The following is a 115,343-nucleotide window of genomic DNA, read 5'->3' on the forward strand; positions in this document are numbered from 1 at the left end:
AATACGGCGATAACTGTGATGCCTGCGGCGCGACTTACAGCCCAACTGAGCTCATCAATCCAAAATCAGCGGTATCGGGTGCGATACCAGTGATGAAAGACACTGAGCACTTTTTCTTCGACCTGCCCGCCTTCGAAGGCATGCTAAAAGAGTGGACTCGCTCTGGTGCCCTGCAAGTCGAGATGGCCAATAAACTCGACGAATGGTTCGATCAAGGTCTGCAGCAATGGGATATCACCCGTGATGCGCCGTATTTTGGTTTCGAAATTCCTGATGCGCCAGCTAAGTATTTCTACGTTTGGCTAGATGCGCCTATCGGTTATATGGGTTCGTTCAAAAACCTCTGTGACAAACGCCCTGAGCTGAGCTTTGAGGAATTCTGGGGCAAAGATTCAACCGCCGAGGTTTATCACTTCATCGGTAAAGACATAGTCTACTTCCACAGTCTGTTTTGGCCTGCCATGTTACACGGCTCTGGTTACCGCCAGCCAAACAGCGTCTATGCCCACGGCTATGTGACGGTCAACGGCGCTAAGATGTCAAAATCCAAAGGCACTTTCATCAAAGCGCGAACTTATTTAGATCATTTAGATCCTGAATATTTACGTTACTACTACGCCGCCAAACTCAGCAGCCGTATCGACGATTTAGATTTAAATCTCGAAGATTTCGCCCAGCGCGTGAATTCAGACTTAGTCGGTAAGCTAGTGAACTTAGCCTCGCGCACCGCAGGTTTTATCACTAAACGTTTCGATGGCAAGCTCGCGAAAATTAACGACACCACCCTGACTGAAGCGTTTCTAGCCAAGCAAGAGGTGATCGCCGAATTTTACGAGTCGCGCGAATACGGCAAAGCGATGCGCGAAATCATGGCACTGGCGGATATTGCTAACGGTTTTGTAGCCGATGCTGCGCCTTGGCAAATGGTGAAACATGACGATCAACAGGAAGCGGCTCATCAAGTGTGTTCAAATGCCTTGAATCTGTTCCGTATTCTCGTGACGTATCTAAAACCTGTATTGCCACGTTTAGCCCAAGATGTGGAAGCCTTTTTCCAACTACCGCTCACTTGGAATGCATTGAACCAAGATTTAGCGGGTCATGAAATCGCTCCATTCAAAACCATGATGCAACGTGTTGAGCTGGATAAAGTCAATGCTATGGTTGCCGATTCCAAGGATAACCTGCAAGTCACGGCCGATGCGCCAAAGACGGCTGCGCCTGAAAAGACGGTTGAATCATCTAATGTTAGCAGTGAGCCTCTGGTTAACGATCCTATCAGTGAGACCATCAACTTTGATGATTTTGCTAAAATCGACCTGCGTATCGCTCGTATCGTGAAAGCCGAGCATGTTGCTGACGCTGACAAGTTACTGAAGTTGCAGCTCGACATCGGCGGCGAAACACGCCAAGTGTTTGCAGGGATCAAATCGGCCTATTCGCCAGAAGATCTCGAAGGCAAACTAACTGTGATGGTCGCCAACTTAGCACCACGTAAGATGCGTTTTGGCATGTCAGAAGGCATGGTTTTGGCCGCTGGCCCTGGTGGCAGCGACCTGTGGATTTTAGAACCCCATGAAGGCGCACAGCCTGGCATGCGGGTTAAGTAATCTGCGCTAGATAACGCTCGAAAAACCAATAAGGCCGCATTTTATGTGGCCTTATTTGTTGATATCGATTGTTTGAGCCGATTCGTGGTCGCAAGTGTCACTCAGTCTTTTAAAAGACTGAGTTTAAGCCATTTAATTTTAACTGAGTGGTTTAAGAGACCGAGTTAAAACTCGTATTTCTATCGACAAGATATTCACGGCAATGTGACATTCATATCAGTGACAAGTCTAAAATCGACGCAGTGCTAAATGAATAACTCGAGGAGTAGTTATGGGAAATATCGTTGAGCAGTTGCTGTTTTCGGCCTCGATTACGGGCCCCATCTGTTTGATGTTAGCACTCGGTGTGCTCCTAAAACGCACCCAAATCATCAATGAAAACTTTATTGATGTCGCATCAAGATTAGTCTTTAACGTGACGCTGCCAGCCTTGCTGTTCCTTAGCATTATTAGCTCAAATCACGATCTCGCCTCCAGTGCGCCCTTGATTGGCTATGGTTTAACGGCCAATTTCCTGTTTTTCATACTCTCCACCTATGCAACTGGGCGGCTATTTCCCAAGCACAAAGACCAAGGAGTGATCATTCAAGGGGGTTTTAGGGCCAATACCGCCATTATCGGCTTAGCTTATGTTTCCAACGCCTATGGGAGTTCTGGTGTTGCCTTAGCCGCGGTCTATGTTGCCTCGATGACGCTGCTGTATAACATTCAAGCGGTTATTTGCCTAAGCCCTAAAGGCGAAGAATCCAGCCAACGTGCATTTGGCGTGATCATCAAGACCATCACCAAAAACCCGTTGATCATTGCCATTATGGCAGGCATGTTGTTCTATTTGCTTGCTATTCCAGTACCGAAAATGGTGCTTGATGCGGGACAATACTTCGCCAATATGACCCTGCCATTAGCGCTACTGTGTACCGGCGGTTCGCTCGATGTTGGTTCACTCAAACATGAAAAGCATACAACTTGGTTCTCGACCGCATTGAAACTGATCTTTGCCCCGCTTTTTATCACGATTGGGGCCTTGCTGTTGGGCTATCGAGGGATTGAGTTAGCAATGGTCTTTTTAATGAGTTCTGCACCCACCGCAGCCGCAAGCTATGTGATGGCGCGCGCCATGGGTGGCAATGCGCCCCTTGCGGCCAATATTATTGCGCTAACCACGGTCTGCTCGCTGATCACGTGCACCTTAGGCATCTTTGTATTGTCCACTTTGGAGCTAATCTAGCAGCAGCTAAAGGCTAAGAGCTGATTGCACAATCAGCTAGAGGAACGGATTTGAGTGACTATAAATAACAATAAAACCACAATAAAAAAGGCGAGCCATGCTCGCCTTTCGTTTAGGAATAAAACAGTTAGATTGTCATCATAAGCCGCTTTATGAATGGATTAGACCGGATTGGTGATATCCACAAAATGGTGCACGAGATCAAACTCGCGGGCGAGGTGACGGCCTAAGGCTTGAATACCAAAACGTTCTGTCGCATGGTGCCCAGCCGCAAAATAATGTATGCCCTGCTCTACCGCACTGTGAAACGTTCGCTCGGACACTTCACCACTGATAAACGCATCCACGCCTAAACTCGCCGCAACATCGATATAATCCTGTGCGCCACCAGTACACCAAGCTACATGTTGGATCTTTGCATCGCTATCACCAATGTGCAGTGGGGCTCTGCCTAAAGCATTCTCAAGGGTGTGAGAAAATTCGCTAGCACTGACTGCAAGATCAAGTTTTCCACGCCACAGTAGCCCCTGAGCCACCTCTTCAATGGCTTCTGCGTCGATGATCCCAAGCTGTCTCCCCAAAGTCGCGTTATTACCGAGCATTGGGTGGGCATCTAAGGGTAAATGATATCCAAACAAGCTAATATCATGCTTGAGCAGCGCCTTAATTCGGCGTTGTTTCATGCCTGTGATCACTTCAGGCTCATTCTTCCAAAAAAAGCCGTGATGAACCAATATCGCATCGGCGTTTAATCGAATCGCTTCATCGATCAAGGCCTGACACGCTGTCACGCCCGTGACTAAGGTGTGGATCTCATCCTTGCCTTCTACCTGCAGCCCATTGGGTGCGTAATCCTTAAAGGCCGACACATGTAAAAAATCGGCTAAATATTGGCTTAGTTCTGTCCGTGTCATTGCATTACCGTCCGTTACTCAAGATGACCATTTACTGAAGATGAGAATTTATCCAATATGAGACCATCGCTTACATCGCGATATCAACACGCACGCCACCTTGCAGGTATACCACTCGAACTCTGTCACCCGCGTTAAACGTCATGCCAGCATCGTAATCTTGGATCACCATGACCTGAGTACCATCTTCTTGATTGATCATCAGTTCCACCAGCTTAAACGATTGCACGCTAGTACCGCTGCCATAACGGTTACCGATACCCCCACCAATCAAGGCACCTAAAATCGTCGCCACATCTCGACCCGAACCGCCACCAAACTGATGACCAATCACCCCACCCGCTAAGGCGCCGCCGAAGGTTTTCCAACCTTGATTACGGTCTTCAATTAACTGGGTTTCGGTGATATTACGTACCGAAGTGATATCGCCATAGAGTACTTTCTCAACTGGCACGGCTTGATTGCGATCATAGCCAGCATTAGCGGGGCTGATGATAAAAGCAAAAATAAACATAAAGCTTGCTAGAGTAGGTTTCCACATATCTGAATTTCCGCTAACTTAATAATAAGGTCTATAACTAAATCATACTCAATTGTGAAGTCACTGTCTTTCCTGAATCACGAATTTGAAGCTTTTCCTTCGCCCGAGCACGCCTTAACCGATCCTAATGGTTTATTGGCTATCGGCGGCGACTTACGTCCTGAACGTTTACTCTCTGCTTACTACAACGGTATTTTTCCTTGGTTTAATTCTGACGATCCCATCCTGTGGTGGTCACCGGATCCCCGCGCCGTGTTTATTCCAGGTGAAATTCACATCAGCACCAGCCTGCGTAAATACTTAAAAAAACAACCTTGGCGGATCACAATCAATCACGCTTTCACCGATGTGATGGCGGGATGTGCGCAGCCAAGAGAAAAACAGAGCGGCACTTGGATCACCCAAGAAATTCAAATGGCCTATCGCGAATTGCATCACACAGGTCATGCCCACTCCATTGAAGTGTGGGAAGGTGAACGTTTAATCGGTGGGCTTTACGGCTTAGCGATCGGCCAAGTATTTTGCGGCGAATCCATGTTTCACCGTAAAACCAATGCGTCCAAGGCCGCCGTTGCCGCACTGCAACAACATTTACTCAAGATGGGATTCAAACTCATCGACGCACAAGTGATGAATCCCCACCTAGAAAGTTTGGGAGCTAAAGCTATTAAACGCATTGATTTTATAACGTTACTGAGCGAACTAAGAAACAATCCCGTGGACCCAAATACTTGGGCCACTAAAGAGGTCATCCTTGAACTCGAGTAAAGCATCGATCGCTATCGGTATCAGTCAAATATTTCCCTGCAGCTACCTTGATGGCCAGCAGGAGCAGCTACTCGTCATCCAAGAAGATACGCTCGATCCTATTTTATTTGAGCGTTTGCTCGCGGTAGGTTTTCGCCGCAGTGGTAGCTCTATCTACAAACCACGCTGCCCTAGATGCAGTGCATGCCAACCAATCCGTGTACCAACCCATGAATTTGTCCCATCGAAACGCCAAAAACGCACTTTAGCAAAAAACCAAGATCTGACTTGGCGAATTACATCGGAGCAAACCGCCGAGCAATATACGCTATATGAACATTATATTCGTGGGCGACATTTTGACGGCCCCATGTTTCCCCCGAGCGAAGATCAATATAATCACTTTCTTTTTTGCCATTGGTTACCGCCAACGTTTATCGAAGTCTATGATGGAAATAAATTATTGGCAGTTGCGGTCACAGATAGTTTGCCCAATAGTCTTTCGGCAATTTACAGCTATTTTGACCCCGACGAAGAACATCGCTCCCTCGGCGCACTGTTAATTTTAATTCAGTGTCGACTGGCGAAACTCATGAATAAAGAATTTGTTTATCTCGGATATCAAATAGATGAAAACCGTAAGATGTCTTACAAGCGTTTGTATCGCCCTTATCAAATTCTGACACCGACAGGCTGGGAGTATTCCCAAGTTTGCTAAGTACTTCCCCTTTACAGCGGGGGGAATTTGGGGCATGATACGCCCGTTTTTTATATTCGAAGGCTAATGGGATAATTAATTAATGGCGAAAGAAGACAACATTGAAATGCAAGGCACTATCCTTGAAACCTTGCCAAACACAATGTTTCGTGTAGAGCTTGAAAATGGTCATGTGGTGATAGCCCACATTTCAGGCAAAATGCGTAAAAACTACATCCGGATCCTTACTGGCGATAAAGTTACCGTCCAGCTGACTCCTTATGATCTGACCAAAGGTCGCATTGTCTTCCGCGCACGCTGATATAGCCTCTTAGATTTAAAAACCCGGCAAGGCCGGGTTTTTTTGTTTGCGAAAGATGAAAAAAATGGCTGCAATTGCAGCCATTTTTATGTCTAAAACTAATGGATAATCAAGCGTTAAGCTTTTGTTGTCGCTTTTTCGTGACGTTCGGTACGAATGACAATCTCGCCCTCCTTCACATCCACATGCGCAACACCACCTGACTCTAAGACACCAAATAATATCTCGTCTGCCAATGGACGTTTGATCAATTCGGTCACGACCCGAGCCATTGGACGTGCGCCCATGTTCTTATCGTAGCCTTTCTCGGCCAACAAGGTTCTGGCTTCGTCGCTGACTTCCAAAGTAACGTGTTTTGCATCCAACTGAGCCTGCAATTCCACCAAGAATTTATCGACCACTTTGGCGATAATCGTCATATCCAAATGATTGAACCAAATGATGGAATCGAGACGATTTCGAAATTCTGGCGAAAATACTCGATTAATTTCAGATAATGCATCTTGGGTGTGATCTTGCTGGGTAAAGCCAATAGACTTACGAATAGTCTCCTGTACACCCGCGTTAGTAGTCATCACCAAAGTCACATGTCTGAAGTCAGCCTTACGACCATTATTATCGGTCAAAGTACCGTGATCCATCACCTGCAACAGCAGGTTATAGACATCACGGTGGGCCTTCTCAATTTCATCCAATAGCACTACACAGTGCGGATTTTTAATCACAGCATCCGTGAGCAAGCCACCTTGGTCATAACCCACATAACCAGGAGGCGCACCAATCAGGCGTGACACTGTATGGCTTTCCATGTACTCAGACATGTCAAAGCGCACCAGTTTCATCCCCAAGCAGTTGGCCAGTTGGTTAGTGACTTCGGTTTTACCCACACCAGTGGGACCGGCGAATAAGAAGCTCCCCACAGGTTTTCGGTCAGCACCTAAGCCACTGCGCGATAAGCGAATGGCCGAACTCAGACTCTCAATGGCCTTATCTTGGCCAAAGACCACCATCTTAAGGTTACGCTCAAGATTACGCAGTAAGTCCTTATCAGTAGCGGATACCGACTTCTCAGGGATACGTGCCATTTTCGCCACAATCGACTCAATCTCGGCCTGGCCTATGGTCTTTTTACGTTTACTCATAGGCAGCATCACCATACGCGCACCCGCTTCATCAATCACATCGATGGCTTTATCGGGTAAATGCCTGTCGTTGATGTGCTTGGCCGACAATACTGCAGCGCTGCTGATCGCGGCCTGAGTATAACGAACCCCATGATATTCTTCGTATTTAGACTTAAGCCCCATCAAAATCTTAGTGGTTTCTTCCACTGAAGGCTCATTGATATCCACCTTTTGGAAACGACGTGCAAGTGCGCGATCTTTCTCAAAAATACTTTGATATTCTTGGAAAGTCGTCGAGCCCATGCAACGCAAATTGCCGCTAGATAGCAAAGGTTTCAGCAGATTAGAGGCATCCATTACGCCGCCAGAGGCCGCGCCCGCACCGATAATGGTGTGGATCTCATCGATGAATAGGATGGCATGCTTATCCGCCGCCAGTTCTTTTAACAGGTTCTTAAAGCGTTTTTCAAAGTCGCCGCGATACTTAGTTCCCGCCAGCAGTGAACCTAAATCCAAAGAATACACTGTGGCTTCAAGCATCACATCGGGCACTTGTTTATTGACGATACGATACGCCAACCCTTCGGCAATCGCCGTTTTACCTACACCCGCCTCACCCACTAACAGTGGATTATTTTTACGGCGACGGCACAGGGTTTGAATCGCGCGCTCAATTTCTTGGTCGCGACCAATCAGTGGGTCGATGATCCCTTGCTTTGCAAGTTGATTTAAGTTGGACGCAAATTGCGACAACATACTGCGCTCTTCGCTGCCTTCGCCCTGATCTTCGACACGTTCTTGATCTTGATGTGACTCAGCATCATCATTTTTGGCGAAACCATGGGAAATAAAATTCACTACATCGAGGCGACTAATGTCGCAGCGGCGCAGTAAATACACGGCTTGGGATTCTTGCTCACTGAAAATGGCAACTAACACGTTAGCGCCGTTCACTTCATTGCGACCCGATGACTGCACATGGAATACTGCCCGTTGCAGCACTCGCTGGAACCCAAGCGTCGGCTGAGTTTCTTTGTCATCATCAATATCGGCAATGATTGGGGTTGTTTGTTGGATAAAGCTTGCCACTTCATCTCTGAGTTTATCTAGATTCGCTCCACAGGCGATTAACGCTTCTTGAGCCGCAGGATTGTCGATCAGAGCTAATAACAGATGTTCCACTGTCATATACTCGTGACGCGCGTCTCTGGCTTGCTGAAACGCCAGATTTAAGGTGACTTCCAGATCTTTGTTCAGCATAAGCACCCCCAAAATTAACAACAGACTACAGAGTAAAGCGGTTTTATGCTTTCTCTAACGAACACAGTAACGGATGTTGGTTTTGTCTTGCAAATTGATTTACTTGTATCACCTTAGTTTCTGCAATCCCAAACGGGAAAATACCGCAAATTCCTTTTCCTTGGTGATGGATCGTCAACATGATATCGGTCGCTTCCTGCTCGTTCTTGCGAAAGAAAACCTGCAAAACTTCAATCACAAAATCCATTGGGGTGTAATCATCATTATTGAGTACCACCTTATACATCGAAGGCGGCATTAACTCTGATTCGACACGTTCTTCAACGTGTTCAATATTTCCTATCTTTGCCATTTTTTAATACTAGCCTCTCGTGTTGGCCTCTTCCAATTGATCTGTTCAAATTAATCAGTTGTTACCCCTTTGTTAATTTTAGCTTGACTTCCGCATTTACTCCTTACATTCTGTTGTGCAGACGGTGAACGAATACCCGTCTATACAGGTTTTACTATCTTACTGGTAAGTAGACAACAGAAGGAAGTGGAAGTATGGCAAGCGGAACTGTTAAATGGTTCAACAACGCCAAAGGATTCGGGTTTATTTGCCCTGATCAAGGTGGTGAGGACGTTTTTGCACACTATTCTACCATTGAAATGGAAGGCTATCGAACTCTAAAAGCAGGCCAACCCGTTCAATTTGAAGTAGAAGCCGGTCCAAAAGGGATGCACGCTTCAGCCATTTCACCAACAAAATAACGTTTGGTGAGGCCAATGATCTAAAAGGCAGGGACTTGTCCCTGCCTTTTTATTGCTGCGTGTTTCATCAATTCTCACCACTTAATGCTGCATCGCTCATCATCATTTCGCATGAATTTAATTCAAGTTCAATCGCCGCACATCATCCATTGCATCCCAGCAAAAAGTTTTTATCATCGGTCTCGACAGCAAATTTAGGGTATAAAAAAGGATCTGCAATGCAGACCCTTTTTTAAAATCAGTCTAATGACTTACAACTTTACATCAATTTAGATGGCCCACACTGACGCACACGCCATCTAAAAGTGATAACGAGCGGGATTAAGCAATCAACAGCTTGTTCAACGTTTCGCTTGGGCGCATGGCTTTTTCAGCCTTAGCCGCATCTAAACGGTAGTAACCGCCTAAATCGACTGGTGCACCTTGTGCCGTCGCTAATTCAGCCACAATCACTTGCTCATTCGCCGCTAGCGCATGCGCTAACGGAATGAAGTGAGCTTGTAACTGCTCATCGCCCGTTTGCGCTGCTAAGGCTTGTGCCCAGTACATGGCTAAGTAGAAATGGCTGCCACGGTTGTCTAACTCACCGACTCTTCTTGATGGGGATTTATTGCTATCTAAGAATTGGCCAATGGCTTGATCTAAAGTATCGGCTAATACTTGGGCTTTTGGATTGCCCACGGTTTGGCTTAAATGCTCAAGAGACGCCGCCAGAGCCAAGAACTCACCCAGTGAATCCCAACGTAAGTGACCTTCTTTCTCAAGCTGTTGCACATGTTTAGGTGCACTACCGCCCGCACCTGTTTCAAATAGACCGCCGCCGTTCATTAATGGAACGATTGACAGCATTTTGGCACTGGTGCCTAGCTCGAGGATGGGGAACAAGTCAGTCAGGTAGTCACGTAGAACGTTACCCGTAACTGAAATGGTATCTTTGCCTTCTTTGATGCGAGCCAAAGACAAACGCGTAGCATCTTCTGGAGACATAATGCTGATGTCTAAGCCATCAGTGTCATGCTCTGGCAGATACTGCTGCACTTTAGCAATGATTTGCGCATCGTGGGCACGTTTGCTATCTAACCAGAATACCGCTGGAGTATTGCTTAAACGGGCACGGCGCACGGCCAGTTTTACCCAATCACGGATAGGTGCGTCTTTAACTTGGCACATTCTCCAGATATCGCCCGCTTCCACGTTATGGCTCATCAATACCTTACCGCTGGCATCAACAACGTTAACCACACCGTCAGCAGGAATTTCAAAGGTCTTATCGTGGCTGCCGTACTCTTCGGCTTTTTGCGCCATCAAGCCCACGTTTGGCACGCTGCCCATGGTTTTAGGATCAAAAGCGCCGTGCTCTTTACAAAAAGCAATCGTTTCTTGGTAGATACCGGCATAGCAACGATCGGGGATCATGGCTTTAGTATCATGCAGTTGACCGTCTGGTCCCCACATTTGGCCAGATGAACGAATCGCAGCAGGCATAGACGCATCGATAATGATGTCGCTTGGCACGTGTAAGTTGGTGATACCTTTGTCAGAATCAACCATAGCCAATGCGGGACGCGCAGCGTAAACGGCGGCGATATCGGCTTCGACTTCGGCGCGGCTATCAGCAGGTAATGTCGCTATTTTGGCATAAACATCACCAAAACCGTTGTTAACATCAACGCCTAATTCAGCGAAAAGCGCCGCATGTTTGTCAAATACTGGCTTGAAGAAGACCTTCACAGCGTGACCAAACATAATAGGATCAGACACTTTCATCATAGTGGCTTTCAGATGCAGCGATAACAGCACATCTTCAGCTTTGGCGTTTTCGATTTCACGCTCATAGAAGCTCACTAAGGCTTTTTTACTCAACACCGCAGCATCGATAATTTCGCCAGCCAGCAGCTTAAGACCCGATTTGAGCACCACTTCTTGACCATCTTTTTGGGTCAGCACGATATTCACGCTGCCCGCATCAGATAAAGTGACAGACTGCTCGCTGCCGTAGAAATCACCGTCAGTCATGTGGGCAACGTGTGACTTAGAATCTGTAGCCCATTTACCCATTGAATGCGGGTTTTTCTTGGCGAAGTTTTTCACCGATAATGGGGCACGGCGATCTGAGTTACCTTCACGCAGTACTGGGTTTACCGCACTGCCTTTAATCTTGTCGTAACGGGTTTTAATTGACTTTTCAGCGTCGGTTTTTGGCTCATCCGGATAATTAGGGATGTCGTAACCTTTTTGCTGCAGTTCAAGGATACAGGCTTTTAATTGTGGGATCGAAGCACTGATATTTGGTAACTTGATGATGTTCGCTTCTGGCTGATTCGCTAACTCGCCAAGCTCAGTCAGATGGTCGCCAATCTTTTGTGCTTCGGTCAGTTGCTCAGGGAAACTGGCAATAATACGGCCCGATAACGAGATATCACGGGTTTCAACCGCAACGCCCGCGGCGTCGGTAAACGTTCTGATAATAGGTAAGAGTGAGAGGGTGGCCAGTGCTGGCGCTTCGTCTGTTTCAGTGTAAATAATTGTTGATGAGTTATCTTTCATGTTACATCCTACATTATTGTAAAATTTAATATTTTTTATAATAATTTTATAGCATGGCGAACAAATCTGGGCACAGGGAAAATATCAATCAAGGCAATCGACCACGCCCTCACCTTTCAAATTCTCAATGCCCTTCTGTCTTTGCGCGCAAGCTAAAATTTGTTACAACGACTCATTAAAACCTAATAAACATTTAGGCACAGATCACATTTTCTGGCCGACATCATAGAGCATTCGCAATAATATTCAAATTCCACTAACGGCGAATGCCAAGTACACTATGACCACATTAACGACTCAATCAAGTCAGGTAAGCGTGTCTCAACCTCCTGTTAGCAAAAGTATGAACAAAAACAAGTTTCAACCTAAAGGTGCCAATGCCAGCGCAAGTTCCCCAGCCAAGAGCCCGATTAAACCCGCTAAGCCCGCCAGCAGAGGCCCTGCCAACCGCGCTACCGCCGTAGATAGCAAAGTGGCGCCAGCACGAAATGCCAATGGCAGTTTAAAGAAAGAACCCTTTAAAAATCCTAATCGACGCGCAATTGCGGCGGCAAAACCGCTGCAGAGTCAAACGCTCGCACCAATTATCGTGCTGTTTAATAAGCCTTTTGATGTACTTTGCCAGTTTACCGATGAACAAGGTCGTAAAACCCTAAAAGACTACATTCCCATTGCTGACGTGTATGCCGCAGGCCGCTTAGACAGAGACAGTGAAGGCTTGTTGTTGCTGACCAATGACGGTCAATTACAGGCAAGACTGACAGAGCCGAAAAAGAAAACCTTTAAAACCTATTGGGTGCAAGTAGAAGGCGTTCCGACGGAAGATGTACTAACAAAACTGCGCCAAGGTGTTGAATTAAATGATGGTATAACGCTGCCTGCTAAAGTCAAAATCATGGATTCACCTGACATTTGGCCACGTAATCCACCGGTGAGAGAGCGCAAAAATATCCCAACAACTTGGCTAGAAATCCAAATTCATGAAGGCCGCAACCGCCAAGTCAGACGCATGACAGCGCATATCGGTTTTCCGACCTTAAGATTAATCCGTTATAAAATAGGCCAATGGAGTCTAGATAATTTGCCATCGGGTGAGCACAAATGCATCCGTCTCGGTGATGAAGTCTAAATTTCAGCCTAATTTTTGCGTTCCAATCCACTCAAAGGAGGCTCCATGAGTCAAAGATATAAACCCCATGTGACCGTCGCTTGTATTGTTCATGCAACTTCACAGGACAAATATCTGATGGTAGAAGAGTGGATTGAAGGCGAGCAACGCTTTAATCAACCCGCGGGTCACTTAGAAGCGAATGAAAGCTTGATCCAAGCCTGTGAGCGCGAAGTGTTTGAAGAAACGGGGTTATCACTCAAAGCCCAAGGACTCGTCGGCATTTATCAACTTAGCGCCAGTGAAGACTTAGCCTTTGTGCGCTTTACTTTTTTCGTGCAGTTAGATGATATGCCCTCACCTGCGCCGCAGGATAAAGCGATCCATAGTGCGCATTGGTTAAGTCTTGCGCAGATAGAAGCCATGCCATCTTTACTGCGCAGCCCCTTAGTACTCGATTGCTTAAAAGACTATCTCAATCAGGCACAAAATGGCCAAACTTATCCCCTTAGCTTACTCAATAGTGACCGCCTCACGATAGCCCAAGCGAGCAAGGCGTGATAGAATACCGCCCCGCATAAACGGCTGGTTAAGCTTAATGCGTGTGCTACTGCAGAGGCCTTGTACAGCAAATAAATAGTTGGCCGTAAATGCGAGGTTTACTGACAGTTTGCGGACTCATTTTATTTGATAGCGCTGGAAAAGTTTGATTTAGCAATCAGCAGCACAGCACCTAGATGTAAAGTTAGCTTGGATTTAAAGTGAGCTTGGATTTTTAGTTAGCCCATATTTTTAGTTAGGTTAGGTATTTTTGTTACGCGCTCAATGTCGCGGCTTAAATTCATCCACCTAGCCAACACACATACTCAATGGTTTTTAGGATTTATGACATCAATCGAACCCACTCATACAGGAAAAAAAGTCATTGTCGGCATGTCCGGCGGTGTAGATTCATCTGTTTCAGCCTATTTGCTTATGCAGCAAGGCTATCAGGTTGAAGGCCTTTTCATGAAGAACTGGGAAGAAGATGACAATAACGAGTACTGCGCGGCCGCAGAAGATTTAAAAGACGCCCAAGCCGTGTGCGACAAGCTTGGGATCAAGCTACATACAGTCAACTTTGCTGCCGAATATTGGGACAATGTATTTGAGTATTTCCTCGCCGAATACAAAGCCGGCCGCACGCCAAATCCCGATATCATGTGCAACAAAGAAATCAAATTTAAGGCATTTTTAGAATTTGCCGACGAAATCCTCGACGCCGATTACATCGCAATGGGCCACTATGTTCGCCGTCGCGATAACAGCGACGGCAGTACGCAAATGCTCCGTGGCGTTGATGGCAATAAAGATCAAAGTTATTTCCTCTACACCCTTAGCCATGAACAAGTAGCCCGAAGCCTGTTCCCTGTCGGTGAGCTCGAAAAACATCAAGTTCGTGAAATTGCGAAAGAAATGGGCTTAATCACCCATGACAAAAAAGACAGTACTGGCATCTGCTTTATCGGTGAGCGCAAGTTCACTGAATTTCTAGGGACTTATTTACCGGCGCAGCCTGGCAATATTGAAACCCCAGAAGGTGAAGTCATAGGCACGCACCAAGGACTCATGTACCACACCTTAGGCCAACGTAAAGGCTTAGGCATTGGCGGCATGAAAAACAGCAATGACGATCCTTGGTATGTGGTCGATAAAGATCTTGAGCGTAACGTATTGATCGTGGGTCAAGGCGGACATCATCCCCGTTTGATGTCGACCGGCATGACAGTTAACCAACTGCATTGGGTAGATAGAACTGGGCCTGTCGATGGTTGTCATATCGCAGTGAAAACCCGTTATCGCCAACAAGATGTGCCTTGTACATTAACCTACACAGATGAACACACCTTGCGCGTGGTCTTCGATGAACCTGTTGCGGCGGTGACGCCTGGACAGTCTGCGGTATTTTATGATGGTGAGGTCTGCCTAGGTGGTGGCATCATAGATCAATTAATCCGAGGGTAACGCGTGAACGAGCAACTCATTAATCGGACTATGGCGTTTGCAGGCATACTGCAAGCCATTGCCCAAGTTCAACATTTAGCGCGCCATGGCGAATTGGATAATGCCGAGCTCGCAGCGAGCTTAAACACCATTCTCGTCACCAATCCTGACAATACGGCCGATGTCTACCAAGATAAAATCGTATTGCAAAAAGGCTATAAACTGATCCTGAATCAGCTCGGTGACAGCAGCCAAAAAGATGTTGAAATCACCCGCTATTTAGTGGGAGTGCTTGCCCTTGAGCGTAAACTCGTGCGCTCTAACAGTGGCTTAGGCATGTTGGCTGAACGTATTAATCAAGTGAATCGCCAGCTACATCATTTTGCCATCACAGATGAGCAAGTTGTTGCCAATCTTGCCAGCATTTACAGTGACATCATCAGTAATTTAGGGCCAAAAATCCAAATATCGGGTAATCCTGTGTGTTTGCAGCGCCCTATTGTACAACATAAAATTCGTGCTCTGCTGCTTGCCGCTATACGCAGCGCAGTACTGTGGCGTCAGTTGGGCGGTAAACGTCGACACTTAGTCTTCGCCCGCAAAGCCATAGTCGATACAGCCAAGAAAAGTCTTACCCTATAATAAAATTAGCGTTCATCAAGGAGCTACACATGGATCTTTCCGCACTAACTGCTATCTCTCCGGTAGACGGTCGTTATGGTAGTAAAACCGCGTCATTGAGAGGGATTTTCAGCGAGTTCGGTCTTACCAAGTACCGTGTTCAGGTTGAAATCAATTGGCTAAAACTGTTAGCCGACTGTCCAGACATTAGCGAAGTGCCAACATTGAGCGCGTCAGCTATCGCCGTACTCGATGGCATTAAAGACAATTTCAACGAACAAGATGCGCTGCGTGTTAAGGCTATCGAAAGCACCACTAACCACGATGTAAAAGCGGTTGAATACTTCATTAAAGAAAAAATCGCAGGCAATAGCGAATTAGCCGCTGTGGGTGAGTTTGTTCACTTTGCTTGTACTTCTGAAGATATCAACAACTTAAGCCACGGTTTAATGCTGACTGAAGCTCGTGAGCATGTTTTACTGCCCTACTGCAATGAGTTACTGACGGCAATTAAAAAGCTGGCGATTGAATATCGCTCTGTGCCATTAATGTCACGTACCCATGGCCAACCCGCGTCACCTTCGACGCTCGGTAAAGAAATGGCGAACGTCGCAGTGCGCCTTGAACGTCAAATCAAACAAATCGCCAATGTTGAAATCATGGGCAAACTGAACGGTGCCGTAGGTAACTACAATGCTCACCTGTCAGCCTATCCTGAAGTTAACTGGCATGAGCTGTCTGAGCGTTTTGTGACTAGCCTTGGCTTGCACTGGAATGCCTACACGACGCAAATCGAGCCACACGATTACATTGCCGAATTGTTTGATGCGGTTGCCCGTTTCAACACTGTGCTGATTGACTTTGACCGTGATATTTGGGGTTACATCGCCCTAGGTCACTTCAAACAACGCACTATCGCTGGTGAAATCGGTTCATCGACTATGCCGCACAAAGTTAACCCAATCGATTTTGAAAACTCTGAAGGTAACTTAGGTATCGCTAACGCCCTGATGCAACATTTAGCGTCTAAGCTGCCGCTATCAAGATGGCAACGTGACTTAACTGACTCGACTGTACTGCGTAACTTAGGTGTGGGTATTGCCCATGCGTTGATCGCGTATCAAGCGACCTTAAAAGGCATCAGCAAGTTAGAAGTTAACGAAGCGCATCTGCGTGATGAGTTAGATCACAACTGGGAAGTGTTAGCAGAACCTGTACAAACGGTAATGCGTCGTTATGGTATTGAAAAGCCATACGAAAAATTAAAAGAACTGACGCGCGGTAAACGTATTGACGCGCAGCAACTGTCAGTGTTTATTGACGGACTTGAATTACCAGACTCAGTGAAAGCTGAACTGAAGAAAATGACGCCAGCCAATTACATTGGTCGCGCCGAAACGTTTGTCGACGAACTGAAGTAAGTTATTAATTAAAATTGGCGATTAACTAATATTAAGCTATTGACTGAAATTAGTTATTAACTGAAGTTGGCGACGGACAATACTCTTTCTTAAACAGAAATAAGGATTAAGGCGACCCACATCACCGCGATGTGGTCGCCTTTTTTAACACTATGTATACACTCAATCTCGATATCGCCCAGTTTCTTAGTGAATACTGGCAAAAGAAACCCCTGTTGATCAAAAAAGCATTTCCGCAATTTGAAGATCCTATCAGCGCCGACGAACTAGCAGGCCTTGCCTGTGAAGAAGAAATCTCTTCACGCATCGTTGTCACCAAAGACAATGATTGGGAAGTAGTGCAAGGTCCGTTTGAAGATTACGACAGCTATGGCGAAACCCATTGGCAGTTATTAGTGCAAGCAGTCAACCATTGGTATCCTGATTCGCAGCCATTAGTTGAAGCGCTGCGCTTTTTACCTGACTGGCGCTTCGATGACTTGATGGCCTCATTTGCAACCCCAAGTGGCGGTGTCGGCCCGCACGTCGATAACTACGATGTATTTATCATTCAAGGCGAAGGTGAGCGTCGCTGGACCGTGGGTGACAATACCCCGCAACAACGCCGCGGTGGCAATCCCAACTCGCCGCTGGTTGAGGACTTTACGCCCATTATCGATGTAGTGTTAGAAAAAGGCGACATGCTTTATATTCCACCCGGTTTCCCGCATTGCGGCGAAACCCTAACTGTGGCAATGAGTTACTCGATTGGTTTCCGTGCTCCTAGCCAGCAAGAATTGGTCAGTGAAGTCGCCGATTATTTGCTCGACAATAACTTAGGTCAGCAGCGTTTCACGTCGCAAACTGAACCGAGTTCAGCCGGTATCGTCAGCCAAGATCATCAAGTGGGCATAATGTCACTCTTGAGTCAGCTGAGCCAAGATCCCAATAGCTACCAAATCGTGTTAGGTAAGCTACTCAGTCAAAACCGTTTCGAACTTGATTTGTGTGAAGGCGAAGAAGCTTACAGCATTGAAGATTTGCAAGATGCCTTCGCCCAAGGTGCTGGAGTGAGCCGTATCGGTGGTTTGAAAGTATTGCGCCTTGAAAATGACGCCACGCCGCGATTATTCATCAATGGTGATGTACACGAACTGCCCCAAACACCGGCAGACGTAATCGCACAGTTGAGCGATAACGTCAGCTTAAACGCCGATGAAGCGACTGAAATATGTCAGCATGAAGAAGTCCAAGCCTTACTGTTGAAACTCATCAATCAAGGTTTCTACTACTTGAGCGACAGCGAAGAATAAGCCCTATCGACTTTGTTCGATGACCTTGTTCTTAACATAGGAAATCAACATAAAAGTCAATATAAAAAAGGCACTCAACTGAGTGCCTTATTGTTATTTCAATTATCAGTATCAATCAACACAAGTGACTGTATTAACTCAATACTATCTAAATACAATCCTCAACTCATTTGAGTTTAAGCATTCCACAGTTTATCGTCGTTGTGCATACGATATAAACTCTCGGCACGCGATACTAATAGTTGAGCAAATTTAGCCTGAGTGGCATCACGGGTTGCACCCGAACGCACTAAGTTTTCCGCCTGCATTTGCCACATCATAGAGAAATGACGCACGGCATCACGGGCCGTAGCCGCCACTTTCACATCGACAAAATCCGACGGTAAATCACCTGACATCACCCAATAGGTTTTGTTGCTTGGACGCTTTGATTCCATCTTCCAAATCGCCATATAAGGCGCAAGATAACGGCTTTCATCGGCTAGGACTTTGCTTGGGATCACGCCTTTTTCAGCGAGAAAACGATTGGCTTTTTGAAATTGAGTTCTGACCCACTCTTGACGCAGCTTTTCTATTTCTTCAGCTGATAAATTTTGTTGAGTTTGGTCGACAGCTTGTTCAGTCATACTTCCGTCCTATCTTATTGTTATAACGCGAGCCTAATTCTTGGGATCAGTGCGCGATTCATTCTATTCGTTACGTTAAATTCAGTACAATCCATTCTTAATCGTAAAGCTTACGTTTACGTAAAGTGGAAAGCTAAATTGCCACAAATAATGTATTTATTCGGTCATTATGCATGGTTGAGAGTATCGCTAAATGCTATGGTTCTGCAATAAATATAACAAGCAGTCGATAGAGGCTCACCTCGTCGGCTTTTTCATTGTGTATAGCGGAGAAATTCACGTGGCTGTATTTAATCATGTATCCTTTGACGAACATGAACAGGTTGTATTCTGTCATGATAAAGAAAGTGGCTTAAAGGCCATTGTCGCCATCCATAACACTAACCTTGGTCCTGCCGTGGGTGGATGTAGGATGTGGAACTACCAATCGGATGATGAAGCCCTGACTGACGTATTACGCCTTTCTCGTGGCATGACTTATAAAAATGCCCTAGCAGGTTTAACCATGGGCGGTGGTAAATCCGTGATCATTGCCGATCCGAAAAGACAAGATCGCGAAGCGCTGTTCCGCGCCTTTGGCCGTTTGATTAATAGCCTAGGCGGCCGCTACTATTCAGCGGAAGATGTTGGCACTACTACGGCTGATATTATGATCGCCCATGAAGAAACCCCTTATATGGCGGGTCTTGAAGGTAAAAGTGGCGATCCATCACCGTTCACAGCCCTTGGCACTTATTTAGGCATCAAAGCTGCGGTTAAACATAGACTTGGTTTAGACAGCCTTAAAGGCCTTAAAATCGCCGTTCAAGGCGTCGGTCACGTTGGCTATTACCTGTGCAAACACTTGCATAACGAAGGCGCAGAACTGATTGTTACAGACATTCATCAAGCCTCATTAGACAAAGTCGCTACCGACTTTGGTGCCATTGTTGTCGCGCCTCAAGAAATCTACGCGCAAGATGTGGATGTGTATGCCCCTTGTGCCCTTGGCGCAACCTTAAACGATGCAACCTTACCGCAACTGAAAGCCAAAATTGTTGCTGGCTGTGCCAACAACCAATTAGCCGAAGTACGCCACGGTGAACAACTGAAAGAAATGGGCATACTGTACGCGCCAGACTATGTGATTAACGCAGGCGGCATTATCAACGTGTCGTTCGAAAAAGATTACGACGCAGCAAAATCGACGGCTAAAGTAGAAGAAATTTACAACACGCTGCTGAAAATATTCAGCCAAGCCGATGCGCAGAACCGTACAACCGGCGCCGTGGCTGATGAAATGGCGAAAGCCATTATCGAAGCCGCTAAGCAGTAATTTTTCTACGCGTTTATTATTTTTTATGCCCGTCAAATATTGAAAAAAGCGACCTCTGGTCGCTTTTTTGTTATCTAAAATTTAATCTATCACTAAGCTCATGGTTTAGCCGCGCTTTTAATTTCGACACAGAATATTCATTTAATCACGCTGGAAAACGTCATATTTGTCTGCTTGAATTAGTCTATCAGGTCCCAGCACAGGATAGCGCTATGATCCGTTTCAAATATGATCTCAACCAAGATGTGGTAGAACTGCAAGCCAGCAATTGGAGTGGTTTAGAGCGGGTCTTCGTTAATGGCCAGATGGTGTCGCACAAGCTTAACTTTAAACCTCAAAGCGAGCATACCATTCAGCTTAAAGATGGCGCACCTTGCAAGTTTGAACTGCTTATCGATCCCCAAACCGATGAGTTAATGTGCCGAATTTATAAGCAACATAGACTCGTCGCTAGCCTAAAACAAGGCAAAGAGAATTTATTAGCCAGCCGGCGTTATTTACAGCACTCAGTGATAGCCGTAAGTCTGCTTTGCGTCTTTGCACTTTACTTAAATTAATCAAACCAGTTTAATCCCGCAGAGTGAGGCATAGTGGATGGGATTAAACTGGGAAAATGAATTGAGATAACCACATACAGATAGAAGTAAAAACGGCTAAACCACAGTTTTCCGCCATACCCATTAGATTCAAAATTTCAAGCCAAGCGGTTGATTTTATTTAATAGTAAAATGAATGTCTGCTGTTCATCTTCACTAAGATTTGACAGGAATTTTTCATTGACCCGCTCAGCTTCGCAAATAAGATCTTGCTCTAATGCTTTGGCTTCATCGGTCAAAAAGATTTGGAAGGCACGCCGATTATCGACTTCTTGATGGCGAGTAATAAGACCTTGCACCTGCAACTGATCGAGTAAGCGCGTCATAGTGTAATTTGCCACATCGCAACGCTTAGACAATTCAGTTTGGCTTATGCCCTCTTCTTGCCACAAAGCAAACAGCACAGGCCACAGTTTTATATCGAGTTGATATCGCTTAAGATGCAGATCAAGCTCATTTTGCAGCTCGATATTTAAGTGGGATACAAGATAGCCTAAGCTTTCATGACGATTCAAACAGCACCTCCTACAGCAAAGGTTTAACGCGTTTTCACTTACTCTGCACGCCATCATAGGAACCCAGAGTTAGTTTTAATACTACCACTTAACCCATAATAAACTAGCTTAGACCACAGCAAATTATGTGATTAACCTACGAGCTCATTCCTCATCTAGATCAGATAAATTGAATTCATTCACAAAATTATAGTAACAGGCCCGACCTAATTTGCCCCATAAACCGCGCTCAAGCGGCAAATAAACACTGTCATCGGTGAGCTTCATCTGTTTTATATCGACTTTATGGTGCTGTGTTTCAATACTGGTTCTTACATTGAGCAGCGAATGGGGTTGCGCTCGCTCGAAATCGACAATCAGTAAGGGAGCATCTTCAACCCGCACTCGCACCTTCTCCACTGGGGTAATTAAGAAATACTCATCATCAATGCAATGTAAAATACTGGCGAACAACTTAGCAAACTTTGCTGGCAGCGATGTGCCTAGATAGGTCCAATCACCCAAGGCGTTAATGTCAAACAATGGGGCTTCACTGCACAATGGCGCAACCGAGGTTAGCTTACTATCGGCGGCGAATTGTTTGAGTGTGTGCTGAATACTGTCAGTCATCTTTTCCATCTAGGCCTCCATCATCCATAAAAAAACCAACCTTGCGGCTGGCTTTAGTGTGACATTCAACACTGGGATATACCAGTGAGGATAATTACGATCTGACTAGCGCAATCAAAACGGCATAAACACTATTAAATATTTGCTAACTCGAGTAAGGCCTCAAGTGGATGCTTTGGCTTGTAACCCGCAAAACGTTTTACCTGGCTACGGCACGAATAGCCAGACACTAACACTTGCGGCTGCTCAATTTTCGCTAGCGTTTGCTGCCAAGACATATCAAACAAGGCCTTAGAGCGCTCGAGGTTTTCCGCCTCATGACCATAAGTTCCCGCCATACCACAACAACCTAAATTGACTGCGGTTAACTTAGCGCCAAAATGGGCAAAGATTTTAGTCCACTCATTGGCGGTATTTGGCTTGGCCGTCGATTCGGTACAATGACTAAACCAAGTATATTGCTTATCTTGCGCAGCTTTTGCAGGTAAATCTTTGATGACATTCAGTAGCCATTCGTTGGCTAACTTAACCTCAAAATTACCGCGATTAGCCCCTAAGACTTCACGGTATTCATCGCGATAACACAAGACTAAGGCAGGATCTATGCCTACCATGGGCATGCCCAGTTTATGGACTTGGTTCAAAAAGTCTGCACTCGACTGCGCCGTTTTAGCAAACTTACCTAAAAATCCCTTGATATGTGTTGGCTTACCATTGGGTTTGTAGGGCAATAACACCGGCTTTAAGCCGAGTTTTTCTATCAATTGGATAAAGCGCAGCACAAGACCTGAGTCATAGAAACTGTTAAAAGGATCTTGTACCACCAACACAAACTGCGAGCGCTTCTCTTCAGGAATCGCTTGCAACGCAGCTAAGTCGTAACCGCGGCTTGCATGACTATCGAGTCTTTGCTTCAAAGTCGGCACAGATAACGCAGGCGCATCCACATAACCAATCGCCTGTTTAATCACCCATTGGCTCAATGGATTTTGTGCGACAAAATTAGTGAGACGCGGTGCCGCAGCCATCAATGGTAAGCTATCTTCAATCCCTGCAACGAGATAGTCTTTCGCGGGTCTTAAATAGCGTTGATAGTAAATATTGAAGAACTGCGCCCTAAACTTAGGCACATCCACTTTGACCGGACATTGTCCAGAGCAGGCTTTACAGGCTAAACAGCCCTTAAGCGATTCCATCACTTCGTGGGAGTAATCATAATCACGTTTGGCATTAATGGTATTTTGTATGCGCTGCAATATACCAAAAGGTTTCGCTTTTGCGAGGGCATTAACATCAACCCCTTCAGCCTCAAGCAGTCTTAGCCACTCTCTCATGAGCCCTGCACGCCCCTTAGGTGACTGCACTCTGTCACCCGTCACCTTAAACGATGGGCACATGGGCGAATAGCTACTGTAATTAAAACACAGGCCATTACCGTTACAATTCATCACATCGGGGAACGCATCACGCACATCAACGGGGATTTGTCGATCAAACTGACCGCGCTTAGCACTGTCAACATCGTAATAGAGGGCGCCTGTATCTTTAGGCGCCACCAGCTTGCCGGGGTTTAGTCGGTTATCAGGGTCGAACAAACCTTTGATATCTTGCAATACACCGAAAAGTTCATCACCAAAGACAGCTGGACCGTATTCACCGCGCACACCTTTACCGTGTTCGCCCCACATTAGGCCGCCGTATTTAAGCGTCAGTGCCGCGACTTGATCAGAAATGACTCGCAGTAATTTTTCATCTTCAACATCGCACATATCGAGCGCTGGACGAACATGCAACACGCCCGCATCCACATGGCCGAACATACCGTATTGCAGATTATGCCCGTCGAGTAACGCGCGAAACTCCATAATGTAATCGGCGAGTTTTTCGGGCGGTACCGCAGTATCTTCTGCAAAGGCGATGGGCTTACGGCGACCTTTAGTGGCGCCGAGTAAACCAACGGCTTTTTTGCGCATGCCGTAGATTTTTTCGATACTCGGCTTATCTTGCGTCACTTGGTAACCCAATACACCGCACTCGCCTTTACTGATCTGCTCAGTTAACACAGCTTCCAAACTCGCGAGCTTTTGCTCAACCTCGACCGTGTCACCTGCAAATTCGACCATATTGAGGCCATCAATAACTTTACCAGGCACTTCTTGGATAAGATCAGCCACTGAATGCCAGACAATATCTTCACGGGCTAAGTTAAGCACTTTTGAATCGACGGTTTCAACCACAGTCGCCCGCGCGGCAACTAAGGATGGCGCATGACGCAATGCCGATTGGAACGAATCGTACTTAATGTTCACCATAGCGCGCTCAGTTGGCAGCGGGGTGAGATTAAGTTTGGCTTCGGTTATCACCGCAAGCGTGCCCTCTGAGCCCGTCAGAATTCGTGATAAATCGAATTGCGTCAGGTTGTCGTTCCACACATGTTTTAAGTCATAGCCAGTGAGGAAACGATTGAGCTTAGGAAATTGGTTTTCTATCTGAGTTCGCTTTTCGCGGCATACCGCCGCCACAGCAGAAATCAGTTTCTGCCCCAGCGGATTATCACTGACATTATCTGGGTTACACAGTAGTCCCGCATCTAGGGGATGCGTATCCAGCACACTGCCATCGATCAACACGCTACGCAGCGCCAGCACGTGATCTGACGTCTTACCATAGACCAGTGAGCCTGCACCCGAGGCATCGGTATTGATCATGCCACCAATAGTGGCGCGGTTTGAAGTGGATAAATCGGGACTAAAGAAGAATCCATGGGGACGCAATGCATCGTTAAGCGCATCTTTAATCACGCCAGCTTCGACTCGAACCCAACCTTGCTCAGCATTCACTTCGAGAACACGGTTCATGTAACGCGACACATCCAAAATCAAACCATGGGTCAGTGATTGTCCGTTGGTGCCCGTACCACCGCCCCGCGCACTGAAGGTCACGCTGCGAAATGCGTCCGTAGCTGCCAGTGTCAATGCAATTTGGATATCCTGCTGATTTTTAGGATATAACACAGCTTGAGGCAAAAATTGATATACAGAGTTGTCCGTTGCTTGCACTAAACGGGCGCTGTAACGTTTGTCTATATCACCGGAATACTCACTTTGCTCCAGTGCATCAAGGTATGCCAAATACACTGGCTCTAATGTTTGTTGATGTGATAGCAGGGGTAGCATAGATGGCTTCTGTCAATTATCGTTATGGCGCCATTATAAACAAAAAAAAGCCGCTAAAAAGCGGCTTTTTTAACAAGTTTATAAAATTACTATCTAGATCAACCGTGCGCTTCGGCTAAATACAACCAAGTATCAATCACAGTATCAGGGTTTAATGACACTGTATCTATGCCTTGTTCTACCAACCAAGCGGCAAAATCAGCGTGATCTGAAGGACCTTGACCACAAATTCCTATGTAAGCGCCCTTCGCTTTAGCCGCTTTAATCGCTAATGAAAGTAGCATTTTAACGGCTTCATCACGCTCATCGAATAAATGGCTAATGATACCTGAATCACGGTCAAGGCCGAGTGTCAGCTGAGTTAAATCGTTTGAGCCGATAGAGAAGCCATCGAAATGCTCAAGGAATTGGTCTGCTAACAGGGCGTTTGAAGGCACTTCACACATCATGATGACACGTAAACCGTCTTTACCACGCTCTAAACCTTGCTCTTTGAGCAGGCCGACCACTTGCTCAGCTTCTTTCACTGTGCGAACGAATGGGATCATGACTTCAACGTTTTTCAGACCCATGTCATTACGAACGCGTTTGATCGCTTCACACTCAAGGGCAAAACAGTCACGGAAGGATTCAGAGATATAACGGCTCGCACCGCGGAAGCCCAGCATTGGGTTCTCTTCTTCCGGCTCGTATCTGTCACCACCAACCAAGTTTGCGTATTCGTTAGACTTAAAGTCTGACATACGTACGATCACTTTCTTCGGATAGAAAGCTGAACCGATAGTCGCAATACCTTCAACTAGACGGGCAATGTAGAACTCAACGGGTGATTCGTAACCAGCAATCATTTCGTTGATTTCAGTTTGCAGCGCTGCATCCTGTTGATTAAATTCGAGCAGTGCCTTTGGATGGATGCCGATCATACGGTTGATGATGAATTCTAAACGCGCTAGACCCACGCCTTCGTTTGGCAAACGGGCAAAATCAAATGCACGATCAGGGTTACCCACGTTCATCATGATTTTCATTGGCAATGCAGGCAGAGAGTCAACACGGTTTGAAATCACTTCAAACTCTTGTTTACCTTCGTAGATAAAGCCAGTGTCACCTTCGGCGCAAGAAACAGTCACGATTTGACCATTCTTGATACGGTCAGTCACGTCACCACAACCCACCACCGCTGGCACACCTAATTCACGGGCGATAATCGCCGCGTGACAAGTACGACCGCCACGGTTAGTGACGATGGCGCTCGCGCGTTTCATGATAGGTTCCCAATCTGGATCTGTCATGTCAGTCACTAACACATCACCAGGTTGGATTTGATCCATATCGGCAATTGACGTTAATACTTTGGCGACACCAGTACCCACTTTATGGCCAATAGCGCGACCTTCACAGATCACAGCGCCACGGCTCTTTAAGTGATAACGTTCAATCAATTGCACATCTTCACGGCTACGAACCGTTTCTGGACGCGCTTGAACGATATACAATTTGCCATCGTTGCCGTCTTTTGCCCATTCGATGTCCATTGGACGACCGTAATGTTTTTCGATCACCATGGCTTGTTTGGCTAATTCTTCAACTTCAGCGTCATTGATAGAGAATTGACGACGTTTGTCAGCAGTCACGTCTTCAATTTTGACTTGTTTGCCGTGAGCAGCATCATCTGAATACACCATTTGGATGAGCTTGCTACCGATATTACGGCGCACAACAGCCTTGTGACCTAAGGCTAAAATAGGTTTATGAACATAAAATTCATCTGGGTTTACCGCGCCTTGAACAACCATTTCACCCAGACCAAAAGATGAAGTGATAAACACCACATCGTTATTGCCAGATTCAGTGTCCATAGTGAACATCACACCTGAAGCCGCTTTATCTGAACGAACCATGCGTTGTACGCCAGCAGACAAGGCAACACCATGGTGCTCATAACCTTGATGCACACGGTAGGAAATAGCGCGATCGTTAAAGAGTGAAGCGTACACATGCTTGATCGCTGTCAGTACGGATTCAAATCCTTTTACGTTTAAAAAAGTTTCTTGCTGACCCGCAAAAGAGGCATCTGGCATATCTTCGGCTGTTGCAGAAGAACGTACCGCGAATGACGCTTCGCTAGTTTCAGCGGCAAGTTTATCGTAAGCTTCACGAATCGCTTGCTCTAATGCTGGTTGAAATGGAGTGTCGATAACCCACTGTCTGATCTGTGCACCTACTTTAGCCAGCGCATTGACATCATCTACATCCAGTGTGGCTAGAATGTCATAAATCTTCTGGTTAACTCCGCTTTGTTCAAGGAACTCGTTGAACGCATGGGAAGTTGTCGCAAATCCGCCAGGTACTTGAACACCGGCATTGGCCAGATTGCTGATCATCTCGCCTAGAGAAGCATTTTTACCGCCAACCAAGTTGACGTCACCCATGCCTAATTCTTGATACCAGAGTACGTATTGCTGCACAGTTCTATCTCCGCAAGTTTATTTCAGTGGCCCCTTCACACGAGGGCAGCGGCATTTTACACTCCTGTCGAACACGCGTAAATCTATAATTTTATTTGTAATTTTATTACTACAAGAGGTCAGTATGGCACCAAAAGTATTCTATATCTCCGACGGGACAGCGATCACAGCTGAAGTTTTTGGTCATGCGGTTCTCTCGCAATTTCCATTAGAATTTGAGTCACTTACGATTCCATTTGTCGAAACATTGACGAAAGCGGAGCAAGTTAAGCGACAAATTAATGATTGTTTTATTACAACAGGTGAGCGGCCGTTAGTATTCCATTCCATCGTAAAAGCCGAGATCCGCGACATCATCTACTCGAGTGAAGGGGTTGATTATGATTTTTTGAATACTTTTGTGGCCCCACTCGAACAACATTTAGGTGTTTCTGCCTCTCCAGTTGTACATAGAACCCATGGAAAAGCGAATCACGGCTATGAAGCGCGTATTGATGCCATTAATTTCGCCATGGATAACGATGATGGCCAGACCATGAAACATATGGATCAAGCCGATCTGGTTTTACTTGGGGTCTCTCGCTGTGGCAAAACGCCATCGAGCCTGTATTTATCAATGCAGTTCGGCATAAAAGCGGCAAACTACCCTTTCACCGAAGATGATATGGATAACCTTAAATTACCTGAAGCACTGAAACGCAATAAGAAAAAACTGTTTGGTTTAACGATTGATCCCGTGCGTTTACATGAAATCCGTCAGAGTCGAATGGAGAATAGCCGCTATTCATCGCTCAAACAGTGCCGCTTAGAAGTCAAAGAAGTGGAAATGCTGTTTAAACGCGAACGCATTCCTTACATAGACACCACTAATCATTCCGTGGAAGAAATTGCCACTAAAATATTAGATGTCACGGGCCTAGAACGGCATATGTTCTAAGCCTAATAAGCCAAAATCAGCAAAAGAAACCGAGTGAATTTAGTCTAAAAGAAACTAACTTAAATCAAATTCATTGCACAGTTGCCGACAATTAACGCAATTGGCACTGTGCAACTCGGTTCGATTCGTTATAATCCGAGGCAATCTGGCGAAAAGCGCCGCACGCAAGCTCGGTATTTTGAATGACCATAAAAACAGACGAACTACGCACTTCCTTATTAGCAAAAGTCATCTCACCTGCGCAACTGGCATCTGAGTTCCCATTAACTCAAGATGCAGCCGATTATCTGGTTCAGCAACGTCGTGAAGTCGAAGCCATCATTATGGGTGAAGACCAACGTCTATTGGTGATCATAGGCCCATGTTCAATCCACGATACTAAAGCGGCATTAGATTATGCTCAACGCTTAGCCGCGTTACACCAAGAATTGAAAGATGACTTGTGTATCTTAATGCGCGTCTATTTTGAAAAACCCCGTACAATTGTCGGTTGGAAAGGATTAATTTCAGATCCCGATCTCGATGGCAGTTTCGAACCAAACAAAGGTTTACGCATTGCCCGCGAATTGCTGCAACAAATCACTGAATTAAAATTGCCTATCGCCACCGAATTTTTAGATATGGTGAACGGTCAGTACATAGCGGATCTCATTACTTGGGGCGCTATTGGTGCGCGTACTACGGAAAGCCAAGTCCACCGTGAAATGGCTTCGGCACTGTCTTGCCCCGTTGGTTTTAAAAATGGTACTGATGGGAACATCAATATTGCCGTTGATGCAGTTCGTGCCGCACAAGTACCACATGTTTTCTATTCACCGGATAAAGATGGCGCTATGGCGGTCTATCGCACCCACGGTAATCCATTTGGTCATATCATTCTGCGCGGCGGCAAAACGCCTAATTACCACGCCGAAGACATCGAAAAAGCACGTCAACAACTTGCCTCTGTTGGGGTAACTCAACGTATGGTTATCGATTTCAGCCACGGAAACAGTGAGAAGAACCATCTCAAACAGCTGATGGTCGCCGATGAAATTATGACTCAAATGCGTGCTGGCAGCACTGCCATCGCAGGTATTATGGCTGAAAGCTTCTTACAAGAAGGTAATCAAAAAGTCGTTGAAGGCCAGCCACTCTGTTATGGCCAAAGTATCACAGACGCCTGCTTACATTGGGACGACTCTGAAATTCTGCTACGTAAGCTCGCAGCGGCTTCCCGCGAAAGAAAAGCACTGTTAACCAAATAAATCTGAAGTAAAATAAATCGTCCAATAAAAAACCGATCTCATTTCGGTTTTTTTATTGGAAGCATGACATTATCCTCAGTCATATGCCTACTGCAGGTTAAAGCCTGTAGTTTTCTATCTTTAACCACCATAAATCTTTATAATTCGAGCTTATTTTGCTGCATTACCTTAGGTTGCTGTATGTCGCTTACCCCCATGCCCACAAACACCGAAAATACCTCACGAATCGAAGCCGCTGAAACACCTTTTCCTGACGCGATTCAAACTCGAATTGATTCCTCAGAAGCGCGTGTGATTAAAGCAGTATTCCCCTCAATCACCAACCATCACAATACGTTATTTGGTGGCGAAGCTTTAGCGTGGATGGATGAAACAGCCTTTATTGCGGCAACTCGTTTCTGCCGTAAAACCTTAGTCACAGTGAGTTCCGATAGAATTGATTTTAAAAAGCCTATCCCAGCAGGCACACTAGCAGAACTCATCGCTCGTGTGATCCATGTAGGTAATACGTCATTAAAAGTTGAAGTCAACATCTATGTCGAAGACATGTATCAAGACCATCGAGAGCATGCCATACGTGGTGTGTTCACCTTTGTTGCGGTTGACGAACAACGAAATCCCACAAAAGTGTGGACATATGGGTAGTTTTTAGACGATTTTAAAGTATAGGTTAGCCCGTACTTTCGGGCTTTCAATTGAAACGATACGGTCCATCTTTTTCCTTGTAAAACACCGACCAAAGTCTAACAACCAGAAACATATCAAAATTTTGTCCTTATTCCTGAATAAAGCAATAGGATCCTTGATTACTTTTCTGTTACATTGAGTTCAATCTTCACGCGCACCGAACATAATCATAAAAGCCATGAAGCTAGAAAACTTAAATATTATTATCGCAGACGATCATCCATTGTTCAGAAATGCACTACGTCAAGCGCTGACCAGCGCTTTCGAACATGCACAGTGGTTTGAAGCAGACAGTGCTGACGCACTGCAATCTGTATTGGATGTTCGAAGCGTCGATTACGATCTTGTACTGTTAGATCTGCAGATGCCGGGGTCCCACGGCTACTCCACACTTATCCACCTACGCTCACATTATCCTGAGTTACCCGTTGTGGTGATTTCAGCCCACGAGGATATCAATACCATTAGCCGTGCGATTCATTATGGCAGCAGTGGTTTTATCCCTAAATCAGCTTCAATGGAAACCCTAAAAGAGGCGCTAAGTGCAGTGTTATTCGGTGATATTTGGTTGCCTAAAGGCACTGAGATTATTGCTATCAATGACGATGCCATTGATAAAATGGCCAGCAAGTTATCCGATCTCACGCCGCAACAATATAAAGTGTTGCAGATGTTTGCCGAAGGTTTATTAAATAAACAAATAGCCTACGATCTTGGCGTGTCTGAGGCAACCATCAAGGCGCACGCTACCGCCATATTTAGAAAACTTGGCGTTCGCAACCGCACTCAAGCAGTTATTGCCCTTGCGCAACTCGAGATGGATAAAGTCGATTTATCTTAATCGCTAAACCCATAAAAATGCCGCTTTTATTAGCGGCATTTTTATGTTTGTAAATCATCCAAGTTAACGCATTGGCAGATTTTTATCGGCAAACATTTCATCTATGAGCTGTTGATCCCGTAATGCTACGGCTTTCTCCACCACATCACGGGTTAAATGCGGCGCAAAGTGCTGAATAAAATCATACATATAACTGCGCAAGAAACTGCCCTTCCTAAAACCAATTTTAGTCGTACTGTGGGCAAACAAATGACCAGCATCAATAGCGACTAAATCTTTATCAACATTTGGATCAATGGCCATAGACGCGATGACCCCCACGCCTAATCCTAAACGAACATAGGTTTTAAGCACGTCGGCACTGGTCGCACTAAAGACAACACGCGGCTCTAAATTGGCCCGATTGAACGCTTTCTCAATTTCAGAAGCACGATCAAAACCAAAGACATAGGTCACTAAGGGGAAACGGGCTAAATCTTCGATACTAATCAAGCTGCCTTGATTGCGGGTCGCAAGAGGATGGTCTTTTGGCACAACGATAGAGCGGTTCCAGTGGTAACAAGGCAACATGATCAGATCTGAATATAAATGCATTGCTTCGGTCGCAATAGCAAAATCTGCATCACCGCGAGCTGCCTGTTCGCTGATCTGCGACGGTGTCCCTTGGTGCATATGCAAGTTCACTTTAGGATAGCGATCAATAAACTGACGAATTATCGTCGGTAATGCATAGCGTGCCTGAGTATCTGTTGTGGAAATATTTAACTCACCTTGATCTGGCTTAGTATATTCTTCAGACACTTTTTTGATACTTTCAACTTTACCTAAAATATCATTGGCAATGCTGATCACTTGCAAACCCGCAGGTGTGACATGGGTTAAATGCTTACCGCTACGACCAAATATTTGGATCCCCAACTCATCTTCAAGCATACGAACTTGTTTACTGATCCCAGGTTGAGAGGTATACAAGTTTTCAGCTGTCGCCGATACATTGAGGTTATGTTTTACGACCTCAGCAATATACCTGAGTTGTTGCAGTTTCATCTTATTTCCTTGTCTCAAACACGCAAAATGCCATTAACAACTGAGCCCTCAAAGCACTCTCAGCTATAATCAATCGTTATAGTATATAGTAAAAATTAAAGCAAATAGGAATATAGAGCACAAGTCTACAGATTCATACGACAGAAATGATAACCTAGGCTAAGATAACTATGCTAGTTTATTGATTTATTGTAGCATTAGCTCAATTGGATAAATAATGGAACATCTATGTCATTCACCTTGGTTCTGATCCTCATCGGTGCGCTTTTACTGCTTGTTATCGGAATTAACGTATTACAGCAACAAAAAGAACGTGTAGAGGCTGAGCGTCGCATTGAATTTGCCCGTCAAAGAGCAATTATCGATGAAACTGAAACTGTGTTATCAAACACAGGAATGATGCCTTGTAGCACGAATATAGTGTTGGTTTTGTACCGGCGTGTACAAGATGCCTTGCAGTCTGCAACAGCGATCAGTAATGGCCAACAACAGTCAGACTACCAACGCCGCCTAGCCGATATCAATAATCAAATAACAAGCTTACAGTCTGGCCAGCCTCAAACTCCTCCAATTGAGAATTTCAGACTACCCGATAATGACAAACAAATTTTAGCGCTTGTTCAAACCTTAAAAAAATTAAAGGCGATACTCAGAGCCGAGCATAATAAAGGTAAAGTCGATCCGAGCATTTTTGCTCAAGAAGAAAGCCGCATCGACAGTTTACAGCTCAGAATTAATGTCGATTCTATGCTTTCTCGTGCCCGCGCGGCCAGCTTTATGAAGCAATATGGTTCATCAAAACAAATGGTGACTAAAGCACTATCGACATTGCACGCTATTAAGGCACAAACGCCTAATGACCCTTTCATTGGTCGTAAAGTGGATGAGGCTAAACAATTGCTTGATGAGATTATGGGCGCACAGAAACAATCTGAACCCAGTGCTCCTAGACCTAAGAATGAAGAAGATGATATCGACATGCTGTTTCAGCCGAAAAAGAAATGGTGATCAGTTACTGTGTGCTTAGCTTTAAGTTGAATTAGCGGCACGTCTTACACTCGTTCTTCAGCGTTATTGGGCGTGGTGAGTGAGTGCGAGTAAAGCGAGCAACATTTCTGACTCATTATCTACAGCAACAAATCAGTCTCTAAAGAAAATCGAAACAAAAAAGCCAAGTCATCATTGACTTGGCTTTTTTGTTATTCTCTTGTCGTTAAGCTAGCTTAATCCACCGCTATGCGCTTTTCTTGGTTTTCTTGGTAGTCTCACTCACCCACTTCCCATTGACGTAATGCGCAGACCAACCCGTGGCTTTGCCATCGACTTCAGTCGCAACGTATTGCTCTTTCGTCTTACGGCTAAACTTCACCGCAGCCTTATTGCCTTCATCATCAGTGACTGGCGCATCCGCTAAATACTGATACTTAGGCCATAGCAGCTCACGGTATTGAACCAGTTCCTCAACCAGAGGCGCACGGGTTTCACGTGATTTAGGGAAAGTACTGGCCGCTAAGAAAATACCCGCCGCACCATCACGTAATACGAAATGGGCATCCGATTTACTGCATTTCAGTTCGGGTAAATAAATAGGATCTTCTTTTGGCGGCGCCGCCTCACCATTTTTCAGTAATTTACGGGTATTCTTACACTCTTCATTGGTACAGCCAAAGTACTTACCAAAACGACCATTTTTCAGTTCCATATCGTGACCACAGCGATCACACTCAATCAGTGGACCTTCATAGCCTTTGATCTTGAATTGGCCTTCTTCGACTTCATAGCCTTCACAGATTGGATTGTTACCGCAGACGTGTAACTTACGCTTCTCATCGATCAGGTAACTGTCCATTGCCGTGCCACAAATACTACAACGGTGCTTCGCACGCAGTGCATCTGTTTCGGCATCTTCACTGTTTTCGCTAATCGCCTCAACGCCAGGCGTGAGGTTCATCGTCGTCTTACAGCGTTCTTTAGGGGGTAATTCATAACCAGAGCAACCAAGGAAAACGCCAGTCGTTCCCGTGCGGATCCCCATAGGACGACCACAAGTTGGGCACTTGATATCCGTCATCACCATTTGGTTAAGACGCATGCCACCTTCTTCAGGAGCCAGCTCCGCTTTTTCTAATTGCTTAGTAAAGTCAGCATAGAAACCATCGAGTACTTTTTTCCAGTCTAACTCGCCCCGAGCCACATCATCTAATGTTTGCTCCATGCTGGCGGTAAAGTCATAGCTCATCAAATCAGCAAAACTGCTCACCAATCGTTCGCTGACAATTTCACCCATTTTTTCGGCATAGAAACGACGATTTTCGACTTTTACATAACCACGATCTTGAATCGTTGAAATGATGGTTGCGTAGGTTGATGGGCGGCCAATGCCGCGTTTTTCTAATTCTTTTACTAAAGAAGCTTCGCTGTATCGTGCTGGCGGCTTAGTAAAATGTTGTTTAGGCTGCAATTCTTTTAATGCTAATACATCGCCCTGAGCCACGAATGGTAACGTATTGTCTTCTTCGTTTTTCTTCTTAAGTGCTGTTTGTACGCGAGTCCAACCATCAAAACGTAAGGTACGTCCCGTGGCTTTGAGCTCATAATCACCCGCTTTTACGGTCAACTTAGTGGCATCATATTGTGCAGGTGTCATTTGACATGAGACAAACTGGCGCCAAATAAGCTCATATAAGCGCTGAGCGTCACGTTCCATGTCAGATAAGGTCGCTGCTTGCACTTGAACGTTTGATGGGCGAATCGCTTCGTGAGCTTCTTGTGCGCCTTCTTTTGATCCGTATCGAATCGGTTCGGCGGGTAGATACTTATCACCAAATTCTTTGGCAATCATATCGCGCAAGTTTTCAACGGCTTCTTGACTCAAATTGGTCGAGTCGGTACGCATATAAGTGATATGACCAGCTTCGTAAAGTCGCTGCGCCATCATCATGGTCTTCTTCACACCAAAACCTAAGCGTGTACTCGCGGCCTGTTGCAGTGTCGACGTAATAAAGGGAGCCGATGGTTTACTTTGAGTCGCTTTATCTTCGCGGGCCAGCACAGTAAAACTTGCCGCAGATAATGCTTGAACCGCAGCCATCGCTTGCTGTTCATTGATAGGATTAAAGGCAGCATCTAGATGCTTAACCACTTCCATCCGCAAAGCTTCCTGAGCGGGCGTATTGAGCTCTGCGTGTACATCCCAAAATTCTTCAGGCACAAAAGCTTTGATTTCGCTTTCGCGTTCAACCACTAAACGCACGGCAACCGACTGCACTCGCCCAGCGGATAAACCGCGAGCAACTTTTTTCCACAGCAGCGGCGACACCATAAAACCGACAACTCTATCTAAGAAGCGGCGGGCTTGTTGGGCATTAACCATGTTAGTGTCGAGTGTCGACGGTTTACTAAAAGCATCTTGAATCGCAGACTTAGTAATTTCGTTGAAAACAACACGTTGATACCGTGAAGGATCACCACCAATCACCTCTTGCAAATGCCAGGCGATAGCTTCTCCCTCACGGTCTAAGTCGGTTGCGAGATAGATTTGGTCAGCAGAATCGGCAAGTGCCTGTAACTCTTTAACGACTTTTTCTTTACCCGGCAAAATTTGGTACTTAGCCGCCCAGCCCTTTTCAGGGTTTACGCCCATACGAGACACTAGCGCTTGCTGATCTTTCACCTTTTTATATTGAGCTTTTTCTTCTGGCGACATTTTCTTAACTTCGGCAGCGGATTTAACCTTTTCATTGCCTTCTGAAGTCGATGATGTCGGCAGATCACGGATGTGACCTACGCTCGATTTAACGATGAATTCTTTGCCAAGATATTTATTAATAGTCTTAGCTTTGGCCGGTGATTCGACAATAACTAGCGATTTACCCATAGTTTAATTTGCGCCAAAAAATCTCAAGAAGGTGGAAATTGGCACCATATATAGAGGGTTGTACTGATAGTTTCAAGTTAATCCCTCTTTTATATGTACCAGCGAGTCACTTTTTAATCAAAGTTGAAAAAATGTAAAAATATAATATGCGTAATTAAAAACTAATATTTCATTATTTGCCAGCAAGCAAGAAATAGTTATGCATTTATCGTGAAAAAGTCGCTTTGAGCACAAAACCGTCCGCTTGTGCACTCGAAAAGCTTCAGTATACTGGGTTCCCTCAGGGACCATATGAACAAATAATAACTTTCCCTATCACAAGGATAAGCAATGAAGCACTTTGAAGCGAATTTTGATGGACTCGTTGGACCAACACACAATTACGCAGGGTTGTCTTTTGGCAATGTCGCCTCTCTCAGCAATGCCGCCTTAGTTTCCAACCCCAAAGCTGCTGCAAAACAAGGACTCCAAAAAGCCAAAGCACTAGCCGATATGGGCATGGTTCAAGGAATATTAGCTCCTCAAGAGCGCCCAGACCTCTATACATTGCGCCGAATTGGATTTTCTGGCTCTGATGCTAATGTATTAAAACAAGCGGCAAAAGAAGCGCCCATATTACTTAATGCCTGTTGCAGTGCTTCCAGTATGTGGACAGCCAATGCCGCTACAGTCTCACCAAGTGCAGATACACGTGACGGCAAACTGCATTTCACCCCAGCAAATTTAGTCGATAAACTACATCGCAGCATCGAGCCTTTGACAACGGGGCGCATATTAACAGCAACTTTCAGTGATCCCCACTATTTTCATCACCATAGTCACTTACCTGAGCATAATAGCTTCGGTGATGAAGGTGCCGCAAACCACACTCGTCTCTGCAATGAATACGGCCATGCTGGTGTTGAGCTGTTTGTTTATGGACAAGAAGCCACTAATCCCAATGCCCCTAAACCGCAAAAATATCCTGCAAGACAAACCTTAGAAGCGTCGATGGCAGTCGCACGCTTACATCAGCTGGAAGACGATAATTGCGTCTTCATCCAACAGAATCCTGATGTAATTGATCAAGGTGTATTCCATAACGATGTTATCGCAGTAGGTAATCAAAATGTCCTGTTCTACCACGAACAAGCCTTCTTAAATACCCAGAATAAGATCGATGAAATTAAACGTAAACTCGACACTGAGCTGTATTTCATTGAAGTGCCCACCGCGAAAGTAGCAATTAACGACGCAGTCAAAAGCTATTTATTCAATACTCAAATTATTACATTGCCATCCGGTGAAATGGCAATTATTGCCCCAACGGATTGCCAAGAAAATCCCGCGGTATTTGCCTATTTGAACGAATTACTCACGTTAAACACGCCGATTAAGCAAGTGCTTTATTTCGACGTAAAACAAAGCATGCAAAACGGTGGCGGCCCTGCCTGTCTTCGTTTACGTGTCGCCATGAATGAAGTGGAAGTCGCAGCGGTAAATCAACACACTCTGATGAATGATGCTTTATTTACTCGTTTAAACCTTTGGGTAGACAAACATTATCGAGACAGATTAACCACCCAAGATCTTGCAGACCCTCAGCTAATCATCGAATCTCGAACAGCTCTGGATGAACTGACACAGATCATGAAACTAGGTAGCGTGTATCAGTTCCAGCGTTAGGAATTATTCCTAACTTTTTGAACTACATCATTATAAAATTCGACAGACCTACAATAGAAAAAGAGCACCTTAGATGCTCTTTTTATTTGGATAAGGTCCTTAAAACTAGCTGATTCTAATCGGAATAGATAGAACCTGAGTCACTGACCCATTAGGGGTTTCAACCTCAACAATAAGAGTACCTGCATTAGGTTGCTCTTCACCTTTCAGTGTCACACTAAACTCACGTCCCGCGTTATAGTTACTACTTGGCCAAATATATTGAGCACTACTAGCAACAGAACCTGCGCTTGCTTTAAATCTAACAATACTACCAGCAGGCATTTGTTGGTTATGTAAGTCAGATATAGTGAAATAAACAGTAGCGGCATCTTTACCTATTAAGTCAATACGTTGGTCTTTGCTGATGCTGTAACTATCGTCGATAAGCACATCAGCAATCGGAGTCGCATAAGCAGTACTTCCTGACATGACAATCACTAAACTGCCTCTCACATATAGTGATTTTGAATCTGTAATACCATCAGCACAAGCAGCATGTGCAGGCTCAGAGCAGAGTACACCGTTATATTTACTATCTTTTATATCAAAAACACCATTAGAATTAAAATCAATTAACTCTTCTAATTCCCCACCAATTTGCCCACCCGCTTGCTGAGGATTAAAAATGCCATCTTCATTATAATCATTGAAAGCATCATCCAAATCAAATGGCTTACCACTTACATCCTTTTGAGTTAAAAATGCTGTTGCTTCAGAAGAATCAAAGCGACCATTGCCATTAAGATCTGGGAAGGATTCTTCGCCAATCGCAGTAGCAGTAATAGTTGCTCGACCACCATATTTCTGGCCATAATAATTACCTAAATTAGGCGCAAGTGTCGCAATAGGATTGCGAATTAATGCGCCTGTTGCGTCAATAAGAGACTGCCCTTCAGGCCGAGTTAACTGACTCGTCCAAACAACACTACATGTACCTTTAACAGTCTGACAAGCATCTTCAATAGAGCCACCTTCAGTGGTAAAAGATACTGTTGTGCCATCTGGAACAGGGTTATTGAATGCATCGGCTAGGCGTGCAGTAACGGTCACTTTGGTGCCATCAACGTTCCAACCTTCAGCATTGAGTACTGTTGCAGAAAGTGAAAAACTGTCTTGATCGGGTATCCCTGTCGAGATGATGAGCTGACTTGATTGACTTGAAATAACTGGCGAAGAACCAGCAATAGTACCTGTTACTCTTACCGAAGTAGCAACAGTCCCCGTTCTTACAACTGTCTGAACAATGCCTTGATTGTTAGTCGTTGCACTTGATGGGTCAAGCACTATGCCTCCCGTCGTAGTGTTCAAACTAAAGTTAACTAACTGGTTACTTACCGGATTACTATTTGTGTCAAGTACCTTAAATTTAACTTCAGAAGATTCTGAGCCACCTGTACCTAAAATGGCGATATTTTGCGGTGTCGCAGACATAAATATAATGCTTCCCACGTTAGCAGGAAGTACTTTAATAGTGCCCGTAGCTGAAAGATTTAATCCACCTGCGTTAGCAGTAACATTAATAGGATCATCTCCAACGCAGCCCTTTGCAAGGTAAGTCGTTGTAGCTACGCCATTCACAGAGGGTACGGGTGAACTTATTATGGCTTCTGGTGATGATTTAGTTGAACAGGCCGATGAAAACTTAACATCCACAGGTTGGGTAAAAGGCTTACCTTGATCGTCCTGGATAACGACAGAAATAGTCGCGGTGCCACCTGCAGTTAAATCACTTGAACTAACACTTGCTTTACCAGCAACAAAAGGACTTCCACTACCCATGACTACATTTGTAGCACCAACCACCACTACTGTATTACCTTTTTCACCACTAGCTAAAGAGGCAACGATAGTTCCTGCACCTAACGTATTACCAGCATAAATATCAACACTAGCCTTTCCCTGACTATTTGTTACAGCAGTTTTGATAGGAAGGTCCCCAATATCATTGTCAAAGGTCACTATCGTGGGTTTATTAATGCCGGTGATAGTAGCAGTTAACTTACCTGGATTTAAGGATGTAATAGTTTGAATAGGTAAGCCTGCAATATCAGTTAAGGCTAAATTAACTTGTGCACCTCCACCCGCTTCACCGCCATCACCTTTCATCACAAAACCAATTTTCCCAGACTCCCCAGTATCAACTTTGCCAGTGACAGTACCTGCACCCGCAATAGTTGCTGTATTTAAAATAATAGTAGCAACACCTTCGGTATTCGTTAATGCCGTTGCCGTACTAGGATCAAAAGACCCAATATTAGAATTACTCAGAGTAAAAGTAACTAATTCACCAGCCAAGGAACCGAGTTTCGAATCAACAACTTTAGCTGATACTGTGGCAGGTGCTAAAGCAGAAATATCCGTATTAGTAATACTAAGAGTGACACTAATGACACTTGACGTCGGCGGAGTACCGGAACCATCATCAGAGATACTGCCTCCACCACCACATGCTAATAATAAAAGCGAACACAATCCTGCGAGAAAAACCTTATACGCTGACTTCATTGTCAGGCTCCCTGTTACTCTGATGATAATACCTAAGCGAGACGCTTATTACTTATAGGCTAACATTACACAATTTTCACGCAACTTTCCCATAACTATCTTATTTTATTTCGCAAATTTGATAAATACTTTAACATTAATTGTCATTTCATCTTCACGATTTTCTTGCTAGTCTTGTGAGCGCCAAAAAATAGAATGTATAAAAAACACACAGGACTCTCTATGGCAATTTCTATAAAAAATAAACTCGGCCTTACAAGTAAAATTCTGATCGGTATGGGAACAGGTATTGCTTTAGGCCTCATTCTCCGCAATGCCTTTCCAGAAAGCGATATAGTAAAAGATTATATTACTGAAGGTTTCTTGCATGTTATCGGTACTATCTTCATCTCCAGCTTAAAAATGTTAGTCGTTCCTTTAGTCTTTATTTCATTAGTTTGCGGAACTTGCTCACTGAGTGAACCTTCAAAATTAGGCCGCTTAGGGGGGAAAACCCTCGCCTTTTATTTATTCACAACCGCCATTGCCTTAGTGATTGCGATTGTCAGCGCAGTCCTTATACATCCTGGGAACGCCTCACTGGCGTCAGAAAAAATGGAGTACGTCGCAAAAGAAGCCCCAAGTCTTGCTGATGTGCTGATAAACATAGTGCCCACCAATCCGATGCAGGCATTGAGCGAAGGTAATATGCTGCAAATTATTATTTTTGCGGTGATTTTTGGCTTTGCTATTGCCCATATTGGTGAGCGAGGCAAACGTATTGCGGCGTTGTTTGAAGATTTAAATGAAGTCATCATGCGTGTCGTGACACTGATAATGCAACTCGCGCCCTATGGTGTATTTGCGCTGATGGCAAAACTTGCATTAACACTCGGTTTAGAGACCTTTGGTAGTGTGGTTAAATATTTCTTCGTGGTCTTAGGTGTATTACTGATCCATGCGTTTGTTGTTTACCCTACACTTCTAAAACTTTTCTCAGGCCTCAATCCCTTAATATTTATTCGTAAAATGCGCGATGTGCAGTTGTTTGCTTTTTCAACCGCCAGTTCAAATGCCACGTTACCCATTACCATAGAAGCGTCTGAACATAGATTAGGTGTCGATAATAAAATCGCCGCTTTTACGCTACCGTTAGGCGCTACCATTAATATGGATGGCACTGCAATCATGCAGGGTGTTGCCACTGTGTTTATTGCGCAGGTTTTTGGCATTGAGCTCTCACTAACCGATTATGCCGTTGTTGTTGTGACTGCCACGTTAGCATCAATTGGTACCGCGGGTGTTCCAGGTGTCGGACTTATCATGCTGGCCATGGTGTTAAATCAAGTTGGCTTGCCAGTGGAAGGGATTGCCCTGATTATCGGTGTCGATCGCTTACTCGACATGGTACGTACTGCTGTAAACGTCACTGGTGATTGCGTAGCAACTGTAATTATTGCTAAATCAGAGGGCGAATTTAACGAGCAAGTGTTTAACAACACTCAAGCGGGTAAAGTTGCTAGAAGTTTTGATGAGCAAGTTCATCATTTAGATAAATCGAACTAAACCTCACAAAGACCAAAATGACGCCCAGCTTCAGTGTTGGGCGTTTTTGTTTGAACGCAATACAGTTAACATGTCTATTGTTAGCAAAATGTGAACACACCAATAGTACGGAAGTTTGTTTTTAGATACATTATGTTTACTATTTTAATACGTTTAATGGGAGGGGTATAAATGTGGTGGAGAAGTCTTTGGATCCTGATTGCATGCTGGCTATTGAGTGCCCACTTCGTACGTTACGAACAAATTAACTTTGCCATTCCTTTTGCACTTGCGCCTTTGGTCTTATTTTTTAACTCAGTTTACTTACTTCGTTTATTACAAATTTTATTATTTATAAGTGTCTTTGCCGTATGGGGCGTCACAACCATTGAAGCGGTACATCTGCGATTAGCGCAAGAAATGCCTTGGTTGAGATTGTCTTTTATCATGATGGCGGTGATGTTATTTACCTTAGGCGCGATTATGTGTGGCAACGGCATTTTGCGGATCAGAAAACAAAAATCGCCTTGGGGAAATTCCCCGATACGCTAACACTTTAATAGCAAAACCTTCTTATTCAACAATAAATTAGTACTTATTTTGACCACAAGTTCAACTCGGTCAGCAAAGGTTAAGTTCAACTAAGATATGCTGATCCTCTATTTGGTTATCAGTGTGATTTTGCGTAGACTAGTTTGCTAAAGCTTAGCTCATACACTTTAAGGCATTATATTATGAGAATTTTGGTTGTTGAAGACGATCCTATTTTATCCCACCACTTAAAAGTGCAATTAAGCGATCTCGGCAATCAAGTTCAAGTGGCACTGACTGCCAAAGAAGGTTTTTATCAAGCCACTAATTATCCCATCGATGTCGCCATTGTCGATTTAGGGCTACCCGATCAAGATGGTATTAGCTTAATTCAACAGCTCCGTGAAGCCGGTCTTAAAGCACCAATATTAATTCTCACGGCACGAGTTAATTGGCAGGATAAAGTTGAAGGCCTAAACGCCGGAGCCGATGACTATTTAGTGAAACCCTTTCAAAAAGAAGAGCTTGTCGCAAGGCTTGATGCCTTAGTGCGCCGTAGCGCAGGTTTTGTTAAACCCGTGATTTGCAGTGGAGAATTGAAACTCGATCTCGCCGCCAAACAAGTCACTCTGGGTGACGAAGTCATGGAGGTCACTGCCTTTGAATATTTAATCCTCGAATATTTGATGCGCCATTGTCATGAGGTTGTCGCCAAGCAACGTTTACTCGATGTGATTTATGGTGATAAGGAAGGCGATCCCAATACGATTGAAGTTATGGTCAGCCGCTTGCGTAAAAAACTGACCCGCGATGGTATCGATAACCCCATAGTGACCATCCGCGGCCAAGGATATAAATTTAACCTGCCATGCAATTAAGATTAAAATTCAAGAAACGTCTGCTGACACGGATGTTTCTCACCTCACTATCAATTATTACCTTAGTGGGTTTTGGTCTCGCATGGATGGTTAATATTCTGCATGCGCAAAATAGTTATAACGAAGAAACGGCCCAACTCATTGCCGAAATTCCCCAAGTCGCCGCCGAATTACGGGAGCACGATCTTATCCCCGATACCAGTGCTTGGTTAGAAGAAAATAATAAACAAGAGCGCTATGTAATAGCGAGTTGCGATGACAAATTTAAGCAGGTTTGGACCTCATCCCTCGCAGTAGATCGTGGATTATTTGATACCTGTGAGCGTTTTAACGAAATCCGTAACGACTCCCCGCCCTACTACCTCACCATGGCTGACGACAGAGGTTATTTCGTCTATTTGCTCGCGGTAGAAATTGCCAGTGTGCATTACAACCTCCTTGTCATGAAAGATGCCGCCAAACTGGAGCAAGAATACAGTAAGTTCAGTAAACGTACTTATATTCGTTTAGCCATGGTGTTGGCCTTAGCCTTAATTCTATTGGTCAGCGCCGCCTATTGGGGCATGCGTCCCTTGGTACGGATGCAAAACGAACTGCAATCAATTAACCAAGGTAAGAGTAAATCACTTTCTGAGGGCTATCCTGTTGAACTTGAAGGCGTAACGCAAGCACTCAACCAGATGTTGCAACAATCGAGTGCCCAACAACAGCGCTATCAAAATGCTATGAATGACTTGGCACACAGTCTTAAAACCCGCTTAGCCGCCGTGCATGCCATTACAGATGACGCCAGTTTGAGTAAACAATCGGCAAGCGAAAAGATCATGGAACAAGTCAGCCAGATGGATCAGCTGGTCAAATACCAATTAAAACGGGCCATGTTAGGCCGCCAAGGCCTGAAGCAAGAACAAACTGTTATTGCGCCCTTAGTCGATCAATTAGCACAAATGTTGTTTAAAATTTATCGAGAAAAACAAGTGCAGTTCTCGGCCAACATATCCCCCTCTTTGATGTTCCCCGGCAACAAGGGTGACTTAATGGAGCTGTGTGGCAACCTTATGGAAAATGCTTTCCGCCTGTGTATCAGCCAAGTGCATGTATCGGCTAAAATTAACTCACAAGGTGAGTTTGAACTTATTGTTGAAGATGATGGCCCTGGTGTTGAAGAAAGCTTAAGACAGAAGATTATCCAACGTGGCGTGCGTGCCGATACTCAGTCTCCTGGGCAAGGGATCGGATTAGCTGTCTGTGATGAAATCGTTCACAGCTACGGTGGCAGCTTAAAAATTGAAGAAAGTCGCTTAGAAGGGGCGCTCTTTAGGATCCGTATCCCAGTGTAAGAAACTGAGATACTATCAGGCAATCACCGCATATAACTGTTCGGCTCGATTAAACATGATCCAAGAAGTGGCAATATATTTGTCACCACTCACAGGTTTATTTCCCCGATGTGAATGAGTAAATCCCGCAGGCGCTATCACCATAGTGCCTTTTTTGGGGGAGATTTTACGCTGTTGATAATAAAATTCGGTTTCGCCGCCCTCTTCCACATCATTTAAATAAAACATATAGAGCACGACGCGATGCAGAGCTTCATTGTGGCCATTCTGCGGGAATTGTTCCGAATGCCAATGGGGATAACCGCCTTTATTTTGCTGATACTTTTGAATATTAATACTGCCACTGCGATACAAATACTTCACTAAGCCATCGGCCCTAGGCGCACCCAGCGTCGCAAAATTAGTCGGAGTTAGCGTCACTGGTTGGCCCTGCTCATCACTCACTGACACAGCAACCGCACCCATTAATGCCATTGAATACTTTGTGAAATAATCTACCGCGCCCTTTAAGGTATAACCTAAGAGTTCATTTCTGATGGGCTGCAGGTCGACGAAACTATCTAAGGTCAAATCGCGGCTGATCTTCTTCTCCAAATCGACGCCATTGCCCGTTTGTCCATCAACAACGCCAGCATGTTGCTCAAATGCCAGAATGAGACGGTCACACAAGTCATTCGGCAACGCATTAGGGTATACTTCAATAAAGTCCATACTTCCTCAATGGAGTGGCTACTTTCTAGGCTTACTATGCTGACATGTTAGTTAAGTAATTGTAAAGCAGCATCATTGAGATAAAATAACCCACATTACGCTTCACGATAACAAGAATATGAAAAAAAGCTGTAAAGTTTCAGTCCATCAACTTCAAGTCGGCAACTTTGTGCGTTTGCCCGTGGCTTGGAAAGATCATCCCTTTTTATTCAGTAGCTTTCATATTAAACAAGCTGCGCAAATCGAGTTGATTAAAAATCTGGGCATCGAACATGTCATCGTCGATTTAGAACGCAGCGACGTCGCCCCGATACATGCTGATGCGGTCAACCCTATCAAATTGCCGCCAAGTGCTGAAATCAATGTGCTTAAAAACGACATGGATCAATACAAGACTGAGCAAATCGAAGTGCAAAAAAAATTACGCCGTGACATTAATAAAACTGAGCAAAATTTTACCCGCTCAGTAGCCATGATGCGCAGCCTCATCTCTAAGCTACGTAATCGCCCCTTAAATGCGGTCGATGACGCCAAAGATTTGGTCCACACCATAGTCGAACAGCTGCTCAACTCAGATAACTTAGTGCTGCATTTGATGAGTGATGCTAAGCAGGATGAAAGCATTTATTATCACTCCTTGAATGTTGCGATCCTCTCTATGCTGATCGCCAAAGAAATGGAATGGGATAGAAGTGAAATCGAAACGGTCGGTCTCAGTGCCCTGTTCCACGACGTGGGTAAATTAAAAATCCCACCACAAATTCTAAAAAAATCGACACCTTGGTCAGCACCAGAGCTTAATTTTATCAAGCAGCATCCATTACTTGGGATTGAACTGCTCAAATTAGCCGATAATTTTCCCCAAGCAGCCTTACCTGCAATCACCAATCACCACGAGTTTCTCGATGGCAGTGGTTATCCCAAAGGCCTAAAGGAAGAGGCTCTCGATAAGGTATCGCAACTGATTGCGGTAGTGAACGAATATGACTCCTTGTGTTACCCAAGCCAACAGGGCAAAGCCAGAATGCCCTACGCCGCACTAGGGCATTTGTATAAGCAATATAAAACTAAGCTAAATCAAGAGTATATTGGCAAGATGATCAAGATACTGGGCATTTACCCCCCAGGCAGTGTAGTGGAATTATCCAGCGGTCAATATGCCATGGTGATGTCGGTTAACTTAACTAAACTGCTATGCCCTAAGATATTGGTTTACGATGCGTTAGTTCCTAAAGACCAAGCGCCTATCGTTGATTTAGAGATTGAAGGGATCAGCATAGTGCGTTGCTTACCACCTGCGGCGCTTCCTGAAAAAGTCCACGAATATTTGAATCCGCGCGAGCGAGTGAGTTACTACTTTGGCGGCGATAGTCGTAAGTAGTTGATTAAGAAACTGGCTTAACGATTATGTCTAACGAGCTTCACTCATTTAAGCAAAGTCATCGAGTCTCACTCATTGAATAAAAGTCATTGAATGAACGTAGTTAAATGGCAGTGATAAAAATAAGGGTCGAATATTGCATTCGACCCTTATTTTAAATTCGAGAAAACCAACACAGCTAGCGCCAGACTTATAACCAATGCTTACGTTTAAAGAAGAAGTAAGTACCTGCGGCACTGGCTAACATCATCACAATCGCCATAGGGTAACCGTATTGCCACTCAAGCTCAGGCATTCTGGCAAAGTTCATCCCATAACTACTGGCAATCAAGGTCGGTGGTAGAAACACCACAGCGGCAACCGAGAAGATTTTGATGATTTTGTTCTGCTGCAGACCACTGAAACCCATGGCCGCATCGAGCAAGAAGTTTAACTTATCAAAGATAAACTGACTGTGGGGCATCAGCGACTCGATATCCGACAACATTTCCCGCAAGTCCTTTAAATGTTCATCGGATAACTGGCCACGATAATAACGCTGCATATAACGCAGTGAACGCTGAGTATCGAGCAAACTTAATCGGATTTTACCATTAGAGTCTTCTTGCAGAGTGATGAGTTTAAATACATCGTCAAGTTCGTCGTTATCAAATACTTGCTCACCGACATTTTCAAGTACAGTGTAAACGTCTTCAATTAAGTCAGATAGATAATCCACTTTCAGATTAAATAACTCGAGAAACAATTCCTGCGGTGTCGATACTTCTAACCGCCCTAAACGCAAATAGTTACGCAGCAAACGGATAAGACCTACGTCTTCTTCACGAATTGTCAGTAAAAAATTGCTACGAAGGTTGAAGGAAACGTTAACGCCGCGCACATCTTGGCCGACACGCTGTGGGAATAACGAATTAATATGCAAGCCGTCACTGTTTTGATAAAAACGTGCTGAGGCCTCAATTTCATTGATATCTTCTTCGTCAGGCACTTCTTCAACAGAAAAATGACTTAACCACTCTCGCTCCTCATCATCGGGTTTATACAGATCTAACCAAATGGTCGACGCGGGAATACTGTCCAGTATGCCGAGCTCTGTCACAGTAAGGTGACGATTATCATAGACATAAGCAGTAATCATTTGTCCTCCTGAAAAAAAACTTAAGTTAACGATTCCACTTAAGTGCAGGCTAAAAAATTGTCGCTAGTTTACCGCATAAGTTGGCAATGAAAAGGCGTGCAAGGTAATTTAGTAAAATAAATATGCCTTAGTCGGTTTCGATAATTGCCAACCGTTCTTGGGTCGAAAAGCGAATATGGATGCCATCGAGAGTGACCATTTTCGAGTCTGAGATATCACCTTTTCGCACACGATACTCGCCGTTATTGTCGGCATTCGGTGACACAATTCTCACAGTGACAATTCTATGCTGATCGCGCCAATACCAAACACTGTAACTCAGCAGGCTAAATCCAATCACCACAAATACACTCGTCAACAGGTATCGACGCCACAGCGGTTCACTAAAACGCTTTGAACTGAGATTAACAGCCTGAGGTTCAATCTGACGCTTGCGTTTCACCAGCAAAAACCAAGCGCCAACAATAACTAAGACTGTTAGTAAAATTTTAATGAGCATGGCTCTTTCCTCTGATAAACGTCCGCTTGTGCTCAATGGTCTCGATCAAGCCAGCAGCAATCTTGCATTGACCCTTCAATGCCACACAAGTTAGCGCATTATACGCAGACTTATGTGGATAAACTGTCTTTGGGATCAAGCTTAAAATGCACAGTCAAATAGACAAGGCGAATGTACGAGCCATACACATAGACAAAGACAAAGCAGAACGTTGAAACAGAGTACAACAGACTTATGACAGGGCGAAAACACTGCGGGACCTATACCTAAAATTGATTACTACAGATCACAACACTCAACATAAGTAAGTACCTGAAATTAAAAATCTTCAAATACCTTCGCCATCCGCTGAATTTGTGCCAAAGGAACGCCGTGGCGATTGCGTTTCGCGCATTCCTGCTGATGAGCCAGACTGCTTGGTTCACCCACAAGCACAATTCTAACTTGATAACCTAAGGCTTTTGCCGCCGCTTCATAGGCCATGTATTCCCAGTGGCACAGATTGGTATTATCACAAATCACCACAGGCTCGCTTGAAGAAAGTGCCTGAATAAACCCCGTCAAATTACATTGATGAAACTCAGGTAATTTCTTGGCATCGAAACGGTATTCATCTTCATGGTAGAAAAAACTATCGGTCGAAAATACGCCACGTTGCCGCACGCCAATGGCTTTTTCTAAAGGAAGGGAAAGAATGTAAGTTTCAACCCAATGTGACTTACCACTGCCCGGTAAGCCACGCATTATAATCGCAACTTTTTCGCTCATGTGTTCGACTCACTGCCAATCACTCGACCCGCTAAAATGGTATCAACCAACTGAGGCACTAACTCCCCCGCTTTTCCTGTGAGGTGATATTGAAACTGACTGTGTCTATCGGGTGCCATCATATTCACTTCGACTGTTTGAGCCCCATGATGGTTAGCTGTATCCACAAAGCCAGCGGCAGGATACACAGTGCCAGAGGTGCCAATGGCAATAAACAAGTCGCAGTTATCGAGCGCATCGTGAATTCGATCCATCCCTAAGGGCATTTCACCAAACCACACCACATGGGGGCGTAATCGCTGAGCCGGAATACAACAAGTACAGCAATTATCGGCACCAAAGGGCTCACGTAAAATAAAGGTCTGACGTGAGCGCGGACAACGGCCTTTGGATAATTCACCGTGCATATGCAATAAGCGGCGCGAGCCCGCACGCTCATGCAGATCATCAATATTTTGTGTGATGATAAGTAATTGACCTTTAAAGTCCGCTTCCAACTTTGCCAAGGCCACATGCGCTGCATTGGGTTCAACCGTGCCACTGTGCAGTTGCAACCAACGACTATTGTAAAATCGCTCTACCAATTCAGCATCACGTTCATACCCTTCTGGTGTAGCAACGTCTTCAATATGATGCTCTTCCCATAGACCATCTTGATCGCGAAAGGTGCGTAAACCCGACTCAGCAGAGATCCCCGCGCCGGTTAACACCACAATTTGCTGGTACATGCCGATTCCTTATTATTTTATTTATTTGAATTATTCTCACTGACTTTGGCAGCCGTGAATATTATTCCTTGGTATAACCATACAAAAACTATGCTTGAATTGCCGCAAAATATTGTGATTTAACGCCTATTGACACAATTTATCTGCATATCGCCCTAGAAAGCCAGAACAAAGGTTTAAGTTTTCAACCTGAGCACCTATAATGGCAAACACTATCCACGGATGAACCTATTGGTTCTGCAATCAAGAGATTAGCAATGACAGATGGAAATCAAGCGCTAAAAAAAGCGGGTTTGAAAATTACCCTGCCACGAGTCAAGATCCTAGAACTGATGCAAGGACCTGAAAACCAACATATCAGTGCAGAAGATTTGTACAAGAAGCTGCTCGATATCGGTGAAGAAATTGGTCTAGCCACCGTCTACCGTGTGTTAAACCAATTTGATGATGCAGGTATTGTCAGTCGCCATCATTTTGAGAGCGGTAAAGCCGTTTTCGAACTATCGACTCAGCATCATCATGATCACTTAGTTTGCCTATCGTGTGGCAAAGTGATTGAGTTTTCAGATGAAGTCATCGAACGTCGTCAAGATGAAATTGCCATGAAACACAATATTAAGCTGACTAATCACAGCTTATATTTGTACGGCACTTGCACCAACGATACCTGTGAGCATAACGACGCCTAAGTCGGCCATTGTGTTTATAAAGCATTAAGCAAAAAACCAGCCTAAGGCTGGTTTTTTATTGGATGATGTTTACGGGTAAACCGCTATAACACCTTGGCGTAGATATTCACTTTATGGCCCATAAACTCATTTTGCTCACGCCAATGCATGCCCACACGCTTAGCCACACCTTCAGAACCGAGATTCCCTGCTAAGATAAGTGCAATCGTCTGGTCAATGCCAAAACGTTTAAATTCAGCTAATGCAGCAAATGCGGCCTCAGTACCAATTCCAGTTCCCCAATACTCAGGGAAATAACGATAACCCAGTTCGACTTCGCTGAATTCTGGAATAAATTTCGGACCACAAAAACCAATCACCCGCTTATCAGCTTTATGCTCTACCGCCCAACGACCAAAACCATGTTGCAGATAATCGACTTGGATCACCTTGTGAAACAACTCAACCGCCTGCTCGCGAGCTGTAAATGCCGCGGTGGGAATGTATTTCAGCATCGCGGGATTACTGTTCATCAAATAAAGCGCTTCACAATCTTGCTCAGTAAATGGCCGAATAATTAACCGTTCAGTTTGGGTTATCATCTTTGCTCCTTCAAAAATGGCACTTAAAAATCAACCAATGGTTCGCTTAAAGTGCACTGGCGTAACGTCAACGACACTACGCCAATACCTCAAGCTTAACGGTGGAAATCACCACTGCGTTCAGGCTGATACAGGATTTCCTCAATACGCACTTTTACCATAGAACCACCCGGACCTGGCCATTCAATTTCATCACCTTGAGAGAGCCCTAATAATGCGCTGCCCACCGGCGCCAAAATAGAAATCGTCCCTGCGCCGTTCACGTCTTTTGGGTACACTAAACGTAAACAGAAGGTCTCATTACTGGATGAAACGCTAAACTTCACTTCTGAATTCATGGTCACCACATTCGCGGGCACCTGTGATGCAGGCACAATATCGGCTCTGTCTAATTCAGCCTCCAATGCCGCTTTGCCCGGAAACGCATTTGCCGGCAGTGACTCCAATAATCGCTCTAGTCTTTCTAAGTCAATTTCCGAAATAATGATTTTAGGTGTTTTCACAGTTTTTCCCTCGTAAAAAAATGTGATGTTTAAGCCGTTACTGTGGCTAACATCGACTCTGTTGCTTACCCTCCCCCAATGCGATAAGCCCCATAAAACAAATACGCTCGCAACGATAGACTGCAACCGTGTTAAATAAATTTGAGTTCAAGATTTTTGCAGAACAGCACTGAAGCCATAAGCACTTAGCTCATGGTTAATGGCTCTACTCACATTATCCTCGCCAATGACACAGACGAGCGCGTAGTAGAGAAGCATCAATCTAACCCGTAGAAGAAAAAATATCTAGTCTTCATGGTGTTAGCTCAATCCCATTCCTATGATTTACTGCGCTTAGCTGCCGAAATTACAGCCAATAAAAAAGGCGCCTTAGGCGCCTTTTATATTCGAAAGGTTAGCTTACCAACCTGTACGAATACGCAGCGCTTTGCCGATATCAGCAAGCGAGCGGACAGTTGTCACGCCCGCTGCTTCTAATGCAGCAAATTTGTCTTCTGCAGTACCTTTACCGCCAGCGATAATCGCGCCAGCATGGCCCATACGCTTACCTGCAGGTGCAGTGACACCCGCAATATAAGACACAACAGGCTTAGTCACGTGTGCTTTAATGAAAGCCGCCGCATCTTCCTCAGCGTTACCACCGATTTCACCGATCATAACGATCGCTTCAGTCTGTGGATCGTTTTGGAACATTTCCAGTACATCAATGAAGCTAGTACCTGGAATTGGGTCACCACCAATACCTACGCAAGTAGATTGGCCGAAACCTTCATCCGTTGTTTGCTTAACCGCTTCATAAGTCAGAGTACCTGAACGAGAAACGATGCCCACTTTGCCTTTTAAGTGGATGTGACCTGGCATAATGCCGATCTTACATTCACCTGGGGTGATAACACCTGGGCAGTTAGGGCCGATCATGCGAACGCCAGTTTCTTCAAGCTTCACTTTAACTTGCAGCATGTCCAGTGTAGGAATGCCTTCAGTGATACAAACGATAAGCTCGATTCCACCGTCGATAGCTTCAAGAATGGCATCCTTACAGAACGGAGCCGGAACATAGATCACAGAAGCAGTCGCACCAGTCGCAGCCACAGCGTCTTTCACAGTGTTGAACACTGGCAGACCTAAGTGAGTTTGACCACCTTTACCAGGAGACACACCGCCCACCATTTGCGTACCGTAATCGATAGCTTGTTGTGAGTGGAATGTACCTTGACCGCCAGTGAAACCTTGGCAAATTACCTTGGTATCTTTATTGATTAAGACAGACATTATTTGCCCTCCGCAGCTTTAACTACTTGCTCAGCCGCGTCAGTTAGACTGGTAGCTGCAATGATATCTAGACCTGATTTAGCTAATACTTCACGGCCAAGTTCAGCGTTAGTACCTTCTAAACGAACCACAACAGGTACTTTAACGCCCACTTCTTTAACAGCGCCGATAATACCTTCTGCGATCATGTCACAACGTACGATACCGCCGAAAATGTTAACCAGAACCGCTTTCACATTGCTGTCAGACAGAATGATTTTGAATGCTTCTGCTACACGTTCTTTCGTCGCGCCGCCGCCTACGTCTAAGAAGTTCGCTGGCTTGCCACCGTGCAAGTTAACGATATCCATAGTACCCATCGCCAGACCTGCACCGTTCACCATACAGCCAACGTTACCGTCTAATGCAACGTAGTTCAGCTCGAACTTAGCAGCGTGAGCTTCGCGGGCATCATCCTGTGATGGATCGTGCATGCCTTTGATTTTTGGTTGACGATAAAGTGCGTTACCGTCGATACCGATTTTACCGTCTAGGCAGTGTAGGTTGCCTTCAGTGGTAATAACCAGTGGGTTGATTTCAAGCAATGCGAAATCATGATCAACGAACATCGTCGCCAGACCCATGAAAATCTTAGTGAACTGCTTCATTTGAGTTGGGTTTAAACCTAACTTGAAGCCAAGATCACGTGCTTGATAACCTTGTGGGCCAGTCAAAGGATCTATGATTGCAGTGTGGATGAGTTCTGGCGTTTCTTCTGCCACTTTCTCAATTTCAACACCACCTTCAGTCGACGCCATGAACACAACACGACGAGTCGCGCGGTCAACAACGGCACCTAAGTACAGTTCGTTAGCGATGTCGGTACAGCTTTCTACTAAAATTTTAGCAACTGGCTGGCCTTTCTCATCAGTTTGATAAGTCACCAGATTTTTGCCTAACCAGTGTTCGGCAAAGGCTCTGATTTCTTCTTTATCGCCAGTGACTTTAACGCCACCTGCTTTACCGCGGCCGCCTGCGTGTACTTGACACTTAACAACCCATAAATTTCCGCCAATATGGCCTGCCGCTTCTACAGCTTCTTGGGCTGTATCACATGCAAAACCTTCTGACACTGGTAAACCATATTCGGCAAATAAGGATTTTGCCTGATACTCATGCAAATTCATGATGATCTATCCGTATACTTCTAATCAAATCCAACTGGCCCGTTTGGGCCAGTCACGAGGGTATGTCTGGCTATTTCTTTAAGCGCAATCTCTTATCGAGTTGTGTTACAGATCAAGCAGCAGACGAGTTGGGTCTTCTAGGAAGTCTTTAATCGCAACCAAGAAACCAACAGACTCACGGCCATCAACAATACGATGGTCATATGAGAGTGCTAGGTACATCATGGGCAGGATTTCAACCTGACCATTGACTGCCATTGGGCGATCTTTAATAGCATGCATGCCTAAAATCGCACTTTGTGGCAGGTTAAGGATCGGTGTAGACATCAGTGAACCGAAAACACCACCGTTAGTCACAGTGAAGTTACCGCCAGTCATGTCAGCCACAGTCAGCTTACCGTCACGGCCTTTAAGGGCTAAGTCACGAACTGCTTTTTCGATTTCAGCTAAGTTCATGGTATCTGTGTCACGTAACACTGGTGTTACCAGACCACGTGGTGTTGATACTGCGATGCTGATGTCGAAGTAGTTGTGATAGACGATATCATCGCCATCAATAGACGCGTTGACTTCTGGGAAACGTTTCAGCGCTTCAGTCACGGCTTTGATGTAGAAAGACATAAAGCCTAAACGGATACCGTGGCGCTTTTCAAAGATATCTTGGTATTGCTTACGGATATCCATGATGGGCTTCATGTTCACTTCGTTAAACGTCGTGAGCATAGCGGTAGAGTTTTTCGCTTCTAACAAACGGTTTGCGATTGTCTTACGCAGACGTGTCATTGGCACGCGCTTCTCGCTACGGCCAGCCGCTAACGGAGCTACAGCAGGTGCTGCTGGCGCCGCAGCTTTAGGGGCAGACTTAACAAAGGCTTCTACGTCTTCTTTCGTAATACGACCACCCACACCAGTGCCTTTTACTTTGCTGGCATCAACATTGTGCTCTGCCAGTAAACGGCGAACAGATGGGCTTAACGCATCACTGCTTTCATCGCTGGTTTCAGCTGCAGGCGTTGCCGCTTCAGCTTGTGCTTTAGTGACTTCTTTGCCCGATACAGCACCAGCGATAAATTTAGCGATCACTTGTTCACCCAGAACAGTGGCGCCTTCTTCAAATAAGAACTCGCCAATGTGGCCATCTTCTGGCGCAACCACTTCAAGAACCACTTTATCGGTTTCAATATCAACCAGGTTTTGATCACGAGAAACTTGCTCGCCCACTTTCACATGCCAAGTGGCAATCGTGGCATCGGCAACAGATTCTGGTAGTACGGGTACCTTGATTTCGATACTCATGAAAAACTATCCTTTTATAAAATGTCTATTACTACAGTGCGATTGTAAGTTTCAGGGCACTGTTCACTAAAGATTCTTGCTGATGTGTGTGCAACTCAGGGTAACCACACGCTGGTGCAGCTGACGCTTCACGACCTGCATAAGTTAACTGTGCACCTGCAGGAACCGCGGCCCAGAAATGGTGTTGACTAGAGTACCAAGCACCTTGGTTCTGTGGCTCTTCCTGACACCAAACAAAATCTTTCACATGTTGGTAATCAGCCAAAGCAACGATCATTTCATCATGTGGGAACGGATATAACTGTTCGACACGGATTAACGCTACGTTAGTGATATTTTCTTTACGACGTTTTTCCAGCAGTTCGAAGTAAACCTTACCACTGCAGAAGACAACTCGGTCAACCTTGCTTGCTTCCAAGGTATCGATTTCACCGATCACATTTTGGAAACTGCCATTGGCTAATTCTTCCAAGCTTGAAACCGCTAATGGATGACGTAGTAATGACTTAGGCGACATGACGATAAGTGGACGACGCATAGGACGCACCACTTGGCGGCGCAACATATGGTAGACCTGTGCAGGTGTTGAAGGCACACACACTTGCATATTGTGGTTAGCACACATCTGCAAGAAACGCTCTAAACGGGCGCTTGAATGCTCAGGGCCTTGACCTTCATAGCCATGGGGTAACAGCATAGTCAGACCACATAAACGGCCCCACTTCTGCTCACCCGATGACAAGAACTGATCGATTACCACTTGGGCACAGTTAGCAAAGTCACCAAACTGCGCTTCCCAAATAGTCAATCCGCCGGGTTCTGCTGTGGCATAACCATACTCAAACGCCAGTACTGAGGCTTCAGATAATACTGAGTCAGTAATATCAATTGGGCCTTGTTCATCAGCAATATTGCGCAGTGGCATGTATGTCGTGCCATCGTTTTGATTGTGCAATACAGCATGACGATGGAAGAAAGTACCGCGGCCAGAATCCTGACCCGTAATACGTACACGCTTGTTGTCTTCCAGAATTGAGGCATAAGCCAGCGTTTCTGCAAAACCCCAATCGAGTGGCTTCTCGCCTTTTGCCATAGCTAAACGGTCGCTATAAATCTTAGCAACCCGTGATTGCAATGGATGACTTTCAGGTACATAGCTCAGTTTGTCAGCCAGACTTTGTAAACGCTCAGCCGACATAGAGGCTTGATACGCTTCGTCCCACTCACGACCGATATACGGAGTCCAGTCAACAGAATGCAGCGTCATTGGGCGCCATTCTTTAACCACACAATCACCTTGATCTAATGCATCACGGTAATTATTGATAAGACCAGTCACATCATCAGCAGCCATCACATTTTCAGCGATTAGCTTGTCTGCATAAATCTTACGTGGGGTTGGGTGTTTCTTGATCTTGGCATACATCAGCGGCTGAGTTGCACTTGGCTCATCGGCTTCGTTATGGCCATGACGGCGATAACACACCAATTCAACCACCACATCACGTTTGAACTCGTTACGATAATCAACGGCTAACTGCGACACAAAAGCAACGGCTTCGGGATCATCAGAGTTAACGTGGAAAATCGGTGCCTGAACCATCTTAGCGATGTCAGTACAGTATTCAGTCGAACGAGTGTCCGCATGGTTAGACGTCGTGAAACCCACTTGGTTGTTCACTACGATGCGAATACTGCCGCCGACTTTAAAGCCACGGGTTTGAGACATGTTGAATGTCTCTTGTACTATCCCTTGACCCGCAATTGCAGAGTCACCATGAATAGTAATTGGCATGACTTGTAAGCCATCCTTACAACCGCGACGGTCTTGACGGGCACGTACAGAACCAATGACCACAGGGTTAACGATTTCAAGGTGCGATGGGTTGAAGGCCAGTGCTAAATGCACATTGCCGCCCGGCGTTTCAAAATCAGAGGAGAAACCTTGGTGGTACTTAACGTCACCAGAACCGTGGGTATCAGCATGCTTACCCGCGAACTCGTCAAACAGTTCAGCTGGACGCTTACCTAATACGTTCACTAACACGTTCAGACGACCACGGTGAGCCATACCGACGACGATTTCTTTAGTACCGGCTTCACCTGCACGATAAATAATTTCGCGCATCATAGGCACTAACGCATCACCGCCTTCTAACGAGAAACGTTTCGCACCAGGGAATTTAGCACCTAAGTATTTTTCAATACCTTCTGCGGCGTTAAGGCCTTCAAGAATGCGTGTCTTAACACTTTTATCGTAGTTAGCTTTACCTAAGGAAGGTTCGAGACGTTGTTGGATCCAGCGTTTCTCATCGGTATCGGTAATGTGCATATATTCAGCACCGATAGAACCACAGTAGGTGGCTTTCAGCGCTTTTACCAAATCCGCGAGCTTCATGGTTTCGCCACCATGAGCAAAAGAACCTGTATTAAACTCACGTTCCATGTCTTCTTTAGTCAAGCCGTGGAAGGCAGGATCTAAATCAGCTACAGGTTCACGTTTCCACAGTTCGAGGGGATCAAGATTAGCACCTTGGTGACCACGGAAACGATGGGCGTTAATTAATTGCAGGACTTTAACTTGCTTAGCATCCATTTCAGGATCCGTCACACGAGCTGAGCTCTTATGGCGACCTTCTAACGCTAAACTGCGAAAATAATCACGTACTTTTGAGTGAGCAGCTTCAGGCGCATCAACAGAGGCACCGTTCACAGGAGGGAGATTATCAAATACCGCACGCCAATCATCAGCGACTGACTGTGGGTCTTCTTGATAGGCTTCATACATCTCTTCTACGTAGGTCGAATTTGCACCACTTAAGTGAGATGATTCGAGCCAGGCTTTCATGATGCCTTGGTGCATTTCTATTCCTTTCAAACTTTATACACGTGCTTAGCCATAGTATTAAATATGCAGTCTGTAGAGATTACCTTCGACGCATAATTTCTGCCGCCCCTAGATGTCCAGATATACGGCGCGTTGTCTTCCATTACATACGCAAAAGAGTCACCTTCTGCTACCAGAAAGTGACTCTTCAAGAGCTATATTATTATTGGTTTCAGCTCGGGTTCTCGCATTACACTGCTCGCTTCAACAGCATGGACTTAATATGACCAATTGCTTTAGTCGGATTAAGACCTTTTGGACAAACGTCAACGCAGTTCATGATGCCATGGCAACGGAACACGCTATAGGCGTCGTCCAGCTCAGATAAACGTTCTTCTGTAGCTGTATCGCGACTGTCGATCAAGAAACGATATGCATGAAGCAGACCGCTTGGACCGATAAACTTATCAGGATTCCACCAGAATGATGGGCAAGCCGTAGAACAACAGGCACACATGATACATTCGTACAAACCATCTAAATGAGCACGCTCTTCAGGGGATTGTAAGTGTTCACGAGCAGGTTGTTTCTCATCATTGATGAGGTAAGGCTTGATCTTCTCATACTGCTTATAGAACTGAGTTAAATCAACAACTAAGTCACGAACAACTGGCATACCTGGTAATGGACGTATTTCTAATTTCTTACCTTTAAAGGTTGAAATTGGGGTAATACACGCCAGACCATTCTTACCATTCATGTTCACGCCGTCTGAACCACACACGCCTTCACGGCATGAGCGACGGAATGACAAAGTCGGATCTTGCTCTTTCAACTTGATCAGTGCATCGAGCACCATCATGTCAGAGCCTTCAGCCACTTCTAAGCTGTAATCCTGCATATACGGTTTAGTATCTACGTCAGGATTGTAGCGATAAACTGCAAATGTCAATTTCATCTTTGCAACTCCTAGTAGGTACGTTTCTTCGGCGGGAATGCTTCACGTAACTTAGGTGCCATGTTCACTGCACGACGATCCATCGTTTCAGTGATTGGGTCAAATAAGCTGTGGCATAACCAGTTCTCATCATCACGCTCTAAATAATCTTCACGTGAGTGAGCACCGCGACTTTCGGTACGGAAGTTAGCCGCATAAGCCGTGGCGATTGCCGTTGCCATCAAGTTATCTAACTCTAAACATTCAATACGTTGAGTATTGAATTCACGAGAGTTATCAGACAATTTAGCATTTGCAAGACGTTCACGAATCACTTTCAACTGCTCTAACCCTTCAGCCATAGCATCGCCACGGCGGAATACAGAGAAGTTTAATTGCATACACAGTTGCAGATCCTTACGGATTTGCGCTGGATCTTCGCCATCTTTGTTGCTTTCCCAACGATTCAGACGCGCAAGAGAGGCAGCAATATCCGCATCACTTGCGTCTTTTGGATCGTCAGTCTCATCCAAAGCTTTACCTAAATGCTGACCCGCTGCGCGGCCAAAGACCACTAAATCAAGCAGTGAGTTACCACCTAAACGGTTTGCACCATGTACAGATACACAGGCAATCTCACCCACAGCGAACAGACCAATAACATCTTGTTCAGTGCCGTCTTCATTCTTACGAATAACTTGACCACTGACCTTAGTTGGTAGACCGCCCATCATATAATGACACGTTGGTAGTACTGGAATTGGACCATCGGCTGGATCGATATGGGCAAAAGTACGAGACAATTCACACACGCCTGGTAAACGTGCTTCTAATGTTTCTTTACCTAAGTGATCAAGCTTCAGTAAACAGTGTGGGCCTAATGGACCGTCTAAACCACGACCTTCGCGGATTTCAGTCATCATTGAACGTGCTACCACGTCACGTGATGCCAAATCTTTCGCGTTAGGGGCATAACGCTCCATGAAACGCTCGCCGTCTTTGTTCAGCAGATAACCGCCTTCACCACGACAACCTTCAGTCACAAGTACACCCGCGCCGGCGATGCCGGTTGGGTGGAATTGCCACATTTCCATGTCTTGCATTTGCACGCCAGCACGCATTGCCATACCAACGCCGTCACCGGTGTTGATATGCGCGTTAGTCGTCGAAGCGTAAATACGCCCTGCACCACCGGTCGCAAGAATCGTTGCTTTAGCTTTGAAATAAACGATATCGCCCGTTTCAATTTCAATCGCAGTACAACCCACAACGGCGCCATCATCGTTTTTAACGAGATCTAATGCATACCATTCTGAGAAGACTTGCGTCTTATGCTTAACGTTTTGTTGGTATAAACAGTGAAGCAAAGCATGACCAGTACGGTCGGCAGCTGCCGCAGTACGCGCAGCCTGCTCGCCACCAAAGTTCTTAGATTGACCACCAAATGGACGTTGGTAAATCGTACCATTTTCGAAACGAGAGAAAGGCAAACCCATTTGCTCAAGTTCAATCACGGCTTCAGGACCGGTTTTACACATGAACTCGATCGCTTCTTGGTCACCGATAAAATCGGAACCTTTCACGGTATCGTACATGTGTTGTTCCCAATGATCTTCATGGGCATTACCTAACGCAACAGTGATACCACCCTGCGCAGATACGGTATGAGAACGGGTTGGGAATACTTTTGATAAAAGCGCACAGCTTTTACCTTCTTTGGAAATCTGCAGCGCTGCACGCATACCAGCGCCACCGGCACCGATCACTACAGCATCAAATTCGCGTACTGGAATACTCACTTAGACACCCCACACAATAACAATGCCGGCCGCTAAATAACAAAATACGGTAACGACAAAGGTGAACTGTAAAACACCACGTAACGACGTGCACTTAACGTAATCTGTCAGCACTTGCCATACACCAATCCAAGCATGTACTAATAAGGCTACCAGCGTCAGAAGTGTAAACACTTTCATTGGCAGAGCACTAAATAGGCCATGCCAGACGTCGTAGGTGAGAGGGGAACTACATGCAATAAAGCCAACCAAGAAAATGGTGTAACAGGCGAGGATCACTGCACTAGCGCGTAGTAGAATATAGTCATGAACACCACTGCGTCCAAAACTTGCTGCATTGGTTACCATACCCAGATCCCCGCTATGATTGAAAAGGCTACCGTTAAGGCAAATACAGCTTTCGCTGATGCGGCACCCGATGACAATTCTTCCCAACGACCGGTATCCATTACTAAGTGGCGCAGGCCACCAAACAAGTGATACGCCAGTGCAGTCATAATGCCCCACAGGATAAACTTCATCACGAAGTTATCGAATAGAGACTGTACGCCAGCGAAACTTTCAGCTGATGCTAAAGATGAATTTAGCAACCAAATGAGAATGCCAACTGCGAACAGCATGATGACACCGGAAACACGGTGAAGAATTGACACAATCGCTGTTGCAGGAAAGCGAATGGTCTGCAGATCTAAATGGACAGGTCTTTGCTTTTTCACGTTCTGCTCACTCAGCTCCATTGAGCATTTTTTTTGTTATGTGAACCGCTTTTGTACAAACTTTAAACAGGAGGTTGATCACTGCAAAAGTAAACACAAAAGCAAAGTTTAAACAAACAGTTAACTATCTGAGCACGCACTCATTTAACATGTAAACAAAGGGTGCTTTATAATCGTTGTTTGCGGCCCTTATTGGGCGAGGCAAGTATACTCGCGGCAAATGTCAAATACAAACATCACAGAATGCAAATTATGTTTTTTTGACTATTTTTTACTGTAAGTGCCAGTTACAAATAGAAAAGTAAAGGCTTTTATACCATGGTCTAACAAATTTAAACGCTTATTTAAATTGAAATGTGATCTAGAATGGCTGTAAAGTAATGGCGGTTTGACATGCCGCACTCACAGATAAGAACTAAGTAAGGAGAACGGGGTATGGCTGATTTAAAAGCCAAATTAGAATTACCAGGGAACGACTCGATAGAATTGCCAGTAAAGCAGGGAACCGCTGGTTTTGACGTAATCGATATCAGTAAACTTGGCAGCAAAGGTTACTTTACTTTTGATCCAGGTTTTCTTGCGACTGCCTCCTGTGAATCTGCAATTACCTATATTGATGGTGATCTAGGTATATTGTTACACCGTGGCTATCCAATCGATCAACTTGCCGTTGACTCCGATTACCTAGACCTGTGTTATTTGCTGCTTTACGGTGAACTACCGACCAAAGCGCAATATACTGAGTTTGTACATACAGTTAAAACCCACACTATGGTTCACGAGCAGCTAGCCTTCTTCTTTAGAGGTTTCCGTCGTGATGCTCATCCTATGGCCATGTTATGTGGTGTGACGGGTGCATTATCTGCATTTTACCAAGACTCTCTGGATGTTAACGATCCACGTCACCGCGAAATCGCCGCTTATCGCTTAGTCTCAAAAATGCCTACGATAGCAGCCATGTGCTACAAGTATTCTTCAGGCCAGCCATTCGTGTACCCACGTAATGACTTAAGCTATGCAGGCAACTTCTTAAGCATGATGTTTGCTGTACCGTGCGAAGAATACGTCGTGAACCCTATTGTTGAACGTGCAATGGACAGGATCTTCATTTTACATGCAGATCATGAACAAAATGCATCGACTTCAACAGTACGTTTAGCCGGTTCTTCAGGTGCAAACCCATTTGCGTGTATCGCAGCGGGTATCGCATCTCTTTGGGGCCCTGCACACGGCGGCGCTAACGAAGCCTGTTTGCAAATGTTAGAAGAAATCGGTTCAGTAGACCGTATTCCTGAATTCATTGAACGCGCTAAAGATAAAAATGATCCTTTCCGTCTGATGGGCTTTGGACACCGTGTTTACAAAAACTTTGACCCACGAGCCAAAGTGATGCGTGAAACCTGTCATGAAGTGCTGAAAGAACTGAAAGTACAAGATCCACTCTTGGATGTGGCAATGGAGCTTGAGCGCATTGCACTTGAAGACGAATACTTCATTTCTAAAAAGCTGTATCCAAACGTCGACTTCTACTCTGGCATCATTATGAAAGCCATTGGTATTCCAACCAGTATGTTCACTGTGCTGTTCGCACTGGCACGTACTGTAGGCTGGATTGCTCACTGGAAAGAAATGTTAGATCAACCAGGCCACAAAATCAGCCGTCCACGTCAGTTATATACTGGTGAAACTGCGCGTGATTTCGTCGCACAAGACAAACGCTAAGTCCCACGACTTACGCATTAAAAAGCGCCTAAGGGCGCTTTTTTCATTTCAAATAATCCTCTTTTAAACTTCCTTCTCCTGACAAAATACATTGTTGCAATTGCGCACTTGTGTAACCTTAATTAACCGCGTTTAGTTATTCTCATCACTTTTTAAACCTTTTAGCTACATTTAGTAAGAATCACAAATCACACTTAGCCAAAAATACGACTAATAGACTGAAATTAAACAAATTTAAACATTGGCATGGTTTCTGCTTACAACTGACATCACAATAAAGACAACAGGTAACATTCTTATGGAAAAGTCAAAAATTGCTCAATTCACCCTGCCACTGCTAATGATTTCGATGCTAGCAGCCTGTGGTGAGGAAGAAGTGGTCAAAAAAGAAGAAAAATATGCCATTCCCGTCGAAACCACCACAGTGATGCAAGGAAACGTTTCATCTTTTTACAGTACAACTGCCACCTTAGAAGCGCCACAGGAAGCCAATGTAGTGAGTCGTATATCAGGGCTCATTGAATCTCTCGCTGTTGAAGAAGGTGACCGCGTTCAAAAGGGCCAAGTGCTGGCTGTTATTGATGCCAAGAGGCAGCAATATGATTTAGACCGCTCAGAAGCCGAAGTCAAAATCATCGAGCAAGAATTAAATCGTCTGAAGAAAATGAGCAACAGAGAATTTATCAGCGCGGATTCAATGGCCAAACTTGAATATAACTTGCAAGCCGCTATCGCTAAGAAAGATCTCGCCGAACTGCAAGTAAAAGAAAGCCGCGTACTGTCCCCTATTAGCGGCGTAGTTGCTAAACGTTATGTGAAAGCAGGCAACATGGCGAAGGAATTTGGCGATTTGTTTTATATAGTCAACCAAGATGAACTCCACGGTATTGTTCATCTCCCAGAGCAACAGCTTGCGAGCTTAAAACTCGGCCAAGAAGCACAAGTGTTTAGTAATCAACATAGCAAGAATGCTATCCACGCCAAAGTGTTGCGCATAAGCCCGATTGTGGACCCACAAAGTGGCACCTTTAAGGTGACACTTGCAGTGCCGAATCAAGAGGCACGCCTTAAAGCTGGCATGTTTACCCGAGTTGAGCTCAAATACGACACCCACGAGAACGTGATTACCGTTCCCTACAGCGCCTTGATTAACCAAGACAACAAGCAAGCGCTTTATGTTATTGATGGTACCAATGCGAACCGTCGTGAAGTCGAAATTGGCTACCGTGAAGGTGATTCGGTAGAAGTGATTACAGGTATTAATCCCGGTGAACAAGTCGTTACACGTGGCCAGCAAAACTTGAAAGACCAATCCTTAGTCGAAGTGATCACCCCACTCGATCTTGCTTCCGCTAAGAACTGATAGGAGCCTTTCATGTCAATTATCAGCACTTCGGTTAAACGGCCAGTCACGGTATGGATGTTCATGCTGGCGGTGATTTTATTCGGTATGGTGGGATTTTCCCGCCTAGCGGTGAAATTACTGCCAGACTTAAGCTATCCCACATTAACCATTCGCACTATGTATGACGGCGCGGCGCCAGTTGAGGTCGAACAGCTCGTCTCTAAACCGATTGAAGAAGCCGTTGGGGTGGTCAAAGGCTTACGTAAAATCAGCTCTATTTCGCGCTCCGGCATGTCAGATGTGGTGCTCGAGTTTGAATGGGGCACAACAATGGATATGGCGAGTTTAGATGTACGTGAAAAACTCGACACTATCGCTCTGCCGCTCGATGTAAAAAAGCCCTTATTACTGCGTTTTAACCCCAACCTTGACCCTATTATGCGTCTCGCGCTGTCGGTGCCCAATGCCTCTGAAGCCGATCTCAAACAAATGCGCACCTATGCAGAGGAAGAGCTTAAGCGTCGTTTAGAGGCGCTATCTGGGGTCGCCGCCGTGCGTTTATCTGGCGGCCTAGAGCAAGAAGTGCATATTCAGCTCAATCAAGAAAAACTGTCGCAGCTCAATCTCAATGCCGATGATATTAAACGTCGTATTAATGAGGAAAACATCAACCTCTCTGCGGGTAAAGTGATCCAAGGTGATCGCGAATACTTAGTACGAACGCTAAACCAATTCAACTCATTAGATGAACTCGGCCAAGTGATCGTCTATCGCGATGAGCAAGCTTTAGTCCGTTTATTCGAAGTTGCTACCATCACAGATGCCTACAAGGAGCGTAGTGATATCACCCGCATTGGCAGTCAAGAATCGATTGAACTGGCCATTTATAAAGAAGGTGATGCAAATACTGTCGCTGTCGCCAAAAAACTGCGCGATGAACTCGTCAAAATCAATCAAGACCCTAAGCAAAATAAGCTCGAAGTGATTTACGATCAGTCTGAGTTTATCGAAAGTGCGGTCAGCGAAGTCACCTCTTCTGCGCTGATGGGCAGCTTGTTATCTATGCTAGTGATTTACCTGTTCTTGCGTAATATCATCCCGACACTGATTATTTCTATCTCGATTCCCTTCTCAGTCATCGCCACCTTTAACATGATGTATTTTGCCGATATCAGCTTAAACATCATGTCATTAGGTGGTATCGCCCTTGCCATCGGTCTCTTGGTCGATAACGCCATTGTGGTATTAGAGAACATAGACCGCTGCCGTAGCGAAGGTATGAGTAAATTAGAAGCTGCAGTGACAGGGACTAAAGAAGTGGCAGGCGCAATTTTTGCCTCAACACTCACCACTCTTGCGGTGTTTGTGCCGCTAGTATTTGTGGATGGGATTGCCGGCGCCCTCTTCTCAGACCAAGCGCTAACGGTCACTTTTGCACTGTTAGCATCGCTATTAGTCGCGTTAACGTCCATTCCAATGCTGGCATCACGTGAAGGCTTTAAAACCTTACCCGCGCTGATAAAAACGACACCTAAGGATAAACCCACCACTAAAATGGGCAAGCTTAAACACTATAGTGCGACTGTGTTTTCCTTTCCTATTCTATTAATTGTTAGTTACTTACCCAGTGCACTACTGACCTTAGTGTTGATTTTAGGCCGCTTTTTCTCATGGCTTATTGGTCTAGTGATGCGCCCGTTAAGCTCAGCATTTAACTTTGTCTACCACAGTATTGAGAAGGTTTATTACAAGCTTCTGGCCTCGGCGCTGCGCCAACAGAAAGCAACGCTGTTACTCACGATTGCAATAACAGGCGCTTGTATTAGTTTGTTACCGCGACTTGGTACGGAGCTTATTCCGCCAATGAATCAGGGCGAGTTTTACGTGGAGATCTTACTGCCGCCGGGTACGGCAGTGAGCGAAACCGACAAGATATTACAGCAACTTGCACTGTCCATTAAAGACAGAGCTGAAGTTAAACATGCTTATAGCCAAGCTGGTAGCGGCGGTTTGATGACTTCGGATACTGCCCGCGGGGGTGAAAACTGGGGCCGCTTGCAAGTGGTGCTTAACGACCACAGTGCCTATAACGTAGTCACTCAAGTATTACGTGATACTGCGCGCCGTATTCCTGAACTTGAAGCGAAAATTGAGCAACCTGAGTTATTCAGCTTTAAAACGCCACTGGAAATTGAACTCACAGGTTACGATTTAAACTTGCTCAAACGCAGCGCAGATAGTCTCGTCAAAGCATTATCCGCATCGGAGCGTTTTGCCGACGTGAACACCAGTCTACGTGATGGTCAACCTGAGCTAAGTATCCGTTTCGATCATGCAAGGTTAGCGGCTCTAGGAATGGATGCGCCAACGGTTGCGAACCGTATCGCCCAACGTGTTGGTGGTACTGTTGCCAGTCAATACACAGTGCGTGACCGTAAGATTGATATTCTGGTGCGCAGTGAACTCGCGGAGCGGGATCAAATCAGCGATATCGATGCCTTAATCATCAATCCGAATAGCAGTCAGCCTATTGCATTAAGCGCAGTTGCAGAAGTTTCATTACAATTAGGCCCATCTGCGATTAACCGCATCAGCCAACAACGTGTGGCTCTCGTATCAGCTAACCTCGCCTATGGTGATTTAAGCGATGCGGTTGCACAGGCGCAGCAGATACTATCGCAACAAGTGTTACCCGCATCGGTTCAGGCCCGTTTTGGTGGTCAAAATGAGGAAATGGAGCACTCATTCCAATCACTCAAAATTGCCCTTATCTTAGCGATTTTCTTAGTATATTTAGTCATGGCGAGTCAGTTTGAATCACTATTACATCCCTTGCTTATCCTCTTTGCCGTACCTATGGCATTAGGTGGCAGTGTACTTGGGCTTTATATCACCCAAACTAACTTGAGTGTGGTGGTATTTATTGGCCTTATCATGTTGGCGGGGATCGTCGTGAACAACGCGATTGTGCTTGTGGATCGGATCAATCAACTGCGTAGCGAAGGTGCTCAAAAACTTGATGCCATTCGCGATGCAGCTAAATCGCGCCTACGCCCGATTATGATGACAACCCTCACCACGACCTTAGGCTTATTGCCGATGGCGCTAGGTCTAGGTGATGGCTCAGAGGTGCGCGCACCGATGGCGATTACGGTGATCTTTGGTCTGAGTTTATCAACACTACTGACCTTAATTGTGCTCCCAGTGCTCTATGCCCTGTTTGATCGAAAAGAATACGCAGCAACAGGCTCACATGTAAACGTAGAGGAGGCTCGCCCATGAACCTCACCCGTTTAGCCATTAAGCGCCCCGTAACCACCAGCATGTTCTTCTTTGCTATCTTGCTGTTTGGTCTCGCCTCGAGTCGCCTATTACCGCTGGAAATGTTCCCCGGTATTGATATCCCACAGATAGTGGTGGAAGTGCCTTACAAAGGCTCGACCCCTGCTGAAGTGGAACGCGATATAACCAAAGTGCTGGAGGAATCCCTCGCGACTATGGGGGGGATTGATGAGCTTGAATCAGAATCCTCCCAAGAAGGCGCCGAAATCGAAATCAACATGAAGTGGGGGGAAAACGTTGCCACTAAGAGCTTAGAAGCGCGGGAAAAAATCGATGCAGTGCGGCATTTACTGCCCAAGGATGTGGAGCGGGTCTTTATCCGCCAATTCTCCACCGCCGACATGCCTGTGCTCACCATACGCATCTCAAGTGATCGTGAGCTTTCAGGTGCATTCGATCTACTCGATAAACAGCTCAAGCGTCCGCTTGAACGTGTTGAAGGTGTCTCTAAGGTCAGCCTGTACGGCGTTGAGCAAAAGCAAATTGAGGTACGCATCAATGCCGATCGCCTTGCCGCCAGTGGATTTTCAGCCACAGATTTGCAACAACGTCTCAGCAGAGAGAACTTTGTGCTGAGCGCTGGCACACTCAGGGCCAGTAATATCGTTTATCAAGTTTCACCTAAGGGTGAGTTTAGAAACCTTGAAGATATCAAAGCACTAGTACTGATCCCCGGATTGACCTTAGGCGATATCGCCGATGTGCAATTTGCCCTACCTGAACGTATCGAAGGTCGACATTTAGATAAGCACTATGCCGTGGGTTTGGATGTGTTTAAGGAATCTGGCGCTAACTTAGTCGAAGTGTCAGACCGTGTCATGAAGGTGATTGAGCTTGCGAAGCAGGACCAACAGTTCCAAGGTATTCGCCTATTTATCATGGAAGATCAAGCCTCTGGAGTAAAATCTTCACTAATGGATTTGCTGCTTTCAGGGTTAATCGGTGCACTGCTGTCCTTTGTCGTGCTGTACTTATTCCTGCGTAATTTTAAAATGACTTTAGTGGTTGTGTCATCCGTGCCTATTTCAATCGGTATGACGCTCGCCGCTATGTATCTACTCGGTTACAGCTTGAATATTCTGTCTATGATGGGACTCCTGCTCGCCGTCGGTATGCTGATTGATAACGCTGTGGTTGTCACTGAGAGCGTACTGCAGGAAAAACAAGGTAAACACCCTAAAGACAATGAAGAGTCAGTCATGACGGGGGTCGATAAAGTGTCTCTGGCGGTATTGGCAGGCACAATGACAACCGCCATTGTATTTTTACCTAATATTTTTGGCGTAAAAGTCGAGATCACTATTTTTCTAGAGCATGTTGCTATTGCGATTTGTATCTCACTCGCCGCGTCGCTATTGGTCGCAAAAACCTTAATCCCTTTGATGTTGACTAAGTTTCACTTCGACATCGCCCCCGAAAAGGATGCGGGTAAATTACAACGTTTCTACAATAATACCCTAGATTGGGTATTGCTCAGACCTTGGCGTTCAGGCGTGATTGCTGTAGCGATCCTCGCATCCACCGCCCTGCCACTATCTATGGTTAAACAGGACCAAGAAGACAGCGAGAGCAATGAGCGAATCTACATTAACTATCAAGTAGAAGGTCGACATAATCTCAATGTCACTGAGGCGATGGTCAACCAAATGGAAGAGTATCTTTATAACAATAAAGAGGAATTCCATATTGATTCTGTCTACAGCTATTATGCCTCTGACGATGGCTCATCGGTGATATTGCTGAAGAAAGACTTACCTATGTCAGTGGATGAGTTAAAAAAGAAAATCCGCAGTGGCTTCCCTAAGTATTCCATCGCCAAACCGCAATTTGGCTGGGGCAATGACAACTCTGGCGTGCGAGTCACACTGACAGGGCGCTCAACCTCTGAGCTGATTAATTTGAGCGAGCAAGTTATTCCTTTGTTGCAAAACATCAAAGGATTGCAAGATGTTCGCTCCGAGCTTAATGGCGCTCAGCAAGAAGTGATTATCCGCATTGATAGACAAATGGCGGCGCGGTTAGATTTAAAACTCAATGAAATTGCCTCAAGTATCTCCATGGCACTGCGCGGTTCACCGCTGCGATCCTTCCGCCACGATCCTAATGGCGAGCTACGAATCGAAATGGCCTACGAGAAAGAATGGCAAAAGTCACTTGAGAAACTCAAACAGTTACCCATAGTACGCCTCGACCAAAGAGTGTACACCTTAGATAATCTGGCGAAGATTGAGATCCAACCCCGCTTCGATACTATCAAACACTTCAATCGCCAAACCTCGCTGTCGATTGGGGCTAACTTAGAAAACCTCACCACAGAAGAGGCGCAAACTAAGATCAAGCAAGTGATGGAAAATATCCGTTTCCCCGATGGTTACGACTATTCACTCCGTGGTGGCTTCGAGCGCCAAGATGAAGATCAGAACGTGATGGTGACTAATATGCTCTTGGCTGTCGCGATGATTTATATTGTTATGGCGGCGTTGTTTGAATCTCTACTGTTACCAACGGCGATTATTACCTCGATCCTATTTTCCATCACAGGTGTATTCTGGGCGCTGTTTATCACAGGCACCCCTATTTCTGTGATGGCAATGATAGGTATCTTGATTTTAATGGGGATAGTGGTGAACAACGGTATCGTTCTGGTGGATCAAATCAATCAGATGACACCGGATCTCGACAAATTGTCTGACACCATTCGGGAGGTGTGTATCACCCGTTTGCGGCCAGTGTTAATGACAGTAGGTACAACAGTACTGGGATTAGTCCCACTGGCAATGGGTGATACCCAAATCGGTGGCGGTGGCCCGCCATATTACCCCATGGCAATCGCCATTATCGGTGGCTTATCGTTCTCGACAGTGACTAGCTTGTACTTAGTCCCCCTGTGCTATCAAGCATTTTATCGGATGCGTCACCGCGCAGCGATTCGCTTAGGCCAAGCCGATCACTTTGCCAAAAAACTGTTACCTTGGACGGTTTAGTTGTCTTGGATAGCTGATGTTCTTGAACAGTTCAGCAATCTTCGACAACTTAATATGCCATTGAATTTGTAATAAAAAGGCTGCTGTGCGGCCTTTTTTATTTTACGAATTACGCTCTATACTTTTACTGCGGTAAAACCCTAAACTGGATCATAAACAATTGCTCAAGACCGGGATAAATTTCTGCAATCACATCACGTAACTGCGGCAACGTCATATTTTCTTGCTTAGCATGAATATCTGAGAGCTCAGTTAAGGTCACTGGCACGACATCAATAATATGGATATCACAAAACCAGCGGTCGGTTTCGAAGGTTGAAACGGGAAGCGTTTGACCTGCAATCACATGGGATTCCGTTTCATCACGCAATGTAATGGTTTTAGTGCCACTTAATATATCGTGCTCAAAGCGCTCAAAAAAAGTGATTTTAGTTAATAACACACATCTTCCTCGGCTCAGGATATGAGCAATAAAAGAACAGTAGAGTCAATTTTTCAAACTCATAATGCTAGGCAATATAATGGCTTTTGATCCACACTGACAGCCTATACCGCAGAATTTGCAGCATTTGTCGTGTGAAATACTAACAGCGCCGTTTAAGTCAAATTGTTATGCTAACGCCATTTAGCAAAACTAGTTCCCAAAGAGTAGCCGTTGTTTTCGACAAAATTCAGCAAAACATGGTCAGTTCGCTCAGATTGAGTTAGAATCCCGCCTCAATTGAGCCCTTGGCCTCATATTCCTGCGCGTAGCGGGTGCGAAACGAAATTAGAGACGTCATGAACAAGAAACAAAAGATCATCAAGAAAATAGCTAAACGCGCTAAGGCCAGACTGAATAAAGTCGACCCAGTGACTATCGGCTCACCTGCAAAATCAGGTTACATCTCTAAGGCTGATCGCGCAAAAATGGCGGCATCAGAAGCCGCGACTGAACAAGTCGAAGGCCAACAAGACACGCCAAGTATTGAAGAATAAGCAGTAACGAAGAATAAGAAGTTCAGCAGAATAGTCTTTTAGCGGCGTATTTTGGCATTGTTAGCTTAATTAAATGAAGTGCAAACGCCGTTTCAAACAAAATGCCACAAGCAATCTTGTGGCATTTTGTTTTTCAGCATTCCTATCATTAGCAGCTTTCTGACTTCTCCTCATTATTAAGAGCTCATCTTTATCTGCGTTCTTGCCCACAGCTTCTACACGGCGCAGCTAAGCCACATAACGTCAATTAGGCTTTTTACCCTCGTCTAAATAGGGTAATACAGGCTCATTCTCTTGCTCCTCCGTTAATTGCGCCATCTGCACGCACGAGGATGAAAGCGGATTGGTCGCACTCGGTAAGTTCTGTGCAACACAATTAGCGATTTCCTCTTCCTCACTCAGTACAACATTACGGGGGATAGCATTCGCAGCATCAAGATTAGGCGCGGCTGAAAACTGTGCCTGTGCCGCCACTTTATCCACTAAACGATAGGCAACCCACACTCCTAATGTACCAAACAAGATAGACCCTAAAATTTGCCCAATCAATACACCGTAAACACCGCCCCAAAGTGCACCAAAATACACAAAAGGCACAGTGCCTAAAGTGGCTTTACCTACGTTAAATAGCGTGGAATATTTGGCCTTGCCAAGGTTATTAAAGGACGCATTCGCCACGAATAAAATCCCAGAAAAGATAAAGAATACCGCAATATAACTGCAGAAAAAGTGAATAAGATCAGCGCTGTCGCCCTTCATATCAAACACACTGACCAAATGTGACTTAAGCATAAACAGCAACAAAGACATTACCAGCACATACACAGTACAAAACTGAATCGCCCGCGTTAAACTCTCACGTACTCGGTCAAACTGACCTGCGCCAAAGTTTTGCCCAACAATAGGTCCAATCGCGCCGGACAGTGCAAAGATCATCCCAAAGGCCACAGGGATCAAACGCCCTAATACTGCCCAACCTGCCACATAAGCGTCACCGAAATCGGCGATCGCTCGGGTCACAAAGGCATTTCCGATGGGAGTTGCCACATTGGTTAACATCGCAGGGCCTGCAATGGCAAAGATGGGCTTAAGATCGGCGACAAAATGTGCCTTATCGAAATGGCCTAACAACTTATGCTTAACCACCACACCGCGAGCGGCAATCACAAATACCGCCACCCTCGCTAAAACGGATGCCAATGCAGCGCCTTCAATCCCCATGGCGAACATGAAGATAAAAATCGGATCGAGTACAGCATTAACGCCGCCCCCCGCTAAGGTCGACATCATAGATAACTTTGCATCACCCACGGCGCGCAAAGCTCCGCCGAGCGCCATCGCAAGACAGATAAAAGGCAAGGAAGGCACGAGAATATACAAATAGCTCGCAGCAAGCTCTGCCGTATGACCACTCGCGCCTACTAAGGCAACTAGCTCAGGAATGAAGATGGTGACCACTGCCGCCACCAGCACACTGATCAGTGTCGTCACAACCGCGCTATTGAGTAATAAGCGCTTTGCCAACACCACCTCTTTTGCGCCAATCGAGCGAGACACTAAAGCGCCTAAAGCAATTGATAAGCCTATCCCAATGGACGTAGTGAAAAAGGAGATACTGCCCGCATAACCTACAGCAGCAGCAAGCTCATGCTCCCCCAATAAACTCAGGAAAAAGATATCCAGTAAATCCACGACAAATAAGGCAGAAATCCCTACCGCTGCGGTCGAACTCATCACTAAGATATGGCGTAATATGGGGCCTTCAACAAACTTGGCTTGCGTCATACGTGTCTTTTACCTACAAAAAATAAAAAGTGTTCGCCGAAGTCATCATGAAACGCCTTTATCAACGGGCACATCTAGACTATCTAACTCACATCCACAACGACTACAATACATGGCATCAATATCATGACCTGTCTTATGGCATTGATTACACGAGCGTAAATCTCGATGACGCCCTACTTCTTGGGATATCTCGGCGGTTAAAATCCCCGTTGGGATTGCGATAATCGAGTAACCAATCAGCATAGTAAAAGCCGCAATCGCCTGACCTAATCCGGTTTTCGGGGTAATGTCGCCGTAACCGACTGTAGTAATAGTCACAATTGTCCAGTACACAGATTTAGGGATTGAACTGAAACCATTATCAGGCCCTTCAACCACATACATTACTGAACTCAGTACCATAACGATCAAACTGACCGAGAAGAAAAACAAAAAAACCTTACGACTCGACTGCATCATCGCCCTAAGTAGAACATTTCCTTCACTCAAATAACGCAGTAATTTGAGTACACGGAAAATCCTAAACAGCCTAAGTATCCGGATAACTAAGGTAAAGTTAGCACCAGGGATCAGCAACGCTAGATAACTTGGCAATACCGATAACAAATCCACTAAACCATAAAAGCTGCGAGCATATAACACAGGATGAGTCGCGCAGTACAAACGTAGGCCATATTCAATCGTAAAAATAATGGTAAATACCCATTCCAACACAGAAATAAGCTGGCCGTATTCGCGATGGAATATCTCTACTGTGTCGAGGAACACTAAGCCGACACTCAACACAATACACACCATGAGGGCGATATCAAAATAGCGGCCAGCGGGAGTATCAGTGCCAAAAATAATGGTACGTAATTGACGTTTTAACGGACTTTCGGATTCGATATTCTCAGACATAAAAGCTTTTACTTCCTTGCAACAAACTGACTAACACAGGGATTACAGCATAAATATGCCACGAGTCTGCCATGCAATTGCACCTAGCTCAAAATTATCTACTCACAGTAGGATAAAATTGCGGTATGATGCCGAAAAAAAGCCAACAACCTGTGTTTATTTTCGAGGACTCCATGCGCGCCACCCTACTTTCCACATTGACATCTCTCACTGTGACTATCGCGGCTCTCGTTTCACCCGAATTACATGCCTCTGGCATGGGTAAAGTGGATCTGGTGGTGATCACTAAATCCGAATCCAGTATGGCTTTATTACGCGATGGCAAAGTGCTCAAACAATATCGCATCGCCATGGGTGACCTACCCGCTGGACACAAATTAAAGGAAGGCGATCAACGCACACCACAGGGGCGTTATACCCTAGATTATAAAAAGCCAGATAGTGCTTACTATAAATCAATCCATATTTCCTATCCTAATGAAGAGGATAAACTCAGAGCCAAAGCCTTAGGCATTAGACCCGGAGGCATGATCATGATCCACGGCCAAAACCCTAAGTCGTCACTGCCGCCAGAACAAGCCCAGCAATACAACTGGACTGACGGCTGTATCGCGATTACCAACGCCGAAATGGATGAAGTGTGGAAAGTGGTCGATGAAGGAACGCCGATTGAGATTTGGCCTTAATCTTAGCCAATATCCAGATGGCAAAATGCTAAATAGATCATTGAACGATATCAAACACGCCCAGCTTAATGGGCGTTTTTATTTAACCTTTTAAAGCATGATGTTAGTTGTAATAGTCTCAGTCATTTACTTAAGGGATAAAACTAACGCCAATAGAAATGCCTTGGAGTATTTATGCCTAAATTCAACAAGCCTGTTGCGCCGCACAGTACAAACCTCAGCTATGAGCAATTAATCCAAGGCTGGCCAGCCTTCGAAGCACAGATTTTAGCCTTGCTTGAAACCTTAGACTTAGCAGATAAAGCACTGGTTTGCGACCATGTCGCGCTGCGCGTCAATTCCATCGCCAGTGCCGATGCCATGCGCGACGCCTTTAGCCGCATAGGTAAAATCATTTCAGACAACATCATCAATGGCCGTACGATTCTGATCATCGAGCTAGACACGCCACTCACACTCGGTCAATTTAGCATTGCCTGCGTCGAGCTTCCCTATCCTAGTGATAAAGTTTATCCACAGGAAGGCTGGGAGCACATAGAATTAGTTATTGATTCTAAAGCCAAAGATTGCGATACCTTGAGCCAAGATTTACTGGTCTTATGTCCAACACTCCGCCCTTTACTCAACCTAGGACTGAGTTCATTGCCGCAATCTGAGCAGACAGTTGAATCAGAGCAGTCAAGATTACCAGACTTGCCATCCCTTGCTGAGATTAAGGTCAAGATGAGCTCGCCCAAAGGCGATAAAGAACGTTTAGCCAATCCAACTATCGCCTTTAAACGCGGCAATGTGTGCATTAAAGTGCATCCCCATGGCATAAAAGTGGTCATCGCGAGCGAACAAGTATCTGAATGTTAAGTCAGACTTAAACTCAAGCAGATAAAACTGAGCTTAGATTTTCATCTGCACTTGCCTTAGCTAAAACCTACGACAGTACCTGAGTTAACATCTGAGTTGATGACAATTTAATCAGATTCAATATTCTCGTTATTTTTAGGTTAGTTTTTTGGTGGTTTTGTCAAAAATCGCCAAAATTAAATCTAAAAAACAGCATATTTAGCGTAACTTAGGACATATAACTCGCAGATGCCATCAGGCACAAATTATCGTGTCCAGTAGATGGATGCTATGTGCAAACAGAGGATCGCCAATGAAGCCACACAAGAACGAAGCACAAATATTGAAGTTCGCCATGGAAATCGGCGTGGGCTATGCCAAAAAACGCGGATATGCAGACTTTGACAAAGGCATCTCACCCAAAGACAAAGTGGAATGCATTTACCGTTTATTGGTCACCGACAACTTAATCCAGCCACTGGCCAAAGATAAAGAAGATGGGCCAAACATGAAACACAAACTGATTTTATGGATCACCCGCCAACTGCCTGCTGATCATCCACTGTTGAAGTAATCTTTTTAGACGACTCGGTTAAAAATGATTATTGGCAAGCGGACATTTGAAGCTAGCCTAGAAAGAAGCCAACTCGCTAAGTGTTCCCGATATAGATCACCATTAAATGGCGCATCATTGCGCCATTTAAGTATGCCTAAACTGGATATCGAACCTAGCCCTTTTTGGCCGCTTTGTTGGCTTTCTCATTCGCCAGCACTGTTGCCATTGGCGGCACTATGGTTGTAGGGTCGAGGCGCATTTGATACCAGTTCACTCGCCAATCTAAGTGTGGACCATTTGCACGGCCTGTTGCGCCCACCTCTGCAACAGCTTGGCCTTGCTTAACCGCTTCACCCGCGTTGGCGTACAACTTACTCAAGTGCAAAAAACTCGAACTCACGCCATAACCATGATCGATCACCATAGTCCCGCCCGAATAAAACATGTCGGGAACAGACAGACTTATCACACCATCGGCGGGTGCTACCACGACAGTGCCGGTTTTCGCCGCCACATCCACACCAAAGTGTGGATTACCGGGTACATCATTATAAATACGTTGGCTACCATAAACCCCGGAAATACGCCCCGTCAGCGGCCAAATAAACTCCTGTAAAAAGGCCGTTTGCTCGCTAAATGTTGCCCGCGCCGCTTTCACCTGCGCCGTGTCTTTCGCCGCTCTTTCCTGCGCGACAGGATCAGGCTTCATAATCTTCGAGCTAATGCCCTTTACACTTTGAATATCGTACTCTCGCTTGGTTAAGGTTAAAGGCTTAACCTCAGTCAAACCATCGGGATAAACCAAGGTTAGCTGCTGGCTCAGTTCACCGTCACGATCAAAACCAAAGGCAAAATGACCATCAGGCGTGACCTTGATGGCTTCACCATTTAAGCTAATCTGAGTGCCCGCTGGCGCTTGACCCCGCATTAATGCGCCTTGCTCTAACTTACCCTGTAAACTCACCTCAGCTTGTACCTGAGGCGCAATGAGCACTAGGCCCAAAGTGAATAATGCCGATAAGCAGCGCACTGGATTTGAACTTAGGGGGGCTCCACCGTGAGATAAAAATTGCGATACTTTATTTCTCAACATCTTATTATTTTCCAGCATCTTAGTTTCCAATATCCTAGTTTCCAACATCTTCAAAAAATCCTGATCGAGGAGCAATAGGGATCAAGACCCACTAAATATATTCATCGCGACACAAAACGCAGCCAAATTCAATCAATGCCACGTTAACCTAACGCACCATAAAAATCGATTCTGCAAACCCACATCCCTGTCGTAATTTCAGTTCAGCCTATTCTAAAAACACACAAAAAAGCCCCGATAATCTACCGAGGCCTATTAAATCCGTGATTAAAAGGTGAATAGTTTAAGTCCATTCACTGATATCAGCTCGTAGTGCCTATCCCTTAACGACGATCGCGCCCTTGCCAACACCTTCAAACGCCACCACTTTAAACTGACTTCCTGGCACTTTAGCGACTAATGTCGTGGCAATATAATCGGCTAACAACTCAACCGTCGTGTCGTGGGGAATTAAATCACAGCATTCCTTTGGCATTGCCAATTGGAAATCCCCTTGGGGCGCTTGATAGTGAAAACCATAGTGGCTGTCATCGATTATCCGCGTTTGCGGCGAAAGATTAAGGGTCTTAACTGAAACCAAGTCCTCTTCACTGCCTAAATAAATATCGTGCCAACGTTTGGCCCAATACTCATCCCACTTAGGTGCTGGACTGCCATTTTCATAAACATGAATAGGACTACGATGTCCATGGGCGATACGCTGACAATTACCATCGTGTTTACGTAAACCATGGCTGTAATGGTAATAAGGCGTATCGAGGATTTCGTGTCTCAAGGTGAGCGTGATCCCTTCGACATTCTTAGGTAAAGCTTCGCGCAACGCTTTCTGTAAAAAGGCATTTACGCTGGGAATATCAATCTCTTCGGTCGGCACTAAGGCAAAGGCTTGGGAAGGACAGGCCAAATGAATTTCACCTAACTGACTATCAAAATCCATCCATACTCTATCGCCCTGCTGTTGCCATCGCACACTGCTGCAGGCCGTAGGCACTAATAAACGATGATCGGCCACCGCATCTATGGTTTGCTTGATCGTGCGTTTGACTTTAGCAAAATCGAGCACCATGTTTTGCTCGTCTAATCCGCCCTCTAGCAGAACATCAACAATCCAACTCTCCCCCACCATGCCGCGCTTTGGGCACAAATAGGAAAAATCGATCACAGTTAAATCTTTGACAAACAATTGCATTAACGCTCCTCGGCAGAAAAACAGTCCGCCTATGTAATTTTATAGCACCGCTTGGCGATGGCCGAGCATGCTAACTTGAGGCACTCAACATGAATGGAGATTCTAATCAATTCCGTCTATTGTCGCGACAAATGAATCCACTCGGCCCAATATTTTGTATCAGATGTTTGGATCAGATGTGTGTATCAGGTAGTCGAAAATCCAGCAATTCGACTCATTGCAACCATCAGGTACCTATAGGCAGAAAGCAACAATGCATCGACCTTGTCGATTAACAGATAAAACCTTAACAGAAATACCACTCAACCTAGCAAAATAACAACGTAAAAACAGCGAATTAGATCGCAAAAGCTTAATCCGCAACAGCGATAGACCCAATCGAAACAAAGCATTATCACTCAGCATTATTAACCGCTAGCATCCCTGTTAAACCATACAAAAACCAAGGTTATATAGGGAGAAATAAGATGACCAAACTTACATCTATCGCCATTTTCATCGCAGGTATGTTAGCCAGTACCCATGCTATCAGTGCAGAACCCATCGAAGTCATTACAGCAGCCAAGATCACTGAGCCTGAAAAAGTTGAATTAGGTAAAATGCTGTTCTTCGAACCCAGACTGTCTAAATCTGGTTTTATCTCTTGTAACTCTTGCCATAATTTATCCACTGGTGGTGTCGATGCTCTGCCAACGTCCATTGGTCACCATTGGCAGGAAGGCCCAATTAACTCGCCCACAGTGCTTAATGCCGACTTTATGCTGGCTCAATTTTGGGACGGTCGTGCCAGTGATTTGAAAGAACAAGCCGCGGGGCCTATCGCCAACCCGAAAGAGATGGGCTTTACCCATGAACTCGCAACTGAAACTATCGCCTCTATGCCCGCCTACCGAGCACACTTCGCCAAGGTATATGGCGATGAAAAAGTCACAATTGACCGTTTAACCGATGCGATTGCCACCTTTGAAAAAACCTTAGTCACCCCTAATAGCCCCTTCGATCAATATCTTCTGGGCAAGCAAGAGGCCATCAGCGCAAATGCCAAAGCGGGTTACCAACTCTTCAAGGATAAAGGCTGCGTGAGTTGCCATAACGGCCCCGCTGTCGGTGGAACCATGTATATGAAAATGGGACTCATCAAACCGTTCCACACCAATAACCCAGCAGAAGGCCGTAAGGGGGTCACAGGTAAAGAAGCTGATAAATATGTGTTTAAAGTGCCGACACTACGCAATATTGAACTCACCTATCCCTACTTCCATGATGGCAGCGTCTGGACCTTGGAAGAAGCGGTGAATACCATGGCAGACATTCAATTAGGGCAAAAACTCTCTGACCAAGAAGTGAAAGAAATGGTCGCCTTCCTTGAGTCCTTAACGGGCGATCAGCCGCAAATCACGCTACCTATTTTGCCACCATCGAATAAAGATACGCCACGTCCTGTGCCATTTAGCTCCAATAATTAACATAGGCAACGAGTCACTGACTAAGAAGTACTCACTTAGCATAGACACTAAGTCAGCGCGACTTAGTTAGCAAAAAGGCCGAGAGTAAAACTCTCGGCCTTTGGTTATTCTTTCGCTTAAAAAACGATGGATTAATTAAGTGCTATTCGCCTTTAAGACGACGATCAAGCTGATCTTTTAAGTTTGCTGGCACACCTTTGATTAAAATCGTGTCCGAGATGGGATCGTAAATCACCCGTTGGCCTAAGTGACCGCCGTCAAAACTTAACGTTACACCGCCACCCGTACCAGAAAACTTCTTCAATTGACGCAGGGTTGATTTGTCGGCCGGAAACTCTTCATCAAGATCATAACTGCCGCCACGGGCAAAATCATAGAAGGAGTCCATGCCTTGATCGGCTAACTCATCGGCCAAGTCTTTGATCTCAATGTCAGCGCCTTCATCGAAACGCTCACTACAGTATTCAAACACTTTATTGCGGCACTGCTGACGCTCGTCTTTCGTCAACTCACTGCTGGCAACAAAATCTTCAACCGCATTCATTAAGGTTTTGTTTTGCGCCTTAGTATTGACGCCTTCTACGCAACCCATAAAGTCGAGGAAAAAGTCAGCGACTTTACGTCCCGCACGGCCACGGATAAAGGAGATGTACTTGCGAGAATCCTTATCGGCTTGCCACTCAGTTAAATCAATACGCGCCGCGAGTTGGATGTTATTTAAATCCAAATGGTTATTTTGCGACAGTTCCATATCATCTAATACTGTCATTGACGACTTCGCACTTAATAAAGCCACAAACAAATAATCGCTGGTGATGCTGGTATAGCAAGACATCAACAGGAAACCGCCTTGACTGAAGTCGTACTTTGACAATTCTTCTTGCAGTAATTTACTGGCTTGACCGGAAAACTCCACAAACCCTAAATCACCGCCACGGTATTGAGTTAGCGCATTGGCAAAGGCGGGGTTCGCCTCACCGTCGTCACCATGGATACCAAAATAGCCAAAACCTTTACCGGCCTTTCCCGTATATGTCTGATGCAACTCGTCGAGCATCACCTCGACCGCCTGACCGTTCAGCAGAGGTTGAGGACGTAAACGGCAGCGTAATTGCCCCTGACTGTCCTGAGAAATCTCGTGAATAATTGCGTGTTCGATGTTAATACTCATAAGCCCTGATAGTGATACTGGGATAAATCCGCTATTATATGCCGCTAATCCATTCCAAAGTGAAACATTTTTTGATTATGGCAATCCAATCGAAATACTCAAACACCCAAGTTGAATCATTAATCGCCGAAATATTGGCTGTGTTAGAAAAGCATAAAGCACCGACTGACCTGAGCCTGATGGCATTGGGTAACTGCGTGACTAACCTGCTAGAACGTAAAGTGCCCAGCGAATCGCGCCAAGCCGTGGCCGAACAATTTGCAAAAGCACTCGCACAATCGGTTAAATCCCAGTAAGTTAACTGGGTAATAATCATCAAAAGAATATAAGATACAAGGCCTTTTAGGAATAAGCGGATCACTATGGTCGAGCGAAAAAAGCAAATGAGCCGCGATCGGGTTTCCCGGCTCATCAACTGGGGGCATTGGTTCGCCTTCTTCAATGGCTTATTAGCCATGATAGTCGGAAGCCGATACCTTGGCAGCGTAGGTTATCCAGAAACTTGGTATGGCTGGTTTTATCTGAGCGTCAGCACTATTGGTCAGTTTAGCTTTCTCGCCTTTATCGCCTATTTGATCTGCCTATTTCCACTAACCTTGATATTGCCCTATTCAAAGATATTAAGAGGTGTCGCGGCGGTGATCGCGACCCTAAGTCTTTGTATCTTATTGTACGATACCATTGTTTACGCCGATTACGGCATGCACTTGAGCCCCTTCGCCTTCGATTTAGCTTGGGCGGATCTCAATGCCCTGCTCCGTGGTACTTCTTATATCGTCACACCGCTGGCCATCATCGCCATTGAACTGACCATGGCGAACTTTTTGTGGAAACGCATAGAGAAAATCCAAAAACTCAATTTAGGCAATAAAGTTATCACCTTAGTGTGTATCTGTTTTATCAGCAGCCACTTGATCCACATTTGGGCCGATGCCGCCGATATCACAGAAATTACCCGTTTCGACGATACTTATCCTTTATCTTATCCCGCGACTGCTCGCTCCTTTATGGAAAGTCACGGTATCGATGGTTCATACCAAGGCGATGACGTCAATCACAACACCAGTGTACTCAGTTATCCAGAGCAGCCACTCACCTGCCAGGCCGATACGAAAATCAACGTGTTGATGATTACCATCGACAGTTTACGGGCGGATATGGTCGATGGCAAAAGCATGCCATTCCTACACCAATACACTGAAAATAATCAATCTTTTACCCAGCATTTCAGCGGCGGCAACCAATTTAGAACGGGCATGTTTTCGCTACTCTATGGCCTGCAAGGCAGTTATGGCGATGCGCGAATTTTTAATAGCACCAGTCCTTTACTGACCAGAAGCTTTCAACAAGCAGGCTATGAATTGGGGCTTTTCCTCCCAGAAACCAATCTCAATTTGCGTTCATCACAGGCGATGTTTAATGACTTTAATCCTGTCATAGCCAAAGAAACCAATGGCAGTGCCGATGCCGATTTGCACACAGTGGCCAGTTTTAACGAGTGGCACAGCATCCAACATAAACCTTGGTTGGCGCTCGTTAACTTAAAAGCGCCAGAAAATTTTGATACTCCCGTGGGTTTTCTGGGTATCGAAACAGTGAAAGCCAATACCGACCTGATGCCAGCGCAAAAAGTACTGTTTAATCAATATCGCCAATCTCTGTATTTTGTCGATCAACAACTCAAGGCAATACTGGCCAATGTGCCCAACGACACCTTAGTGATTATCACTGGGGTCAATGGCAAAATGTTCACCAGCAATAGTGATGAAGCTAATCGCAACCTGTCACCACAGAGTGTCAAAGTGCCATTAGTGATCCACTGGCCGAGTACGGGTGCTTCTAAGGTCAAATACCGCACCAGCCATTACGGCATTGCGCCGACTTTAATGACCCACGTGCTAGGTTGCACCAATAACACGACAGATTACAGCGCTGGCCGCAGCCTATTACAACCTGACAAAGAAACGTGGATCTATATAGGTGATAGCCGTATTTTTGCTATCTATCAAGAAGCAGAAGTGACAGTGATTGACCGCCACGGTAAATATCGTATTTACGATGAAAACTATGAACATAGGCTCAATAAAAAAATGAGCGCGCCTGAATTGATTGAAGTGATGCGTGAAGGTCGACGCTTCTATAACCACTGAGCTTCATCATCTTAGTTAAAAAAGCCCCATTCCTACAGGATTGGGGCTTTTTTATTCCCTGGCGACGGGATGAATACGAAATGCACGAAGCTTGGATTTAACTGCGTGGGTTGAAGGGCTGCGTGGCCATTATCTTGAAGCTAGTCTCTTGTAGCTAGTCTCTTATGATGGACCTTACCTGCCACTAAAGCCAAAAGCCGCTATCTTTAGATAACGGCTTTTTAAGGCTTAGGCTTAAATCAACTCACTCTACAATCAATCGGCTTTAACCGTAGAGTAGCGGGCTAACCAATGGGCGTAGGAAGCGGGTAATACCCAAGATGGGCGCTCAATTTTCAAGGTTTGCGCCGCTTGATATGGCCAATGTGGATTCGCTAAAAACGCTTTACCTATCATCACTAAATCCATTTGTTCATCTTCAATGGCCGCATTGGCTTGATGTGGATCATCCATACCCCAAGAAGTCGCAACGGGGAACCCCACTTCTTGACGAACCCGCGCTGCAATAGGCGCCAAAAATGCAGGACTCCATGGAATATTTGCCGTTGGGGTCGAGAAGCAAATGCTGACGTTCAGCATATCGAGCCCCGCTTGCTTAAATTGCTTCACCAAGGCTATCGATTCCGTCAGTGTTTCTTCATCTTTATGGTCGAATTCAATCACGCCAAATCGCGCCGTTAAGGGTAAATGCGATGGCCAAACGTCTCTTACCGCGGCAATGGTTTCTAACAAAAAGCGCCCCCGCCCTTCGGCACTGCCACCATATTGGTCGGTGCGTTGATTAGCATAGGTTGAAAAGAAACTTTGGGCTAAATAACCGTGGGCGAAATGCAGTTCTAACCATTCAAATCCTGCGGCTAAAGCACGCTTTGCTGCCGCCACAAAGTCGGCTTTAACCCGCTCAATGTCCTCAATCGTCATAGCGGTAGGCACTTTAGGTAAGTTTGCGCCAAATGCGACAGCTGATGGTGCAATCGGTTGCCAACCTCGCGCGTCATTATCGGCAATATGGTCATCCCCTTCCCACGGGATATTGGCACTCGCTTTACGGCCTGCATGACCAATCTGAATGCCTGCAACAGCACCCGCATTTTTAATCGCACTAGCCACTTTTGCTAAGCCTTGGGCTTGTTCGTCATTCCATAACCCAAGGCATTTGGGGGTAATACGTCCTTCAGGAGAAACCGCTGTGGCTTCAACCACAACAAGACCCGCTCCGCCTCGTGCCAGGCCAGTGTAATGTACCTGATGCCAGTCGTTGATGAGTCCATCTGTGGCTTGGTATTGGCACATGGGTGCAACGGCAATACGGTTTTTGAGGGTGATGTCTTTAAGTTTGAAGGATGAAAATAGATCGGCCATGGTGTTTCCTGTGTCTATTAAGATCAAAAGGTATTTTAATACTGAATGACGACAGACTAGTCTTATCGTGCCATAATTAAAAGCACGTACAGATTATAGATTTGATAAATTTTACTTATGATAAATCCACAATGGTTACACACCTTTAGCGTTCTGGTCGAGAAAGGCAATTTCACCCGCACCGCCGAAGCCATAGGTATCACCCAAGCGGCCGTGAGTCAGCATATCAGTCGCTTAGAAGAAACCTACGGCACACTGTTTTTACGCCGCACCCGCCAGCTTGAAATCACTCCCATTGGGGAAAACCTGCTGACCTACGTCAAAGAAGTTGAATGCGCGCAAAAGCGCTTACAGCAGAAACTGATCCATGATGATGCCAATGTCGGTGATATTAGCCTTATCACTCCAGGTAGCATTGGTTTAACGCTTTTTCCATTATTAATCGAATTACAACAAGCCTTTCCGGCGTTAAGTATTCGCCACCGTTTTGCCCCTGACAGTGAGATAGTGGCCTCAGTGTTGGCCAATGAACATGAAATCGGCATGGTAACCTTAAAACCTTCCGATCCTCGTATTCACAGCACACATTTTACCGAAGAGCCGCTTGAACTTGTGGTACCTGCAAGCCATAAACAACATGAATGGGCTGATTTACAACGGCTAGGGTTTATCTCCCATCCCGATGGTGAGGCTATGGCGACTCGGCTGCTTAGCCGTAAATATCCAACTCACCCCGGCATTCAAGAGATCCCCTGCAAAGGATTTACCAACCAAATCAGCCTCATTCTCGAACCTGTCGCAAAAGGGCTAGGATTTACGGTTATACCGCAATACGCCCGCAAAGCCTTTGAACGACAAGAAGATATCTATGTTGTGGAATGTGGCAGCCAAGTTGTAGACACCATTTGGCTTATCCACCGCGCGGAATGGCCCTTGTCACGCAGAGCCCAAAAAGCGATTACATTTTTAAAGGGGAAAATATAAAACCCCATTAAAAAATGGGGCTCGATACACACGTTACCACAGGAATAGTCAGCGTTAGCAACGGATACAGAAGACTCAGAGGCTATTGATTGATATCCAATTCATTATGGATCAATACCACGCACTGAGAAGCAAACAGCATCTTTGGCCCTAAGCTGATCTTTTGCGCGCCGAGTCGTTTCAAGGTATTAAAACTTTTCTTCGGCATAGGAATATGATCGGTCAGTAAAAAGCACGGATTACCCACAAATTCTTGCTCACGGATTGATGTACCCTTCTTATCCATCATAAACAATTGATAATCCACCGCGAGGTCCTGTACCAGCTTTTCAAAACTGATAGTGCTAACACTGATGCCCTCGTCAACAACACGGGTTTGCTCCTTCGTCATACCCCGAGAAATATCTAAGGCTTTGGCAATTTTAGTGAGCAAAGCTTGCTCGTGAAAACCACCAATATGGCAAATATTTCGAGTATCGAAGCAGATAGTGCGGGAAAAATCATGGGTACTTTCTAGCACCAAATAAACGACAACATCGTTTCGATGGGACTGAGCCACAAAGATAGTGTTCATCAGGGTATGAGCTAAAATCTCGGTATGCGCCTCTTGGCCGACAGAAGCCAAAAACAACTGACTGTCAGTAGGTGCTGATCTTGCTCGTAAAACAAACGCGCGCATAGGTAAATGTCCTACTCAATAATGTCTTAAATGCTAAATGGCGGATGCATATAATTTGTGAAATTAACGATTTCACCTTAAAAATTTTTGCCTTTGGCTGTACCCAAATCAGCCTAATCACTCGAACTTGAACCTTAGTCGCAAGCAGCGTTAGTCATATCGGCAGCGAAAAGGTATAAAAAACAAAACCCGTATAGCAATGCTAACACGGGGTTTTGTTTTACTTAACTGCTGGTTATTTTAATGATTAAAACAAACTAACAATTAAGCATCTAATTTGGTCGGTATGAGAGGATTCGAACCTCCGCCCCCTGACACTCTATAACAGTGAACAGCTTAATCATAACCTGCTAAATTTAAACATAAATCATGTAATTTTACACGTTTTAATTACCTCAAAAATTTATGTACAGTTACACGAAAATGCGATATCAAGGCTGCAAGTACAACAAATTGAGTGTATTCAAACAAAATAACATCCCATTAGTTGTAATCAATATCGGATAACAACCAAAGGGATCTAGGGAATACCTACAATCCCTGCATTTTCCCGATTCAGCAATGTGCTCTGGCGTGATACGTGCAGGAATCACTCAGCACGTCACCGTTCATATAGATAATTCCAGTATCAGGATGTAGTTAAGGGGAGCCTTAACTTGCCTTAACAGGCCAAGAAAGGACAAATATTGTTCCTCCACGACCCGATTGCTGGCAAACCACGTGGCCGCCGTGAGCTTCAGCAATTGTTTTAACCACTGCGAGACCGAGTCCACTGCCACCACTTTTTCGAGAGCGAGACGGATCAACTCGGCGAAATGCCTCGAATATGTAGCTTGCTGCTTCATCAGGAATACCTGGGCCTTCATCTTCTACGGTTAGATAACAGCTTGCCCCCACGCTATAGAGTCTTACAGTCAAAGTGCCAGGATCAGCATGCTGGCGTGCATTTTCCAGCAGCGCCATCAGCGCTTGACATATTCGTATAGCATCACAGTAAACTTTAAGTCTTGTATCGAGTTCCTGCTTCAGTATGAGTCCCTTAGCGTCTAACACCGCAGCGAAAGTCTCAATAACTGCACTTAACTCCTCTGCTAAACAGACCTCATCCCGCTGTAATTCTAGATGACCACTGTCATTGAGGCTCAGCACTCGTAAATCTTCGATCAGGTGATTAAGGCCTTCAACCTGCCGTAACAGACCTTCAAAGAGCTCACTACTGGGGCTAAAAACGCCTTCCGCTAACCCCTGCAACCGACCACGCAGAATGGTGACTGGGGTACGAAGTTCGTGAGCGATTGCCGCGTTCCAAAACTCCCGTTCGCGAGTCATATACTCTAGGCGCTCGGCCATAGCATTAAAGTCACTCACCAGTTGCGCCGTCTCCCCCATCGCATGTTGGTCCATTCGCGCCCGCGCGTTGAGCTTGCCTTGGGCGACTTCGCGTAGGCTATATGCCACAGAGTTAAGAGGAGTAAGAATGCGCCGTGACAGGCGAATGGCAACAAATAGCGCCATCCCCAATGCGGCTATGATAGTGCAAACTATCCATAGCATTTCCATCTGAGAAGGCATCCAGGTTTCAGATATACTGCCTGGCAGGTAGGCCACTGCAATGGCATAGAATACATAGGAGCCAAACACTGACAGGAAAATGATGCCTAATGTCATTACCGCTAGGGACTGGATAATTTGCCTGCGCAAACCCGGTGTTTGCCTCATACTTCACCACCAAAGCGATAGCCAACCCCCCAGACACTGAGCGGCACTCCTTGAATATCGAGGGCTTCAAGCTTTTTACGTAGCTTACTGATATGACTGTCTACCGTTCGTTCCTGAGTATCGCCCTCAGGCAAGCAATTAATTAACAGCTCCTCACGGCTAAAAGCACGTTTCGGTGTACGCATCAAGCAAGCGAGCAGTTTGAACTCGGTCAAGGTCAGATCCAGAGCCTGCTGCTGACCGTTACAGATTACGCTAGCCTCGTGGCTGTCTAAGTCGATTTGGAACTGGCCGACGCGCAACATTTTATTTATAGGCGTGTTAGTGCGGGCGCGTCGCAGTACCGCCTGCACCCTAGCCACCACCTCGGCGGGATTGAATGGTTTAACCACGTAGTCGTCAGCACCGAGGCGTAACCCCATTAATTTATCGATATCCTGATCAAGCGCGGTGAGCATGATCACCGGCGTGTCACCACGGGAGCGAATTTCATTCAGTACATTCCAGCCATCGAGATTAGGCATCTGTACATCGAGCAGTAATAGATCGGGCTTAAATGTTTGGTGCATGGCTAACGCTTGGATACCATCGATAGCGTGTTGAGTTCGCAGCCCACTGCGCTGCAAATAAGCAATAAGGATATCGGCAATCTCTGCTTCATCCTCTGCAATTAATACCAGTGCCGAAGTCATAGAACTTACGGATGCATTGAGATTAGACATGGATTGCCCCAACATTAAAATGGTTGAACTTTATCACCCCCTCCATACATTCTCCACAATGTCTCGAATTATTCGCAATAGTGACTCGTCATAATTCAGCATTAGTTCTCTAGCGTTTGATAAAACGCCATTAATGAGATCGCTGTACATTGAGGAGAGTAGATTATGTACATCAAACAGCGACACTTAAGTTTTGTGTTAGTAGTAGCAATTGCCGTGTTGGGATTGGTTGGTTGTGATTCAGCGGTACAGGATGAAGAGACAACTGCTCCGGTTCAAGTGTCAGTAATGACATTAAAAAATGAAGAACTATTGGTGACTAAAGATCTGCCCGGTCGTGTCGCTGCGGTTCGCAGCGCTGAGATCCGCGCGCAAATTAGCGGCATAGTGCAAGGTCGTCTCTTCGAACAGGGCGCCGAGATAACATCTGGCACTGTGCTGTTCCAAATAAATCCAGCACCATTTAAAGCGGATGTCGATATTGCTGCGGCAGCGTTACTGCGTGCCGAAGCGGTATGGGTTCGGGCTCGTCAAGAAGCCGATCGCTTGGCCTCTTTGATACAAACCGAGGCCGTCAGCCAACAAATGTATGACGATGCTATTTCCCAGCGCGATCAGGCTGCCGCGGATGTAGCCCAAACCAAAGCGACGCTGGCACGGCGTCAGTTAGATCTACAGTTTGCCAGCGTCGAGGCACCAATCTCCGGACGTATAGATGAAGCATTAGTGAGTGAAGGTGCATTGGTCTCACCCACCGATACCACACCCATGGCGAGGATCCAACAAATCGACCAAGTGTACGTTGATGTACGTTTGCCAGCATCAATGTTGAAGGCGATGCGTCAGCAGGCCAACTCTGGAGCCCCGGAGTTGGCTGTTGAGATCCTTAGCAGTAGTGGCGAGCCTCTTGGCATGCAAGGGCATATCTTATTTTCCGGCATTCAAGTAGATGCAGGTACTGGCGATGTACTGCTGCGCGTACTGGTAGATAACCCGCAGCATCGTCTGTTACCCGGTCTTTACGTAAAAGCTCGCATTCCACAAGCTTACTATCCTACGGCTCTGAACGTGCCTCAGCAGGCAGTGACTCGCAAGGCTGGTCAATCACAAGTGTGGGTGCTTGATGGGCAAGCTAAAGTGCAACCTGTGGCCGTTAAGGTCGATGAATTGGTGGCAGGTCGCTATCACGTAGTATCCGGCCTAACCGCTGGTCAGCAGATAGTTGTTGAAGGCATCGAACGCCTAAGCCCAACTGCGCAGGTCGTCGCGCGCCCTTGGCAACCTACTATTGCTAATCAGCAACTTAGCGCTGTCGTGCGCTAAATTTGGAGAAGTCGCCATGCCGCAGTTTTTCATCAACCGCCCAGTATTTGCTTGGGTGATAGCCTTATTTATCGTACTGATTGGCGTCATCGCCATTCCACAGTTACCCATATCCCGCTACCCATCAGTGGCACCCGTGTCGGTGAGCATTTATGCCGCTTATCCAGGAGCCACGCCACAGACACTTAATGACTCTGTAGTAAGCCTTGTCGAGCGCGAATTGTCAGGAGTGAAGAACTTACTCTACTTCGAATCATCAGTTGACAGCTCGGGCAGTGCACAAATAACCGCCACATTCAAGCCGGGCACTGATGCGGAACTAGCCCAAGTTGATGTGCAAAATCGTATTAAGGTTGTCGAACCACGCCTACCTCAAGTTGTACGGCAGAGCGGTCTGCAGGTTGAGTCGGCCGCTTCAAGCTTTTTGATGATGATTGGTATGACATCTCCAAACGGCCAATTCGACGAAATCGCGCTAAACGACTATTTAGCACGCAATATTGTCGAGGAGCTGCGCCGAATCGACGGTGTTGGTCGCGTGCAATTATTCGGTGCCGAGCAGGCTATGCGCGTCTGGGTCGACCCGAATAAACTCACCGCCTATGGCCTGACAATGAACGACCTTGCTACAGCTATCGAGCAGCAGAACGCACAAATAGCCCCAGGGCGACTCGGTGATGAACCTGTCTTACAGGGACAACGACTGACGGTTCCCCTAACAGTGCAAGGACAACTCAGCACACCCGAGGAGTTCTCTGCTATCGTCCTACGTGCCGGTACCGATGGCGCAAAATTGGTGCTCGCAGATGTGGCTCGGGTCGAGCTGGGCGCTCAGTCCTATGGTTTTTCTAACCGTGAGAATGGTGTGGCGGCGACCAGTGCTGCTATCCAGCTCTCGCCAGGAGCCAACGCTGTACGCACAGCTTCTGCGGTACGTGAACGTCTAGCCGAACTGGCGCTGAGTATGCCTGCTGGCATGAACTACTCAGTGCCATTCGATACCGCCCCCTTCGTCAAAGTGTCTATCGAAAAAGTAATCTATACCCTGTTTGAAGCTATGGCGCTGGTATTTATGGTGATGTTCCTGTTCCTGCAGAACCTGCGCTACACACTTATACCAGCTATCGTCGCGCCCATAGCACTACTCGGTACCTTCGCGGTGATATTACTTGCAGGCTTCTCAATCAACTCGCTGACCATGTTCGGCATGGTGCTGGCCATTGGCATTATTGTTGACGATGCTATTGTGGTGGTGGAAAACGTTGAGCGACTGATGGCTACCCAAGGACTGTCGCCGCGGGAGGCAACCTCACAGGCGATGAAGGAAATTACTGGCGCGGTGATCGGTATCACGCTAGTGCTGACCGCAGTATTCATCCCCATGGCCTTCGGTAGCGGCTCAGTGGGAGTGATCTATCAACAGTTCACTTTGTCGATGGCGGTGTCTATTCTGTTTTCGGCCTTCCTCGCACTGACCCTAACGCCAGCACTATGCGCCACGCTACTGCGCCCAGTTAGTGCTGATCACCATCAAAAAGGCGGTTTCTTCGGAGCCTTCAACCGTGGATTTGAACAACTCACCGCAGGCTATAGTGCACGCGTAGCACGATTGGTTGGACGCAGTGGACGTATGATGGCGGCATTTGCCGTACTCTGCGCAGTGCTGATCCTCGCTGCAGGGCAATTGCCGTCGTCCTTTCTACCAGAAGAGGATCAAGGCTATTTCATGACCTCCATCCAATTACCCACAGGCGCTACCAGCGAGCGCACGCTGGATGTGGTCAAAGCCTACGAGGCGCACGTCGCATCGCGCCCAACGCTGGATGCAAATATGGTAGTGCTGGGCTTTAGCTTTGCAGGCTCCGGCCCCAATGCAGCCATGGCCTTCACTATGCTCAAAGATTGGGATCAGCGTAATGGTGCTACGGCTGCCGAAGAAGCGGCACTGGCGCAGCAAGCTATGGCTGATAACGTCGAAGGCACAGTGATGACCATGATGCCGCCAGCCATCGACGAGCTGGGCACATCCTCCGGTTTCACTCTGTTCCTGCAGGATAGAGCTAACCGGGGCGAGGCTGCATTGATAGCTGCACAGACACAATTGCTGGCACTGGCTGCGCAGAGCGAGGTGGTCAGCGATGTCTACCCAGATGGCCTACCGCCCGGTGAGAGCATTAGCCTGAATATCAATCGGTCAAAAGCCGAGGCTATGGGTCTGTCCTTCGCCGCGGTCAGCAGCACACTTTCGGCGGCCATGGGATCACTGTATGTCAATGATTTCCCAAATAATGGACGTATGCAGCAGGTCATACTGCAGGCCGACGCTACGGCACGAATGCAATTGGACGACGTGCTCAGCCTGCGCGTGCGTAATTCAAGTGGTGGCATGGTGCCTCTACGGGAAGTAGTGACGGCTGAATGGAAAGAGTCGCCGCAGCAAATGATGCGCTTTCAGGGCTTCCCGGCTATGCGTATTTCCGGGGGTGCGGCAGCTGGCGTTTCCAGCGGCGCAGCGATGACCGAGATGGAACGCTTAGTGGCGCAATTGCCGCAAGGGTTCGCGGTAGCGTGGACGGGGGCATCATTGCAAGAGCGCCAATCGGCGGCGCAGGCACCGTTGCTAATGTTGCTGTCCGCTCTGGTAGTATTTCTGGTACTCGCTGCGTTGTACGAAAGCTGGTCGATCCCACTGTCGGTGATGTTGGTCGTGCCGCTGGGTCTGCTGGGCGCGGTAACGGCAGTAATATTGCGTGATATGCCTAACGATGTGTTCTTCAAGGTAGGAATGATCACCATCATCGGTCTATCGGCAAAAAATGCTATCCTCATCGTCGAGTTCGCCCGCCAATTGCATGCCGAGGGCCATACGCTGATAGATGCTGCAGTGACCGCTGCACGCCTGCGTCTGCGTCCAATTCTGATGACGTCACTGGCATTTACTCTCGGAGTGGTACCCTTAATGCTTGCGAGCGGCGCCAGCGCAGAAACTCAGCATGCTATCGGTACTGGCGTATTCGGTGGCATGCTCAGTGGCACCTTGCTGGCAATATTCTTCGTACCGGCGTTTTTTGTCTTTGTCATCGGCACCCAAGAGCGCTTGAGTGCCTGGCTTGCGCGGCATAATACTGCCAAATAGCCTCACCCGCTTTGATGCTCTGTAGGAAAGTCTACCAACACAATCCTATTGAGCATTAAAGCTGATCAATATATGTGTAATAATTTTAAACGCTGGAAATGTAGGTTCAGTGATAGTAATCGTTACTGCGTATCCGGCTTAAGGTTCCGACGTTCAAATCTGTAATTGGTTCTCTAAGAAGTGGTGCAATGCTGGACTCGCCTACAGTGTATTATTCGATTCATGGAAAGAGTAAGTACATTTCGCCAATATTCCCGCGCTATTTAAAAAGATGAAGCCATCGAAAAGTGAGCAAAATCCCTGATATCTAATGCTGCCGACAAATAAAAAAGAGAGGCTACATTAGCCTCTCAAAAATAGCAGGGGAGCACTTTAACTCAAGCAATAATTTTATTGCTAATATTTACGATGAATAAAACTTGAGATGTTGTGAGAGACAATAACGAGTCTCTCACTGATTTAGCGTTACTTTGTATTTAGAGCATGTTTAGCAGCATTTGTCCCTGCGATTTTACCAAAAATCACAGTATCAGCGACAGCGTTACCACCCAGTCGATTATACCCATGAACACCACCAGTCACCTCTCCCGCCGCAAATAAACCTTTGAGCGGTTGGCTTTGTATATCGAGTACTTCAGCTTTAGTGTCAATGGCAACTCCCCCCATAGTATGATGGATGCCAGGAGCAACTTTTACGGCATAATAAGGAGATTTTTCTATTGATAGCGGCATCTGCTCACGGTTAAATGCCTCATCTTTACCCTGTTTGAAATAATGGTTGTAGTTTGTGATAGTTTTGTCTAAAACACTTGGGGTCATTCCTGTTATTTTTGCAAGCTCTGCAACAGTATTGGCCTTTTCAAGCATTTCTAAATGATCATACCCCTGAACCATTTTAGCTTTTTTATATAATTCATTATCAAATACTAGCCAAGCATATTGTTCAGGCTGTTTTAGAATGGCATCGGAGGCTTTATCTCGAGTCGTTAATTCATTGATAAAGCGATTGCCTTCTTTATTAACCATTATGGCCCCGACACCTCGAACCGTTTCTGAAATTAATATACGGCTATCTTTTCCTACTGTTGGATGTGTCTGGATCCAATCAATATCAGTCATACTTGCACCGACTGCTTTAGCAAGTTCAATACCATCCCCAGTTGAAGTGATATTATTTGAACTTGTCATGCCTTTAAATGTAGGGCGATAAAAAGCAATCATTTCTTTGTTAAACCCATAACCACCTGTGGCTAAAACAACCGACTTAGCTGCAACCATATAGTGACCAGAGTGCTTACCGTGGATGACAACACCCACAATTTTTTGTTCATCATCAACAACCAATTTAACAACTTTGGAGTTGAGTCTTGTATCAACCCCTTCTTTATCCGATGCTTTTCTTAGTACATCAATAATATGTGGACCAACACTTAAACCACCAGATGGACGATGTGTTCTATCGACTCTAGCGCCGCCAGAGCGTTTTAAATCATCCATATTGGCGCCCAAAGATTCTAACCATTTAATGCCATCAGCCGATTGCTCCGCTAATATTTGTACCAATTTAGGGTCGTTAGCATATCGACCGCCTTTCATTGTATCTTCGACATACCATTCGATTTTATCATCGACTTTATGATCTTTTTGCTGAACTGTACCCACAGCATTATACCCGCCTGCGGCGAGCATAGAGTTACCACCACTAAATGGTGCTTTATCAAGCAATATAACGTTAGCCCCCGCCTTTTTAGCTGCAATCGCAGCATTAAACCCAGCACTACCGGCTCCAACAACAATCACATCCGTTGTTTCTTTAGGACCTGCAGCTATCGCTTTATTTATTGCTTCATTATCCCAACCTTTGTCCCACGGTTCTTTGGATTTTGCTTTATTAAAAGGCATGTCGAGCCCTTTAAATGAATGACATTCATTACAATATAATTTTGGTTGTTCATGTCCTTTATGACAAGACGTACAATTAATATCACCTAAGTGTGAAGAATGTGGGTCAATTTCTAGTTTGGGATTTGCTAGTTTTCCATAATCACCATGACAGGATTTACATTGTTTATTTTCAAATGTCTCGCTATCGCTCACTTTATTGGGTGCTGTATGGCAGGTTTTACAACCATTAACATCTTTATGGAATGATGCTAAATCATTTTTATTATCAGCAGCCCATGATGACGCCGTTAAAATCGAACAGACAATAATACTCAAGTATTTTATCTTCATGCAATTCTCCAGTTTTTATTTTGGTAAGATTTGGCGTGATGATAGTTTCTTAATTTTTTTAAATAGTGACATTGAGCAATAAATTAAAATTGTTAAATATAACTTAACACACTTTAAGTTATGCTTAACTCGATATTTTTGTTGATTAGATGTGATCTAAAGCGGAGATGTGTTTGCTTAAATCTCTAATATGGCATTGCTTTTACATTCTAAAAAGGTGATGTCGATGAAAAACACTAAATATATTGGTTTTAGTTTTATTTTAATTTGTTCAACTCCAGCTTTATCTGAGCCACTAGATTTTTATGGAAGACTGTGGCTTGGTGTGGCCAATTCAAGTAATGGTCTTTCTGGTAACGAAAAAGTTGATGGATTTTCCCTTGAAAATTATGCATCATATTTAGGCGTTAAAGGTGAGTATAGTGTATATGATAATTTTAGCTTGTTATATAAATTTGAAGCAGGGATAGAAAGCTTTGATAACGATGATTCTAATATTTTCAAACCGAGAAACTCATACTTAGGTTTTAAAACTAACTATGGTTCAGCTGTTTTCGGAAGAAATGATACCGTTTTTAAAAGTGCTGAAGGTAAAGTGGATTTATTTAATATTACCTCAAGCGATATGAATATGATCATTGCAGGTAACGATAGATTAGGCGATTCGATAACATTAAATAGCGCTAAGGTCGCTGGTGTTACTATGGGTATCAGTTATGTTTTTGATAAGGATTTTAATCAAAAAAATCCAGAACTTTCTGATAAACAAAACAATTATGCAATTAGTTTTTCCCTAGGCGATGCAGCACTTAAAAAGAATAGTCACTATATTTCAATAGCCTATGCTGATGGATTGAACCAGTTAGAGGCAACAAGACTGGTGGGTGGTGTTGCTATTTCATCCGTAAAATTGGGGGCTATGTACCAGCGCTCTGAGTCAAGTATTTATGATAATATTAAAGGTAACTCCTACCTGTTAAGTATGGTTGTTCCTATTAATAAATATGATATAAAATTTCAATATTTAAAAGATGATGCTGGGCTGGGTAAAGTGACAAAAAATGCCGGAGCAGATCTAAAAACACTAAAAGAGAGTGATGCAAGTCAATATTCAGTAGGCGTTGATTTTAAGGCTCAAAAGGATTTAACTTTTGGGGTAGGTATTTCCTATTTTGATGGTGACTATACTGACGTCAAAGGACATACTGAGTTTGATGACACTCTCATTTTTGTATCTACAAGATATCTATTTTAACCTCTATAGATAAAGCGGCTAAATAGCCGCTTTATAAAAATCAGATATTTATCATGTTAATTATTTATCGTTTTAAACTATTATACTGCTAGTATAACTGACTTTCCCCTCGCGGAGCATTTGATGCGGATAACATTAAGACAATTGATGATCTTTAAAGCCATACATTCTGAGAGGCAGATCTCAAAAGCGGCAAAAGTACTTCATATGTCAACGCCTGCTGTAAGTATGGCACTTAAAGAATTAGAAAGTTCTTTAGGCTGCAGATTATTTGAGCGAGTGGCGGGAGGTTTGGTTGTAAATGCGCATGGAGAAATAATATTACCTTATGCTAATGAAATGCTATCCAAGGGAAAAGAGTTAGAAAATATATTTTCATTCCCTGAACATGGCATTAAGGGGACGTTAACCATTGGGAGCAGTAAGACTGCTGGTAACTATGTATTATCTAAAAAAATTCCATTATTTAAGAACCAATATCCCGATGTAAAAATAAAACTAGTCATTGATAATAGTTTAGTTATTGAAAAAATGGTTTCAGAAAAAGAACTAGACTTAGGCTTTATTGATGCTAAACCCGCGAGTAAAAATCTCATTTGTGAGCATTGGTTACAAGATAATCTTTGCATTGTGAGTGGCGTAACTCATCCTGCTGCAAATGGTTTAAATACAAAATCTTGGCTTAGTGAACAATTGTGGATATTCGACCATGAATCATCGTTCTCTCGAATTCGTGCAATTCAGTTATTAAAAAGCTTAAATATCCACGTTCGTGATGAAATCTGCATGTCAACCATTGGCTCTATTAAAAGGGCAATTGGAACAGGTATAGGTTTGAGTGTATTACCCCTATTAGCGATTGACGCTGAATTAGCAAGAAAAGACCTTATTTTATTACCTGTGGATGGATGGGATTATAAACGAACTTATTGGTCAATTCAGCGTGAAGGAGAAGAATTATCTGCATTAAGCATGAGTTTCCTAGCCTTTAGTAAGCTACTGTAAAATATAACAATGTATACCAGCTATTCTTACTAGGTGAATTAAATTGATATCATCAGATCTTGGAATAGGATTTTTTTTAGTCTTTTTACTATGTAGTTTATTTTATACACACACATCCTCTATTACACTTTTTAAGCAAATTTATCGTATTTTTCCACTGATGCTAATGTGCTACGCCTTTCCTGCCATCTTTAGCTCGCTAAATATTATTGATGCAAGTCATAGTCAACTTAGCGAAATGGCAAAAACACACTTAATGCCCGGTTGTTTATTTTTGCTGATTTTAGGCACCGATTTCTTTGCTCTCAGTTTAGTGGGAAAAAAACTTCTCGGTATGTACGTGCTAGGTGCTGTGAGCATCTGTATTGGCGGTCCATTAAGCCTATGGTTAGGCTCTATATTTTTTCCGAACGAACTCGTCTGGCAGGGAGATAATGCTGCTTGGAAAGGCATGTCAACACTGATGGCAAACTGGCTTGGCGGAACCGCCAATCAATTGGCTGTAAAAGAAATCCACAGTGTCGGTGATGCCGTATTTGCGGTAATGATGGCTATTAATATTCTTTTTTCCGGTATATGGATGGTTATATTACTTTTCATTGCAGAACGCCAAGATAAAATCGATGATTTCCTGAAAGCTGATAAAAGCTATAGACCGATATTTTGCACTGACATCAAACGTAAAGTGATAGGAAAACAAACAAGCTATTATTGGATTCTGATATTGAGCTTGACTTTTTTCATTGTAATTTTCTTCAGTGAAAAATTATCATCCTTCCTTGCAACAAGAATCGCTAATAGTTTCCCACACTTATTTAAATACAACCTTACTTCTGAATTTTTTTGGTCAGTATTAATTGCAACTTTTTTAGGATTATTATTTTCATTAACAAATGCAAGACATGTGTTAGTCAAGGAAACTCAGCAGGCAGCTCTTTTTTTTATCTATATCATGATAATGTTGATGGGGTTGAACTTTGATATTAGCGCATTGAGCGCCGCGCCCTATTACGTTTGTATCGCTCTTATTTGGTTCTCTATACACATTATTATCTTATTTATTTTTACTGTATTTTTTCGATTACCTATCATGTACTTCGCGATCGCGAGTCAGTGTAATATTGGTGGTGCGGCTTCTGCACCAGTTATCGCCAGCGCTTTTCACCCAAGGCTGGCTTCCGCTGCTTTATTGATGGCAGTTTGGGGTTATACTTGGGCGTCTTTGTTGGCATGGTATTTTGGTTTTTTAATGCAGTTTATTCAACCATAAGATGGGAACAAAAAGTGTGGCCAACTAATTTTTTTGCTCCCAATAAATGCCACTCCAGAATCTTCAAAGCACTACCCAAAGCTTTCAGCAAAATTCAATTTAACGATACAACTTATCCATTACCCCTCAATCAATTAAACCTCGGAGTGATTCAACACTGTGATAAAGTCGCAGCTACGCGCAGCCTGCCCATATTTATTATGTTTTTTTCATGATTCAAACTGGGACACTTTACCATGCATATACCTCAGTCTTTTGGCGTGCTTAAAAAGAACTTTAAAATCGCATAAAAATAAAAAAGCCTGCAAACGATTAAGTTTGCAGGCTTTTTAACTCTTATAAAAAGAGGAATTTGGTCGGTATGAGAGGATTCGAACCTCCGACCCCTGACACCCCATGAATACAGCTACTTAGCCCACGCTAAGGCCTAAGTATATGCAAGATAAAAGGAAAGTCTGTGTACACACTAAGGACATGTACATGGCAACTTATCGACTATTACCAAGTGGAAATATCAATGCAATGATTCGCCCAAAAGGTCAAAAAGCAATCACCAAGACCTTTAGAACAAAAGCTGAGGCTGAGGCTTGGGTAAGCCAAATAGAAGGCAATAGCTTGATCGCAGGCTCACTAGCGCATTGTTCAAACTTATATCTAAATACACTAAAAGGTCGAGGAGGCACTGAGGCAACTACTTACAGAGCGACTAACTTAATCAAGGGGCTTCCACTCCAAGCGAAGGATATAACGCTTAAACACATTGCGGCCTATACCCAAGAAAGGCAGACCTTAGTTAGCGATTCCACTATCCGCCTAGAGCTTCAATTACTCAGCCGTATACTCAAATTTAACCGTCTACCTAATATCCTTGAAGGATACAAATTACCTAGAGCTGGCAAGCCTAGGGAACTCGTAATCGACCCTATTCAATACCAGATGATACTTAATGATATAGCGCCTAAGATTGCCCCTCTGGTGGTCTTAAGTTATGAAACAGCTATGAGGCGCAGCGAGTGCCTTAGCATAACCACTGAATGTATTAACTGGCAGTCAAAGACCTTGAGACTGACCGATACTAAAAACGGTTTTGACAGGGATGTTCCTTTAAACAGTCGAGCCTTAGCTGTACTCAAGCAGGCAGCTTCATTAGTTCAGGATGGTTATCTATTCAAAAGCAAGCCCTATACAGTTAGCCAAGCATTTAGGCGCTCTTGTGACCGTTTAAAGCTACCTAAGGCACTGTGTTTTCATTCATTGAGGCACACGGCCATTACACGTTATGCAAATCGTAAGCTCAATACACTTCAACTTCAGGCGATTTCAGGACATAGGGATATCAGTATGTTAGCGAGATATACCCACATAAAGGCGAGTGATTTAGTTTGTTTATTAGAGTAATTGCAATCGGTTTACTAAGTCGTTGATATTGGAATTTCAAAAAATGAGGGAGAAATGTACGGCAACTAGTGTATGAGTCGACTTACGTAGTTTCCCCCATAGGGGGGGCTTACAGCCCTCTCAAGGCTATTCAAACCAATTATTAGAGGCTTGCCAGTTTTATTAGCTCCTCACTCTTTAGTATTGAAAGTGTGAATAGCATCACTTGTTACCCCATCCCTAACTCATAACAGAATAAGAATATCTACTTGACCAAGTGTATTCAGCAAGTATACTTAAATGAATACAGCATTACCCACCCAATTACCTAGGCTTACGATACCAAATGAATACACCTAAATCAGATAACGATAGATACTACATGCTGAATACACCTAAGCTTATCATTCGAGCTTATCTTAGAGCGTCCACCAGCGATCAAGATAGCAGTCGGGCTAAGCCTGAGTTGATGGCATTCATCAAGGCTCATGGGATGGCCGTTACAACCTTTTATCAAGAAAACGTATCAGGCACTAGCCCAGACCGTCCAGAGCTTAACAGGCTTATTGAGGAAGCCTCAGAGGGTGACATATTATTGATTGAAAAGATGGACAGGTTAAGTCGTTTACCTTGGGAGTTATGGCAATCACTTAAAGCCAAGATAGCCGCTAAGGGGCTAATCATCGTTATTGTCGACCAACCTCAGACACATTCAGCCCTAACTACAACAGATAGCAACTCAGGATTCATACAACGCGCTCTAACGGCTTTTATGCTTGACCTTGCCGCTGGCATGGCTAGAGACGATTACGAGACCAGAAGGACTAGACAGGCCCAAGGGATAGCAAAAGCTAAAGCTGAAGGTAAGACTTGGGGTGGACAGAATAAGGATGCTCAGTTACATAAGGCCATCATTACCCACTTGCATACCATGAGTATCAGGAAAACTGCAGAATTATTAGGTTGTTCTGTATCAACGGTTCAACGAGTAAAGAAGCAATCCGAGGCTAGGTAACCAACTAAGCCACTCAACTATTAAAGTCAGCCCCGATATTAACTTGTCGGGATCTGACACATAAAATCCTTATTTATCATAAGCTTACACAAATCCAGCTCAAAGTTGGGGTCTAATTAGTACCACTATTGAAGGAAGGCAATAGCCGAGCCTAGTTAGAAATAATTATAGAAATACTTGACACGTATTTGTTAAGAAAAGTCCATAGTTAGCAACTTCAACGTAAGCAACTGATTTTATTAAAGAATCAATTGGTACCACTATTGAAGAAATATTCTAGACACTTAGCCATCTCAAACACCTCATTTAACAGATTAAGATTGCCTCCTCAGGGTAATCAATACTTATCTTCCTGCATTCAATTGCAAACCAGTCAATCCCAGTAATTTAATTAAGCGCTATCAAGGCCGTAGCGACCAACTTAATTAGATGAAGTGATTGGCTGGTGGAAGGTCAGTATTTCGCCTTCCTATGGCCTTAGGGTTGGCGCTGAGATTATCTTCAAGTTACACACACAAAGTCTTTGATTAAAGGCCTAAAGAAGGTAACAGAAGGCTACTATTTACTTACTTATTATCTTCTTAAAAGAATAAGACCTTAGAAGGCCTTTTAATAGGTAACGTAATAAGAAAGGAATAGGTTAAGAAATGGGTAAAAGCAAACCCTCTTTGGCCTACTAAGCATACTAAGCCGATTACTTAACTTACATTAACTTAGCCTAATGAATGGCCTAGCCTACCTTTTGAGCTACCCGCTAATCCTAGTACCAACTCACCAACCGAACTTAGAAATCAACCAGCCCAATCGAGGGCTAAATTTTAGCTACCCAAAATAAGGAGAAAATCATTATGTCAACTATCGGAGATTCTAATCGCGGCCGAAATAAGGTCGTAGTCACACCTATCAGCACTTTCAAGTTACCACCAATTATTAGCTTGGAAGACTTAACAAACCCGAATGCCACTCTAAATAAATCCCATTTATCAGGTAAGCAAGACGGTACATGCTTTACCTTAATCACGGGCGACCAGTGGACCATTGTTAGAGCGACTGGAAGCGCCACCAATGCCCCTTGGATAGCCTTAGACGGCACTAAATACACCCCAGAGTAAACCTACATCAAATTAACTTAATTGCCTCTGTAATGGCCTTACAGAGCGCCTAACATAATCCTGAGGAGGATAATAATGACTAAATCAACCACGAAAGAAACCACCTGCCAGACTATGACTAACAAAGAGCTGGCGGAAGTCTTATCAGCATTTTCTGAGGGTAAACACGAAACCGTTAGATTACTACTTAATGAGAAACTCCTACCAGCGGTCACCGAGGAGCAAGCGCTATATCTGACTAATGTTGAAAATATAATGCCTTCTACTTATGAAGATTATTATGTAAACCGCTACACGGCTGAATATGACTTAACTCAAGATTATCTAAACAACCCCATAACTGATATCTCTGAGTGCTTAGAAAGTTTTATGCGGCACTCACGATATGGTATTGCGGGCAATGGCGAATACCTAGAGAGGGCGGTTAAGTTGATTGAGGGTAACTCAGACGGCTTACGGGAAACCCTAGAGAACATCAAGGCATTCAATTGCAAACCAAACGCCCTAGGAGCCAACCAGAGCTACGTTAAAGAGCTCTTAGGGCAAAGGGCGGCCCGTCATGCTCAGTACGTCCAAATGACTGATTTGGAGCTCCTACGATTAGAGCTCAAATTAGAGGGTGATGAGTTATCAGCAGTTAAGAGCGTCATTGATGCGCGTATTGAGGCAGCTAAGGCCGCTAGAGAAGCCAGCCTATCAATAAACACAACCACTTACTCAGGCGATATGGTTGTTATTAATGGTGTCCAGATGACAACAGGAGAGGCTAAGAGACTTGCCAATTCACCTAACCAAACCCCCTCAAATAGTGTTACTGGCTTCAATAATCGGACAGCCTCCAATGCTTTCTATGTAAGCAAAGGCTAATACGTAATACGCCCTTCAACCTTGGAGGGCCTAAATCTAAAGGAGAACAACCCTATGAAAATAGAATGTAACGGATGCAACAAAGAGTTGCCTAGCTCAGAGTTCTACACCAATGGCTTTATCAATGGGAGACATACTAGGCGTTCAAAGTGTAAACAATGTGAATGCGGTAGGTCGAAGATGAATCATCCCAAACGAGTAATCAGGGAAAGATTAAAGCGAGAGGCTTGCCTGTATGCCTAAAATCTATGGTGTTGGGATCAATAACCTAAAAGGTGAATCACGAACTGTACCTTATAAAGCATGGATAAGAATGTTATATCGCTGCTACAAACTCAATTTAGGCGCTAAGGTATGTAATCAATGGCTCACCTACTCAAATTTTAAGACTTGGTACGAACTAACAACCAACAGAATAAGGGCAATCGGCTACCGAGGTACATTAGAACTTGATAAAGACTTAAATTGCCAGAATGGTCTAATGTATTCCCCACAAGACTGTTCGCTTTTGCCAATGGAAATCAACCGATTTATTGTCAATATAGGGTGTTCAACAGTCAATAGCACGGGACTTGCTGGAGTTGACAAAGATAATAGAGGAAATTTGAAAAAGCCATATCGAATATCTCATTTTAATCTTGGTAAGAAAGTACATATTTACTTTGAATCTAAGGAGAAAGCTTACTCGGTTAGACTTAGCCTATTGGTTGAGCGAATAAAGCACTTCCTTGAGGTATACGAGGATCTACTCAAGGTACAAAGCAGGTACACTAGTTTAGCTCGCTTAAACTCGATAGAAGCAGTAAGGGAATATGAGGCATTAGATCTGATGATTAAAGAAGCAACAAATAATTGAATAATTTTTTAAAAAATGAATAAAATAGTTTTCAGAAATATCAAAAATATCAGTTATCCAAATTAAGAGTAGCTTACACGCCTAATAAAACATTATGTACTACTGCGGCTCACATAATTATAGCCAATAATAAACTCCGAGTTATTGCTGTTTTTGTGAAGCCGCGGTCACTATTTTATACATTTGCCGTAAAGAAAAACCTAACCTTAGACTCTAGCAATTTCCCTTTATCTGATAACTCAAACTCAAAAGGACACTTTTTCCCTATCTGAAATTTGAATAATGGTTCTGATAAAGTTGCACAATAGAAGCTGTTGTATGTATAATTATTTATTGTGAAATAGCTTGATTTAGTTCCGTCCCCCCATATAATCTCTTTATCAGTAAAGGTAAATCCAGTCTTACTCAAGTACTCTTGAACACCTGACTTAAGAATAACTACTTTTATGTTTGCCCCCGTTATAGGGAAATTTTTAATTAAACAAATTCCTCGATGCTGAAGGATCATATCGAACTGCCGAGTCAAATGCAGCTTTACCAATACAGAACCAGCACCTTTGAAATCAACAGAAGAATTTGTGTATTTCAAAAATATAGTTCTCGGGAATGTGTTATTTAATGTAAATGAACTTTTGCTGACTAGTTTTAAACGCTTAAGTGCAACAGGTACGAGAGAATTATTTTCAATTGCATCCATATAAGCCTGCTTCAAACTTTCAATAGCATCATTATTAAGTGGGCCACGTTCTTCAAGTTCTTCTTTATGTTTAGCCAACTTTTGTATTACATTCTCAAGAAACTCATCTGAGACCCGAAGAACTTTTTCAGCAGTTAAATAATGACCAGTGATAAATTTCGAAACTCCACCAATTTCAACAATATTTCTGATACCTACTTTCAACCTACCAACTGCAAAGAGTAGGAGATCTAAGTCACTATATCTATACAAATTTATATTGAATGATGGACTAGACCCTCTAAATTGACATTTAACAATCTCATACAAAAAAAGAACGCAACTAGAATGAATGATACTCTCTTTTGGTGAATCCCAGAACTCCACATACTCTAGCTGTTGAGCGTTGACTATTGAAATTAAGATAGCGTCTATATCATTAGGCAAAATGCCATCAGAATAACTAAACACGTCTGATTTCAATGGATTAATTGAGTCCCTGAGATATAACAAACAATCTTCTCTTGATTGTAGATAAAAAAGAAATGAATATGACAAACTTTTTACTGCACAGCTAAAGTCTACTTCCCACAAGGTAAAAATAAATTCGTCAATAAGTTTATTAACATCTTCATTAATATCGATACCTACTGACACTAGAATTTCTACAAGTTGTTCTCTTGTAAAATTTTTGTCATCACCTAACAAGAATTTTTCTAATTGCAGTGTTAAATCTGTTTGCCATAAGTTAGCGTTAATTCTATTGTGGAAAAAGTAGCATAAACTTGAACGGCTATCATGTTTATTTAGGTTATAGGCACTACATATTCGTTCGTACAATTCCTTTATTACACTGTAGTGCTCATCTTTAGCTAGACGTATTAACATCTTGATATAATTTACCAACTCATATATATCCATATTATGTAAATTATTTTTAGGCGCAAGTTCAATGAGAAATCTAGCTGACATAAAGGGCTTGTAGCTATCGTTTCTTTTAGTTTCTATCCAGATTACAACCTCTTGTAGACTACTTAAAGATATTGCATATCTTTTATCTCCAAGTAACTGGAATGATAAGTAGGAAAGTAAATTTGCGACAGTTGTATATTTTTTCTGAGAGGAGTTAGTGGGTAGTCCGTAGAGAATTTTATATAGGCCTGCTATATAGCATTTCATGTGTTCTACCAGTTTACCACTATCGTCATTTTTTAAAGAATAACCAAGGCTTTTTGCCTGCTCACTCAGACACATTACATCCAAGTTGTTTTTTAGCCTAGCTCCCTCAATATCCATTAATACGACTACTTCTGTAGTTGTCAGTTCACTAAGATTCTTGGTTTTATCCATAATTTTTTCATATATATATGTAGAACTACTTAAGTTCCTAAATACATAAGAGAAATACCTTGCATACATAATCACCACGTATACAAAATAAATTATCACGAATAGTAATATAAACACTTGTAATATTGTAGGAAGAGCTTTACTAACCAAATAAAATGCCAAAGTGAAAACCATATATATAAGCACTTTAGGCACTATAGAATCAGGGCTTATAGGAGATTTTAGATTCAGGTACTTAACTAAACTTTCAGAACCATACTTATCTTCCATCCATTGCAATGATTGTTGTGTAAGTGGAAGAGCTATAGCTGTCAATGCAACTAATATCGTAGCTATGTACGTTATGATGCTTACAGTGTTTTCAAGGGAGTTTTTGACCACGTATTCAATTGGCCCTCCCATATACAGTTCATTAAGCACTTCTAACGCTTTATAAAGATACTCCATCTAGCAACCCACTACCTGTATTATGAATCACATGCTCGAAGCTGCTATACTAGCTGCTCACCATAACCACTTTAGCTCATAGTACATTGAATATTTTCATATGGTCAATCAGACACTTAAATATGGCTCGCAATAAGTGTGATAGCTCACTAATATCGCTTCATGTAGAAACTGCAAAATCTAACTATTAAGCTATTATTAAGCTATCTTATTTCGATTCTTAATAGTGGTTTTAAAAGTTATCTAGAATCAGTAAACATAATTTGAGGCAGGAACTACAATATGATTAGGAAGTCGCAGCGAAACATCATTAGAAGTAGTTGCTTTGTCGAGTCGAAGCACAGGTAACAAATGGCAAATAACAAGGCATTAAGCTACCGTGTTTGGCGTGTACATTGTGCTTGTGTACATGTACGAGGATTGTATATAGAATAAGCCAGTTACTATTTTTCAAATAACTGACTTTCCTAGGGAATATGGTCGGTATGAGAGGATTCGAACCTCCGACCCCTGACACCCCATGACAGTGCGCTACCGGGCTGCGCTACATACCGAATTTTTAAGTATATTGCATACCTGTGCTGACTTAGCTAAATATAGTTTAGCGATAATCTTTACGGCTTTTGCTCAATTACTTATCACCTAAGATACTGTTTATGGGGTTTATCTTAAGCGAGCCAGAACTGTAGCAATTGCCTCGCAACTGCGCAAGTGCTTCATTACATCTCTTTGATCAACTGCTTAGTTTATGTTCTGAATGACACAATTTTCGTCGATAATGATTGCTCGATACTGATTACGTCCATACTCAAACAGGATTTAGCTGCAGAACAGACATAATGACACCTGTTTACTAAATCATCATTCAATGCGAGTGCATATGGGCGAGTCGATACTCATCCATGCGCTCGAGTAGATACGGGAAAAATGGATTCCATTTCTGTCGTAACATTTCAGATGCTGACACACTATACAAGCCGCGCTCTCCCCGCGAAGCTGAGGCTCCGATTTGGATCCTATGTAAATCAGGCTGGATCACGGCACCATAAAGCCCATCATCTATGCCAAAAGGTAGCGCAACATGGGATAAGGAATACACACCTGCAGGCCAATATAAATCTAATATCCGCACGTTTTCACTGACCTGAGTGAGCACTTTACCCTGTGCGTCTATATCCTGTGTATCTAAATTCTGTTCATCTAAACCCAGTTCATCTAAACCAAAGTATCGCGCCTGAACCTGCGTGGTTTCATTACTGATATTTTCCACCACAGTGCCACGATAATGTAACTCAGGGTTATTAATGTTCGCCAACAAGCCCGCAAGCGGATCATTGGACACCATCTTGGCATTTACATCGAGTCGGTTCATATCAAACAACACTAGCTCATGGCCTTTTTCAGGCAATGTTTGATACAGATTATTCACCACCGCCGCGGTTGAAACTGTTGCATCCACTACCGACTGAAAGGTGAGTATCGACGGAACTTGCGCCCGTTGCTGCGGCGTTAATCCTGCCAATAAACCTTGGTTACGCAGGGCTAATTGATAAACTACATCGCCCGCATTAACCGCAAAAGAGGTGTATTTAAAGGGATCGTACTCCACTTGAATACTGTTCCATTGCAGTTTATCCAGCTCCAACAATCGTCCTATCCAACTCTGCCAGCGTGCAGCCGCCGCAGATGGCGCTAGCCCTATCGCGGGAGAGATAAAAATCATTCCATCATAATCAGGGGCTTTATCATGGCTTATACGTTCTAACTCATGGTTCAGCGCGACGGCGGCACCCGTCGAAAAAGCCACCACAAATAATGGTTTATCTTTCAGAGTTTGCCGCATATGCGCTGTGGCTAAATTCACCGCTGCGGCCAGATCTTGCCAATAAAGCTCAGTCAATCCACTTGGAATCGTGCCATGTCCTGGCAGTCTTAAACCGAGCACATGGGCTTTACCTTTAAAGTGCACTGCCACATTGGATAGAGCATAGGGCGAATCCGACATACCGTGGAGCAGTAATACTCCAAATTCGGCATTAGCCACAGACCATTCATAACTGCGATTCCAGTTTTGTGGCCAATGGGCAGGATCAGACAAGCTATTTTTAACATAGCGATTCACTGGAGATAATTCAGAGGTAGGAATCTTCTGTACAACTTTGCGCTCAACTTCGCCGAATAAGCGGACTTCTAGCGCTAAGTACTCATTAAAATTAGCGAGTTTAGTATTATAATGGAACTCATTTTCTAGCTCGACCGTATGCCAAAGTGACAGCTCAGGGCGCGCATTAAGAAAATAGATCCCTGTCGCGAGTAACGCCACCACTATGCCAGTACTCGCATACACTGCAGCTAAAAATAGGTGTTTTGTCGAACCTATGATGATGGCCTTCATCGCTGTTCCTACATGGAGATAAAATATGCAACTAGATTATACGGGTAGATAAAAACATCCTTCAAACGTTTTACCGCGATAAAATCCACTAGTGTAAGCAGTGCAATTTAATCACTTCAATTTAGTCACCCAATTTACTCATCTCGCAATTTTATTAGCCGCATAGGCCTTAATCGGGTTAGGATCGAAAATAGTCTTATTCCAACGAAACTTATACGCTCTCGATGATAATCGGTAATCCACACGCTAGGTTCGCTTACTATCTTCCTACAGCGCCGCTGGTACCTGACAGCTGGCATTACACTCAGCCAGATGCTGTCGCGACTCTTATAGCTCTCAATGGCAATCATTGGCGTAAGATCTTCACTATTATGGCAAAAGTCAGCGCGGTTGGAGAAGATTGGCGCAGCTATCGTGACCAAGTGTTACTTAAGCAAAATGAACTGCTCTGCATAGGCGGCACTGAATTGATGGCAAACGCTAAGATTCATCTCATTGCGGGGCAAGTGGCCGCAAATGCTTTAGGGCTCACCATGTCCGTAAACGATTCCGATGCGCAGCATTTAACTGCCCAAAATAAATCCATAACCGCACTTAAGCTGCCATCTTCGCTAGGACAGCATTTTTTACTCACGCCCTATTTGGATTATCGCCAATACCCAAACCAACTGATCGCCCTGACACGCCAACACTTAGCAACGCCAGAGCCCCAACACAGTGAATAATTCCATTATGATTGTGGTAACGGCTGTCACCACAGCATTAGTCACCAAATAACAAAGGCATAAAAAAGCACTCGTGAACAGAGTTCAAACGAGTGCATATTCAAGGACGATTCAGGGTTAGTCGTAAATGGTTGGAATAGGCTGACGTTTATGCTGTGTCGCCTTATAAATACCAATCAACTTGTCCTCAACCGCCTTGCCAACGTCTTTACCCTCAAGGAAATCATCGATTTGCGCATAGGTTAAGCCAAGCGCAACTTCATCTTCGAGTAAGGGTTTATTGTCTTCTAAATCCGCGGTCGGCGCTTTATAGACTAACGATTCTGGCGCGCCAAGATACGCGGCGAGTTGGCGAACTTGGCGTTTGTTAAGACCAAATAATGGCGCTAAATCGCAGGCACCATCACCCCACTTGGTATAAAAACCTGTGATATTTTCGGCACTGTGATCTGTCCCCACCACAAGCCCGCCCACGAGTCCGGCGAGTTCGTATTGCGCTATCATCCGCATACGGGCTTTAACGTTACCCTTCACAAAATCAACCTTCGCCACATCGGGCAAAGGCAATCCGGCTTCGGCTAACGCGGCAACTGTAGCGCTGTGCACACCATCAACGCCTTGATGCACATTCACTGTCACCAACTTAGAGGGCTGAATAAACTGACAGGCTAATTGCGCCTCATACTCATCTTTTTGGATCTGATAGGGTAATCGCACAGCGATAAACTGGTAACCGCCTTGGCTATTTTCTTGGTTTAAACTGTCCACCGCTAACTGACACAAACGCCCAGCAGTAGAAGAATCCACCCCACCGCTGATCCCTAATACCAATGCCTTGCTGCGTGCATCTTTTAGTTTGGTTTTAATAAACGCGACACGACGTTGCACTTCGAACTCTGGCTCTATGGCCGTGAGTACCTTCATTTCTCTTAAGATTTGCGCTTTCACCGAAAATTCCACCTTAAATTATCGCTGTATTTGGACTACCTGAACCCGACTAACGTTAACATTTATTCGCAACTGCCTGTAGTTAAAATTAATGCTTAGTTAATTGATTATTGATAAACGCCATAAAAATAAGGGCAACAACGGTTTGCCGTTATTGCCCTAACGTAAATCAGTCAGTTTAATACCAATACAGCTACCGACTTATCTTTCCCAGTAGGATTCTTCTAAGCTGTCTTCGCGCTCAGGTAAACCGCGGGATAAACGCGGGCTATGCTGAGCTAAGACTTCATAGGCGACGCGGTTAGCATACTTACACACTTGAGAGAACGAAGAATAACACAGGCCATCGCGCTTATGTTTACTTGAGCCTGGCACGTTAGTCTTGTGGAAAGTATTGGCCGCCAGATCGTGCAATAACGCCGATAATGCGCCATCGCCAGCGCCATTAGTGTTACCGATTTTTTCAGGGCCGCCCATGTAAGGTGAAATGTGGGCAAAGACTTTGATTGGTGTTTCACAGTCACTTTTAAGCTTTGGACGGGAGAATTCATAACGATTAAATTCAGGGATAGCACCCGGCAACAGCGTGTGAGTCGTTTCGCGTTTTTCTGAGTCCTCGGTATAACCCGCAGTATAAAGCCCGATTGGACCCGCTGTGGTTAATACCATGTCGCACCATTCCAAGGCTTTTTCACTGGCAAGCAGAGGATCCCGTGAACCCGTTAAGGCTTCACCTTCGTCTTCATTCATCGCCAAAATGGTGACATGTTCTTTGATGAAGTTTTGCCACCATTGTGGATCTTCTTCAATCAAGAAACGCGTGCCTAAGGTTAATACCACGGGAACTTCGGCGGCTTTTGCATATTCGATAGCGCACATGGCCGCATCGGTAATACGGTCGCCATCACTGGCGCGCATCAAATACGCGGTCAACACTAAGGCTGAACTGCCCTGCACCACGTCTTTATCGATAAATTCAGGTGTGAGTTTATCCATAGCGCCTTTGCTGATCGCAAATGTTCGCTCGCCGCACTCAGAAATCAGGGTAAAACAGCGACCGATAGGACCATCTACAGGTTGTAGAAAGTTAAGGTCGACTTTAGAAGAGGTATTACATAAATAGCGGTAGGCGTAACTGCCCACTTCGATATTTTGACTCATTACTCCAAACAGCACTGAACGGTCATCGGCCAAAATAGAATAGTTGTGCACTGTGTTACCAATAGTGCCACCAGCAAATTCATCGCTAATCAAACCATGAATTTTTAACTCAGTGTAGAGTCTGTGGGCCTGTTCATCATTGATCAAGGTAGAATTGCCTTTGGGCAAGCCATAACGGCTCAGCAATTCGTCTTCCACTTTCGCTTCGATATCCACTAAGGTTTGATCAATACCGCTGATATAGGTCGCAAACGGCTGAGGCTGTTGAGTCAGCTGTTCAAGCAGCGGATCTCGGGTTTTAACCGGAAAATAATGTTTAGATTTACGCTGACCGGGAAACTTCATAGTGGCTCTCTTTTCCTGGCATCCATGCTAATTGGCGTCTGCCGAGGCGGTCAAGCCAAGCAGCATCCTAAAAATATTGAGTCTAGGCTAGCGAGACAAAAAAACCACCCCTTAGCCGGAAGGGCGCAGATTCTATCACAAAATCAGTTCGAAGCCAGTGCTCCTATACCCAAGATACCGCTTGTTCTTGGATTAATTGCCGTAATAATTCAATGTGTAACTCATCGTCGTTCAAACAAGGGATAAACCGATAGTCGCTGCCACCAGCATGTAAAAAGGTTTCCTTAGCGCCAATGGAGATTTCTTCTAAGGTTTCGAGGCAATCGGTCGCAAACGCAGGGCAAATCACATCGACACTTTTGATCCCTTGCGCAGGTAACTCGGTCAATAGTTTATCGGCGTAGGGCGTGAGCCATTCTTCGCGGCCAAAGCGCGATTGGAAACACACTTGCCATTGCGACTCGCTCAGCTCAAGTTTTTGCGCCAACAGTTTAGCCGTGACAAAACACTGCTCGCGGTAAGGATCGCCCTCTTTCACATAACGCAGTGGAATACCATGAAATGACAAGAGCAACTTGTCGGCCTGCCCATGGGTTTTCCAGTGGCGCGTCACACTGTGTGCCAGCGCAGCAATATAAGCGCTATGGTCAAAATAGTCTTTATTAAAGCGAACCTGCGGCATGTCACGCACGGTTTTAAGATAACGGGCAACGGCATCGAACACACTTGCCACCGTCGAGCAGGAATATTGGGGATACAAAGGCAGCACAATAATACGCTCTGCTCCTTGATCTTTCAGGCGTTCAAATCCCGCATCGATGGAGGGATTGCCGTAACTCATACCCAGTTCAACCGGAATGGTCTGGTTAAAGGTTGCACTTAAGTCCACCGCCAACTTTTGTGCTTGGCGTGCACTTATCACCATCAAGGGCGAGCCTTCCTGCGTCCACACGCTTTGGTAAAGTTTCGCGACTTTAGCCGGACGGGTGTTGAGAATAATACCGTTCAGCAGCGGTTGCCAAATCCACGGCGATAAATCAACGACACGGGGATCACTTAAAAACTGCCTTAAAAAGCGTTTAACGGCCTTAGGACTAGGTTGATCAGGCGTGCCGAGGTTAACCAATAACACACCAAAAGCAGGGGAAGGATTCAACGTTAGGCTCATGGTTAATGAAGTTCACTTGGAGGCTAACATTGCGATACCCATAAAAAAAGCCTGCATCGGCAGGCTTTTTCTTAATATGAGAACTTGTTCTCGTAAATTAACCTTTATTCGGTTATTTCAACACTCTAGCTAACTGCTCACTCACGGCCGCAACCGATTGAGTACCGTCAAACTTGTTGTATTGAGTTTGGCCAGCGGCAGCCACTTTACCGTAGTATTCAACCAGCGGCTTAGTTTGCTCGTGATAGATCGCGAGGCGTTTACGCACTGTGCTTTCTTCATCATCAGGACGAATGGCTAAATCTTCGCCCGTCACGTCGTCTTTACCTTCCACTTTAGGTGGATTGAAAACCACATGGTAAACACGGCCAGAACCTGGGTGAACACGGCGACCGCTCATGCGCTTAACGATTTCTTCGTCTGGCACGTCGATTTCAATCACGTGATCAATGCTAATACCGTTTGCCGCCATCGCATCCGCCTGTGGGATAGTACGTGGGAAACCGTCTAACAAGAAACCTTTAACACAGTCTTCCTGTGCGATACGCTCTTTAACCAGACCGATGATCAGATCATCAGAAACCAGTTGACCAGCATCCATCACTTTTTTCGCTTCCAAACCCAGTGGAGTACCCGCTTTTACCGCGGCACGTAACATATCACCAGTGGAAATTTGTGGGATACCATACTGTTCCATAATGAACTGGGCCTGGGTACCTTTACCGGCACCTGGGGCGCCCAATAGGATAATGCGCATCTCAAGAGTCCTCTTTTCGCATTGATATTCTTCTTAGGGCGGCGATCTTCGCACATCTTGCCGCCATTGAGAAGGGTTTTAGCTTCGACTTTAGCCTCAGAAACCGCAAATAAACTGCGGTTACTAAGCGATTTTTTTCATTAATAGAGCAAAGTATAGAGCTTACGGCGGTATTGATTGGCTATGGGATTACCTTGGCCAAGTGCCGTTAATACTTCCATAAATACTTGTTTTACTGTGCCATTTTCAGCACCTAAATCTTTACTTAGCACACCGAATAACAGTTCTAATGATTCATCATCGCGGTGGGCAGCATGCAATGCCTTACTCAGCTCGAGTAATAACACTAAATCTGTTGGATTTTGCTCAAACTTTTGCTGCAAATCGCGAATTTCAGGGGTATCCGCCGCATCTAAGGCAAGTGCGAGCTTAGCTTTTAAACTCTGGTAGTAACCATCTTGGTCAGCAAGCCCTACCTTCTCAAGCATGGCTTGTGCTAACACTAATTCGCCCTGCATCAGATACACATCGGCAAGCACTAGACTCACCTCACCCGCTTGATTTGACCCTGTATGTGCTTCTTTAAGCAACACAGCCGCAGTAGCAAGATCCTCTGCACTTACTTGACTCAAGGCGAGCAAT

General features: G+C 44.7%; 95 protein-coding genes and 1 tRNA gene (2 of these 96 running past the window's edge). 49 read left to right on the forward strand and 47 right to left on the reverse strand.

Translation table 11 applies throughout. From position 1 onward, the window contains the following. Together metG and GWI56_RS05140 are read left to right on the forward strand one after the other, a co-directional pair. Positions 1-1,610, forward strand: the 3' portion of a protein-coding gene (metG, locus tag GWI56_RS05135; RefSeq protein WP_198572312.1) for a methionine--tRNA ligase. Its footprint begins 460 nt before the window's first position; the window shows 1,610 of its 2,070 coding nt (coding positions 461-2,070); its start codon lies beyond the left edge, outside the window; the stop codon is at positions 1,608-1,610. Positions 1,611-1,881: 271 nt separating this feature from the next. Then, a complete protein-coding gene (locus GWI56_RS05140; protein ID WP_198572313.1) occupies positions 1,882-2,838 on the forward strand; it encodes an AEC family transporter in 957 nt (318 codons plus the stop codon). 161 nt (positions 2,839-2,999) lie between these two features. Here GWI56_RS05140 and GWI56_RS05145 read toward each other — a convergent pair whose 3' ends face one another. Together GWI56_RS05145 and GWI56_RS05150 are read right to left on the reverse strand one after the other, a co-directional pair. Continuing rightward, positions 3,000-3,752 (reverse strand): Nif3-like dinuclear metal center hexameric protein, encoded by a 753-nt coding sequence (locus tag GWI56_RS05145; RefSeq protein ID WP_198572314.1) that lies wholly within the window; start codon positions 3,750-3,752, stop codon positions 3,000-3,002. 70 nt (positions 3,753-3,822) lie between these two features. Next, positions 3,823-4,293, reverse strand: coding sequence for a glycine zipper 2TM domain-containing protein (locus GWI56_RS05150; protein ID WP_198572315.1), 471 nt, complete (start codon positions 4,291-4,293; stop codon positions 3,823-3,825). A gap of 54 nt (positions 4,294-4,347) precedes the next feature. Between GWI56_RS05150 and aat the strand changes: the two genes are divergently transcribed. From aat to infA, 3 genes are all read left to right on the forward strand, one after another. Then, positions 4,348-5,061 carry a leucyl/phenylalanyl-tRNA--protein transferase gene (aat, locus tag GWI56_RS05155; RefSeq protein WP_198572316.1) on the forward strand — a complete coding sequence of 238 codons (714 nt, stop codon included), beginning with the start codon at positions 4,348-4,350 and terminating at the stop codon, positions 5,059-5,061. After that, on the forward strand, positions 5,048-5,758 hold the full coding sequence (locus GWI56_RS05160) for an arginyltransferase (RefSeq protein WP_028759740.1): 711 nt from the start codon (positions 5,048-5,050) through the stop codon (positions 5,756-5,758). The genes aat and GWI56_RS05160 overlap by 14 nt, the downstream gene beginning before the upstream one ends. Before the next feature lie 82 nt (positions 5,759-5,840). Beyond that, positions 5,841-6,059 (forward strand): translation initiation factor IF-1, encoded by a 219-nt coding sequence (gene infA / locus GWI56_RS05165; protein WP_006081934.1) that lies wholly within the window; start codon positions 5,841-5,843, stop codon positions 6,057-6,059. 116 nt (positions 6,060-6,175) lie between these two features. On the opposite strand, the gene clpA is transcribed toward infA, so the two are convergent. Together clpA and clpS are read right to left on the reverse strand one after the other, a co-directional pair. Continuing rightward, on the reverse strand, positions 6,176-8,443 hold the full coding sequence (clpA, locus tag GWI56_RS05170; protein WP_028759739.1) for an ATP-dependent Clp protease ATP-binding subunit ClpA: 2,268 nt from the start codon (positions 8,441-8,443) through the stop codon (positions 6,176-6,178). Positions 8,444-8,486: 43 nt separating this feature from the next. Continuing rightward, positions 8,487-8,795, reverse strand: coding sequence for an ATP-dependent Clp protease adapter ClpS (gene clpS, locus GWI56_RS05175; RefSeq protein WP_006081936.1), 309 nt, complete (start codon positions 8,793-8,795; stop codon positions 8,487-8,489). 194 nt (positions 8,796-8,989) lie between these two features. Between clpS and cspD the strand changes: the two genes are divergently transcribed. Then, positions 8,990-9,196, forward strand: a complete 207-nt coding sequence (cspD, locus tag GWI56_RS05180; protein WP_006081937.1) for a cold shock domain-containing protein CspD — start codon at positions 8,990-8,992, stop codon at positions 9,194-9,196. 321 nt (positions 9,197-9,517) lie between these two features. Here the strand turns inward: cspD and GWI56_RS05185 are convergent, their stop codons facing one another. Further along, positions 9,518-11,743: an NADP-dependent isocitrate dehydrogenase gene (locus tag GWI56_RS05185; RefSeq protein ID WP_198572317.1), complete on the reverse strand. Its 2,226-nt coding sequence runs from the start codon at positions 11,741-11,743 to the stop codon at positions 9,518-9,520. A gap of 343 nt (positions 11,744-12,086) precedes the next feature. On the opposite strand from GWI56_RS05185, the gene rluE reads away from it, so the two are divergent. The 6 genes from rluE (at position 12,087) to GWI56_RS05215 (ending at position 18,168) form a co-directional block, all read left to right on the forward strand. After that, entirely contained in the window at positions 12,087-12,872 is a 786-nt protein-coding gene (gene rluE, locus GWI56_RS05190) for a 23S rRNA pseudouridine(2457) synthase RluE (protein ID WP_206765995.1), read from the forward strand. Positions 12,873-12,917: 45 nt separating this feature from the next. Continuing rightward, a complete protein-coding gene (locus tag GWI56_RS05195) occupies positions 12,918-13,412 on the forward strand; it encodes an NUDIX hydrolase (RefSeq protein WP_198572319.1) in 495 nt (164 codons plus the stop codon). A gap of 324 nt (positions 13,413-13,736) precedes the next feature. Then, on the forward strand, positions 13,737-14,855 hold the full coding sequence (gene mnmA, locus GWI56_RS05200) for a tRNA 2-thiouridine(34) synthase MnmA (protein ID WP_173244504.1): 1,119 nt from the start codon (positions 13,737-13,739) through the stop codon (positions 14,853-14,855). A 3-nt stretch (positions 14,856-14,858) separates the two neighbouring features. Beyond that, a complete protein-coding gene (gene hflD, locus GWI56_RS05205) occupies positions 14,859-15,476 on the forward strand; it encodes a high frequency lysogenization protein HflD (RefSeq protein ID WP_131523325.1) in 618 nt (205 codons plus the stop codon). A gap of 29 nt (positions 15,477-15,505) precedes the next feature. Continuing rightward, a complete protein-coding gene (gene purB / locus GWI56_RS05210; RefSeq protein ID WP_113940534.1) occupies positions 15,506-16,876 on the forward strand; it encodes an adenylosuccinate lyase in 1,371 nt (456 codons plus the stop codon). Positions 16,877-17,028: 152 nt separating this feature from the next. Then, positions 17,029-18,168: a cupin domain-containing protein gene (locus GWI56_RS05215; RefSeq protein ID WP_014610719.1), complete on the forward strand. Its 1,140-nt coding sequence runs from the start codon at positions 17,029-17,031 to the stop codon at positions 18,166-18,168. 176 nt (positions 18,169-18,344) lie between these two features. Here GWI56_RS05215 and GWI56_RS05220 read toward each other — a convergent pair whose 3' ends face one another. Continuing rightward, positions 18,345-18,794: a DUF4826 family protein gene (locus GWI56_RS05220; RefSeq protein WP_011789106.1), complete on the reverse strand. Its 450-nt coding sequence runs from the start codon at positions 18,792-18,794 to the stop codon at positions 18,345-18,347. 280 nt (positions 18,795-19,074) lie between these two features. Here GWI56_RS05220 and GWI56_RS05225 point away from each other — a divergent pair, with 280 nt between their 5' ends. Both GWI56_RS05225 and GWI56_RS05230 read left to right on the forward strand, forming a co-directional pair. Beyond that, positions 19,075-20,109 carry a Glu/Leu/Phe/Val dehydrogenase dimerization domain-containing protein gene (locus GWI56_RS05225; protein WP_028759730.1) on the forward strand — a complete coding sequence of 345 codons (1,035 nt, stop codon included), beginning with the start codon at positions 19,075-19,077 and terminating at the stop codon, positions 20,107-20,109. A gap of 212 nt (positions 20,110-20,321) precedes the next feature. Further along, complete coding sequence (locus tag GWI56_RS05230; protein WP_011789104.1) at positions 20,322-20,666, forward strand: hypothetical protein; 345 nt, start codon at positions 20,322-20,324, stop codon at positions 20,664-20,666. A gap of 137 nt (positions 20,667-20,803) precedes the next feature. On the opposite strand, the gene GWI56_RS05235 is transcribed toward GWI56_RS05230, so the two are convergent. From GWI56_RS05235 to ppsA, 4 genes are all read right to left on the reverse strand, one after another. Next, positions 20,804-21,220 (reverse strand): MarR family transcriptional regulator, encoded by a 417-nt coding sequence (locus GWI56_RS05235; RefSeq protein WP_028759729.1) that lies wholly within the window; start codon positions 21,218-21,220, stop codon positions 20,804-20,806. 144 nt (positions 21,221-21,364) lie between these two features. Further along, positions 21,365-21,838 (reverse strand): DUF1285 domain-containing protein, encoded by a 474-nt coding sequence (locus GWI56_RS05240; protein WP_105252680.1) that lies wholly within the window; start codon positions 21,836-21,838, stop codon positions 21,365-21,367. A 125-nt stretch (positions 21,839-21,963) separates the two neighbouring features. After that, entirely contained in the window at positions 21,964-25,005 is a 3,042-nt protein-coding gene (locus GWI56_RS05245; protein ID WP_198572320.1) for an FAD-binding and (Fe-S)-binding domain-containing protein, read from the reverse strand. Between the two features lie 98 nt (positions 25,006-25,103). Beyond that, positions 25,104-27,473, reverse strand: coding sequence for a phosphoenolpyruvate synthase (gene ppsA, locus GWI56_RS05250; protein ID WP_028759726.1), 2,370 nt, complete (start codon positions 27,471-27,473; stop codon positions 25,104-25,106). 124 nt (positions 27,474-27,597) lie between these two features. Here ppsA and GWI56_RS05255 point away from each other — a divergent pair, with 124 nt between their 5' ends. From GWI56_RS05255 to GWI56_RS05270, 4 genes are all read left to right on the forward strand, one after another. Further along, complete coding sequence (locus GWI56_RS05255; protein ID WP_028759725.1) at positions 27,598-28,410, forward strand: pyruvate, water dikinase regulatory protein; 813 nt, start codon at positions 27,598-27,600, stop codon at positions 28,408-28,410. Positions 28,411-28,592: 182 nt separating this feature from the next. Beyond that, on the forward strand, positions 28,593-29,657 hold the full coding sequence (locus GWI56_RS05260; RefSeq protein WP_198572321.1) for a 3-deoxy-7-phosphoheptulonate synthase: 1,065 nt from the start codon (positions 28,593-28,595) through the stop codon (positions 29,655-29,657). A 180-nt stretch (positions 29,658-29,837) separates the two neighbouring features. Beyond that, on the forward strand, positions 29,838-30,302 hold the full coding sequence (locus GWI56_RS05265; protein ID WP_198572322.1) for an acyl-CoA thioesterase: 465 nt from the start codon (positions 29,838-29,840) through the stop codon (positions 30,300-30,302). 220 nt (positions 30,303-30,522) lie between these two features. Continuing rightward, positions 30,523-31,185 (forward strand): response regulator transcription factor, encoded by a 663-nt coding sequence (locus GWI56_RS05270; protein ID WP_028759722.1) that lies wholly within the window; start codon positions 30,523-30,525, stop codon positions 31,183-31,185. Positions 31,186-31,248: 63 nt separating this feature from the next. On the opposite strand, the gene cysB is transcribed toward GWI56_RS05270, so the two are convergent. Beyond that, on the reverse strand, positions 31,249-32,232 hold the full coding sequence (cysB, locus tag GWI56_RS05275; RefSeq protein ID WP_028759721.1) for an HTH-type transcriptional regulator CysB: 984 nt from the start codon (positions 32,230-32,232) through the stop codon (positions 31,249-31,251). Positions 32,233-32,460: 228 nt separating this feature from the next. Between cysB and zomB the strand changes: the two genes are divergently transcribed. Beyond that, positions 32,461-33,240: a flagellar motor control protein ZomB gene (gene zomB / locus GWI56_RS05280; RefSeq protein WP_028759720.1), complete on the forward strand. Its 780-nt coding sequence runs from the start codon at positions 32,461-32,463 to the stop codon at positions 33,238-33,240. A 226-nt stretch (positions 33,241-33,466) separates the two neighbouring features. Here the strand turns inward: zomB and topA are convergent, their stop codons facing one another. Next, positions 33,467-36,109: a type I DNA topoisomerase gene (gene topA / locus GWI56_RS05285; protein ID WP_198572323.1), complete on the reverse strand. Its 2,643-nt coding sequence runs from the start codon at positions 36,107-36,109 to the stop codon at positions 33,467-33,469. 330 nt (positions 36,110-36,439) lie between these two features. Between topA and astB the strand changes: the two genes are divergently transcribed. After that, entirely contained in the window at positions 36,440-37,774 is a 1,335-nt protein-coding gene (astB, locus tag GWI56_RS05290; protein WP_131523320.1) for an N-succinylarginine dihydrolase, read from the forward strand. A 105-nt stretch (positions 37,775-37,879) separates the two neighbouring features. On the opposite strand, the gene GWI56_RS05295 is transcribed toward astB, so the two are convergent. Then, on the reverse strand, positions 37,880-40,321 hold the full coding sequence (locus GWI56_RS05295) for a hypothetical protein (RefSeq protein ID WP_198572324.1): 2,442 nt from the start codon (positions 40,319-40,321) through the stop codon (positions 37,880-37,882). Between the two features lie 222 nt (positions 40,322-40,543). On the opposite strand from GWI56_RS05295, the gene GWI56_RS05300 reads away from it, so the two are divergent. From GWI56_RS05300 to GWI56_RS05315, 4 genes are all read left to right on the forward strand, one after another. Then, entirely contained in the window at positions 40,544-41,866 is a 1,323-nt protein-coding gene (locus GWI56_RS05300; RefSeq protein WP_198572325.1) for a dicarboxylate/amino acid:cation symporter, read from the forward strand. Between the two features lie 171 nt (positions 41,867-42,037). Then, complete coding sequence (locus GWI56_RS05305) at positions 42,038-42,397, forward strand: hypothetical protein (RefSeq protein ID WP_028759715.1); 360 nt, start codon at positions 42,038-42,040, stop codon at positions 42,395-42,397. A 182-nt stretch (positions 42,398-42,579) separates the two neighbouring features. Next, positions 42,580-43,254 (forward strand): response regulator, encoded by a 675-nt coding sequence (locus GWI56_RS05310; protein WP_028759714.1) that lies wholly within the window; start codon positions 42,580-42,582, stop codon positions 43,252-43,254. Next, positions 43,245-44,594 (forward strand): sensor histidine kinase, encoded by a 1,350-nt coding sequence (locus GWI56_RS05315; RefSeq protein ID WP_028759713.1) that lies wholly within the window; start codon positions 43,245-43,247, stop codon positions 44,592-44,594. The genes GWI56_RS05310 and GWI56_RS05315 overlap by 10 nt, the downstream gene beginning before the upstream one ends. A 15-nt stretch (positions 44,595-44,609) precedes the next feature. On the opposite strand, the gene GWI56_RS05320 is transcribed toward GWI56_RS05315, so the two are convergent. Further along, entirely contained in the window at positions 44,610-45,305 is a 696-nt protein-coding gene (locus GWI56_RS05320) for a 2OG-Fe(II) oxygenase (protein WP_173244477.1), read from the reverse strand. 118 nt (positions 45,306-45,423) lie between these two features. On the opposite strand from GWI56_RS05320, the gene GWI56_RS05325 reads away from it, so the two are divergent. Further along, positions 45,424-46,686 (forward strand): HD-GYP domain-containing protein, encoded by a 1,263-nt coding sequence (locus GWI56_RS05325; protein ID WP_198572326.1) that lies wholly within the window; start codon positions 45,424-45,426, stop codon positions 46,684-46,686. Between the two features lie 190 nt (positions 46,687-46,876). On the opposite strand, the gene corA is transcribed toward GWI56_RS05325, so the two are convergent. The 4 genes from corA to cobB form a co-directional block, all read right to left on the reverse strand. Next, positions 46,877-47,824 (reverse strand): magnesium/cobalt transporter CorA, encoded by a 948-nt coding sequence (corA, locus tag GWI56_RS05330; protein ID WP_198572327.1) that lies wholly within the window; start codon positions 47,822-47,824, stop codon positions 46,877-46,879. A gap of 127 nt (positions 47,825-47,951) precedes the next feature. Further along, entirely contained in the window at positions 47,952-48,323 is a 372-nt protein-coding gene (locus GWI56_RS05335) for a hypothetical protein (RefSeq protein ID WP_198572328.1), read from the reverse strand. Positions 48,324-48,641: 318 nt separating this feature from the next. After that, positions 48,642-49,091 carry an ATP-binding protein gene (locus tag GWI56_RS05340; RefSeq protein ID WP_198572329.1) on the reverse strand — a complete coding sequence of 150 codons (450 nt, stop codon included), beginning with the start codon at positions 49,089-49,091 and terminating at the stop codon, positions 48,642-48,644. Next, a complete protein-coding gene (gene cobB / locus GWI56_RS05345) occupies positions 49,088-49,819 on the reverse strand; it encodes a Sir2 family NAD+-dependent deacetylase (RefSeq protein WP_028759707.1) in 732 nt (243 codons plus the stop codon). Before cobB ends, GWI56_RS05340 begins: the two co-directional genes overlap by 4 nt. 257 nt (positions 49,820-50,076) lie before the next feature. Here cobB and fur point away from each other — a divergent pair, with 257 nt between their 5' ends. After that, positions 50,077-50,508, forward strand: coding sequence for a ferric iron uptake transcriptional regulator (gene fur / locus GWI56_RS05350; protein WP_028759706.1), 432 nt, complete (start codon positions 50,077-50,079; stop codon positions 50,506-50,508). An 83-nt stretch (positions 50,509-50,591) separates the two neighbouring features. On the opposite strand, the gene GWI56_RS05355 is transcribed toward fur, so the two are convergent. The 10 genes from GWI56_RS05355 to sdhC all read right to left on the reverse strand — a co-directional run bounded on the left by GWI56_RS05355 (position 50,592) and on the right by sdhC (position 61,626). Further along, complete coding sequence (locus GWI56_RS05355; protein ID WP_198572330.1) at positions 50,592-51,089, reverse strand: GNAT family N-acetyltransferase; 498 nt, start codon at positions 51,087-51,089, stop codon at positions 50,592-50,594. Between the two features lie 95 nt (positions 51,090-51,184). After that, complete coding sequence (gene rnk, locus GWI56_RS05360) at positions 51,185-51,592, reverse strand: nucleoside diphosphate kinase regulator (protein ID WP_028759704.1); 408 nt, start codon at positions 51,590-51,592, stop codon at positions 51,185-51,187. 399 nt (positions 51,593-51,991) lie between these two features. Further along, entirely contained in the window at positions 51,992-52,864 is an 873-nt protein-coding gene (gene sucD / locus GWI56_RS05365; RefSeq protein WP_028759703.1) for a succinate--CoA ligase subunit alpha, read from the reverse strand. Next, positions 52,864-54,030 carry an ADP-forming succinate--CoA ligase subunit beta gene (sucC, locus tag GWI56_RS05370; protein ID WP_006081976.1) on the reverse strand — a complete coding sequence of 389 codons (1,167 nt, stop codon included), beginning with the start codon at positions 54,028-54,030 and terminating at the stop codon, positions 52,864-52,866. Before sucC ends, sucD begins: the two co-directional genes overlap by 1 nt. A 105-nt stretch (positions 54,031-54,135) precedes the next feature. Continuing rightward, positions 54,136-55,326, reverse strand: a complete 1,191-nt coding sequence (gene odhB, locus GWI56_RS05375) for a 2-oxoglutarate dehydrogenase complex dihydrolipoyllysine-residue succinyltransferase (RefSeq protein ID WP_006081977.1) — start codon at positions 55,324-55,326, stop codon at positions 54,136-54,138. A 31-nt stretch (positions 55,327-55,357) separates the two neighbouring features. After that, the gene (gene sucA / locus GWI56_RS05380) at positions 55,358-58,189 is read right to left on the reverse strand and encodes a 2-oxoglutarate dehydrogenase E1 component (protein WP_198572331.1); all 2,832 of its coding nucleotides are present in this window, start codon (positions 58,187-58,189) and stop codon (positions 55,358-55,360) included. Between the two features lie 214 nt (positions 58,190-58,403). Next, on the reverse strand, positions 58,404-59,111 hold the full coding sequence (locus tag GWI56_RS05385; protein WP_028759701.1) for a succinate dehydrogenase iron-sulfur subunit: 708 nt from the start codon (positions 59,109-59,111) through the stop codon (positions 58,404-58,406). An 11-nt stretch (positions 59,112-59,122) separates the two neighbouring features. Beyond that, positions 59,123-60,889: a succinate dehydrogenase flavoprotein subunit gene (sdhA, locus tag GWI56_RS05390; protein ID WP_105252695.1), complete on the reverse strand. Its 1,767-nt coding sequence runs from the start codon at positions 60,887-60,889 to the stop codon at positions 59,123-59,125. After that, positions 60,890-61,237 carry a succinate dehydrogenase, hydrophobic membrane anchor protein gene (sdhD, locus tag GWI56_RS05395; protein ID WP_028759700.1) on the reverse strand — a complete coding sequence of 116 codons (348 nt, stop codon included), beginning with the start codon at positions 61,235-61,237 and terminating at the stop codon, positions 60,890-60,892. Next, on the reverse strand, positions 61,231-61,626 hold the full coding sequence (gene sdhC, locus GWI56_RS05400) for a succinate dehydrogenase, cytochrome b556 subunit (protein ID WP_012089416.1): 396 nt from the start codon (positions 61,624-61,626) through the stop codon (positions 61,231-61,233). The genes sdhD and sdhC overlap by 7 nt, the downstream gene beginning before the upstream one ends. Before the next feature lie 414 nt (positions 61,627-62,040). Here sdhC and GWI56_RS05405 point away from each other — a divergent pair, with 414 nt between their 5' ends. The 4 genes from GWI56_RS05405 to GWI56_RS05420 all read left to right on the forward strand — a co-directional run bounded on the left by GWI56_RS05405 (position 62,041) and on the right by GWI56_RS05420 (position 70,998). Then, positions 62,041-63,327 carry a citrate synthase gene (locus GWI56_RS05405; RefSeq protein ID WP_105252697.1) on the forward strand — a complete coding sequence of 429 codons (1,287 nt, stop codon included), beginning with the start codon at positions 62,041-62,043 and terminating at the stop codon, positions 63,325-63,327. A 298-nt stretch (positions 63,328-63,625) separates the two neighbouring features. Then, positions 63,626-64,690: an efflux RND transporter periplasmic adaptor subunit gene (locus GWI56_RS05410; protein WP_105252698.1), complete on the forward strand. Its 1,065-nt coding sequence runs from the start codon at positions 63,626-63,628 to the stop codon at positions 64,688-64,690. 12 nt (positions 64,691-64,702) lie between these two features. Beyond that, a complete protein-coding gene (locus GWI56_RS05415; RefSeq protein WP_198572332.1) occupies positions 64,703-67,954 on the forward strand; it encodes an efflux RND transporter permease subunit in 3,252 nt (1,083 codons plus the stop codon). Continuing rightward, positions 67,951-70,998 (forward strand): efflux RND transporter permease subunit, encoded by a 3,048-nt coding sequence (locus tag GWI56_RS05420; RefSeq protein WP_198572333.1) that lies wholly within the window; start codon positions 67,951-67,953, stop codon positions 70,996-70,998. Before GWI56_RS05415 ends, GWI56_RS05420 begins: the two co-directional genes overlap by 4 nt. Before the next feature lie 124 nt (positions 70,999-71,122). Here the strand turns inward: GWI56_RS05420 and yqfB are convergent, their stop codons facing one another. Then, complete coding sequence (yqfB, locus tag GWI56_RS05425) at positions 71,123-71,440, reverse strand: N(4)-acetylcytidine aminohydrolase (protein ID WP_113940516.1); 318 nt, start codon at positions 71,438-71,440, stop codon at positions 71,123-71,125. A gap of 338 nt (positions 71,441-71,778) precedes the next feature. Here yqfB and GWI56_RS05430 point away from each other — a divergent pair, with 338 nt between their 5' ends. Next, positions 71,779-71,976: a DUF2986 domain-containing protein gene (locus GWI56_RS05430; RefSeq protein ID WP_028759693.1), complete on the forward strand. Its 198-nt coding sequence runs from the start codon at positions 71,779-71,781 to the stop codon at positions 71,974-71,976. Between the two features lie 243 nt (positions 71,977-72,219). Here GWI56_RS05430 and GWI56_RS05435 read toward each other — a convergent pair whose 3' ends face one another. Beyond that, a complete protein-coding gene (locus GWI56_RS05435; RefSeq protein ID WP_198572334.1) occupies positions 72,220-73,761 on the reverse strand; it encodes an MATE family efflux transporter in 1,542 nt (513 codons plus the stop codon). A gap of 45 nt (positions 73,762-73,806) precedes the next feature. Continuing rightward, positions 73,807-74,664 (reverse strand): ion transporter, encoded by an 858-nt coding sequence (locus GWI56_RS05440; protein WP_028759691.1) that lies wholly within the window; start codon positions 74,662-74,664, stop codon positions 73,807-73,809. Between the two features lie 173 nt (positions 74,665-74,837). Between GWI56_RS05440 and GWI56_RS05445 the strand changes: the two genes are divergently transcribed. The 3 genes from GWI56_RS05445 to GWI56_RS05455 all read left to right on the forward strand — a co-directional run bounded on the left by GWI56_RS05445 (position 74,838) and on the right by GWI56_RS05455 (position 76,761). Continuing rightward, positions 74,838-75,350, forward strand: a complete 513-nt coding sequence (locus GWI56_RS05445; RefSeq protein ID WP_028759690.1) for a L,D-transpeptidase family protein — start codon at positions 74,838-74,840, stop codon at positions 75,348-75,350. A gap of 174 nt (positions 75,351-75,524) precedes the next feature. Further along, on the forward strand, positions 75,525-76,208 hold the full coding sequence (locus GWI56_RS05450; RefSeq protein WP_198572335.1) for a VOC family protein: 684 nt from the start codon (positions 75,525-75,527) through the stop codon (positions 76,206-76,208). A 292-nt stretch (positions 76,209-76,500) separates the two neighbouring features. Beyond that, entirely contained in the window at positions 76,501-76,761 is a 261-nt protein-coding gene (locus GWI56_RS05455) for a DUF5062 family protein (protein WP_006081993.1), read from the forward strand. A 154-nt stretch (positions 76,762-76,915) separates the two neighbouring features. Here the strand turns inward: GWI56_RS05455 and GWI56_RS05460 are convergent, their stop codons facing one another. After that, on the reverse strand, positions 76,916-77,836 hold the full coding sequence (locus GWI56_RS05460) for a M23 family metallopeptidase (RefSeq protein WP_242068354.1): 921 nt from the start codon (positions 77,834-77,836) through the stop codon (positions 76,916-76,918). Between the two features lie 316 nt (positions 77,837-78,152). After that, positions 78,153-79,025 carry a 6-carboxytetrahydropterin synthase gene (locus GWI56_RS05465; RefSeq protein ID WP_198572336.1) on the reverse strand — a complete coding sequence of 291 codons (873 nt, stop codon included), beginning with the start codon at positions 79,023-79,025 and terminating at the stop codon, positions 78,153-78,155. 467 nt (positions 79,026-79,492) lie between these two features. Here GWI56_RS05465 and GWI56_RS05470 point away from each other — a divergent pair, with 467 nt between their 5' ends. Then, a complete protein-coding gene (locus GWI56_RS05470) occupies positions 79,493-80,491 on the forward strand; it encodes a cytochrome-c peroxidase (RefSeq protein ID WP_105252705.1) in 999 nt (332 codons plus the stop codon). A 142-nt stretch (positions 80,492-80,633) separates the two neighbouring features. Here the strand turns inward: GWI56_RS05470 and yejK are convergent, their stop codons facing one another. Continuing rightward, a complete protein-coding gene (gene yejK, locus GWI56_RS05475; protein ID WP_006081997.1) occupies positions 80,634-81,662 on the reverse strand; it encodes a nucleoid-associated protein YejK in 1,029 nt (342 codons plus the stop codon). Positions 81,663-81,739: 77 nt separating this feature from the next. Here yejK and GWI56_RS05480 point away from each other — a divergent pair, with 77 nt between their 5' ends. Both GWI56_RS05480 and GWI56_RS05485 read left to right on the forward strand, forming a co-directional pair. After that, positions 81,740-81,958 carry a YejL family protein gene (locus tag GWI56_RS05480; protein ID WP_011847036.1) on the forward strand — a complete coding sequence of 73 codons (219 nt, stop codon included), beginning with the start codon at positions 81,740-81,742 and terminating at the stop codon, positions 81,956-81,958. A gap of 66 nt (positions 81,959-82,024) precedes the next feature. Beyond that, positions 82,025-83,812 carry a DUF3413 domain-containing protein gene (locus GWI56_RS05485; protein ID WP_198572337.1) on the forward strand — a complete coding sequence of 596 codons (1,788 nt, stop codon included), beginning with the start codon at positions 82,025-82,027 and terminating at the stop codon, positions 83,810-83,812. Positions 83,813-84,067: 255 nt separating this feature from the next. Here the strand turns inward: GWI56_RS05485 and GWI56_RS05490 are convergent, their stop codons facing one another. After that, on the reverse strand, positions 84,068-85,174 hold the full coding sequence (locus GWI56_RS05490) for an NADH:flavin oxidoreductase/NADH oxidase (protein ID WP_198572338.1): 1,107 nt from the start codon (positions 85,172-85,174) through the stop codon (positions 84,068-84,070). A gap of 117 nt (positions 85,175-85,291) precedes the next feature. On the opposite strand from GWI56_RS05490, the gene GWI56_RS05495 reads away from it, so the two are divergent. Continuing rightward, entirely contained in the window at positions 85,292-86,158 is an 867-nt protein-coding gene (locus tag GWI56_RS05495; RefSeq protein ID WP_131523301.1) for a LysR family transcriptional regulator, read from the forward strand. 82 nt (positions 86,159-86,240) lie between these two features. On the opposite strand, the gene trmY is transcribed toward GWI56_RS05495, so the two are convergent. The 3 genes from trmY to GWI56_RS05510 form a co-directional block, all read right to left on the reverse strand. Continuing rightward, positions 86,241-86,837, reverse strand: a complete 597-nt coding sequence (gene trmY, locus GWI56_RS05500) for a tRNA (pseudouridine(54)-N(1))-methyltransferase TrmY (RefSeq protein WP_028759682.1) — start codon at positions 86,835-86,837, stop codon at positions 86,241-86,243. 651 nt (positions 86,838-87,488) lie between these two features. Beyond that, positions 87,489-88,556, reverse strand: a complete 1,068-nt coding sequence (locus GWI56_RS05505) for an ATP-binding protein (protein ID WP_198572339.1) — start codon at positions 88,554-88,556, stop codon at positions 87,489-87,491. Beyond that, positions 88,553-89,278, reverse strand: a complete 726-nt coding sequence (locus tag GWI56_RS05510) for a response regulator (protein ID WP_014611880.1) — start codon at positions 89,276-89,278, stop codon at positions 88,553-88,555. Before GWI56_RS05510 ends, GWI56_RS05505 begins: the two co-directional genes overlap by 4 nt. Positions 89,279-89,443: 165 nt before the next feature. Between GWI56_RS05510 and GWI56_RS05515 the strand changes: the two genes are divergently transcribed. Together GWI56_RS05515 and GWI56_RS05520 are read left to right on the forward strand one after the other, a co-directional pair. Beyond that, a complete protein-coding gene (locus GWI56_RS05515) occupies positions 89,444-90,601 on the forward strand; it encodes an efflux RND transporter periplasmic adaptor subunit (RefSeq protein WP_198572340.1) in 1,158 nt (385 codons plus the stop codon). A gap of 16 nt (positions 90,602-90,617) precedes the next feature. Further along, the gene (locus tag GWI56_RS05520; RefSeq protein WP_198572341.1) at positions 90,618-93,737 is read left to right on the forward strand and encodes a multidrug efflux RND transporter permease subunit; all 3,120 of its coding nucleotides are present in this window, start codon (positions 90,618-90,620) and stop codon (positions 93,735-93,737) included. 465 nt (positions 93,738-94,202) lie between these two features. Here GWI56_RS05520 and GWI56_RS05525 read toward each other — a convergent pair whose 3' ends face one another. After that, positions 94,203-95,972, reverse strand: a complete 1,770-nt coding sequence (locus tag GWI56_RS05525; protein ID WP_173496814.1) for a flavocytochrome c — start codon at positions 95,970-95,972, stop codon at positions 94,203-94,205. A 226-nt stretch (positions 95,973-96,198) separates the two neighbouring features. Here GWI56_RS05525 and GWI56_RS05530 point away from each other — a divergent pair, with 226 nt between their 5' ends. From GWI56_RS05530 to GWI56_RS05565, 8 genes are all read left to right on the forward strand, one after another. Then, the gene (locus tag GWI56_RS05530; protein ID WP_198572342.1) at positions 96,199-97,227 is read left to right on the forward strand and encodes a porin; all 1,029 of its coding nucleotides are present in this window, start codon (positions 96,199-96,201) and stop codon (positions 97,225-97,227) included. Positions 97,228-97,350: 123 nt separating this feature from the next. After that, positions 97,351-98,232 carry a LysR family transcriptional regulator gene (locus tag GWI56_RS05535; RefSeq protein ID WP_028759678.1) on the forward strand — a complete coding sequence of 294 codons (882 nt, stop codon included), beginning with the start codon at positions 97,351-97,353 and terminating at the stop codon, positions 98,230-98,232. A 43-nt stretch (positions 98,233-98,275) separates the two neighbouring features. Beyond that, positions 98,276-99,502: a DUF819 family protein gene (locus tag GWI56_RS05540; protein WP_198572343.1), complete on the forward strand. Its 1,227-nt coding sequence runs from the start codon at positions 98,276-98,278 to the stop codon at positions 99,500-99,502. A 480-nt stretch (positions 99,503-99,982) separates the two neighbouring features. Beyond that, positions 99,983-100,900, forward strand: coding sequence for a site-specific integrase (locus tag GWI56_RS05545; RefSeq protein WP_198572344.1), 918 nt, complete (start codon positions 99,983-99,985; stop codon positions 100,898-100,900). 325 nt (positions 100,901-101,225) lie between these two features. Further along, complete coding sequence (locus GWI56_RS05550; protein WP_198572345.1) at positions 101,226-101,894, forward strand: recombinase family protein; 669 nt, start codon at positions 101,226-101,228, stop codon at positions 101,892-101,894. An 848-nt stretch (positions 101,895-102,742) separates the two neighbouring features. Continuing rightward, positions 102,743-103,006 carry a hypothetical protein gene (locus GWI56_RS05555; RefSeq protein ID WP_198572346.1) on the forward strand — a complete coding sequence of 88 codons (264 nt, stop codon included), beginning with the start codon at positions 102,743-102,745 and terminating at the stop codon, positions 103,004-103,006. Positions 103,007-103,081: 75 nt separating this feature from the next. Beyond that, positions 103,082-103,873, forward strand: a complete 792-nt coding sequence (locus GWI56_RS05560) for a hypothetical protein (protein ID WP_198572347.1) — start codon at positions 103,082-103,084, stop codon at positions 103,871-103,873. A 235-nt stretch (positions 103,874-104,108) separates the two neighbouring features. Next, a complete protein-coding gene (locus tag GWI56_RS05565) occupies positions 104,109-104,729 on the forward strand; it encodes a hypothetical protein (RefSeq protein WP_198572348.1) in 621 nt (206 codons plus the stop codon). A 175-nt stretch (positions 104,730-104,904) separates the two neighbouring features. On the opposite strand, the gene GWI56_RS05570 is transcribed toward GWI56_RS05565, so the two are convergent. The 3 genes from GWI56_RS05570 to GWI56_RS05580 all read right to left on the reverse strand — a co-directional run bounded on the left by GWI56_RS05570 (position 104,905) and on the right by GWI56_RS05580 (position 109,597). Further along, positions 104,905-107,202 carry a hypothetical protein gene (locus GWI56_RS05570; protein WP_198572349.1) on the reverse strand — a complete coding sequence of 766 codons (2,298 nt, stop codon included), beginning with the start codon at positions 107,200-107,202 and terminating at the stop codon, positions 104,905-104,907. 477 nt (positions 107,203-107,679) lie between these two features. Continuing rightward, a tRNA-Pro gene (locus tag GWI56_RS05575) sits at positions 107,680-107,756 on the reverse strand. A 311-nt stretch (positions 107,757-108,067) separates the two neighbouring features. Then, on the reverse strand, positions 108,068-109,597 hold the full coding sequence (locus GWI56_RS05580) for an alpha/beta fold hydrolase (protein ID WP_198572350.1): 1,530 nt from the start codon (positions 109,595-109,597) through the stop codon (positions 108,068-108,070). A gap of 224 nt (positions 109,598-109,821) precedes the next feature. On the opposite strand from GWI56_RS05580, the gene GWI56_RS05585 reads away from it, so the two are divergent. Continuing rightward, positions 109,822-110,322 carry a hypothetical protein gene (locus GWI56_RS05585; protein WP_198572351.1) on the forward strand — a complete coding sequence of 167 codons (501 nt, stop codon included), beginning with the start codon at positions 109,822-109,824 and terminating at the stop codon, positions 110,320-110,322. A 117-nt stretch (positions 110,323-110,439) separates the two neighbouring features. Here the strand turns inward: GWI56_RS05585 and nadE are convergent, their stop codons facing one another. The 5 genes from nadE to GWI56_RS05610 all read right to left on the reverse strand — a co-directional run. Further along, on the reverse strand, positions 110,440-111,270 hold the full coding sequence (gene nadE, locus GWI56_RS05590) for an ammonia-dependent NAD(+) synthetase (RefSeq protein ID WP_198572352.1): 831 nt from the start codon (positions 111,268-111,270) through the stop codon (positions 110,440-110,442). 201 nt (positions 111,271-111,471) lie between these two features. Beyond that, positions 111,472-112,776, reverse strand: coding sequence for an inosine/guanosine kinase (locus tag GWI56_RS05595; protein ID WP_028759658.1), 1,305 nt, complete (start codon positions 112,774-112,776; stop codon positions 111,472-111,474). A 163-nt stretch (positions 112,777-112,939) separates the two neighbouring features. After that, the gene (hemH, locus tag GWI56_RS05600) at positions 112,940-113,944 is read right to left on the reverse strand and encodes a ferrochelatase (protein ID WP_198572353.1); all 1,005 of its coding nucleotides are present in this window, start codon (positions 113,942-113,944) and stop codon (positions 112,940-112,942) included. Between the two features lie 112 nt (positions 113,945-114,056). Next, positions 114,057-114,701, reverse strand: coding sequence for an adenylate kinase (gene adk, locus GWI56_RS05605; protein WP_028759655.1), 645 nt, complete (start codon positions 114,699-114,701; stop codon positions 114,057-114,059). A 140-nt stretch (positions 114,702-114,841) separates the two neighbouring features. Then, a protein-coding gene (locus GWI56_RS05610; RefSeq protein WP_198572354.1) for a tetratricopeptide repeat protein crosses the window boundary here: on the reverse strand, positions 114,842-115,343 show its 3' portion. 362 nt of this gene lie beyond the right edge of the window; the window shows 502 of its 864 coding nt (coding positions 363-864); its start codon lies off the right edge, out of view — the gene reads right to left on this strand; it ends in the stop codon at positions 114,842-114,844.

Source organism: Shewanella sp. DW31, assembly GCF_015767295.1.
Lineage (GTDB): Bacteria > Pseudomonadota > Gammaproteobacteria > Enterobacterales > Shewanellaceae > Shewanella > Shewanella oncorhynchi.

Coding starts and splice junctions, on each gene's coding strand:
- GWI56_RS05415 (WP_198572332.1), top strand. CDS start 64,703: ATGTCAATTATCAGCACTTCGGTTAAACGGCCAGTCACGGTATGGATG.
- GWI56_RS05315 (WP_028759713.1), top strand. CDS start 43,245: ATGCAATTAAGATTAAAATTCAAGAAACGTCTGCTGACACGGATGTTT.
- sdhD (WP_028759700.1), bottom strand. CDS start 61,237: ATGGTAACCAATGCAGCAAGTTTTGGACGCAGTGGTGTTCATGACTAT.
- sucD (WP_028759703.1), bottom strand. CDS start 52,864: ATGTCTGTCTTAATCAATAAAGATACCAAGGTAATTTGCCAAGGTTTC.
- zomB (WP_028759720.1), top strand. CDS start 32,461: ATGTCATTCACCTTGGTTCTGATCCTCATCGGTGCGCTTTTACTGCTT.
- GWI56_RS05445 (WP_028759690.1), top strand. CDS start 74,838: ATGCGCGCCACCCTACTTTCCACATTGACATCTCTCACTGTGACTATC.
- GWI56_RS05455 (WP_006081993.1), top strand. CDS start 76,501: ATGAAGCCACACAAGAACGAAGCACAAATATTGAAGTTCGCCATGGAA.
- GWI56_RS05510 (WP_014611880.1), bottom strand. CDS start 89,278: ATGTCTAATCTCAATGCATCCGTAAGTTCTATGACTTCGGCACTGGTA.
- GWI56_RS05410 (WP_105252698.1), top strand. CDS start 63,626: ATGGAAAAGTCAAAAATTGCTCAATTCACCCTGCCACTGCTAATGATT.
- GWI56_RS05450 (WP_198572335.1), top strand. CDS start 75,525: ATGCCTAAATTCAACAAGCCTGTTGCGCCGCACAGTACAAACCTCAGC.
- infA (WP_006081934.1), top strand. CDS start 5,841: ATGGCGAAAGAAGACAACATTGAAATGCAAGGCACTATCCTTGAAACC.
- GWI56_RS05335 (WP_198572328.1), bottom strand. CDS start 48,323: ATGCTCATTAAAATTTTACTAACAGTCTTAGTTATTGTTGGCGCTTGG.
- GWI56_RS05525 (WP_173496814.1), bottom strand. CDS start 95,972: ATGAAGATAAAATACTTGAGTATTATTGTCTGTTCGATTTTAACGGCG.
- GWI56_RS05385 (WP_028759701.1), bottom strand. CDS start 59,111: ATGAAATTGACATTTGCAGTTTATCGCTACAATCCTGACGTAGATACT.
- GWI56_RS05585 (WP_198572351.1), top strand. CDS start 109,822: ATGATAATCGGTAATCCACACGCTAGGTTCGCTTACTATCTTCCTACA.
- GWI56_RS05535 (WP_028759678.1), top strand. CDS start 97,351: ATGCGGATAACATTAAGACAATTGATGATCTTTAAAGCCATACATTCT.
- cspD (WP_006081937.1), top strand. CDS start 8,990: ATGGCAAGCGGAACTGTTAAATGGTTCAACAACGCCAAAGGATTCGGG.
- adk (WP_028759655.1), bottom strand. CDS start 114,701: ATGCGCATTATCCTATTGGGCGCCCCAGGTGCCGGTAAAGGTACCCAG.
- GWI56_RS05240 (WP_105252680.1), bottom strand. CDS start 21,838: ATGGAAAAGATGACTGACAGTATTCAGCACACACTCAAACAATTCGCC.
- GWI56_RS05295 (WP_198572324.1), bottom strand. CDS start 40,321: ATGAAGTCAGCGTATAAGGTTTTTCTCGCAGGATTGTGTTCGCTTTTA.
- GWI56_RS05460 (WP_242068354.1), bottom strand. CDS start 77,836: ATGTTGAGAAATAAAGTATCGCAATTTTTATCTCACGGTGGAGCCCCC.
- GWI56_RS05215 (WP_014610719.1), top strand. CDS start 17,029: ATGTATACACTCAATCTCGATATCGCCCAGTTTCTTAGTGAATACTGG.
- GWI56_RS05305 (WP_028759715.1), top strand. CDS start 42,038: ATGTGGTGGAGAAGTCTTTGGATCCTGATTGCATGCTGGCTATTGAGT.
- GWI56_RS05555 (WP_198572346.1), top strand. CDS start 102,743: ATGTCAACTATCGGAGATTCTAATCGCGGCCGAAATAAGGTCGTAGTC.
- rluE (WP_206765995.1), top strand. CDS start 12,087: ATGAACAAAAACAAGTTTCAACCTAAAGGTGCCAATGCCAGCGCAAGT.
- GWI56_RS05230 (WP_011789104.1), top strand. CDS start 20,322: ATGATCCGTTTCAAATATGATCTCAACCAAGATGTGGTAGAACTGCAA.
- GWI56_RS05325 (WP_198572326.1), top strand. CDS start 45,424: ATGAAAAAAAGCTGTAAAGTTTCAGTCCATCAACTTCAAGTCGGCAAC.
- GWI56_RS05245 (WP_198572320.1), bottom strand. CDS start 25,005: ATGCTACCCCTGCTATCACATCAACAAACATTAGAGCCAGTGTATTTG.
- GWI56_RS05480 (WP_011847036.1), top strand. CDS start 81,740: ATGGCAATCCAATCGAAATACTCAAACACCCAAGTTGAATCATTAATC.
- GWI56_RS05495 (WP_131523301.1), top strand. CDS start 85,292: ATGATAAATCCACAATGGTTACACACCTTTAGCGTTCTGGTCGAGAAA.
- GWI56_RS05185 (WP_198572317.1), bottom strand. CDS start 11,743: ATGAAAGATAACTCATCAACAATTATTTACACTGAAACAGACGAAGCG.
- cysB (WP_028759721.1), bottom strand. CDS start 32,232: ATGAAACTGCAACAACTCAGGTATATTGCTGAGGTCGTAAAACATAAC.
- GWI56_RS05405 (WP_105252697.1), top strand. CDS start 62,041: ATGGCTGATTTAAAAGCCAAATTAGAATTACCAGGGAACGACTCGATA.
- yejK (WP_006081997.1), bottom strand. CDS start 81,662: ATGAGTATTAACATCGAACACGCAATTATTCACGAGATTTCTCAGGAC.
- GWI56_RS05145 (WP_198572314.1), bottom strand. CDS start 3,752: ATGACACGGACAGAACTAAGCCAATATTTAGCCGATTTTTTACATGTG.
- GWI56_RS05430 (WP_028759693.1), top strand. CDS start 71,779: ATGAACAAGAAACAAAAGATCATCAAGAAAATAGCTAAACGCGCTAAG.
- GWI56_RS05470 (WP_105252705.1), top strand. CDS start 79,493: ATGACCAAACTTACATCTATCGCCATTTTCATCGCAGGTATGTTAGCC.
- GWI56_RS05260 (WP_198572321.1), top strand. CDS start 28,593: ATGACCATAAAAACAGACGAACTACGCACTTCCTTATTAGCAAAAGTC.
- GWI56_RS05530 (WP_198572342.1), top strand. CDS start 96,199: ATGAAAAACACTAAATATATTGGTTTTAGTTTTATTTTAATTTGTTCA.
- GWI56_RS05270 (WP_028759722.1), top strand. CDS start 30,523: ATGAAGCTAGAAAACTTAAATATTATTATCGCAGACGATCATCCATTG.
- GWI56_RS05595 (WP_028759658.1), bottom strand. CDS start 112,776: ATGAAGTTTCCCGGTCAGCGTAAATCTAAACATTATTTTCCGGTTAAA.
- GWI56_RS05570 (WP_198572349.1), bottom strand. CDS start 107,202: ATGGAGTATCTTTATAAAGCGTTAGAAGTGCTTAATGAACTGTATATG.
- sucC (WP_006081976.1), bottom strand. CDS start 54,030: ATGAATTTGCATGAGTATCAGGCAAAATCCTTATTTGCCGAATATGGT.
- GWI56_RS05320 (WP_173244477.1), bottom strand. CDS start 45,305: ATGGACTTTATTGAAGTATACCCTAATGCGTTGCCGAATGACTTGTGT.
- GWI56_RS05565 (WP_198572348.1), top strand. CDS start 104,109: ATGCCTAAAATCTATGGTGTTGGGATCAATAACCTAAAAGGTGAATCA.
- GWI56_RS05435 (WP_198572334.1), bottom strand. CDS start 73,761: ATGACGCAAGCCAAGTTTGTTGAAGGCCCCATATTACGCCATATCTTA.
- topA (WP_198572323.1), bottom strand. CDS start 36,109: ATGGGTAAATCGCTAGTTATTGTCGAATCACCGGCCAAAGCTAAGACT.
- GWI56_RS05220 (WP_011789106.1), bottom strand. CDS start 18,794: ATGACTGAACAAGCTGTCGACCAAACTCAACAAAATTTATCAGCTGAA.
- GWI56_RS05300 (WP_198572325.1), top strand. CDS start 40,544: ATGGCAATTTCTATAAAAAATAAACTCGGCCTTACAAGTAAAATTCTG.
- GWI56_RS05580 (WP_198572350.1), bottom strand. CDS start 109,597: ATGAAGGCCATCATCATAGGTTCGACAAAACACCTATTTTTAGCTGCA.
- GWI56_RS05520 (WP_198572341.1), top strand. CDS start 90,618: ATGCCGCAGTTTTTCATCAACCGCCCAGTATTTGCTTGGGTGATAGCC.
- GWI56_RS05560 (WP_198572347.1), top strand. CDS start 103,082: ATGACTAAATCAACCACGAAAGAAACCACCTGCCAGACTATGACTAAC.
- clpA (WP_028759739.1), bottom strand. CDS start 8,443: ATGCTGAACAAAGATCTGGAAGTCACCTTAAATCTGGCGTTTCAGCAA.
- sucA (WP_198572331.1), bottom strand. CDS start 58,189: ATGCACCAAGGCATCATGAAAGCCTGGCTCGAATCATCTCACTTAAGT.
- astB (WP_131523320.1), top strand. CDS start 36,440: ATGAAGCACTTTGAAGCGAATTTTGATGGACTCGTTGGACCAACACAC.
- corA (WP_198572327.1), bottom strand. CDS start 47,824: ATGATTACTGCTTATGTCTATGATAATCGTCACCTTACTGTGACAGAG.
- odhB (WP_006081977.1), bottom strand. CDS start 55,326: ATGAGTATCGAAATCAAGGTACCCGTACTACCAGAATCTGTTGCCGAT.
- GWI56_RS05485 (WP_198572337.1), top strand. CDS start 82,025: ATGGTCGAGCGAAAAAAGCAAATGAGCCGCGATCGGGTTTCCCGGCTC.
- GWI56_RS05255 (WP_028759725.1), top strand. CDS start 27,598: ATGGCACCAAAAGTATTCTATATCTCCGACGGGACAGCGATCACAGCT.
- cobB (WP_028759707.1), bottom strand. CDS start 49,819: ATGTACCAGCAAATTGTGGTGTTAACCGGCGCGGGGATCTCTGCTGAG.
- GWI56_RS05310 (WP_028759714.1), top strand. CDS start 42,580: ATGAGAATTTTGGTTGTTGAAGACGATCCTATTTTATCCCACCACTTA.
- GWI56_RS05340 (WP_198572329.1), bottom strand. CDS start 49,091: ATGAGCGAAAAAGTTGCGATTATAATGCGTGGCTTACCGGGCAGTGGT.
- GWI56_RS05505 (WP_198572339.1), bottom strand. CDS start 88,556: ATGAGGCAAACACCGGGTTTGCGCAGGCAAATTATCCAGTCCCTAGCG.
- GWI56_RS05150 (WP_198572315.1), bottom strand. CDS start 4,293: ATGTGGAAACCTACTCTAGCAAGCTTTATGTTTATTTTTGCTTTTATC.
- sdhC (WP_012089416.1), bottom strand. CDS start 61,626: ATGGAGCTGAGTGAGCAGAACGTGAAAAAGCAAAGACCTGTCCATTTA.
- mnmA (WP_173244504.1), top strand. CDS start 13,737: ATGACATCAATCGAACCCACTCATACAGGAAAAAAAGTCATTGTCGGC.
- GWI56_RS05545 (WP_198572344.1), top strand. CDS start 99,983: ATGGCAACTTATCGACTATTACCAAGTGGAAATATCAATGCAATGATT.
- GWI56_RS05440 (WP_028759691.1), bottom strand. CDS start 74,664: ATGTCTGAGAATATCGAATCCGAAAGTCCGTTAAAACGTCAATTACGT.
- GWI56_RS05465 (WP_198572336.1), bottom strand. CDS start 79,025: ATGCAATTGTTTGTCAAAGATTTAACTGTGATCGATTTTTCCTATTTG.
- GWI56_RS05490 (WP_198572338.1), bottom strand. CDS start 85,174: ATGGCCGATCTATTTTCATCCTTCAAACTTAAAGACATCACCCTCAAA.
- GWI56_RS05265 (WP_198572322.1), top strand. CDS start 29,838: ATGTCGCTTACCCCCATGCCCACAAACACCGAAAATACCTCACGAATC.
- GWI56_RS05515 (WP_198572340.1), top strand. CDS start 89,444: ATGTACATCAAACAGCGACACTTAAGTTTTGTGTTAGTAGTAGCAATT.
- GWI56_RS05550 (WP_198572345.1), top strand. CDS start 101,226: ATGAATACACCTAAATCAGATAACGATAGATACTACATGCTGAATACA.
- hemH (WP_198572353.1), bottom strand. CDS start 113,944: ATGAGCCTAACGTTGAATCCTTCCCCTGCTTTTGGTGTGTTATTGGTT.
- GWI56_RS05140 (WP_198572313.1), top strand. CDS start 1,882: ATGGGAAATATCGTTGAGCAGTTGCTGTTTTCGGCCTCGATTACGGGC.
- purB (WP_113940534.1), top strand. CDS start 15,506: ATGGATCTTTCCGCACTAACTGCTATCTCTCCGGTAGACGGTCGTTAT.
- GWI56_RS05420 (WP_198572333.1), top strand. CDS start 67,951: ATGAACCTCACCCGTTTAGCCATTAAGCGCCCCGTAACCACCAGCATG.
- GWI56_RS05195 (WP_198572319.1), top strand. CDS start 12,918: ATGAGTCAAAGATATAAACCCCATGTGACCGTCGCTTGTATTGTTCAT.
- GWI56_RS05355 (WP_198572330.1), bottom strand. CDS start 51,089: ATGATAACCCAAACTGAACGGTTAATTATTCGGCCATTTACTGAGCAA.
- trmY (WP_028759682.1), bottom strand. CDS start 86,837: ATGCGCGCGTTTGTTTTACGAGCAAGATCAGCACCTACTGACAGTCAG.
- clpS (WP_006081936.1), bottom strand. CDS start 8,795: ATGGCAAAGATAGGAAATATTGAACACGTTGAAGAACGTGTCGAATCA.
- fur (WP_028759706.1), top strand. CDS start 50,077: ATGACAGATGGAAATCAAGCGCTAAAAAAAGCGGGTTTGAAAATTACC.